The sequence below is a fragment of the Halopenitus salinus genome, assembly GCF_042662125.1.
In the GTDB taxonomy this organism is placed as follows: Archaea; Halobacteriota; Halobacteria; order Halobacteriales; family Haloferacaceae; genus Halopenitus; species Halopenitus salinus.
Map to the genome: position 1 here is coordinate 274,272 of NZ_JBHSXL010000006.1, position 113,942 is coordinate 388,213.

97 protein-coding genes, 6 tRNA genes and 3 pseudogenes (2 of these 106 cut by a window edge) are annotated in these 113,942 nt (G+C 68.1%); 57 read left to right on the plus strand and 49 right to left on the minus strand.

Annotated features, from left to right (window positions below; all coding sequences use genetic code 11):
* From uvrB to ACFQE9_RS07620, 3 genes are all read right to left on the minus strand, one after another.
* Window positions 1-1,381, minus strand: the 5' portion of a protein-coding gene (gene uvrB / locus ACFQE9_RS07610; RefSeq protein ID WP_379742727.1) for an excinuclease ABC subunit UvrB. The gene continues 680 nt to the left of window position 1, outside the view; only the first 1,381 of its 2,061 coding nucleotides appear in the window; its start codon is at window positions 1,379-1,381; the stop codon falls past the left edge of the window.
* Window positions 1,382-1,482: 101 nt separating this feature from the next.
* A complete protein-coding gene (locus ACFQE9_RS07615) occupies window positions 1,483-3,060 on the minus strand; it encodes a ribonuclease FAU-1 family protein (protein WP_379742730.1) in 1,578 nt (525 codons plus the stop codon).
* Window positions 3,057-3,419, minus strand: coding sequence for a DUF7532 family protein (locus ACFQE9_RS07620; RefSeq protein ID WP_379742733.1), 363 nt, complete (start codon window positions 3,417-3,419; stop codon window positions 3,057-3,059). Before ACFQE9_RS07620 ends, ACFQE9_RS07615 begins: the two co-directional genes overlap by 4 nt.
* Window positions 3,420-3,557: 138 nt before the next feature.
* Between ACFQE9_RS07620 and ACFQE9_RS07625 the strand changes: the two genes are divergently transcribed.
* The 3 genes from ACFQE9_RS07625 (at window position 3,558) to ACFQE9_RS07635 (ending at window position 5,940) form a co-directional block, all read left to right on the plus strand.
* Window positions 3,558-4,559 carry a PrsW family intramembrane metalloprotease gene (locus ACFQE9_RS07625; RefSeq protein ID WP_379742735.1) on the plus strand — a complete coding sequence of 334 codons (1,002 nt, stop codon included), beginning with the start codon at window positions 3,558-3,560 and terminating at the stop codon, window positions 4,557-4,559.
* Window positions 4,560-4,691: 132 nt separating this feature from the next.
* Window positions 4,692-5,114 (plus strand): HIT family protein, encoded by a 423-nt coding sequence (locus ACFQE9_RS07630; protein WP_379742738.1) that lies wholly within the window; start codon window positions 4,692-4,694, stop codon window positions 5,112-5,114.
* 103 nt (window positions 5,115-5,217) lie between these two features.
* Entirely contained in the window at window positions 5,218-5,940 is a 723-nt protein-coding gene (locus tag ACFQE9_RS07635) for a ParA family protein (RefSeq protein WP_379742741.1), read from the plus strand.
* Window positions 5,941-5,991: 51 nt separating this feature from the next.
* Here the strand turns inward: ACFQE9_RS07635 and ACFQE9_RS07640 are convergent, their stop codons facing one another.
* Window positions 5,992-6,492: a DUF7858 family protein gene (locus ACFQE9_RS07640; protein WP_379742744.1), complete on the minus strand. Its 501-nt coding sequence runs from the start codon at window positions 6,490-6,492 to the stop codon at window positions 5,992-5,994.
* 170 nt (window positions 6,493-6,662) lie between these two features.
* Between ACFQE9_RS07640 and ACFQE9_RS07645 the strand changes: the two genes are divergently transcribed.
* A complete protein-coding gene (locus ACFQE9_RS07645) occupies window positions 6,663-7,565 on the plus strand; it encodes a transcription initiation factor IIB (protein ID WP_379742747.1) in 903 nt (300 codons plus the stop codon).
* Window positions 7,566-7,717: 152 nt separating this feature from the next.
* Here ACFQE9_RS07645 and ACFQE9_RS07650 read toward each other — a convergent pair whose 3' ends face one another.
* The 7 genes and pseudogenes from ACFQE9_RS07650 to tatC all read right to left on the minus strand — a co-directional run bounded on the left by ACFQE9_RS07650 (window position 7,718) and on the right by tatC (window position 14,451).
* Window positions 7,718-8,362: a nucleotide-binding protein gene (locus ACFQE9_RS07650; protein ID WP_379743068.1), complete on the minus strand. Its 645-nt coding sequence runs from the start codon at window positions 8,360-8,362 to the stop codon at window positions 7,718-7,720.
* A 354-nt stretch (window positions 8,363-8,716) separates the two neighbouring features.
* Window positions 8,717-9,193 (minus strand): annotated as a pseudogene (locus ACFQE9_RS15250) (DUF7857 domain-containing protein); the annotation flags it as partial.
* A complete protein-coding gene (locus ACFQE9_RS07655; protein ID WP_379742750.1) occupies window positions 9,126-10,103 on the minus strand; it encodes a DUF7856 family protein in 978 nt (325 codons plus the stop codon). The gene ACFQE9_RS07655 and the pseudogene ACFQE9_RS15250, both read right to left, overlap by 68 nt.
* The gene (locus ACFQE9_RS07660; RefSeq protein WP_379742753.1) at window positions 10,100-10,438 is read right to left on the minus strand and encodes a DUF7855 family protein; all 339 of its coding nucleotides are present in this window, start codon (window positions 10,436-10,438) and stop codon (window positions 10,100-10,102) included. Before ACFQE9_RS07660 ends, ACFQE9_RS07655 begins: the two co-directional genes overlap by 4 nt.
* Window positions 10,439-10,544: 106 nt before the next feature.
* Window positions 10,545-10,853, minus strand: coding sequence for a DUF7854 family protein (locus ACFQE9_RS07665; protein WP_379742756.1), 309 nt, complete (start codon window positions 10,851-10,853; stop codon window positions 10,545-10,547).
* Window positions 10,854-12,956 (minus strand): minichromosome maintenance protein MCM, encoded by a 2,103-nt coding sequence (locus ACFQE9_RS07670; RefSeq protein WP_379742759.1) that lies wholly within the window; start codon window positions 12,954-12,956, stop codon window positions 10,854-10,856.
* Window positions 12,957-13,095: 139 nt separating this feature from the next.
* Entirely contained in the window at window positions 13,096-14,451 is a 1,356-nt protein-coding gene (gene tatC / locus ACFQE9_RS07675) for a twin-arginine translocase subunit TatC (protein ID WP_379742762.1), read from the minus strand.
* A gap of 164 nt (window positions 14,452-14,615) precedes the next feature.
* Here tatC and ACFQE9_RS07680 point away from each other — a divergent pair, with 164 nt between their 5' ends.
* On the plus strand, window positions 14,616-16,985 hold the full coding sequence (locus ACFQE9_RS07680) for a twin-arginine translocase subunit TatC (RefSeq protein WP_379742765.1): 2,370 nt from the start codon (window positions 14,616-14,618) through the stop codon (window positions 16,983-16,985).
* Between the two features lie 8 nt (window positions 16,986-16,993).
* Here the strand turns inward: ACFQE9_RS07680 and ACFQE9_RS07685 are convergent, their stop codons facing one another.
* From ACFQE9_RS07685 to ACFQE9_RS07700, 4 genes are all read right to left on the minus strand, one after another.
* Complete coding sequence (locus tag ACFQE9_RS07685) at window positions 16,994-18,187, minus strand: adenosylhomocysteinase (protein WP_379742768.1); 1,194 nt, start codon at window positions 18,185-18,187, stop codon at window positions 16,994-16,996.
* Between the two features lie 100 nt (window positions 18,188-18,287).
* Window positions 18,288-21,290, minus strand: coding sequence for an excinuclease ABC subunit UvrA (gene uvrA / locus ACFQE9_RS07690; RefSeq protein ID WP_379742771.1), 3,003 nt, complete (start codon window positions 21,288-21,290; stop codon window positions 18,288-18,290).
* A gap of 117 nt (window positions 21,291-21,407) precedes the next feature.
* Window positions 21,408-22,409 carry an AI-2E family transporter gene (locus tag ACFQE9_RS07695; RefSeq protein WP_379742774.1) on the minus strand — a complete coding sequence of 334 codons (1,002 nt, stop codon included), beginning with the start codon at window positions 22,407-22,409 and terminating at the stop codon, window positions 21,408-21,410.
* 108 nt (window positions 22,410-22,517) lie between these two features.
* Window positions 22,518-23,294, minus strand: a complete 777-nt coding sequence (locus tag ACFQE9_RS07700) for a DUF6517 family protein (protein WP_379742777.1) — start codon at window positions 23,292-23,294, stop codon at window positions 22,518-22,520.
* A 174-nt stretch (window positions 23,295-23,468) separates the two neighbouring features.
* On the opposite strand from ACFQE9_RS07700, the gene ACFQE9_RS07705 reads away from it, so the two are divergent.
* From ACFQE9_RS07705 to hisG, 4 genes are all read left to right on the plus strand, one after another.
* On the plus strand, window positions 23,469-24,647 hold the full coding sequence (locus ACFQE9_RS07705) for a thiamine ABC transporter substrate-binding protein (RefSeq protein WP_379742780.1): 1,179 nt from the start codon (window positions 23,469-23,471) through the stop codon (window positions 24,645-24,647).
* A 108-nt stretch (window positions 24,648-24,755) separates the two neighbouring features.
* Window positions 24,756-26,549, plus strand: a complete 1,794-nt coding sequence (locus ACFQE9_RS07710; RefSeq protein WP_379743071.1) for an ABC transporter permease — start codon at window positions 24,756-24,758, stop codon at window positions 26,547-26,549.
* Window positions 26,539-27,684 carry an ABC transporter ATP-binding protein gene (locus ACFQE9_RS07715; protein ID WP_379742783.1) on the plus strand — a complete coding sequence of 382 codons (1,146 nt, stop codon included), beginning with the start codon at window positions 26,539-26,541 and terminating at the stop codon, window positions 27,682-27,684. Before ACFQE9_RS07710 ends, ACFQE9_RS07715 begins: the two co-directional genes overlap by 11 nt.
* 52 nt (window positions 27,685-27,736) lie before the next feature.
* A complete protein-coding gene (gene hisG, locus ACFQE9_RS07720; protein WP_379742786.1) occupies window positions 27,737-28,681 on the plus strand; it encodes an ATP phosphoribosyltransferase in 945 nt (314 codons plus the stop codon).
* Window positions 28,682-28,708: 27 nt separating this feature from the next.
* On the opposite strand, the gene ACFQE9_RS07725 is transcribed toward hisG, so the two are convergent.
* The 3 genes from ACFQE9_RS07725 to ACFQE9_RS07735 all read right to left on the minus strand — a co-directional run bounded on the left by ACFQE9_RS07725 (window position 28,709) and on the right by ACFQE9_RS07735 (window position 30,782).
* A complete protein-coding gene (locus ACFQE9_RS07725) occupies window positions 28,709-29,698 on the minus strand; it encodes a CPBP family intramembrane glutamic endopeptidase (protein WP_379742789.1) in 990 nt (329 codons plus the stop codon).
* Window positions 29,699-29,788: 90 nt separating this feature from the next.
* Entirely contained in the window at window positions 29,789-30,151 is a 363-nt protein-coding gene (locus tag ACFQE9_RS07730; protein WP_379742792.1) for a DUF7473 family protein, read from the minus strand.
* Window positions 30,152-30,224: 73 nt separating this feature from the next.
* The gene (locus ACFQE9_RS07735; protein WP_379742795.1) at window positions 30,225-30,782 is read right to left on the minus strand and encodes a TATA-box-binding protein; all 558 of its coding nucleotides are present in this window, start codon (window positions 30,780-30,782) and stop codon (window positions 30,225-30,227) included.
* A gap of 104 nt (window positions 30,783-30,886) precedes the next feature.
* Between ACFQE9_RS07735 and pheA the strand changes: the two genes are divergently transcribed.
* The 10 genes from pheA to hjc all read left to right on the plus strand — a co-directional run bounded on the left by pheA (window position 30,887) and on the right by hjc (window position 39,611).
* Window positions 30,887-31,708, plus strand: coding sequence for a prephenate dehydratase (pheA, locus tag ACFQE9_RS07740; protein ID WP_379742798.1), 822 nt, complete (start codon window positions 30,887-30,889; stop codon window positions 31,706-31,708).
* A 94-nt stretch (window positions 31,709-31,802) separates the two neighbouring features.
* Window positions 31,803-32,237 (plus strand): Hsp20/alpha crystallin family protein, encoded by a 435-nt coding sequence (locus ACFQE9_RS07745; protein WP_379742800.1) that lies wholly within the window; start codon window positions 31,803-31,805, stop codon window positions 32,235-32,237.
* Window positions 32,234-33,481, plus strand: coding sequence for an NAD(P)/FAD-dependent oxidoreductase (locus ACFQE9_RS07750; RefSeq protein WP_379742803.1), 1,248 nt, complete (start codon window positions 32,234-32,236; stop codon window positions 33,479-33,481). The genes ACFQE9_RS07745 and ACFQE9_RS07750 overlap by 4 nt, the downstream gene beginning before the upstream one ends.
* A 64-nt stretch (window positions 33,482-33,545) precedes the next feature.
* Window positions 33,546-33,728, plus strand: coding sequence for a DUF5786 family protein (locus ACFQE9_RS07755; protein WP_379742806.1), 183 nt, complete (start codon window positions 33,546-33,548; stop codon window positions 33,726-33,728).
* Complete coding sequence (locus ACFQE9_RS07760) at window positions 33,725-34,300, plus strand: endonuclease dU (protein ID WP_379742809.1); 576 nt, start codon at window positions 33,725-33,727, stop codon at window positions 34,298-34,300. Before ACFQE9_RS07755 ends, ACFQE9_RS07760 begins: the two co-directional genes overlap by 4 nt.
* Before the next feature lie 75 nt (window positions 34,301-34,375).
* On the plus strand, window positions 34,376-35,104 hold the full coding sequence (locus ACFQE9_RS07765) for a uracil-DNA glycosylase (protein ID WP_379742812.1): 729 nt from the start codon (window positions 34,376-34,378) through the stop codon (window positions 35,102-35,104).
* A gap of 111 nt (window positions 35,105-35,215) precedes the next feature.
* Complete coding sequence (gene hisH / locus ACFQE9_RS07770; protein WP_379742815.1) at window positions 35,216-35,875, plus strand: imidazole glycerol phosphate synthase subunit HisH; 660 nt, start codon at window positions 35,216-35,218, stop codon at window positions 35,873-35,875.
* 120 nt (window positions 35,876-35,995) lie between these two features.
* Complete coding sequence (locus ACFQE9_RS07775) at window positions 35,996-37,285, plus strand: amidohydrolase (RefSeq protein ID WP_379742818.1); 1,290 nt, start codon at window positions 35,996-35,998, stop codon at window positions 37,283-37,285.
* A 489-nt stretch (window positions 37,286-37,774) separates the two neighbouring features.
* Window positions 37,775-39,061 carry an adenosylhomocysteinase gene (locus ACFQE9_RS07780; RefSeq protein ID WP_379742821.1) on the plus strand — a complete coding sequence of 429 codons (1,287 nt, stop codon included), beginning with the start codon at window positions 37,775-37,777 and terminating at the stop codon, window positions 39,059-39,061.
* A 127-nt stretch (window positions 39,062-39,188) separates the two neighbouring features.
* A complete protein-coding gene (hjc, locus tag ACFQE9_RS07785) occupies window positions 39,189-39,611 on the plus strand; it encodes a Holliday junction resolvase Hjc (RefSeq protein WP_379742824.1) in 423 nt (140 codons plus the stop codon).
* Between the two features lie 51 nt (window positions 39,612-39,662).
* Here hjc and ACFQE9_RS07790 read toward each other — a convergent pair whose 3' ends face one another.
* Complete coding sequence (locus ACFQE9_RS07790) at window positions 39,663-40,325, minus strand: SWIM zinc finger family protein (protein WP_379742827.1); 663 nt, start codon at window positions 40,323-40,325, stop codon at window positions 39,663-39,665.
* Window positions 40,326-40,652: 327 nt separating this feature from the next.
* Here ACFQE9_RS07790 and ACFQE9_RS07795 point away from each other — a divergent pair, with 327 nt between their 5' ends.
* The gene (locus ACFQE9_RS07795) at window positions 40,653-40,892 is read left to right on the plus strand and encodes a DUF7472 family protein (RefSeq protein WP_379742830.1); all 240 of its coding nucleotides are present in this window, start codon (window positions 40,653-40,655) and stop codon (window positions 40,890-40,892) included.
* 98 nt (window positions 40,893-40,990) lie between these two features.
* Here the strand turns inward: ACFQE9_RS07795 and ACFQE9_RS07800 are convergent, their stop codons facing one another.
* The gene (locus tag ACFQE9_RS07800) at window positions 40,991-42,115 is read right to left on the minus strand and encodes a DNA primase (RefSeq protein WP_379742833.1); all 1,125 of its coding nucleotides are present in this window, start codon (window positions 42,113-42,115) and stop codon (window positions 40,991-40,993) included.
* 157 nt (window positions 42,116-42,272) lie between these two features.
* Between ACFQE9_RS07800 and ACFQE9_RS07805 the strand changes: the two genes are divergently transcribed.
* Window positions 42,273-42,530 carry a hypothetical protein gene (locus ACFQE9_RS07805; RefSeq protein ID WP_379742836.1) on the plus strand — a complete coding sequence of 86 codons (258 nt, stop codon included), beginning with the start codon at window positions 42,273-42,275 and terminating at the stop codon, window positions 42,528-42,530.
* Between the two features lie 215 nt (window positions 42,531-42,745).
* Here the strand turns inward: ACFQE9_RS07805 and ACFQE9_RS07810 are convergent.
* Window positions 42,746-42,818: transfer RNA gene (locus tag ACFQE9_RS07810), tRNA-Asp, on the minus strand.
* 20 nt (window positions 42,819-42,838) lie between these two features.
* Window positions 42,839-42,911 (minus strand) — tRNA-Asp (locus ACFQE9_RS07815).
* 366 nt (window positions 42,912-43,277) lie between these two features.
* Between ACFQE9_RS07815 and ACFQE9_RS07820 the strand changes: the two genes are divergently transcribed.
* The 11 genes from ACFQE9_RS07820 to ACFQE9_RS07870 all read left to right on the plus strand — a co-directional run bounded on the left by ACFQE9_RS07820 (window position 43,278) and on the right by ACFQE9_RS07870 (window position 56,555).
* Window positions 43,278-43,508 (plus strand): DNA-directed RNA polymerase subunit H, encoded by a 231-nt coding sequence (locus ACFQE9_RS07820; protein WP_379742839.1) that lies wholly within the window; start codon window positions 43,278-43,280, stop codon window positions 43,506-43,508.
* On the plus strand, window positions 43,505-45,070 hold the full coding sequence (locus tag ACFQE9_RS07825) for a DNA-directed RNA polymerase subunit B'' (RefSeq protein ID WP_379742841.1): 1,566 nt from the start codon (window positions 43,505-43,507) through the stop codon (window positions 45,068-45,070). The genes ACFQE9_RS07820 and ACFQE9_RS07825 overlap by 4 nt, the downstream gene beginning before the upstream one ends.
* Window position 45,071: 1 nt before the next feature.
* A complete protein-coding gene (rpoB, locus tag ACFQE9_RS07830; RefSeq protein ID WP_379742844.1) occupies window positions 45,072-46,898 on the plus strand; it encodes a DNA-directed RNA polymerase subunit B in 1,827 nt (608 codons plus the stop codon).
* A gap of 18 nt (window positions 46,899-46,916) precedes the next feature.
* Complete coding sequence (locus tag ACFQE9_RS07835) at window positions 46,917-49,847, plus strand: DNA-directed RNA polymerase subunit A' (RefSeq protein ID WP_379743074.1); 2,931 nt, start codon at window positions 46,917-46,919, stop codon at window positions 49,845-49,847.
* On the plus strand, window positions 49,840-52,557 hold the full coding sequence (locus ACFQE9_RS07840; protein ID WP_379742847.1) for a DNA-directed RNA polymerase subunit A'': 2,718 nt from the start codon (window positions 49,840-49,842) through the stop codon (window positions 52,555-52,557). The genes ACFQE9_RS07835 and ACFQE9_RS07840 overlap by 8 nt, the downstream gene beginning before the upstream one ends.
* On the plus strand, window positions 52,557-52,976 hold the full coding sequence (locus tag ACFQE9_RS07845; RefSeq protein ID WP_379742849.1) for a NusA-like transcription termination signal-binding factor: 420 nt from the start codon (window positions 52,557-52,559) through the stop codon (window positions 52,974-52,976). The genes ACFQE9_RS07840 and ACFQE9_RS07845 overlap by 1 nt, the downstream gene beginning before the upstream one ends.
* A 1-nt stretch (window position 52,977) precedes the next feature.
* A complete protein-coding gene (locus ACFQE9_RS07850; protein WP_379742852.1) occupies window positions 52,978-53,550 on the plus strand; it encodes a dihydrofolate reductase in 573 nt (190 codons plus the stop codon).
* A 90-nt stretch (window positions 53,551-53,640) separates the two neighbouring features.
* Complete coding sequence (locus ACFQE9_RS07855; RefSeq protein WP_379742855.1) at window positions 53,641-54,111, plus strand: universal stress protein; 471 nt, start codon at window positions 53,641-53,643, stop codon at window positions 54,109-54,111.
* 162 nt (window positions 54,112-54,273) lie between these two features.
* Window positions 54,274-55,239, plus strand: coding sequence for an ROK family protein (locus ACFQE9_RS07860; protein ID WP_379742858.1), 966 nt, complete (start codon window positions 54,274-54,276; stop codon window positions 55,237-55,239).
* Between the two features lie 78 nt (window positions 55,240-55,317).
* Complete coding sequence (locus ACFQE9_RS07865) at window positions 55,318-55,644, plus strand: NifU family protein (protein WP_379742861.1); 327 nt, start codon at window positions 55,318-55,320, stop codon at window positions 55,642-55,644.
* A 74-nt stretch (window positions 55,645-55,718) separates the two neighbouring features.
* Entirely contained in the window at window positions 55,719-56,555 is an 837-nt protein-coding gene (locus tag ACFQE9_RS07870) for an endonuclease/exonuclease/phosphatase family protein (RefSeq protein ID WP_379742864.1), read from the plus strand.
* A 105-nt stretch (window positions 56,556-56,660) separates the two neighbouring features.
* Here ACFQE9_RS07870 and ACFQE9_RS07875 read toward each other — a convergent pair whose 3' ends face one another.
* Window positions 56,661-57,338, minus strand: a complete 678-nt coding sequence (locus ACFQE9_RS07875) for a DUF1028 domain-containing protein (protein ID WP_379742867.1) — start codon at window positions 57,336-57,338, stop codon at window positions 56,661-56,663.
* Window positions 57,335-58,231 carry a cation transporter gene (locus tag ACFQE9_RS07880; protein ID WP_379742870.1) on the minus strand — a complete coding sequence of 299 codons (897 nt, stop codon included), beginning with the start codon at window positions 58,229-58,231 and terminating at the stop codon, window positions 57,335-57,337. Before ACFQE9_RS07880 ends, ACFQE9_RS07875 begins: the two co-directional genes overlap by 4 nt.
* 170 nt (window positions 58,232-58,401) lie before the next feature.
* Here ACFQE9_RS07880 and ACFQE9_RS07885 point away from each other — a divergent pair, with 170 nt between their 5' ends.
* Together ACFQE9_RS07885 and ACFQE9_RS07890 are read left to right on the plus strand one after the other, a co-directional pair.
* Entirely contained in the window at window positions 58,402-59,586 is a 1,185-nt protein-coding gene (locus ACFQE9_RS07885; RefSeq protein ID WP_379742873.1) for a thiolase C-terminal domain-containing protein, read from the plus strand.
* Complete coding sequence (locus ACFQE9_RS07890) at window positions 59,583-60,164, plus strand: Zn-ribbon domain-containing OB-fold protein (RefSeq protein ID WP_379742876.1); 582 nt, start codon at window positions 59,583-59,585, stop codon at window positions 60,162-60,164. Before ACFQE9_RS07885 ends, ACFQE9_RS07890 begins: the two co-directional genes overlap by 4 nt.
* A 102-nt stretch (window positions 60,165-60,266) precedes the next feature.
* Here ACFQE9_RS07890 and ACFQE9_RS07895 read toward each other — a convergent pair whose 3' ends face one another.
* The 3 genes from ACFQE9_RS07895 to ACFQE9_RS07905 all read right to left on the minus strand — a co-directional run bounded on the left by ACFQE9_RS07895 (window position 60,267) and on the right by ACFQE9_RS07905 (window position 66,059).
* Complete coding sequence (locus tag ACFQE9_RS07895) at window positions 60,267-61,721, minus strand: short-chain fatty acid transporter (protein WP_379742879.1); 1,455 nt, start codon at window positions 61,719-61,721, stop codon at window positions 60,267-60,269.
* 317 nt (window positions 61,722-62,038) lie between these two features.
* Window positions 62,039-64,105 (minus strand): AMP-binding protein, encoded by a 2,067-nt coding sequence (locus ACFQE9_RS07900; protein WP_379742882.1) that lies wholly within the window; start codon window positions 64,103-64,105, stop codon window positions 62,039-62,041.
* Window positions 64,106-64,169: 64 nt separating this feature from the next.
* Entirely contained in the window at window positions 64,170-66,059 is a 1,890-nt protein-coding gene (locus ACFQE9_RS07905) for a formate/nitrite transporter family protein (RefSeq protein ID WP_379742885.1), read from the minus strand.
* A 117-nt stretch (window positions 66,060-66,176) separates the two neighbouring features.
* On the opposite strand from ACFQE9_RS07905, the gene ACFQE9_RS07910 reads away from it, so the two are divergent.
* Complete coding sequence (locus ACFQE9_RS07910) at window positions 66,177-67,349, plus strand: hypothetical protein (protein ID WP_379742888.1); 1,173 nt, start codon at window positions 66,177-66,179, stop codon at window positions 67,347-67,349.
* 87 nt (window positions 67,350-67,436) lie between these two features.
* Complete coding sequence (locus ACFQE9_RS07915) at window positions 67,437-68,270, plus strand: alpha/beta fold hydrolase (protein WP_379742891.1); 834 nt, start codon at window positions 67,437-67,439, stop codon at window positions 68,268-68,270.
* An 83-nt stretch (window positions 68,271-68,353) separates the two neighbouring features.
* On the opposite strand, the gene ACFQE9_RS07920 is transcribed toward ACFQE9_RS07915, so the two are convergent.
* Window positions 68,354-69,754 carry a hypothetical protein gene (locus tag ACFQE9_RS07920; protein WP_379742894.1) on the minus strand — a complete coding sequence of 467 codons (1,401 nt, stop codon included), beginning with the start codon at window positions 69,752-69,754 and terminating at the stop codon, window positions 68,354-68,356.
* Window positions 69,755-70,055: 301 nt separating this feature from the next.
* Here ACFQE9_RS07920 and ACFQE9_RS07925 point away from each other — a divergent pair, with 301 nt between their 5' ends.
* Window positions 70,056-71,447, plus strand: coding sequence for an ATP-binding protein (locus tag ACFQE9_RS07925; RefSeq protein ID WP_379742896.1), 1,392 nt, complete (start codon window positions 70,056-70,058; stop codon window positions 71,445-71,447).
* A gap of 179 nt (window positions 71,448-71,626) precedes the next feature.
* Here ACFQE9_RS07925 and ACFQE9_RS07930 read toward each other — a convergent pair.
* The 4 genes from ACFQE9_RS07930 to ACFQE9_RS07945 form a co-directional block, all read right to left on the minus strand.
* Window positions 71,627-71,700: transfer RNA gene (locus tag ACFQE9_RS07930), tRNA-Phe, on the minus strand.
* Between the two features lie 215 nt (window positions 71,701-71,915).
* The gene (locus ACFQE9_RS07935; RefSeq protein WP_379742899.1) at window positions 71,916-73,064 is read right to left on the minus strand and encodes a group I intron-associated PD-(D/E)XK endonuclease; all 1,149 of its coding nucleotides are present in this window, start codon (window positions 73,062-73,064) and stop codon (window positions 71,916-71,918) included.
* A 322-nt stretch (window positions 73,065-73,386) separates the two neighbouring features.
* A tRNA-Pro gene (locus tag ACFQE9_RS07940) sits at window positions 73,387-73,457 on the minus strand.
* Between the two features lie 100 nt (window positions 73,458-73,557).
* The gene (locus ACFQE9_RS07945; RefSeq protein ID WP_379742902.1) at window positions 73,558-75,639 is read right to left on the minus strand and encodes a DEAD/DEAH box helicase; all 2,082 of its coding nucleotides are present in this window, start codon (window positions 75,637-75,639) and stop codon (window positions 73,558-73,560) included.
* Between the two features lie 220 nt (window positions 75,640-75,859).
* Between ACFQE9_RS07945 and ACFQE9_RS07950 the strand changes: the two genes are divergently transcribed.
* Window positions 75,860-76,951 carry a geranylgeranyl reductase family protein gene (locus ACFQE9_RS07950; protein WP_379742905.1) on the plus strand — a complete coding sequence of 364 codons (1,092 nt, stop codon included), beginning with the start codon at window positions 75,860-75,862 and terminating at the stop codon, window positions 76,949-76,951.
* 33 nt (window positions 76,952-76,984) lie between these two features.
* Here ACFQE9_RS07950 and ACFQE9_RS07955 read toward each other — a convergent pair whose 3' ends face one another.
* The 4 genes from ACFQE9_RS07955 to ACFQE9_RS07970 all read right to left on the minus strand — a co-directional run bounded on the left by ACFQE9_RS07955 (window position 76,985) and on the right by ACFQE9_RS07970 (window position 82,081).
* On the minus strand, window positions 76,985-78,952 hold the full coding sequence (locus tag ACFQE9_RS07955; RefSeq protein ID WP_379742908.1) for a PAS domain S-box protein: 1,968 nt from the start codon (window positions 78,950-78,952) through the stop codon (window positions 76,985-76,987).
* A 4-nt stretch (window positions 78,953-78,956) separates the two neighbouring features.
* A complete protein-coding gene (locus ACFQE9_RS07960) occupies window positions 78,957-80,459 on the minus strand; it encodes an ATPase domain-containing protein (protein ID WP_379742910.1) in 1,503 nt (500 codons plus the stop codon).
* Window positions 80,460-80,584: 125 nt separating this feature from the next.
* On the minus strand, window positions 80,585-81,691 hold the full coding sequence (gene ygfZ / locus ACFQE9_RS07965; RefSeq protein WP_379742914.1) for a CAF17-like 4Fe-4S cluster assembly/insertion protein YgfZ: 1,107 nt from the start codon (window positions 81,689-81,691) through the stop codon (window positions 80,585-80,587).
* Between the two features lie 93 nt (window positions 81,692-81,784).
* On the minus strand, window positions 81,785-82,081 hold the full coding sequence (locus ACFQE9_RS07970; protein ID WP_379742916.1) for a DUF6432 family protein: 297 nt from the start codon (window positions 82,079-82,081) through the stop codon (window positions 81,785-81,787).
* Between the two features lie 89 nt (window positions 82,082-82,170).
* On the opposite strand from ACFQE9_RS07970, the gene ACFQE9_RS07975 reads away from it, so the two are divergent.
* Window positions 82,171-82,539, plus strand: a complete 369-nt coding sequence (locus ACFQE9_RS07975; RefSeq protein WP_379742918.1) for a dihydroneopterin aldolase family protein — start codon at window positions 82,171-82,173, stop codon at window positions 82,537-82,539.
* Between the two features lie 45 nt (window positions 82,540-82,584).
* Here the strand turns inward: ACFQE9_RS07975 and ACFQE9_RS07980 are convergent, their stop codons facing one another.
* Window positions 82,585-83,859 carry a lamin tail domain-containing protein gene (locus ACFQE9_RS07980; protein WP_379742920.1) on the minus strand — a complete coding sequence of 425 codons (1,275 nt, stop codon included), beginning with the start codon at window positions 83,857-83,859 and terminating at the stop codon, window positions 82,585-82,587.
* A 170-nt stretch (window positions 83,860-84,029) separates the two neighbouring features.
* On the opposite strand from ACFQE9_RS07980, the gene ACFQE9_RS07985 reads away from it, so the two are divergent.
* From ACFQE9_RS07985 to ACFQE9_RS08000, 4 genes and pseudogenes are all read left to right on the plus strand, one after another.
* Complete coding sequence (locus ACFQE9_RS07985) at window positions 84,030-85,436, plus strand: 4Fe-4S ferredoxin N-terminal domain-containing protein (protein ID WP_379742923.1); 1,407 nt, start codon at window positions 84,030-84,032, stop codon at window positions 85,434-85,436.
* Entirely contained in the window at window positions 85,433-86,776 is a 1,344-nt protein-coding gene (gene nrfD, locus ACFQE9_RS07990) for an NrfD/PsrC family molybdoenzyme membrane anchor subunit (RefSeq protein ID WP_379742926.1), read from the plus strand. Before ACFQE9_RS07985 ends, nrfD begins: the two co-directional genes overlap by 4 nt.
* A gap of 38 nt (window positions 86,777-86,814) precedes the next feature.
* A pseudogene (locus ACFQE9_RS07995) lies at window positions 86,815-87,012 on the plus strand (hypothetical protein); the annotation flags it as partial.
* 141 nt (window positions 87,013-87,153) lie between these two features.
* On the plus strand, window positions 87,154-88,413 hold the full coding sequence (locus ACFQE9_RS08000) for an Mrp/NBP35 family ATP-binding protein (protein ID WP_379742929.1): 1,260 nt from the start codon (window positions 87,154-87,156) through the stop codon (window positions 88,411-88,413).
* 6 nt (window positions 88,414-88,419) lie between these two features.
* On the opposite strand, the gene ACFQE9_RS08005 is transcribed toward ACFQE9_RS08000, so the two are convergent.
* Window positions 88,420-88,863 (minus strand): hypothetical protein, encoded by a 444-nt coding sequence (locus ACFQE9_RS08005; protein ID WP_379742932.1) that lies wholly within the window; start codon window positions 88,861-88,863, stop codon window positions 88,420-88,422.
* A 209-nt stretch (window positions 88,864-89,072) separates the two neighbouring features.
* Between ACFQE9_RS08005 and ACFQE9_RS08010 the strand changes: the two genes are divergently transcribed.
* On the plus strand, window positions 89,073-89,516 hold the full coding sequence (locus tag ACFQE9_RS08010) for an acyl-CoA thioesterase (protein WP_379742935.1): 444 nt from the start codon (window positions 89,073-89,075) through the stop codon (window positions 89,514-89,516).
* Window positions 89,517-89,736: 220 nt separating this feature from the next.
* Here ACFQE9_RS08010 and ACFQE9_RS08015 read toward each other — a convergent pair.
* Window positions 89,737-89,810 (minus strand) — tRNA-Val (locus ACFQE9_RS08015).
* Window positions 89,811-89,871: 61 nt separating this feature from the next.
* Here ACFQE9_RS08015 and ACFQE9_RS08020 point away from each other — a divergent pair.
* From ACFQE9_RS08020 to ACFQE9_RS08030, 3 genes are all read left to right on the plus strand, one after another.
* Window positions 89,872-90,336 (plus strand): DUF192 domain-containing protein, encoded by a 465-nt coding sequence (locus ACFQE9_RS08020; protein WP_379742938.1) that lies wholly within the window; start codon window positions 89,872-89,874, stop codon window positions 90,334-90,336.
* A 73-nt stretch (window positions 90,337-90,409) separates the two neighbouring features.
* The gene (locus ACFQE9_RS08025) at window positions 90,410-92,380 is read left to right on the plus strand and encodes an ABC transporter ATP-binding protein (protein ID WP_379742941.1); all 1,971 of its coding nucleotides are present in this window, start codon (window positions 90,410-90,412) and stop codon (window positions 92,378-92,380) included.
* Between the two features lie 135 nt (window positions 92,381-92,515).
* Window positions 92,516-93,313 (plus strand): creatininase family protein, encoded by a 798-nt coding sequence (locus tag ACFQE9_RS08030; protein ID WP_379742944.1) that lies wholly within the window; start codon window positions 92,516-92,518, stop codon window positions 93,311-93,313.
* Between the two features lie 88 nt (window positions 93,314-93,401).
* Here the strand turns inward: ACFQE9_RS08030 and ACFQE9_RS08035 are convergent, their stop codons facing one another.
* Together ACFQE9_RS08035 and ACFQE9_RS08040 are read right to left on the minus strand one after the other, a co-directional pair.
* On the minus strand, window positions 93,402-93,884 hold the full coding sequence (locus ACFQE9_RS08035; RefSeq protein ID WP_379742947.1) for a DUF5790 family protein: 483 nt from the start codon (window positions 93,882-93,884) through the stop codon (window positions 93,402-93,404).
* Window positions 93,885-94,279: 395 nt separating this feature from the next.
* Window positions 94,280-94,352, minus strand: a tRNA-Arg gene (locus tag ACFQE9_RS08040).
* Window positions 94,353-94,600: 248 nt separating this feature from the next.
* On the opposite strand from ACFQE9_RS08040, the gene ACFQE9_RS08045 reads away from it, so the two are divergent.
* Together ACFQE9_RS08045 and ACFQE9_RS08050 are read left to right on the plus strand one after the other, a co-directional pair.
* Window positions 94,601-96,451, plus strand: coding sequence for a UvrD-helicase domain-containing protein (locus ACFQE9_RS08045; RefSeq protein WP_379742950.1), 1,851 nt, complete (start codon window positions 94,601-94,603; stop codon window positions 96,449-96,451).
* Complete coding sequence (locus ACFQE9_RS08050) at window positions 96,448-97,653, plus strand: M24 family metallopeptidase (RefSeq protein WP_379742952.1); 1,206 nt, start codon at window positions 96,448-96,450, stop codon at window positions 97,651-97,653. Before ACFQE9_RS08045 ends, ACFQE9_RS08050 begins: the two co-directional genes overlap by 4 nt.
* Window positions 97,654-97,682: 29 nt before the next feature.
* On the opposite strand, the gene ACFQE9_RS08055 is transcribed toward ACFQE9_RS08050, so the two are convergent.
* Genes ACFQE9_RS08055 through ACFQE9_RS08080 form a run of 6 tightly spaced genes read right to left on the minus strand, consistent with a single transcriptional unit; the run spans window position 97,683 to window position 104,444 of the window.
* On the minus strand, window positions 97,683-98,756 hold the full coding sequence (locus tag ACFQE9_RS08055) for an AbrB/MazE/SpoVT family DNA-binding domain-containing protein (protein ID WP_379742955.1): 1,074 nt from the start codon (window positions 98,754-98,756) through the stop codon (window positions 97,683-97,685).
* 2 nt (window positions 98,757-98,758) lie between these two features.
* A complete protein-coding gene (gene phoU, locus ACFQE9_RS08060) occupies window positions 98,759-99,433 on the minus strand; it encodes a phosphate signaling complex protein PhoU (RefSeq protein WP_379742959.1) in 675 nt (224 codons plus the stop codon).
* Between the two features lie 4 nt (window positions 99,434-99,437).
* Entirely contained in the window at window positions 99,438-100,424 is a 987-nt protein-coding gene (pstB, locus tag ACFQE9_RS08065) for a phosphate ABC transporter ATP-binding protein PstB (RefSeq protein ID WP_379742962.1), read from the minus strand.
* The gene (gene pstA, locus ACFQE9_RS08070) at window positions 100,417-102,039 is read right to left on the minus strand and encodes a phosphate ABC transporter permease PstA (protein WP_379742965.1); all 1,623 of its coding nucleotides are present in this window, start codon (window positions 102,037-102,039) and stop codon (window positions 100,417-100,419) included. Before pstA ends, pstB begins: the two co-directional genes overlap by 8 nt.
* A complete protein-coding gene (gene pstC, locus ACFQE9_RS08075) occupies window positions 102,039-103,163 on the minus strand; it encodes a phosphate ABC transporter permease subunit PstC (RefSeq protein WP_379742968.1) in 1,125 nt (374 codons plus the stop codon). The genes pstA and pstC overlap by 1 nt, the downstream gene beginning before the upstream one ends.
* Before the next feature lie 57 nt (window positions 103,164-103,220).
* Window positions 103,221-104,444 (minus strand): substrate-binding domain-containing protein, encoded by a 1,224-nt coding sequence (locus ACFQE9_RS08080; RefSeq protein ID WP_379742971.1) that lies wholly within the window; start codon window positions 104,442-104,444, stop codon window positions 103,221-103,223.
* Between the two features lie 247 nt (window positions 104,445-104,691).
* Here ACFQE9_RS08080 and ACFQE9_RS08085 point away from each other — a divergent pair, with 247 nt between their 5' ends.
* Together ACFQE9_RS08085 and ACFQE9_RS08090 are read left to right on the plus strand one after the other, a co-directional pair.
* A complete protein-coding gene (locus ACFQE9_RS08085) occupies window positions 104,692-105,744 on the plus strand; it encodes a halo transducer protein (RefSeq protein ID WP_379742974.1) in 1,053 nt (350 codons plus the stop codon).
* 208 nt (window positions 105,745-105,952) lie between these two features.
* Window positions 105,953-106,807, plus strand: coding sequence for a DUF7260 family protein (locus ACFQE9_RS08090; RefSeq protein ID WP_379742977.1), 855 nt, complete (start codon window positions 105,953-105,955; stop codon window positions 106,805-106,807).
* A gap of 15 nt (window positions 106,808-106,822) precedes the next feature.
* Here ACFQE9_RS08090 and ACFQE9_RS08095 read toward each other — a convergent pair whose 3' ends face one another.
* Entirely contained in the window at window positions 106,823-107,113 is a 291-nt protein-coding gene (locus ACFQE9_RS08095; protein WP_379742979.1) for a DUF7533 family protein, read from the minus strand.
* Window positions 107,114-107,232: 119 nt separating this feature from the next.
* Between ACFQE9_RS08095 and ACFQE9_RS08100 the strand changes: the two genes are divergently transcribed.
* The gene (locus tag ACFQE9_RS08100; protein ID WP_379742982.1) at window positions 107,233-107,874 is read left to right on the plus strand and encodes a riboflavin synthase; all 642 of its coding nucleotides are present in this window, start codon (window positions 107,233-107,235) and stop codon (window positions 107,872-107,874) included.
* 52 nt (window positions 107,875-107,926) lie between these two features.
* Here ACFQE9_RS08100 and leuS read toward each other — a convergent pair whose 3' ends face one another.
* The gene (leuS, locus tag ACFQE9_RS08105) at window positions 107,927-110,683 is read right to left on the minus strand and encodes a leucine--tRNA ligase (RefSeq protein ID WP_379742985.1); all 2,757 of its coding nucleotides are present in this window, start codon (window positions 110,681-110,683) and stop codon (window positions 107,927-107,929) included.
* 111 nt (window positions 110,684-110,794) lie between these two features.
* Between leuS and ACFQE9_RS08110 the strand changes: the two genes are divergently transcribed.
* The 5 genes and pseudogenes from ACFQE9_RS08110 to nucS all read left to right on the plus strand — a co-directional run.
* On the plus strand, window positions 110,795-111,262 hold the full coding sequence (locus ACFQE9_RS08110; RefSeq protein ID WP_379742989.1) for a DUF2085 domain-containing protein: 468 nt from the start codon (window positions 110,795-110,797) through the stop codon (window positions 111,260-111,262).
* Window positions 111,263-111,304: 42 nt separating this feature from the next.
* On the plus strand, window positions 111,305-111,910 hold the full coding sequence (locus tag ACFQE9_RS08115; protein WP_379742992.1) for an NINE protein: 606 nt from the start codon (window positions 111,305-111,307) through the stop codon (window positions 111,908-111,910).
* Window positions 111,911-112,015: 105 nt separating this feature from the next.
* A complete protein-coding gene (locus ACFQE9_RS08120) occupies window positions 112,016-112,210 on the plus strand; it encodes a cold-shock protein (RefSeq protein ID WP_021075115.1) in 195 nt (64 codons plus the stop codon).
* Window positions 112,211-112,411: 201 nt separating this feature from the next.
* Window positions 112,412-113,518, plus strand: coding sequence for a mandelate racemase/muconate lactonizing enzyme family protein (locus ACFQE9_RS08125; protein WP_379742996.1), 1,107 nt, complete (start codon window positions 112,412-112,414; stop codon window positions 113,516-113,518).
* A gap of 114 nt (window positions 113,519-113,632) precedes the next feature.
* Window positions 113,633-113,942 (plus strand): annotated as a pseudogene (gene nucS / locus ACFQE9_RS08130) (endonuclease NucS); its annotated part runs 416 nt beyond the window's last position; the annotation flags it as partial.

Here is a 113,942-nt window from a genome sequence, read left to right on the forward strand (position 1 = left end):
TGCGCTCGCCGCGGTCGATCCGGTCGTCGATCCGCTCGAGGAGGTCGTCGACCTGGCCGGTCGCGTCGGCGATCTCGACCGCCGGGTCGACGAGGTGGGTCGGCCGGACGATCTGTTCGACCACCTGCGCGGAGTGCTCGCGCTCGTAGTCGCCGGGCGTCGCGGAGACGTAGAGGGTTCGGTCCGTCTTCTCCTCGAACTCCTCGAAGGTGAGCGGCCGGTTGTCGTAGGCGGTCGGCAGCCGGAAGCCGTTCTCGACGAGCGAGTCCTTGCGGGACTTGTCGCCCTCGTACTGACCTTTGATCTGGGGGATCGTCTGGTGGGACTCGTCGATCACCGTGAGGAAGTCGTCGGGGAAGTAATCGAGCAGGGTGTAGGGCGGGTCGCCGACCTCGCGGTCGTCCATGTGGACGGAGTAGTTCTCGATGCCCGAACAGTGGCCGGTCTCGCGGAGCATCTCCAGATCGAAGGTCGTGCGCTCGTCGATGCGCTGGGCGGCGACGAGGTCGCCCTCGCGTTCGAAGTGGCGCACCCGTCTGTCGCGAAGCTCCTCGATCTCCGCGATCGCCTCCTCGAGTTTGCCGTCGGGGATCGAGTAGTGTTCGGCGGGGTGGATCAACGCCGCCGGCTCCTGGGAGACGACCTCGCCCTGCATCGGATCGACTTTGAGGATCCGGTCGACCTCCTCGCCCCACAGCTCGATCCGCAGGGCGTAGCGGCCGTACATCGGGAACACCTCGATCGTGTCGCCCCGGACGCGGAAGGTGCCCTGGGTGAAGTCCACGTCGTTGCGGTCGTAGTTCCGGTCGACGAGCTCGGCGAGGAGGTCCTCCCGGCCGATCCGGTCGCCGACCGACAGCTCGAGGGCCATCTCCCGATAGTTCCCCGGGTCGCCGAGCCCGTAGATGGCGGAGACGGAGGCGACGACGATTACGTCCTCGCGGGTGAGAAGCGACCGCGTCGCGGAGTGGCGCAGTCGATCGATCTCCTCGTTGATCGACATCTCCTTGTCGATGAAGGTGTCCGTCTGCTCGACGTACGCCTCCGGCTGGTAGTAGTCGTAGTAGGAGACGAAGTACTCGACGGCGTTGTCGGGAAACAGCTCCCGGAACTCCTCGTAGAGCTGGGCCGCGAGCGTCTTGTTGTGTGCCAACACGAGCGTGGGCCGGTCGAGCGCCTCCGCGACCCACGAGACCGTGTTCGTCTTGCCGGAACCCGTCACGCCGAGCAGCGTCTGTTCGTCCGCGCCGTCCTCGTAGCCCTCCACGAGCGCCTCGATCGCCGCCGGCTGGTCGCCGGCCGGCTCGAACGGGGCGTCGACCCGCAGCGACCGATCGACGGCGGGACGGTCCTCCGAAAGCGGGGAGTCGGCGTCGCTCACGTCCGCCGTTGGCCGCGCACGTACTTGAGCGGCGCGCCCGACGGAAGACCGGATGTGGTGCAGCCGTCGAGGGCGACCGGCGGACCACCCGTTCGACGGTGCTAGACCGCCTTCTCGATCGCGCTCGCGACCGATCGCGCCCGCTCGGCGAGCGGCTCCGAGACGTATCCCGCGTCGACGGCCGCCGCCAACTCGTCGTCGTCGACGCGTTCGACCGTCCCGTCCGCCCGCTTGATCACGTCGACGTGGAGGTCGACGTAGCGGACCGCCTCGGGAAAGACCTCGACCGGCGTGCAGACGTTGAGGTAGGTCCCCTTCACCGTCCCGTCGCCGTCGCGGTAGGTCGTGGGGTACCACCACCGTCCCTCCGTGAACGTCGTGGTCGCCACGTCGCCGGCCTCACGCGGAACGCCGAGCGCGTCGTAGGTGCCGCCGGCGGTCATCGAACGCTCGACGGTCACCCGTCCCGCCGCGGGATCGATCTCCGTCACCTCGCCCTCGCCGAGGACGATCAGGTGTCCGGCGGGCTTGCCGTGGGCGATCCGGACGCGGTCGCCCTCGTTCGGACCGAACTGGTCGTGGACGACCCCGAACGGGAACTCCGGACCGCCCTCTCCCCCGTCCGACGCCGCTCCGCCCGACAGCCCGTCGCCACACAGCGCCTCGGCGAGGTCGACGCCGGCGCTCGCCGCCTCCGATCCGGCCTTGACTCGGTGGTGTCCGGGCATCGTGGTCGCCACCTCGCGGCGACGCTCGTCGAGTTCGAACCGCGACTCCCGGCCGAACCAACACCACGCGCCCGCGGCCGGGAACGCGAGTGGCCGCGGCGCGTCGACCGATCTCTCGCGTGCCGCGGCGATCCCCTCGACCCGCTCCACGGCCCGGGACAGCCCCGCCTCCAGCGCGTCCATTCCGGCGTCGACGGCGGGACGGTGCCAGACGACGCCCCATCCCTCCGGCGGCTCCAGCCCGAGAAGGTCGACCATCCCCGCGAGCTCGCGGCCCGCCGCCTCGTCGTGGGACTCGACGCGCACGCCCTCGCCGGGAACGAGCGACGCCAGGGTCCCCGGCACCCGAATGTTCGCATCGAGCTCGGGGCGGCGGTCCCCCCACGGCGGCGCGGACTCGCGTACCTGCACCCGCATCGTGTCGCCGACCTCGATCCGCTCGTCGGTCGCGCCGTAGGGGAGGTATCCCTCGATCGGTCGGTCGTCGCCCGGCAGTCCGCGGATCTCGGGGACGTTCGCCTCGTCGGTTGGATCGTCCGTCTCGTCGGTCGAGTCGCCCGCCCCGCGACGCTCGCGAAGACGCTCCTCGATCGACGTGATGTCGTCCGCCAGTCGGACGACCGCGCCGCCGCCGAGCGTCTCCGTCACCTCGCCGTCGAAGACGCTCCCGAACGGGGTCGGGTCCGGCCAGACGAACGCGTCGATCCCGACCCCTGACAGTCGATCGGCGACGGCCTCGACCGCCGCGAACTCGCCGTGAGCCCCGACGCCCTCCCGGTCGTCCGTCGTCCGGATCGAGACGTCGACGGCGGCGGGGCCGCGAACTCCGGTCCCGTCCGTCTCGCGAAAGCGCTCGCGGATCGGCGGCGAGGCGTCGACGACCTCGTGGCCGGCCGCGAGAAACAGCTTCGTGAGGGCCGTCGCGTAGATCCCGCGGATCCTGACGTTCATAGGTCCGCGGGGTCCCGGACGAAGCGCACGCGGTCGTGGACCGTCGGTCCGAGGGTCAACTCGACGACCTCCTCCGAGAGGACCCGTCCGTCCTCGACGTAGGCCCCCCACGAGTCGAACGAGAGGTAGCCGCGAAGGTCGCCTCCGTGGGTGTAGAGGTCGACGTGTTCGACCGGGCCGTCGGGGCCGTGTGCGGTCTCCATGTCCGAGTGGAACGTCCCCCCGTCCTCGAAGAACGCCTCGATGGCGTCGGCGTCCTCGCGGACGAGCTCCGCCGCTCGGTCGCTCGCCGCCCGGATCGCCTCGGCGTCCAGCCCCGCCTCCCGAAGCGCCTGCTGGGTGCGCGGATCGAAGTGCATACCCGCGGTACGGACGGCGGGGTTTTGAAGCCTCGCGGTTCGCGGCCGCGGTCGGATGGCGACCCGATCCGGGAGCCGGTCGAATGCGTCCGACCGGAGGAACACCTTACTGGATGGGGATCAATGGAGCGAACACGCATGAGCGATCCGTCCGATCCGATCGAGTCGGCGTCCGACGGGAGCATGGACCTCTACGACGTCGCCACCTGGGAGCCACGAACGCTCCTCGATCGCGTCGTCGTCTCCGGATACTGGAGCATCACGGTCGGCGCGAAGGCCTTCGTGATCCTGATCGCCCTCTCGATCCTGGCCGGGATCGGTGCGATCGGGGCGTTCGGCGATCCGATCGTTCGCATCCTGACGATACTCTCCGCCGTCCCGGCGGCGGCGATCGCCGGCTACGTGTGGTACTCGGACGCGACCACGACGGAGCCGCTGTCCCTTCTCGTCGCCACGTTCCTGCTGGCCGTGTTGACGGCGACGTTCGCGGCGGTGCTCAACTCCGCGGTCACCGGCGCGTTCGGCCCCTTCAACGCGATCGGCCAGGTCGGCTTCTTCTTCCTCGTCGTCGGGCCGGTCGAGGAGACCGTAAAGCTGCTCGCGGTCCGGCTGTACGCCTACACGGACGCGCGGTTCGACGCCGTGATCGACGGCGCGGTCTACGGGGCGGTGGCCGGACTGGGGTTCGCCACGATCGAGAACCTGCTTTACATCTCCCGGAGCGTCGACGCCGTCGACATGGGGATCAGCCTGGCGATCCTCGGCGCGGGAGACGGGATCGCGGCGGTCCGGGCGTTCGCCGGCCCGGGCCACGTCATCTACTCGTCGTTCGCCGGCTACTACCTCGGTCTGGCGAAGTTCAACCCCGACCACCGCGGACCGCTCGTCGTGAAGGGCATCCTCATCGCCGCCCTCATCCACGCCACCTACAACTCGACGGTCGGGCTCGGAGCCGGGATCATCGGCGCCGTCACCGGGCTCGGATCGCTCCCCTCGTTCGTCGTCTACGTGCTCGTCTTCGACGGGATCTTCGGCTTCATCCTCCTTCGGAAGATCTGGCGGTACCGCGAGACCTACCGGACCGTCTTCGCGGAGATCGACGACGACGCGGACCCCGAGTTGACCGAGTTCGAGGAGTGACCGTCGGGACGCTCGGGAAGTGACCGTCGGGGCGCTCGGGAAGTGACCGTCGAACGGGAGACACGGCGTGGAGGATCGAACGTCGTCGAGGCGGCAGAAACCTTCATACGCCGCCGCATCGATCCCTCGGACATGTCCGAGGACTGTATCTTCTGTTCGATCGTCGACGGCGACATCCCGGCCCGAACCGTTCACGAGACCGACGGCGCGCTCGCGTTCCTCGATGCGAACCCGCTCGCGCCGGGCCACACCCTCGTCATCCCGAAGACGCACCACGGCCAGATCGGCGACCTTCCGGCCGACCTCGCCGGCGAGGTGTTCGACGTGGTGACGGAGCTCACCCCGCGGATCCGATCCGCGGTCGACGCCGACGCCGCGAACGTCGGCATCAACGACGGCGAGGCCGCCGGCCAGGAGGTACCCCACGTCCACGTCCACGTCGTGCCGCGCTTCGAGGGCGACGGCGGGGCGCCCATCCACGCGGTCGCGGGGGACCGTCCGGACCTATCGGACGGGGAGATCGACGCGATCGCCGACGCCATCCGCTCGGCCTGACCCGCGACGAGGGACGCTCCAGTTCGAGGCGCCCGACGCTGCGTCCCGCCACGCCCGTTGCCACGTTCCGATCGTTTAACCCGGCGCCGTCCTGCGGACACGTATGAGTGAGACGACGCTCGCGGTCGTGGGCGCGGTCGGCGGCGCCGGGACGACCCGAACCGCGGTGGAGTTGGCGGCCATCGGCGCGCTCTGCGGCCGGAGCGTGACGGTGGTGGACGCGGCCTACGCGACCCAAGGGCTCTCGGAGTACGTGTCCGGACGGATCGCGCCGGATCTGACGCGCCTCCTCGTCGACGACACGGACCGTCCCCTGCGCGATGCGACCTACCGGATCGAGGGGGACTGGCCGGGAACGCTGTCCGTCGTTCCGGTTCGAGCCCCGTTCGAACGGCTGGCACGGGCGAAGGCCGCGGAGCCGGCGAGGGCGCTCGCCTCCCGGATCGAGGAGGCGAGGACGACCGCCGACCACGTCGTCGTCGACACGCCGCCCGTGGCCACGAATCCGGCCGTCGCGGCGGTCACGGCGGCGGAGCGGGTCGCCGCCGTGACGCCCGGCACCGATCACGGCCGCGACGCGCTCCAGCGTCTCCGTGGACGGCTCGCGGACGTCGGAGCCGAACGTGACGTCACCATCGCGACCGGCGAACCGATCGCGGCGGCGGACGCCGTCCTCCCGGATCCCGATCCGTCGGCGATGCGTCCGGTGGTGGATCAACGAAACGGCGCGTACGCCGTCGCGGTGGCGGCCGCCTTCCAGACGTGCTTCGAGACGACCGTCGACGTCGACTTCGAGGAGGAGCGGCTACTCGACCGGCTTCGGTGAGGGGTCCCGCCGGCGATCGCTGCGGGAGGCGATCTCGAGGAGCGGGAGCGTCTATCGGAGATCGTCGGGGAGCGAAATCGATCCGCCGAGGGCGCACACGCCGCCGTCGACGTCGCTCGCGGCCGAGAGCGCCTCGGCGATCTCCGGGATCGGGTCGTGGGTCTCGATGTAAGTCGAAAGCGCGAAGTCCGCCTCGTCCCCGCCGACGAGCGCGAGGGCGTCGCTTCGCGAGTAGCGTCCGGACAGCCACTCGCGAACGATCTCCCGACGTGTCGGCGCCAGGGGATGCAGTCCGTCGATCCCGCACCGGTGAAGCGCCTTCGCGGCCGTCATCGGGGCGACGTTCGCCTCGCGAGCGGCCTCGCCAACGCTCGCGCCCGCGGTGTAGGCCTCGACGAGCGTCGCCGTCGCCGCCGGGGTACACGGCAGGGCGTCGGCGTGCTCCGCGAGCCGGTCTATCGGATCGACGCCGGTGTCGTCGACGACCGCAGCGCCCCGGTCGCGTTGCTCGGCCGTCACCTCGATGCCCGCCGCGATATCCGAGAGCGTCACACGGTTGCTTCCACGATATCGTATTTAAAAATTCGTCTTCGGTTCGAAGCGAAGGAACGTCGGTCCGCGGAACCTATCGGTGACCGGTCGGTTCGACCGCGCGCGCCGGCGTTGATCCCCCCGATCCCTCCCGGGTTTAAGTATGCGATCGGGGCCAAGGTTCACTCGTGATGAGTCAGACCAGCACGACTCAGGTGAGTGGACCCGTCTGTCCGGAGTGTGGCGGCCGTCTCAGAGTTGAGGGAACGGAAACGGTCTGTTCGGAGTGCGGACTCGTCGTCTCGGAGGACCGGATCGACCACGGGCCGGAGTGGCGCTCCTTCGCGGACGACACGACCGATCCGAAACGGACCGGCGCGCCGCGAACGCGTGCGCGCCACGATCGGGGACTCTCGACGGAGATCGGACGGGCGACCAGGGCGACCTCGCGCAAACGTCGTCGGATCGCCCGGATGCGGACCCAGCACAATCGCGCGCGGATCGGGTCGAAACGGGATCGCAACCGCGTCTACGCGTTCACGGAGATCCGTCGGCTGTCCGACGTCCTCGGGCTGCCGGACCCCGTCCGTGACAGGGCGTGTACGCTCTTCGAGTCCGCCCAGGACGCCGACCTCCTTCGCGGGCGGTCCATCGAGGGGTTCGCGTCCGCGAGCGTCTACGTCGCCGCTCGAACCGCCAACGTCGCACGAACCGTTCCCGAGGTGTGTGCGGCCGCGAAGGCCACGGAGGACGAACACCGGGCCGCGTTCGCGGCGATGAACCGGGAGCTCGGGTTGCCGATCGGCGCCGTCCATCCGGCGGAGTACCTCCCGCGGTTCGCCTCGAAGCTGGACTGTTCGTCGTGGATCGAGTCGCGCGCCCGCGAACTCGCGGAAACGGCTGTCGACGAGGGGCTCGTCGGGGGACGAAACCCCTCCGGCGTCGCCGCCGCGTGTCTCTACACCGCGAGTCGCGAGGGGGGCGGCGACGTGACCCAACAGCAGGCCGCCGAGGTCGCCGACGTGACGCCGGTCACCGTCCGGAAGACGTACGTCGATCTCCGCGAGCGCGCCTCGGCGATCGCCGAGGAGTGATCCGATAGGGCGAACGCGAGAACCGACGACGTGCGTTCTCCGAATTGACCGGCCGCGTTTTTCCGCCGTCCCACGAACGTCGTTTCGCGTCCGCCCTCGAACGGTCTTTTCGCATCCCACGAACGTCGTTTCGCGTCCCGCGTCGATCGCGTTTAGAGTCGGCTCGCCAGCGACGTGATCGCCTCTGCCGGCTCGCTCTCCGGGGCGGCGGTGACGATCGGTCGCTCCTCGATCACGGAGCGGGCCACGCGCGGATCCGCCGGAATCGCCTCCGCCGGCGCGCCGAGCGCGTCGGCGATCCGTGCCTTCGGCGGGGGCTCGACGACCCGGTTGATCGCGACCGCGGACAGCCCCGTTCCGAACTGCCGCGCCATCTCGCGCGTTCGGATCGCGTCCGGAAGCGCGAACGCCCGCGGGGAGACGACGAGCACGCAGCGGTCGGCGGCCGCCAGCGGAACGCCCGCATCGGCCCGTCGACCCGCCGGACAGTCGACGATCACCGTCCGGTGATCCCGCTCGATGGATCGAAGGACGCCCGAGAGCCGTCGCAGATCGCTCGCTCGCGCGCCGGCCAGCGAGCGGCCACAGGGCAACACGGTCACGGGTCCGCCTCGGAGACACTCCCGCGGGGTCGCCCGTCCGGCGAGCACGTCGTGGAGGTCGGGGCCGGACCCCTCGGGCAGGTCGGCCATGCTCAGGTCCGCGTCGATCACCACACCGGCGCGTGCGGCCGCCAGGTTGTAGGCGACCGTGGTCTTTCCCACCCCGCCCTTGCCGCCGGCGACGGCGACGATCACGCCAGCCGCTCCAGGGCCTCCGTCGGCACCTCGAGACGCTCGTGGCGTTCGATCAGCGTCCCGCATCGATCCCGAAGCGCTCGAAGCCGATCGACGTCCGCGTCCAACCGCGAGCTCGCGACGGAGTGACCCAAGACCGCCGAACTCGGAGACGGTACGGGTCGCGGATTCGAGCGTGTTCTCCTCGACCCGCTCGAGCCGATCGAGGCGATCCGCGATCCGATCCGGGAGGGCGTCGAAGCGTCTTCGGTCAGCCGCGTCAGATCCCCCTCGATCCGGTTTCTCGGGCGGATAGTTCGCCGGAGTCGCCGTGCCGCCAATGTCGTTGCCCGACCGCGCGAGACAGTCCCGAGGCGGTCTGTGGCCGCCGAGCGTTCGGCGGGCGACGACCGTCGGATGGTCGATGGGGTCCCCCGTCGTGGGTTCCACCGTATCGATCCGTGCCGGCTGCTCGGTACGCGAGGGGGTGGCGACACAGACGTATCCGAACGCCCTCGTGGATCCGGGCGCGAGTCTACAGGTGTATCCGTCGGCGTCCCACCCCGGCTCGGGCACGCCACGACGCCGGGGAGGCAACACGGGGCCGTCGAGCGCGTTCTCGACTCGAACGCGCTTTCGAGCGTCGGCGTCGTTTCGAAGCCGCCCGGTCACGATCGCCAGCCCGCCCCGAGTCTCGAGGGCACACGACAGGTCCATACGCCCGTTGCCGCCCGTTCGTATATCAACGCTCGCGTGCCCGAAGCTCGAGTCTCGCGTGTCCGGGTCACACCCGAACGATCGGGTAGCCGAATCGTCGAGCGATCGACGCCGCCGCCCCATCGAGGGGATCATCTCCGAGGTTCGAACGCCCGCCGGAGACGGATACCACGGGCGCACGCCGACCGGCGATGGCACTCGCGGCGAGCGCGGCGAGAAGCGGGGTGTCTCGAAGGTCGCCGACCCTCTCCTCGTCCGACTCGACGGGAGACGTCTCGGCGGGGAACGCCGTCTCGACGGGCAGTCCCGCCAATCGATCGTGGACCACGGGGGACAGCCGGCGAGCCAGCTGCCGGCGGGCCGCCCGCTCCAGGTTGCCGATCTCGTCCTCGAGTCGGAGTCGTCGTTCGCGGACGTCGCGTGCGTGTCGAGCGCGTCGGCGAGCGCGTTCGAGCTCCTGGCGTGCCGCGATGTGTACCGTCTCGGTCTCGGCCAGATTCGCCGTCGCCTCCGCGAGGCGCTCGCGAGCGGGGTCCGGATCGGCCTCGAGTTCACGCCGGGTCGAGAGCTCCCCGCGAATGGTCGCGATCTCCTCCCGGAGTCGGTCGACGTCCGTGCCCGTCTCGGCGACCCGACGCCGCGCCGCCTCGATCTCGACGGTCGGAACCTCGAGCCGTGACAGTTCCAGTCGGCGGTCCGCGAGCTCGCTTGCCGCGGTGGACGTCCACCCGATCGTTCGCGCCGCCGCAGCGAACGTCGAACGCAACGATCCACGCGACCCGACGCGATCGAGCGCCATCGGCGTCGACGGGGCGACACAGTCGACGTCGATGTCGATCTCTCCGGCTCCACGACGCACTCCGCCGGTTCGGGTGTCGAGACGACAGCCCGATGCGGGACGTATCGCGGCCAACAGCTGGGAGACGAGATCCGGTGGTTCGATCTCGATCGACTCTGGAACGTCCCGGAGGTCGATCGCCACGCCAGATCGCCGGATCCCGCCGATGCGGATCCACGCCGGGGCCACGTCGCGTTCGCGGATCAAAGCGACCGCTCGCGCAGGGTGGCCGGATCCGGGTGTGGCGTGCCCGCAGCGAACTTCGCGTACGGCGTCGAGGGGGATTCGCGATCCGCGTACGCGACCGCGGCCTCGCGAACGTCCGGATCCACCGCCTCGAACTCGTTGAAGGGCCTCGTTCGCTCGATCTGTACGTCCCCCCCGTGTTCGGCTCGCAGCCGAAGGGCCAAGAACGCGCCGTACGCGTTCTCCTCGAGGATCGCCGCACGCCCGAACCGCCGTACGACGACGTCATCGTGGCCCCGACACGCGTTCCGGAGCGCGGTTCGCGCCCTCCGGGAGTACACCATCACCAGTAGCACGCCTCCCCGGAGGAATAACGATGAATTAAGTCCTACTGTTTTCGTAAAATCCGATCGGTTCGTCGACACGTCTATCGGTCCCGAACTCCGGTGTCAACCTCCCCGGCTACAGCCGTTCGACCTCGAACTCGGGAGCGTCGGACGGCTCGCACTCGTCCGTCCCGGCGGCCGACATCGACACGATCCGTTCTGCGATCCGTGCGCGTGCGGCCGCCTTCGAGGGAGCGACCACCACGGTTCCGCCGGCGGGGTCGGGCCCGACGGCCCTGTAGACGTCGGTCGACCCCTCGAACTCCGTCGCGTAGGTGCGTAGGACGGCGACGGCGCGTCGTTCCGTCTCCTCGAGGGTCGCCTCGCCGTGATCGAACTCCCGGAGGGCGTCCTCGAGGTTCCTGATCGCGGATATCCGGTCCATCTAGGTGGTCCGGAGGTGGTTTTGGGTCGGCTCGTACACCTCACCCTTGCGACGCAGCTTCTCGATCTCGTCCTCGGCCTTGCCGGGGTCCATCCCGACCTCGCCCGCGCGCTCGAGGACCTCATCGACCGGGGCCCCCTCCTCGTACTCCTCTTCGATCTCCGCGATCAGTCCCTTCAGGTTCTTGATGCGATCGCGCTGGCTCTTCGAGGTCCCCGTCTCGACCACGTCGGCGTCGAACTGTCCCGTCTCGGGATCGACGCCGATGTCCTTGAGACACGACTCGACGATGTTCGTCGAGCGTTCGGCGTCCTCCCGGTCGACCGTATCGGAGAGCCGAACGCGGGCGCTCGCCTCGGCCAGCCGCACGAGCGCCTCGAGCTGTCGAGCCGTCACCGGAACCGGCGCGTCCTCGTCGACGCCCTTCGAACGGAGGTCGACGTAGAACTCCTCGATGGCGGATTTGGCCTCGTCGGTCATCGTCGGGTAGCAGTTCCGCTTCGCGTACGCGATGTACTTCCGCAGCAGGTCGGCGTCGATGGCGGGCGCCACCTCCTCCGTGACGCCGTCGACCTCCGCCTGCGTGAACTCCGAGGTGGCGAGCTCCTCGCGTTGGGTGTTCAACTCGCCGGCGTAGTTGGTCTTCAGGATGTGCTTTGCGAGCCGGCTGTCGTGTTCGGGGTCCGGCTGGTCGGTCACCGTGAAGATGAGGTCGAACCGCGAGATGAGCGCGGGCTCCAAGTCGATCTGCTCGCCGATCGGCTCGTACTGGTCGAACCGGCCGTACTTGGGGTTCGCCGCGCCGAGCAGCGAACACCGGCTCTTGAGCGTGGCGTTGATGCCGGCCTTCGAGATGGAGATCTTCTGCTGTTCGAGCCCCTCGTGCATCGCCGACCTATCGCCGGCGTCCATTTTATCCAGCTCGTCGATCGCCGCGATCCCCTTGTCGGCCAACACGAGCGCGCCGGCCTCCAGCGACCACTGTTGGCCGTCGCCGAAGTCGTCGCGAACCGCGGCGGCCGTAAGGCCCGCCGCGCTGCTCCCCTTGCCGGACGTGTAGACGGAGCGGGGTGCGATGTTCTCGACGTAGGAGATCATCTGGCTCTTTCCCGTTCCAGGGTCTCCGATGAGCAGCATGTGGAGGTCGCCGCGGATCCGCGATCCGTCGGGGAGGTGTTTCGTCACGCCCGAAAAGAGCTGGAGCACCATGGCCAGCTTCTCCTCCTCGTAGCCGTAGATCGCGGGCGCGATCGACTCGACCATCTTTCCGTAGACGTCCGGGTCGTTCGAGAGTTCGACGATCTCGGCTCTGTCCTCGGTCGTGATCTCCATGTCCTCGAACTCCTCGTCCTCGATGGAGATGGAGACGCCGTCCATGTACAGATCGAAGATCGCGGACTTCTCGTTGCCCTGTTCGACCTGCTCTATGTGGAGGACGCCGACGGCGGTGACGTGGTCCCCGGGCGTCACTTTTCCGGCGATGTCGTCGACGACGTTGACGTCGAGCGCCTGGGGCGTCTCGCCGCCGCGCAGTCCCTCGGGCGACTCCTGGATGCGGAGCTTCTGTGAGTCGATGAACTCCGACTGGTCGAAGTTCACCCGGAAGGGCCCCTGTCGCTCACAGCCTTGACACTCGTGTGGCTCCTGGAAGCCGCCGTCGCTTTGGGGGATGTAGGTCATCGTCCCGCAGCGTTGACACTCGAAGGCGGCGTCCGTGATCTTCGGGCGGACGTCGGTCGCCTTGCGAACGATTCCGCGCACGGAGACGAGCCGGCCGATGTGGTTGTCGTGGACGCGGATGCCGCGGATGTCGATGCTGTCGGGCAGGTTCTCGACCCGCACGTGGGCCTTGCCGAGCCCGACGTCCGCCGGCAGGTCGTAGAGCCGCAGCGCCTCCTCCGCGTACTCGCGCATCTGCTCGGGCTGGCTGCGGAAGTCCTCGGCCAGGTCGCGATCGAACTGGAAGAGGTCGTCGTAGTCGACGTACAGCGACCGCTGCTCGTTGGGATACCGCTGTGCCAACTCGCCGATCTCCTCGCGGTAGTAGTTCCGATAGAACTGGATGAACCGCTCCGTGAGATCCTGATTGCCGGCCTGGGCCATTACGACGCGTCTTCGTCGTCATCACCTAAGAACCCTCCTCTCGCGGAACGGGGAGTTCCGGGTTCGGGGGTGGCGGACGGGGTCCAGATCGAGTCGCAAGTCGGATCGCCGATCGGTGGCCGATCAGGCCACGGATCGGTCAGTTCCCGGTCCACCGCAGGAGCGCGAGCGTGCCCTCGTAGAGCACGATCATGGTGAGCGTGACGATGATCGGGGCCATCCCGGTCGGGTCGGGGCTGAACAGGAAGGCGATCCCCAAGAAGACCCCCCAGAAGATGAGCCGCTTGTCCTCGAGCCACTGGCGGGTGACGAGGTTCATCATGATCGCGAGCATGATGAAAAGCGGGATCTGGAAGACGATCGCCATGAACGACATCATGACGATGATGAGGTTGAACGTCTCCGCGAGCCCGAACGCGATGACGGCGGCATCGGAGGTGTAGGTGGTGAAGTAGCTGAAGATCGCCGGCAGGACGAGGAAGTGCGCAAAGAGGATCCCGATGGTCCCGAGAACGAGACTCGTCGGAATGGCGGCGATGTAGTAGCGCCGCTCGCGGCGATAGAGCCCCGGACGCATGAACCGATAGGTCTGGTAGACGAACACCGGCAGTCCCACGACGACGCCGGCAAGCCCGGCGACCTTGAGCCGGGTCAACACGAGTTCGAGGGGCGCGTACAGCCGCGGCCGGTTCGCGTTCGGCTCGGGGATGTGGTACGACCAGAAGTAGTTGATCAGATCGCTGGAGGAGGGAAACGCGATCAGGACGGCGATCCCCGCGACGAGAAAGACGATCCCGAGCCGTCGCATCATCTCCTCGATGTGTTCCGCCAGCGGCATCTCCTGGTCGGAGTCGGGTCCCTCGACGAGAGGGTCGTCCGGATCGTCGCCCCTCACCGTCGGCTCGTTCACACCGCGAGGTGCATCTTCGGCCTCGTCATCCTCGTCGGCGTTGTCGCCCACATCGGCGTCGTCATCCCCGTCGTCTCCCTCGTCCTCGTCGTCATCCTCGTCGTCGTCGTCCTCGTCATCTTCATCATCTTCATCGTCCTCGTCGTCCTCGACACCGGATCCGGCGTCCTCGTCAGTCTCGTCGCCTTCGTCCTCGTCATCGTCGACGTCTCCGTCCGCGTCGCCTCCGCTTTCAACGCCGGCACCGTCGTCCGGTTCATCCGTCACGTCCTCGACTTCCGTGGCGTCGGGTTTCCCATTCGGATCGTCGTCATCGTCGGAGTCGTCGTTCCCGTCGGACCCGTTGGCCCCGCGGTCGCTTCCGTTCTCGTCGGATCCGTTCGCTCCGTCGTCCCCGTCGCTTTCGGTCGAGGGGTCGCCACGACCGTCGCGATCGTCGTGATCGTCCGGCTCGGAGCGGTACTCGTCCGGATCCTCGGACCCGCCGCTGTCCTCGTCCGTCGTCGCGTCGGCGACCGAGGGGTCGTCGGCGTCCGGCGACGGGTCGTCCGCCGGCGGCTCTCGCGAAGGCGAGTCCTCACCCATTCGTTCGTTGTTGGCCCCCGGGTTATTATAGGCCTTTTTGGATGGCTTCGAGACGTGACGTCGAGACGAGGGTGTGACGTCGGTTCGATCGACGCCTCGGCGTGTTCGAAAACCACGACGTGCGTTCGAAAAGGTTGATAACCGGGACGAGCGTTCGACCCGGTATGGCTAGCGCGCTCGACGAGGACACCCAGCAGGCGCTTTCGGCGGGTCGCGACTCGGCGGCGGCGATCCTCCGGTCGGTCCAAAAGGACCTCCAGAAGGTCTTCGTCGTCTTCCTCATCGCCTTTATCGCGACCTTCTACGCGCTTCGGGTGTACATCTGGGACGCGCTCAAGGGCATCACCGCCGCGAACATGCCCGTCGACGTCGAATCGGAGCTGGAGATCATCGCACAGACCCCCTTCGAGGTGATCCTCCTGCAGGCGAAGATCGGGATGGTCGTCGGCGCCGTCGTCGCGTTCCCCGTCCTCGTCTACTTCGCCCGCGACGGCCTTCGAGAACGCGGGATGTGGCCGCAGTCGCCGATCCCGCGCTGGAAGATCGCGGCGATCGGCCTCCTCGCCACCGCCCTGTTCCTCGCCGGGCTCTCCTACGGCTACTTCGTCTTCTTCCCCGTGATGTTCGCGTTCCTCGCGGAGTTCGGGCTCGACGCCGGCTTCAACCCGAGCTACTCGATCGTGATGTGGACGGAGTTCATCGTCTTTTTGTCAATCTCCTTCGGGCTCGCCGGGCAGATGCCGCTTTTGATCACCGGGCTCTCCTACGCCGAGATCGTCTCCTATGAGACCTTCCGGGAGAAGTGGCGCCACGCGGTCGTGGGCATCTTCGTCTTCGGCGCGATGTTCTCGCCGCCGGATCCGTTCACCCAGATCATGTGGGCGGTCCCGCTCACGGCCCTCTACGGGTTCAGCCTCTATCTCGCGAAGGTCGTGGTCACGGCGAAACGCTCCTCGGACCGGATCGACCCCGTCGCCTCCGCTCGCGGACACTGGAACCTCGTCGCCGGCGCAACGGTCCTCGGCGCCGCGATCGTCTACGCTTTCTACGAATACGGCGGCCGCGAGGCGGCGAACGATCTGATAGCGCTGGCCGGGAGCTCGCGACGCATCTCTCCGCCCGGGGGCGTGGGAGGCCTCGATCCCGCCGTCGTGCTCGGACTGTACGCGACGATCGTAGCCGCGGTCTTCTTCCTCCTCGCGCTCCTGGGCGCCATCTACCGGAACCTCGATGCGACCGCCGCCGGCGCCCGATACGGCGACCCGACCGCGATCGACCTGCGCGAACTCGACGCCGCCGGCGTTCGTGCGGCGCCCGAGGAGGCCTTCGAGGCCCTGAGCGAGGAGGAGGCGCTTGCCATCGCGGGCGAGGCGATAGACGAGGACGACCCCGAAACCGCACGCGCGGTCCTCGACCGGTTCGACGCGGCGGACGCGACGGACGACACGGAGACGGACGACGCCGGGACACCGGACGATGGGACAACAGACGATGCCGGAGGGGACGCGGAGACCGCGGACGATCCCAGATCGGACGACACCACCCACCCGGCCCTCCACGACGACCTCGACGTTTCGGGGTCGACCGACGGTTCGACGGACTCCGGCGGGGACGGGGGCGTAAGCGGGGGAGGCGGTGGGGATGGCGGCGTGATCGGAAACGTCACCGACCGGGCCTCGCGCGCGAGCACGACGTTCATCGACGATTTCGCCGAGGACACCGACGAGGAGGACATCGGCGGCTACTACACGGACCTGAAGTTCATCTTCGACTCGCTGCGGTCCCGGTCGTTCCGGATCGTCGCGTGGTTCATCGCCGTGATGGGCGTGACGTTTACCTGGCTGTACCTCGGCGGGCTCGGCGGGGTTCGCGCCGACTTCCTCGATCGGGTCCCCGATCAGCTGGACGCCGGCCAGGTGACGGTGATCACCCTCCATCCGGTCGAGGCGCTCATCTTCATGGTGAAGTTCTCGGTGCTCGTCGGCCTCCTCCTCACGCTTCCCGTCGTGGCCTACTACGCCTGGCCGGCACTTCGGGATCGCGGGATCGTCCGGGGCCACCGGCGGCGTATCTTCGCGTGGGTCGGCGCGCTCACCGTGGGACTGGTCGGCGGATTCGCGCTCGGGTACGCGTACATCGCGCCCGGGATCATCTCGTATCTCGTCACCGACGCGCTCGACGCCCGGATGGTGATCACCTACCGGATCAACGACTTCCTCTGGCTCATCATCTACACGACGCTCGGGATCGGCGTCCTCGCCGACATCCCCGTGATGATGGTTATCATGAACTCCGCGGGGATCCCGTATGCGGCCTTCCGGACCCGATGGCGGGAGGTGACCATCGCGGCGTTGACCTTCGCCGCCGCGTTCACGCCGGCCGACATCGTGACGATGTTCCTCGTGACGATCCCGGTGTTGGCGGCCTACGTCGTCGGCGTCGGCGTCCTCTTCGTGATAACCCTCGGCGGGCGTCGCGACCTGGCGCCGCCGGCGTCGTTCATCGACGTGACGGAACGGGCGGACGCCGAGTAGGCCTTCCCTCACCTCGTCCGTCCATCGATCGTCACGTCCATCGCGGCCAGTTTTCGGCGGGCGATCTCCCGATCGAGCCGCTCGGGGACCGGGTGGAGCCCCGGAGCGAGATCGACGCCCTCGGCCAGCGTCTCCAGGCTTCGCGCCATCACCGCGAAGGTCGCGTCCATCACCTCGATCGGGTTTCCGGCGCCCTCCGGGGACGCGAGGTTGACGACCCGTCCGTCCGCGAGCAGCCGGATCGTCCGCCCGTCCGGCAGACGGAATCGCTCGACCCCGGGCTCCGGCCGCGTGCGATCGAGCGCCAGCTCCGCGAGCGCGTCGACGTCGATCTCGATCTCGCTTCCGATCGACGCGAGGACGGCCCCGTCGGCCATCGCCTCGAAGGTCTCGCGGCCGAGGACGTCGGGTCGGCCGGTCGCCGTGATCACGAGCGACGCGTCCTGAACCGCCTCCGCCGCCGGCGCGACGTCGTGTCCGTCGGCGAGCGCGCGAAGCGCGGCCCGGGGATCGATCTCGGCGACGGTCGTTCGCGCCCCGAGCGCCCGAAGCTTGTCCGCGATCCCGCCTCCACAGTGACCGTAGCCGATCACCGCCGCCTTCGAGCCCGCGACGAGGGCGTTCGTCAGGCTCGCGATCGCCGAGATAGAGCTCTCCGCGGTGCCGTGGACGTTGTCGAAGTGCCGCTTCATCGGCGCGCCGTTGACGTCGTAGATCGGAAACGGAACGGCCTCCCGCTCGGCGAGCGCCCGAATCCGGGTGATCCCGCCGGTCGTCTGCTCGCAGGCGCCGCGAACGCCGCGGGCGATCGCCGGGCGCTCCTCACAGAGCGGCTCGATGAGGTTGGCGCCGTCGTCGGCGATCAGATCGGGCTCGGCCGAAAGCAGCTCGTGGCGTTCCTCCCGAAGCGTTCCCTCGTCGTCCCCCGGAGCGGAGCGCACTCGAATCCGCGGGTGGGTCGCCAGCCGCTCGACGACGTCGCCGTGGGTCGTCCCCGCCTCGCCGGTCACGAGCACCGCCGCGGCGTCGCCGGCGGCCACCGTCTCGACGAACAGGCCGGTGTGGGGGGTGATCGGTGCCGAGACGCCGACGGTGAGGCCAGCGAAGGGCTCGCGCTCGCGGAACCGCTCGCCACATTCCGAAAGCAGGGGCGCCCGTTCGGCCACGCGGTCGATCGCGTCCGGTTCCGCTGGCTCGTCCATGCCGGATCCGGGAGGCCGTCAGTGAAAACGGTTCTCCCGGAGCCGGTGGTCGAGGGCGGCGATTCGTGTACACCGGGCGGGGTCAAGACTCCGATCGCGATCAGTCGTCGTCCGCCGTCGCCGGCTTTCGCCGGTCGCTTCGGGGCCCCTCGGCGTCGACCGCGGGCAGCATGTCACGGAGGTATCGGCCGGTGTGTGAGTCCTCGGTCCCGGCGACTGCCTCCGGAGTGCCGGCCGCGACGAGCTCCCCGCCGCCGTCTCCGCCCTCCGGTCCGAGGTCGATCACGTGGTCCGCGTTCTTCACGAGGTCGAGTTCGTGTTCGATGACGACGACGCTGTTTCCGTTGTCGACGAGCCGGTGGAGGACGTCGATCAGCTTGCGCTCGTCCTCCTTGTGGAGCCCGGTCGTCGGCTCGTCGAGGAGGTAGAGCGTGTCGCCGGCGTCCCGCTTGCCGAGCTCCTCGGCCAGCTTGACCCGCTGGGCCTCGCCGCCCGAAAGCGTCGTCGAGGGCTGTCCGAGCCGCATGTATCCGAGCCCGACGTCGCGAAGCAGCTGCAGGCGCCGTCGGATGCCGTCGTGGCTCTCGAAGAACTCGTGGGCCTCCGCGACGCTCATCTCGAGGACGTCGGCGATGGTCTTGCCCCGGTAGGTCACCTCCAGCGTCTCGTCGTTGTATCGGTCGCCGCCGCACTCCTCGCAGGGGACGTGGACGTCCGAGAGGAAGTTCATCTCGATGGTGACCGTGCCCTGCCCGCCGCACTCCTCACACCGGCCGCCCTTGACGTTGAAGGAGAATCGACCCTTCTCGTAGCCGCGCCGGTTCGCGAGCTTCGTCTCCGCGAACAGCTCGCGGATGTCGTCGAAGACGTTCGTGTACGTCGCGGGGTTCGAGCGGGGCGTACGGCCGATCGGCGACTGGTCGATGAGCCGGACCGTCTCGATCTCCTCGATCCCCTCGATGGCGTCGTGGTCGCCCGGATCGACGGAGGTGTTGTCGTTCATCTCGCGGGCGAGTCCCTTGTAGAGGACGTCGTGCATCAGGGTGGACTTGCCGGAGCCCGAGACGCCCGTGATCGCCGTGAAGACGCCGAGGGGGAGCGAGACGTCCACGTCGTCGAGGTTGTGCTGGCGCGCGCCGCGGACGACGATCTCGCCGTCGCGCTCGCGTCGATCGTCCGGGACGGGAACCGCCTTTCGCCCCGACAGGTAGTCGCCGGTGACCGACTCCTCCGCCTCGCAGATGGCCTCGAAGTCGCCCTGTGCGACGACCTCGCCGCCGCGCTTGCCCGGGCCGGGTCCCATGTCGATGATCGAGTCCGCCCGGCGCATCGTCTCCTCGTCGTGTTCGACCACGAGCAGGGTGTTGCCCAGGTCGCGAAGCCCCTCGAGGGTGTTCAACAGCCGGTCGTTGTCGCGCTGGTGGAGCCCGATCGACGGCTCGTCGAGGACGTACAGGACGCCGACCAGCCCCGATCCCACCTGGGTCGCGAGCCGGATCCGCTGGCTCTCGCCGCCCGAGAGGGTCGACGCCTCCCGGTCGAGGGTGAGGTACTCCAGGCCGACCTCCTCCATGAAGCCGAGGCGGGCGCGGATCTCCTTGAGGATCTCCTCGGCGATGGTCCGGTCGCGCTCGGAGAGGGTCGCCTCCATCCCCTCGAAGTGCTCGCGGGCCTCGCCGATCGACATCCGATTGACCGCCGTGATCGGCGTGTCGTCGACGAGCACGGAGCGCGACTGCGGCTTCAAGCGCGTTCCCTCGCAGGCCGGACAGGTCGTCACGGCCATGTAGTCCTCGATGTGCTCGCGGGTCGACTGCGACTCGGTTTCGACGTGTCGTCGCTGGAGGTTCGGGATGACGCCCTCGAACCGCTTCTCCTTGCGTCGAACGCCGTTCTTCGTTTTCCGCTCGAAGACGACCTGCTCGTCGGTGCCGTAGAGGAACTGCTCGCGGACGTCCGGATCGAGATCCTCGAAGGGCGTCTCGACCGAGACGCCGAAGTGCGCCGTGACCGAGTCGATCCGGGTGCGGTAGTACGACCGGTTGTACGACCACGCCTCGAAGACGTCCTTGATCGGCTTCGAGGGATCCTCGACGACGAGGTCCTCGTCGACCTCCTTCGTCGATCCGATCCCCTCACACTCGGGACAGGCGCCGTGGGGCGAGTTGAACGAGAACGACCGGGTCTCGATCTCCGAGAAGTCGATGTGACAGCGGCTGCACGCGAGGTCCTCGGAGAACTCGACGACGAGCCGGTCGGCGCCGTTCGACTCCCCGTTCGCCGGGTCGTCGTCCGACTTCTCATCGTCGGCCGTTCCCGCCAGGTCACCCGTCGAGCGTGCCGTCGACCCGCCGAGATCGTCGGCCGCACCGGCGGGGGGATCGGGGACGATCACCTTGAGGACGCCGCCGGCCTCCTCGAGGGCGGTCTCGACCGAGTCGGTGATCCGCGAACGTTCGTCCTCGGAGACCTCGATCCGGTCGACGATCACGTCGATCGTGTGATCGTAGTTCTCGTCGAGCTCGGGGTCGTCGAACGAGAGGTCGTACCGCTCGTCGTCGACCTCGACGCGGGCGTATCCCCGCGAGGTGAGATCCTCGAACAGGTCCTCGAAGGCGCCCTTCTGGTCGCGGACGACCGGCGCCGCGATCTCCGCTTTCGTCCCCTCCGGAAGCTCCATGATCCGACGGACCATCTGCTGGGCGGACTGCTCGCCGACCTCGTGGCCGCATTCGGGACAGTGCGGGTTTCCGATGCGGGCGTACAGCAGGCGGAGGTAGTCGTGGAGCTCCGTGACCGTTCCGACCGTCGATCGGGGGTTGTTGGCGGCGTTCTTCTGGTCGATCGAGATCGCCGGCGAGAGCCCCTCGACGCTCTCGACCTGGGGTTTGTCCATCTGGCCGAGGAAGTTCCGGGCGTACGCCGAAAGCGACTCGATGTAACGTCTCTGGCCCTCGGCGTAGACCGTCTCGAAGGCCAGGGACGACTTGCCCGACCCGGAGAGCCCGGTGACGACCGTGAACTCCTCGCGCGGGATCCGGACGTCGAGGTCCGAGAGGTTGTGCTCCTCGGCACCCCGGACCTCGATGTATTCCTTGCTCATCGTATACCCCTCGGTTGCTCGCGCGCGCGGGAATACCCGTCGGTTGGCGGTCGGCTCCCGATCAGCTCGTCCCGGATGGTTCCCGCGTGCAGCGCACTCAGCGACGCCGGATCCGAGTCACGATCGCTCGCTCACGGGGAGCCGATTGAACTCCTCGGAGAGCTGGGCGGCGAGCTCGGAGACGAGCGCGACGACGAGCGGTCCGGCGATCACCCCGATTGGTCCGACCGTGAGCACGCCGCCGACGAAGCCGATGAAATAGAGGCTCGCCGCGAGGTCCGCCGTCTCGGCGGCGAGCCGCGTGCGGATCACCAGATCCGGAACCCAGCCGATCACGAGTCCGCCGATCACGAGGATCGCGACCGCCAGGATCGGCTCGCCGGCCACGACGTGGGTGCCGGCCAGGGCCACGATCAGTACGCTCGGGCCCAACACGGGGATGAACTGGAGGATCCCGGCGACCGCCGCGAGCGCGACGGGCGAGGGGTACCCGAAGGCGACGAGGACCGGAATCGCGATAAGGAACGTCCCGACGCCCGTCGCCGCCTGGACGACGTAGATCCCGTAGAGGGTTCGCCGTGCGCGGCGGTGGAGGGCGTCGGCCAGCCCGCGGTAGGAGGGCGGGACGAGCGCGATGAGCGCCTTTCGCGTTCGCTGTTCGTAGTAAAGCATCGAGTAGACCACGAAGCTGAACAGCGCGAACTTGATCAACAACACGGGCATCTGGGCGGCGATCGCGGTCGCCACGTCGACGAGCCAGTCGCCCGCCTCGGCGATCACGTCCTGGGTGACGAGGGTCGTCGACCAGCCGCCGATCTCGATGGGAATGGTCTCCGGCGCCTCGTTGAGAAACGCGATCACGGCGTCAAGTCGGAGGAACAACACGACTCCGATGGGCGCGAAAAGGAGGAGGGTGCCGACGAACCCGACGATGGTCGCAACGAACGAGGCGATCCGCCGCGAGGCGCCGTGTCGGCGGACCCATCGACGGACCGGCGAGAGCACGTACGCGACGGTGATGGCGAAGAAGACGGTCGCCGCGACCGTCCACAGGAGGGCCATGGCCACGGCCGTAACGAGCACGAATAGCCCGCCCAGGACGTGCCGTCGCTGTGGCATCGTCCCTCCCTGGGTGCCGAGGGGTAATAAGGATCGGCGGCGATGACCCCACGCCGGACGGCCGGCAACCGACGACGATTACTCGCCGGAGTCGGCGACCGTCGTCGCCTACTCCACGGAGACGATGAGCGCCTCGACGTCCTCCTCGTATGTCGCCGGGTCGGCCGAAAGCGCCTCCGAGTCGACGAGCTCCTCCGCGTCGGGCGCTCCCTCGGGGAGCCCCTCGTCGATCGCGGCCGTCATCCGTTCGACCGGATAGGCGCCGCCGGCGATCAGGACGTCGGTCCCGTCGTGCCAGACCGCGAGGCGTCCCTCCATCTGGATGGTTCCGGAGATCTCCTCCGTTCCGCCGAAGCCGGTGTCGATCGTCGAGGTCGCGGCGAACGACCCGCGGTAGGTGTAGGCGGTCGCCTCGTGGCCGGTCGCGATGTCCATGGTCCCCTCGTTCGTCCGCTCGACGTCCTCGAGGCCGGCGCTCGACAGCTGGCTACGGAACGCCTGGTCCGCGGCCGTCACCACCTGCGACATCACCCGGTCCCGGCCGACGCCGAGCGGGAGCTGGTCGATCGCGGGCCGCAGGTCGACCCGCGTGGCGAAGAACACGACCGGCGAGCCGTCCGAGTCGAACGTCTCGGCGGCGGCCTCCGCGACCCCACGGTGTTCGTATGCGCGCGTGTGTTCGAGCGCGGTGACCGTGACCGGACCGACCTCCTCCTCGAGGATGGTGCTGCTCGACTCGTCGACGAGCTCCCAGTCCTCGATGCGGTCGTCGGTCACCTCCGGCGGCGGTACCTCGCCGTCGCGTCCCCCCAGACAGCCCGCGAGCCCCACGGTTCCGACCGCCGCGGCGCCCGCGAGCAGCTCGCGTCGTGTTGACTCCGACATCGTCGCTTCGGTTCGCGGGCGGGACGGATAGCCGTGTCGGTCGGAAACCCGACGTCGAAGCGTCGCCTCGAGACTCCGCAGCCGAGGATCGACCCGAAACCCGACACCACACCCGTTCAGCGTCGCCGATCCGAGCCACGCGGTTTATGTATCACCGACGGAAACAACCGGGTAATGACCGACCGCCGTGCCGAACACGGAGCCGGCGACGTCCTCGATCGTCGCGCGTTTCTGGCCGCCGCGGGCGCCGCGACGGCGGGGCTCGCGGGGTGTTCGGGTTCCGACCCGGAGGACGGAAACGGATCGACCGACGAAACGGAGCGGCCGCCCGACGCCGGCGGGAACGGAAACGTGACCGGGACGCCCTCGACGCCCGGGGAGCGGACCCTCGTCGTGGGGACCTACAGCGCCTTCATCGACGCCCCCTCGACGAGCCCGGGCGCGTGGCTCAAGGAGGCCTTCGAGTCGGAGTTCGACGCCGAGCTGGTCTGGCAGACGCCGCCGAACGACCTCAACTACTACATCGAACGGCACAACGCCGGCGTCGACGTCGAGGCCGACCTCTATCTCGGGGTGAACCCCGACGACCTGGTCCGCGTGGACGAGAACGTCGACGGCGATCTGTTCGCCGAGGCGGGCGACGTCGAGGGGACGGAAGCCGTCAAGTCGGGCCTCGAGTTCGATCCCGCGGATCGGGCGATCCCATACGACACGGGCTACATCAGCCTGGTCTACGACGGCACCGAGACCGAGGCGCCGGAGACGTTCGAGGGGCTCCTCGAGGAGGAACACCGCGGCGACCTGATCGCCCAGACGCCCTCCGGCGACACGGGCCGGGCGTTCCTGTTGCACACGGTCCACGAGTTCGGCGACGAGGGCGAGTACGACTACCTCGATTTCTGGGCGGACCTCCAGGCGAACGACGTGCGGGTGCTCGGCTCCTGGAGCGACGCCTACGACGCCTGGACGGGCGGCGAGGCGCCGATGGTCGTCTCCTACTCCACGGACCAGGTGTTCGCCGCCGACAGCGGCGCCGACCTCGATGAACACCAGATCCGGTTTTTGAACGACCAGGGCTACGCGAACCCCGAGGGGATGGCGGTCTTTTCGGAGGCCGCCGATCCCGACCTCGCCAGGCAGTTCATGTCCTTCGTCCTGCGCCCGGCGGTGCAGGGCCAGATCGCCCAGCGAAACGTCCAGTTCCCGGCGACCGACGACGCCGAGTTGCCCGACGACTACGCCGACCTCGCCAAGGAGCCGCCGGAACCGGTCACCTTCACCTACGAGGAGCTACAAGGGTCGCTCGATGGCTGGGTCGACGCCTGGGAACGCCAGTTCGCCGGTGGCAACTGACGCGTCGGCCCCCGAAGATCGGGAGGGCCCACGGTGAGCGACCGATCCGACCGCGGCCGATCGCGCGATGAGCGACCCCGCGACGAAAACGGGTCGTTCGACGCCGGTTTGGAGCGGTTCCGTACTGCGTTCGCCCGCGTTCGTGCCGGCCTCGAGCGGCGAGCGATCGCGGTCCTCGCCGCGGTCACGGTCCTCGTTCTCCTCGTCGTGTTCTACTACCCCGTCGCGACCGTGTTCGTCGAGGCGCTCGTCGTCGACGGGAGGGTCACGGCGTCGGCGTTCCTCGAGATCCTCCGCGATCCGTTCTACTTCGGGGACCTCGCTCGGGTCCTCACGGGCGAGTCCCCGGTCGCGGCCGCCCGGGATCTCCTCGGACCCGATCGACACCTCGGGATCGTCGGGTTCACCGCCTATCAGGCCGCGCTCTCGACGAGCGCGAGCGTCGCGCTCGGGCTTCCGGGGGCCTACCTGCTGGCCCGCTTCGAGTTTCCCGGACGACGCGCGCTGCGTTCCGTCACCATCCTCCCCTTCGTGCTTCCGTCGATCATGGTCGCGACGGGGTTCGTCGCCACGTTCGGGCGAACGGGGACGCTGAACGCCGCGCTTGCCGCCGTGGGACTGCCCCGCCTCGAGCTGCTCTACACGCTCGAGGCCATCGTGATCGCCCACGCGTTCTACAACGCGCCCCTCGTCGCCCGCGTCACCACCGCGGCCTGGGAGTCGGTCGACGCGAGCGCGGTCGAGACCGCGAGAAGCCTCGGTGCGAGCCCCTTCCGCGCCTTCCTCGACGTGGTCGCGCCGCAGCTGTATCCGGCGGTGCTGTCGGGGGCCGCGCTGGCCTTCGTGTTCACGTTCGGAAGCTTCCCCATCGTGCTCGCGCTCGGGGGGTTCGAGCTCGCGACCGTCGAGGTGTTCGTCTACCGGCTCGTCCGCGACCTCGAGTACACGGAGGCCGCCGCGCTCGCGCTCCTCGAGTTGGGCATCTCGCTTTCGATCCTCTACGCCTACCTCCGGTACGAGGCGGCACACACGGTCCGATCGCGGGGCATCCGCCCGCTTCCGCGTCGCCCACTCCGACCGCCGACCGGCTCGGCGAGGGAACTCCTCCTCCGGTCCGGACTCGGAATCTACGTCCTGCTCGCCGGGATCGTCTTCCTCGCGCCGATCGCGAGCATGCTCCTCGCCAGCGTGACCGACCCCGGCGGGATCACGCTCGACCACTACCGGTTCCTCCTCGAGCGGCAGCGGACCGGGGCGGCGTTTCAGGTGCGGCCGTGGGACGCGATCCGAAACTCGCTCCTCTTCGGGCTCGCCGCCCTCGCGGTCGCGTTGCCGATGGGCGTGATCGTCGCCGTCTCCAGCACCCGCGGGTACCGCGGCCGAAAGGTCGTCGACGCCGTGGCGATGGCGCCGCTCGCGGTCTCCGGGATCGTCGTCGGGCTCGGGCTGCTCCGCGGGCTCGTCTTCGGAGCGGAGGTCGCCGGGACGCGGATCGCCGTCGGCGGCGCCGTCGCGATCGTCGCCGCACACGCCGTGGCCGGCTACCCGTTCGTGGTTCGGACCGTCGCACCCGGCCTCGAGTCGCTCGACCGCTCGCTCGTCGAGTCCGCACGGGCGCTCGGGGCCTCCCGGATCCGCGCGCTCGTGGACGTCGAACTCCCCCTCGTCTGGCCGGGGATCGTCGCGGGCGCGGCGTTCGCGTTCGCGATCTCCGTCGGCGAGTTCTCGGCCACCGTCGTGCTCGCGACCGGGACCGACCAGTACACGATGCCGGTCGCGATGGAGCGGTTCATCGGCCGGCGGCTCGGCCCCGCGACCGCGATGGGCGTCGTTCTCCTGTTCGTCACCGCCGCCAGCTTCCTCGTGATCGACCGGCTCGGGGGTGACGGCGGTGGGATCTGAGAGTTCCCCGCCGATCGCCGTCGAACTGGAGGCCGTCTCGCGTCGGTACGGCGACACGACCGCCGTCGACGAGGTGTCGATACGGGTCCCTCGCGGCGAGTTCTTCACGCTCGTCGGCCCCTCCGGCTGCGGGAAGACGACCACGCTCCGGCTGATCGCGGGCTTCGAGGAGCCGTCGGCCGGTACGGTTCGGTTCGGCGACCGGGACGTGTCGGGCGTCCCGCCCGAGGAGCGCGAGGTTGGCGTCGTCCTCCAGAACTACGCGCTGTTTCCGCACATGACCGTCGGCGAGAACGTGGCCTACGGGCTTCGGTTCTCCGACCCGCCGGGTGACGTCTCCGAGACCGAACGCGTCGCGGAGCTGCTCGATCTGGTCGATCTCCCGGAGGCGACCGATCGGGACCCCGACGAACTCTCGGGCGGTCAACGACAGCGCGTCGCGCTCGCCCGCGCCCTGGCGCCGGGGCCCGACGTCCTGCTTCTCGACGAGCCGATGAGCGCCCTCGACGCGAAGCTCCGCGAGCGCCTCCGGCTCCAGGTGCGGTCGATCCAGCGCGAGCTCGACATCACCACCATCTACGTGACCCACGACCAGGAGGAGGCGCTCGCGATCTCAGACCGCGTGGCGGTCATGAACGGGGGACACCTCGAACAGGTCAACACGCCCCAGGCCGTCTATCGGCGGCCGGAGACGCGCTTCGTGGCCGAGTTCGTCGGCGACAACAACGTGTTCTCGGGGACCGCGCTCCGGTCGAGCGACCCTGCCGAAACCCCTTCGGTTCCGGTCGAGATCGGCGGCGAGACCGTCCGCGTGGATCCCGGACGCCGATCGATCCGCTCCGGGGATCGGGTCACCGTCTGCGTGAGGCCGGAGGCGCTGCGGATCGACGCGGACGGAACGATCCACGACGCGCCCGACAACCGACTCAAAGCGACCGCGGAGAGCGCCGAGTTCCTCGGGGAGACGACCCGGGTCCACCTCGCGTGGAACGGCCGGGAACTCCTCGCGCGAACCCGGGATCCGATCGCGGGGGACGTGACGGTCGGGTTCGATCCCGACGACGTTCACGTGGTAACCGTCGAGCGTGGTGGCGAGCGAAGCGTGGACGACGACGACCGATCCGGCGACGAGTGAGGCGATCGGCGGCGGACGAAAACTGTTTCCACCCGCCCCGCGATGTCCCGGTATGCGAATCGCCGTGCCCAACAAGGGGCGTCTCCACGAGCCGACGATCGAGCTGTTGGAACGCGCCGGTCTCCACCTCGAACGGACGGCCGACAGACAGCTGTACGCCGACACCGTCGATCCGGACGTCTCCATCCTCTTTGCGCGCGCGGCGGACATCCCGGAGTACGTCCGCGACGGCGCGGCCGATCTGGGGATCACGGGCCTCGACCAGGCCGTGGAGTCCGGAGCGGTCGTCGAACGCGCCGCGGCCGCCGGCTCGACGGGCGAGTCGGAGGAGGACACAGACGGTGACGGAGCGGGCGGCACGGAGGACACGCCCCTCGTCGACCTCCTCGATCTCGGATACGGAACCTGCCGGCTCGTTCTCGCGGCGCCCGAGGACGGCGAGATCGGATCGGTGGCCGACCTCGAGGGACGGACCGTCGCCACCGAGTTCCCGGGAATCACCCGGTCGTACTTCGAGACGGTCGGCGTTGACGCCGAGATCGTCACCGTCACCGGAGCCACCGAACTGACCCCACACGTCGAGATGGCCGACGCGATCGTCGACATCACCTCGACGGGGACCACCCTGAAGGTCAACCGCCTCGCGGTGATCGACGAGGTGCTCGAGTCCTCGGTGCGGCTGTTCGCCCGTTCCGACGTGGTCGAGGACGGGAAGGTACGGGAGGTGATGACCGCGCTCGAGTCCGTGCTCGCGGCCGAGGACAAACGCTACCTGATGATGAACGCGCCGACGGCGAAGCTGCCAGACGTCAAGGACGTCCTGCCCGGACTCGGCGGGCCGACCGTGATGGACGTCGAGGCCGACGAGAACGGCGACGGGATGGTCGCCGTCCACGCCGTCGTCGACGAGGGCGACGTCTTCTCGACGATCACCGACCTCAAGGCGGTCGGCGCGACCGGGATCCTCGTCACGGAGATCGAGCGGCTCGTGGAGTAGCTCGGGGCGCCTTCCGAGGCGACATCCTCACGCTTCCGCGTTCGGATCGGCGTCGGTCCCGGAGCCGCTCGCGTCGGTCACCGTATCGGGCGCCAGCACGGACGGATGGATCCGGAGCCCCCCGGTCCGGCGATCGACCCACCACGCGATCGCCACACAGCCGACGAGGATGCCACAGAGCCCGAGCACCCCGCCCTCGGGGCCGAACCGCCCGCCCGAGAGGACCGCGGGGCCGACCACCTGCGTCTCGATCACGGTCGCGGGGATCGAGATCCCCGAGACGCTGAACCCGAAGACCGCCCCCTGCGCGAAGTTCCACGTGACGTGTATCCCGATCGGGATCGCGAGCTCGCCGGTGAGGACGTAGCCGAGCGCGAGGAACACGCCGGCCAGGCCGATGATCGCCGTCGAGAGGGCCGTCGCGTTCGGGTTCGTCGCATGGAGGACGCCGAAGACGCCCGAGGAGACGGCCACGGCGACGCCGACGGCGAGGCGGTCCCCGGCGAATCGCAGTCCCTCCGCGAGGTTCGAGAGGAGCCAGCCGCGGATCAACAGCTCCTCGTAGATCCCGACCGCGAGGAACAGAGCGAGAACGCCCGCGAACGCGCCCGCGAAGCCCCCCGTCGAGACGAACGTGCCGCTCGGGACGTACCAGCCGGCGGCCCACCCGACGAGGAAGATCGCCGCCTGAAGGAGGGCGCCGAGCGCGAGTCCGAACCCGCAGTCGATCCACCACTCGCGGTCGATCCGGAGCCCGTAGTCGTCGAACCGCCTCCGGTCGATCGTTCGAGCGACGACAGCACAGCCGACGGTCACGATCGCGAGGCTTCCGAGGCCGGTGAGCGCGAGCGCCGTCGCGCCCTCCGGGAGCGACACGCCGAGCGCGCCGATACCCAGCATGGTCGCGCCCGCGAGGAGGCCGAAGACCACGACCGTGAGGACCAGCCGGATCGGGAGGCGTAGGCGCCGTTCGTCGTCGTTCCAGACGACGGTCCGGGCCCGCGAGAGGGGACGCATGGACGAACGTGGCGCGTCAAGCAGTATAAACCTACACCCGGGGTGCGGGGTTCGATCAGTGCCCCGCTGCGGGTTCGGCGGTCGAGTCGGTCACGTCGGCCGGCTGGCGATCAGGATCGCCACGCCGACGACGACCACGGTCACCAACACCGTGATCACGAAGTGGATGAACGTGATGAGCGCGGTGCCCCGCGGCGGCTGACCGTAGGCGCGGTGAATGGCGGCCGCGTCCAGCAGGATCGCGACCGGGACCGAAAGCGCGGCCGGAAGCGAGAACGCCCCGCCGACGACGCCGACGACCGCCGGAAGCGGGCCGACGAGGAGGGCCCGCTTCGGGTCGACGTCCCCGAGGACGTTTCTGGCGGCGAGGTGTGCCGTGACCGACAGCCCGAACGCGAAGAACACGATCGTAAAGAGAACCGCGATGGAGCCGGACCCCGACTGGAGGAGCATCACGTACGCGTTGTCCGTCGAGGGCTAAAGCGTCGTGGGTCCGACGGGAGGCAGGCGACGCACTCGTGGTCGCTCAAAGCAGTCCGAGTTCCTCGAGACGCTCGACGATGACGTCGACGGCGGCGGCCGCGTCGGCGGGCTCCTTCCCGCCGGTGATGACGAGCTTGCCCGAGCCGAAGAGGAGGGCGACGACGTCCGGGTCGTCGAGGCGATAGACGAGTCCGGGGAACTGCTCGGGCTCGTACTCGATGTGTTCGAGTCCCAGCCCGATCGCGATCGCGTTGAGGTTGAGGTCCTCGCCGAGGTCCGCGGAGGTAACGATGTTTTGAACCGTGATCTCCGGGTCCTCCTCGACCGGGATCTCGAGGGCTCGAAGCTCGTCGAAGACCATGTTCAGGCTCTCGTGGACCGCGTCCGTGGAGTTCGCGCCCGTACAGACGATCTTCCCCGACCGGAAGATGAGCGCGGCCGACTTCGGGGATTTCGTGCGATAGACGAGTCCGGGGAACTGTTCGGGGTCGTAGTCGGCGCCCGCCAGATCCATCGCCACGCTCTCGAGGTCCAGCTCCTGGCCGATCCCCGTCGACGCGACGACGTTCTCGATGGTGATCGTGTCCTTCGGATCGGTCATCAACGGTGTACACGTCGACGTATTGATTTATAAAGGTTCGTCGTCGAGGGCGACGAGCGCGCGCCTCCGGCACGCTTTTGGGCGCCGGCCGGCAATCGCGGACGATGAACGTTGTCACGCTCGGCCCCGCCGGCACCTACTCACACCGGGCCGCCCGGGCCGTCGCCGATGACGTGGCGTTTCGCGAGTCGGTCACGGCGATCGTCGAGTCGGTCTCCTCGGGGGAGTTCGACCGCGGCGTCGTGCCAATCGAGAACAGCATCGAGGGGTCGGTGACGGAGAGCCTCGACGCCCTCGCGGACGAGGAGGTCGCCGTCGTCGAGGAGATCGTCACCCCGATCCGACACGCCCTGCTCGCGCAGGCCGAGGACTTCGACGTGGTCGCAAGCCACTCGCAGGCGCTCGCGCAGTGTCGGACCTACCTCGAGCGCGAGTACCCCGACGTCGACCAGGAGGCGGTCGCCTCGACGGCACGCGGCGTCGAGCGCGCGCGCTCGGACGCCAGCGTCGCCGGGATCGGCCACCCCGACAACGCCGAGCCGATCGACGGCGAGGGGACGACCCTCCGCGTCCTCGCGGAGGACATCCAGGACCGGTCCTCGAACGCGACGCGGTTCCTCGTCATCGCGCCGGCCACGGAGCGCTCGAGGGCGGGCGGCAAGACGACCCTGATCGTCTATCCGGACGCCAACTACCCCGGGCTCCTCCTGGAGATGCTCGAGGCGTTCGCCGACCGCGACGTCAACCTCTCGCGGGTCGAATCGCGTCCGAGCGGCAACCGCCTCGGCGACTACCTGTTCCACTTCGACATCGAGGCCGGACTCTACGAGCCGCGGACCCAGGCCGCACTCGAGACGCTCGAGGGGATCGCGGAGAACGGCTGGGTGCGCGTGCTCGGGTCCTACGATACGACGCACGTCGTGTGAATCGAGACGACACATCGTAGCCCGGGACGACACACGCCACGCGATCGCCCCCGTCCCGACAACGTTCAAGTCGATCGCGGACCTATCGGTACCCATGCCACGACGGGACCCCTTCGAGGAGATCGAACAGCTCTTCGACCGCATGAGCCGCGAGTTCGAGCAGATCGGCGGCGACATCGAGACCGGACTCGGCGGCGGATTCAGCGTCGACGTCGCCGAGACCGACGAGACGGTGACGGTGACCGCGGACCTCCCCGGATACGACCGCGAGGGGATAGACGTCACCCTCTCGGATCGAACCCTCACGATCGCGGCCGAGCGGTCCGAGGAGTACGCCGACGAGCGCGACGAGGACGACGTCCAGTACCACCGACGCGAGCGGCGCGAGCGGTCGGTCTCCCGTCGGGTCCGCCTGCCTGCCGACGTCGAGGAGGACTCGGCGTCGGCGACCTACAACAACGGCGTGTTGACGATCGAGTTCTCGAAGCGGGTCGCCGACGACGGCGGCCACCGGATCGACGTCGAGTGAGCGAACGACGGCTCGCGCGGGACGTATCGCCCGAAGTCGTCGTGGTCGGCGGCGGCGTCATCGGCTGTGCGATCGCCCGTGAACTCGCCGTCGACCGGCGGGTCCTCCTCCTCGAGCGCGATCGGATCGCCGCGGGCGCCACGGGGCGTGCCGCCGGCGAGGTGACGATGTCGCCGTCGTATCCGGACTACCCCGGGATCGCGGCCCACGCGAACGCGTTCTTCGATCGGTACGACGCGACGGGCGCCATCGAGTACGTCGAGGCGCCGAGCGTCGAGCCCGTCTCGCCGGACCGCGAGGAGGCGGCGAGGGCGCGCGTCGACCGGCTCCGAAACGAGGTCGCAAACGGCGGGCTGGACGTCGCATTCGAGTCGCCCGACGCGGTCGAGCGGCGGTGGCCCGCCCTGGACATGTCCGGGTACGCCGGCGCGGTTCGGTTCGCGAACGCCGGCTACCTCGATCCCGCCGAACTCGCGGACGCCCTGCGCGCCGACGCCGAGGAGTCGGGGGCACGCGTCGAGACGGGAGTGACCGTCACCGGGATCCGCGTCGACGGGGAAGGGGATAATGGCGGGGATGGAACCGAACCCGTGGGCGGAACCGATGGCGGAGCCGATTCCGGTTCCGTGATCGGCGTCGAAACCGATCACGGAGCCATCGACTGTTCGACCGTCGTCGCCGCGGCGGGTTGGCGAACCCGGGAATTGCTCGCGCCCGACCTCCCGATACCGATCCGCCCCTATCGGACCCAGTGCGTGGTGATCCGCTCGCCGGCGCTTCGCGGTCGGGACGTCTCGATGGGGTGGCTTCCCGGTCCCGACGTCTACTTCCGGCCGATGGGCGAGGACGAACTGCTCGTCGGTGGCCGTTCCGCCGCGGTCGACGATCCCGCGGCGGCGAGCCGATCGGCCGACGGGGCGTTCCGCGAGCACGCCTCGGAGATCGGTTCCGGCCTGCTCGCGGACCCCGATCCCGTCCGGATCGTCGACGACTGGGCCGGCGTCGACGCCGCGACGCCGGACACCCGACCGATCGTCGACCGGCCGGCGGCGGGACCGGACGGGCTGGCCGTCGCAACGGGCTTTCACGGTCGGGGGATCATGACCGCGCCCGTCGCCGCGACGCTGATCCGACACCGGATCGAGGGAACCGATCCGCCGTTCCCCGGCGATCCCTTCGCACTCTCGCGGTTCGAGGATCGCTCGGCGGACTTCCGGTTCGCCTCGATCAGCGACGGCGGGTGAGCCGGGGGTTCGCGGCCCGTTCCGGCAGTAGTTTTTTGACGTTCGATCGACAATATTCACACGTATGGGCTTCGGGAGCTACGATGAATCCGAACAGGAGAATCAGGACCTGGACGCCGACTTCGAGGACGACGACGGGGTCCGCACCGCCGAGAACGACCACCAGGGACGGGTGGAATACGAGATCGGCGCGTCCAACGACGAGCTGTTGGATCGGCTCCAGGACATCAAGGACCACGGGGAGTGAAACCCGGTAGCCGCTCGCTCGGGATCGCGTTCAGCGACGGCCCCGAGCGCAGCCGGCTCGGCGGCGCGCTCGTTCGCGCGGACGGTCGCGTCGACGACCTGGTCGGCGCTACCTGCACCGTCGGCGGAACCGACGCGACCGCGGCGACGATCGACCTCTTCGAAACGCTCGATCGCGAGGACGTTCGCCGGCTCGTGATCGCCGGGATCGCCCCCGCGTGGTTCAACGTCGTCGACCTCCGTGCGGTCCACCGCGCCGTCGACCGACCCGTTCTCTCCGTCTCCTACGAACCGAGTCCGGGACTCGAGTCCGCGATCCGGGAGGCGTTCGACGGCGAGGAGGGCCGGGAACGGCAGTCGATCTATCGATCGCTTCCGGAGCGACGTCGGGTGTCGACCTCCTCGAGTGAGGACGGTCCGGATCGCTTCGTGCGCGCCGTCGGCGTCGAACCGGATCGGGCCGAGGAGATCGTCCGGCGGTTGACGATCGACGGCGCCGACCGCCCCGAGCCGGTTCGAGTCGCAAAGCGGGCGGCCAGAGCGTTCCGGCGGTTCGCCGGCGATTCCGGATGACGGGAGCGTTCGAACCCCCTCCCGATCGCTTCTCGACCCGATCGGCTTTTTGTCCCCCGCGGCCGCCGGATCGGTATGGTCCACGACGAGGGAAGGGTCGTTTCGGACGGCGGCTCGAGCGCTCCGGACGACAGCTCGAGCGCTCCGAACGGCGGGCTCGGCGACGATCTGTGCGTCGAGGAGTGCACGCGCTGTCCGGCGCTCGTCGAGTCGCGCTCGCGGATCGTGAACGGATCCGGGCCGACCGACGCCGCCCTCGCCTTCGTCGGGGAGGCCCCGGGCGCCGACGAGGACGAGCAGGGGAAACCGTTCGTCGGCCGGTCCGGCGACGTTCTCGACGAGGCGCTTCGGGAGGCGGGGATCGCCCGTGCGGACGTCCGCATCACGAACTGCGTGCGGTGTCGTCCGCCCGACAACCGTGATCCCTCCGCCGAGGAGCTGTCGAACTGCCGGGGACACCTGGACGCCGAGATCGATCGCCTCGATCCCGAGTTGATCGTTACCCTCGGGAAGGTCCCCAGCCAGCACCTCCTCGAGCGCGAGGTGGCGATCACCTCGGAGGCCGGTTCCGTGGTCGACGAGCGGATCGGCGGCGCCTCCCGGCGCGTGCTGTTGTCCGTCCACCCCGCGGCGACGCTTTACGACCGGAGCCAGCGCGACGGCTTCTTCGAGGCGATCGGCGAGGCCGCCCGGATCGCCGGGATCGGAGCCGGAAGGTCGGACGAGGCCGGAGACGGGAACGGGGGCGGGGAACCCGGCGCCTCGTCCGGACCGGACGGCCAGTCGCGACTCGGGGAGTTTTGAGGACGATCGAAGCGCCCCGATCCCTCATCCGGAGCGTCCCGGTTCGCTGGACCCGCCCGCCTCCGCGATCGGGAGGGAAACCGACTTGACGGCGGCCCGCCCAGAACGCGTATGGGCATTCCCGAGCCACCCGACGAGGTGCTGGCCGATGTCGTGATCGTCGATTACGGCCTCGGAAACCTGCGGTCCGCGACGCGCGGGCTCGAACGCGCGGGCGCGTCGGTGACGATCTCAGACGACCCGGAGACGTTCGCCGACGCCGACGGCGTCGTCCTGCCCGGCGTGGGCGCGTTCCGCGAGGGGATGGAGAACGCCGGCCCCTACCGCGAGGCGCTCGTCGACCACGCCGAGGCCGGCCGGCCGCTCTTCGGCATCTGTCTCGGGATGCAGATGCTTCTCACCTCGAGCGAGGAGGCCGATCACGCCGGACAGGGCGAGGTCCGCGGCCTGGATCTGATCCCCGGACGAAACGTCCGGTTCGACGTCGACGAGAAGGTCCCCCACATGGGGTGGAACGACCTCTCCGTGGAGCGATCCCACCCGATCGCCGAGGGGATCGACGGGCGATATGCCTACTTCGTCCACTCCTATTACGCCGAGCCCGACGACGCGAACGCCGTCGTCGCCACGAGCGACCACGGCGTCGAGTTCCCGGCGATCGTCGCCAACGACGCGGGGAACGTCTTCGGCACCCAGTTCCACCCCGAAAAGAGCGGGGAGACGGGGCTTCGCATTCTCCGGAACTTCGTCGAGTACTGCGCGGAGCGCTGAGGACCGCCCTCGGTTCGGGCCGTCGGATCGCTACCCACTCGAGCCGCGGGATCGCCCCCGATCCGATGTGACTCTCGCGGCTTCGGTGGAGTTACGACGCCGGACGCTCGAGGCCCGCGTATGCACACGCTTGCGGTGACCGACGGTCGGGTGCTGCGCCCCGACGGCCGCGTGACGACCGACGACGTGTTGATCGACGCCGACGCGGGAACGATCGAGGCGATCGGCCCCGACCTCGAGGGGGACGAGGTCCTCGACGCCTCGGGCGGGCTGGTCATGCCCGGCCTCGTGAACGCCCACACCCACGTCTCGATGACCCTCCTTCGCGGCTACGCCGACGACAAGCCCCTCGACGCGTGGCTTCGCGAGGACATCTGGCCGGTGGAGGAGGAGCTCACCGACGACGACATCGAGGCGGGCGCCGAGCTGGGCGTGCTCGAGATGATCCGCTCTGGAACGACCGCCTTCGCGGACATGTACTTCGCGATGGACCGCGTGGCCGACGTGGTCGAGCGCGCCGGCGTCCGCGCGCGTCTCGGCCGCGGCATCGTCACGGTCGGGAAGGACCACGAGGAGGCCCGCGCCGACCTGGAGGACGGAGTCGAGTTCGCGACGACCTACGACGGTGCCGCCGACGGTCGGATCCACACGGCCGTGATGCCCCACTCGCTGACGACCGTCGAGGAGTCCATCCTCGAGGAGGCCGCCGACCTGGCCGCCGCCCACGACCTGCCGGTCCACCTCCACGCCAACGAGACCGAAAGCGAGGTCGACCCGATCGTCTCCGAACGCGGGATCCGGCCCATCGAGTATGCCGACGACCGGGGCGTGCTCGGCCCCTCGAGCTTCCTCGCACACGGCGTCCACCTCGACGACTCGGAGATCGCCCGACTGGCCGAGCGTGGGACCGCGGTCGTCCACTGTCCGGCCTCGAACATGAAGCTCGCCTCGGGCATCGCGCCGGTCCAGCGGCTGCGGGAGGCCGGGGTGACGGTCGGGATCGGGACCGACGGCGCCGCCTCGAACAACGACCTCGACCTCTTCGACGAGATGCGCGACGCCGCGATGGTCGGAAAGCTCGCCGCCGCGGACGCCTCGGCCGTCCCCGCGCCGGCGGTCGTCGAGATGGCGACGAGCGGTGGCGCCGAGGCGATCGGAGTTCCCGGCGGCCGGATCGAGGCCGGCGCCGCGGCCGATCTGATCGTCGTCGACCTGGAGTCCCCGCACCTCACGCCCGCCCACGACCTGGTCTCACACCTCGCGTACGCGGTGAGGGGTTCGGACGTGCGCCACACGGTCTGTGACGGATCGGTCCTCATGCGCGATCGGGAGGTCACCACGCTCGACGCCGACGCGGTGATGGAGCGGGCCGGGTCGGTCGCCGCCGACCTCGTCGCGCGTGCGGAGTGACGGTCGGCCCGTCCTCGGGAGCCTCCCCGTTCGGCCCCTGGAGATCGCTCCGTTCGACCGTTCGCCACGGCGATCGTTTACGGCCAAACCGGCAGTATAAACGGTCATAAACGGTTTACACGGTCAAAACGGCGAGGGGGATTTATTCTCTCCCCTCCCCTCGAACCGAGTGCGGGCGACGCGGGTCAAAGGCACACGATGGGGGGTTTCCCGGAACGTCCACACCGGACGTACCCACATCACTCACCACACCACTCACCACACCACATCTCCGGTCCCCTCCGTCGGTTCGTTCGCCTCCACTCACCCACCCACACCGTCGCCCGGTTCTTCATCGACGACGAGCCGAGACGCCGCCGAGCGGATGCCGTCACCACGTCGGTCGGATGCCGTCACCACGTCGATCGGATGTTCCCCTACGTCGAGCGGTCGCACCGTCTCCGGACCGGTGTCGGTAGGGTTTTTGAACACCGCGGGAAACGCTCGGGCATGAGCGATCCGTATCCGTCCGTAACCGAGCAGCTCGCGGACCCCGAGGCGGCCCGCGAGGAGGGCCGCCGAAAGATGGACTGGGCGATACAGCACATGCCGATCCTCTCGGAGCTTCGCGAGTCCTTCCTCGCCGATCGACCGCTCGAGGGCGAGGTCGTCGCGATGGCGATGCACGTCGAGGCGAAGACGGCGAACCTCGTCGAACTGCTGGCCGACGGCGGCGCGGAGGTCGCCATCACCGGCTGCAACCCGCTTTCGACCCACGACGACGTCTCGGCCGCCCTCGACGCCCACGAGAACATCACCTCGTACGCGGTGCGCGGCGTCGACGACGACGCCTACTACGACGCGATGCACGCCGTCGTCGCCCACGACCCGACGATCACGGTCGACGACGGGATGGACATGGTCAAACTCGTCCACGAGGAGTACCCCGAGCTGATCGACTCCGTCATCGGCGGCGCCGAGGAGACCACCACGGGCGTTCACCGCCTGCGCGCGATGGACGCGGACGGCGAACTCCGGTACCCGGTCTTCGCGGTCAACGACACCCCGATGAAGCGCCTGTTCGACAACGTCCACGGCACCGGCGAGTCCTCGCTCGCCACCATCGCGATGACGACGAACCTCTCGTTCGCGGGCAAGAACGTCGTCGTCGGCGGGTACGGCTACTGCGGCAAGGGCGTCGCGAAGAAGGCGTCGGGCCAGAACGCGAACGTGATCGTCACCGAGGTCGAGCCGCGCCGCGCCCTCGAGGCCCACATGGAGGGCTACGACGTCATGCCGATGGACGAGGCCGCGGCAAAGGGCGACGTCTTCATCACGACGACCGGCAACCGCGACGTGATCACGGGAGAACACTTCGAGCGCATGCAGGACGGCGTCCTCCTCGCGAACGCCGGCCACTTCGACGTGGAGGTGAACCTCGAGGAGCTGGCCGACCTCGCCGTCGACCGCTTCGAGGCGCGCGACGGCGTCGAGGCCTACGAGATGCCCGACGGCCGGGAGCTGAACGTGATCGCCGAGGGGCGACTCGTCAACCTCGCGGCCCCGCTCGCGCTCGGCCATCCCGTCGAGGTGATGGACCAGAGCTTCGGCATCCAGGCCGTCTGCGTGCGCGAGCTGGTCGAGAACGGCGACGCCTACGAGGCGGGCGTCCACGACGTCCCCGACGACCTCGACCGGGAGGTCGCCGAGATCAAACTCGACGCCGAGGGCGTCGAGTACGACGCGCTCTCGGCCGAACAGCGCGAGTACATGGACAGCTGGGAACACGGAACGTAGATCCGATCGCTGGACTGCGTCCCGACAATCCGATCGAGCGTCGCGTTTTTATCCTCGAGCCTGCAACCCTCCACGATGACCGAGATACGGGAGCGCCCCGCCCTCCGGGAGCACGCGGAGGCGATCGATGTCCGCTAACCGGAAGGGCGATCGCCGCGAGCGCGAGCTCGTCAACGCACTCGACGAGGCGGGGTTCGCGGTGATGCGCGCCCCGGCGAGCGGCAGCGCGACCGAGCGCGAGCTGCCCGACGTGCTCGCTGGAAACGGCGATCGGTTCTACGCGATCGAGGCGAAATCGAGCGCGGGCGACCCGATCTACCTCACCGGCGAGGAGGTCGAGGCGCTGTTGTTCTTCTCGCAGAACTTCGGCGCGAAGGCCCGGATCGCCGTCCGGTTCGACCGGGAGGACTGGTACTTCTTTCACCCCGGCGACCTCTACACCACCGACGGCGGCAACTACCGGGTGAAAAAGGAGACCGCGCTCGCGGACGGGACCGACTTCGCGGAGTTCGTCGGCGACTCGACGCGGGTCACGCTCGACGACCTGTAGGACGGAGGGTACTCGCTCCCGGACGGCGAACGGTTCGGTTCCGCCCTACGGTCAGGCGTCGACCCGCTCGCCGGCGGAACTCGAGTCGGTTCCGATTCGCTCGCCGGCGGCGTTCGAATCGGCGTCGTCGGCCGATCGACGCGGACCGGCGCGATCGTCGTCCCCTCGCGGACGTCGAAGCCGCGAGGCGGGAAAGCGGTAGCGCTTGCGATCGCTCGGCTCGATCACGCTCGAGGAACCGTTCTCGGTCCCGCCGCGAGCCTCCGCCTCCGAGATGTAGACCGCCTCGACGACCGGCTCGTGGGACCCGTAGTCGGCGTTCGTGGGGTACTCGCTCACCAGACGTCCCTCGTCCGTCTCCGTGGCGTCGGCACGGTCGGCCGTGACCGCGGTCACCAAGAGTCGCTTTCCGGTCTCGCGATCGCGTGCGATCTCGCCCGGCTCGAACAGATGGGTCTCACAGAGGTGTGCGCCAGCGGATCCGACCGGCACGAACGTCTCGCGTCCACAGACCGCACAGACGCCGACACGTTCGTTCGGTGCCGGAACCGAGCCGCTCGTCACCTCCATGGCCACCCGACGCAGGTGTTTACACCGGACGCCGCGGATCGCGGCGTCCGGACACGTACAGCTGCCGGCGGAGAGCGAGACGACGTAGGTGCCGCCCGTCGTCTCGACGACGTACCGCCGGTCCCGGGTCGGCCGGATCGTCATCGGCTCCGTCCGGGCACGCTTGGTGCGGGTACTCGCCTCTCGCGTCGGGGAGCCAAACGATTCCTGTGGAAACGGAGGTTCGCCTCTCGGAGCGTTTCGTGTATCGTTCGAATTGCCCCGTTTATCCCGATTATTCGTCATTCGATCACCCGAGGGGATACACCCCCAGTTCGTGTGGAACTTGCCGCCGAGCGTATTTAAATGGCGCGTCGATGGGACCTGTCGAAACCCGTCGATCTCGGGGGCTCAGCCTCCGTCTTTGAATCGCCGCGACGCCGTCGGGAGGCGTTTCGAAGTCCTTTTGGGCTCGCTCTTCCGACTTGCGGTATGGACATCGACGCGGAGCTTCGTCGGCAGATCGTCGTCTCCCTCGCCGCCGTCGTCGTCTTCTTCGCCGGTCTCGTCTACATCGGCCTCACCTACGGCAAGACCCCGGACCTTCCGGTCGAGGGGTCGTTCGCGCTGCCCCCCCAGGGCGCGATCGCGCTGGTCGGACTGCTCGTCGGGTTCGTCCTGTTGATGGCCGCCGTCGGCGCCTACCTGATCCGGGCCAACGGCGGCTCCTGAAAGCGTTCGTCGTTCACTGGGGATACGTTCGGAGTCGGTCCGATCCCTCCAGTCCTACTTCGGTCCGTCCCGCCCGTCTCACCGGCTTTCTCCCCGAGTCACGCGTCCGCGTCGACGTCGCCGGTCGTCCCGGTCGCCTCCGCCCGATCGCGCCAGCCGACGACGTCGTCGGCCGCCTCCAGCCGTCGCTCGTAGTAGGCGAGCGGGTCGCCCGCGATCTGCCAGTGGTCCTCCTCGTTGTGACAGATCCCGTAGGCCGAAAGCGTCTCGCAGGTCGGCGGCGGGTACTGCGTCCCCGTCTCGTCGCGGAGGAACTCCGTCTGATAGCGGATGGCCTCCGCATCGAGGCTCGTGTCGGCACAGAACGCGACGACCTCCTCGGGCGACATGTCCAGCCCCGTGAGGAAGGCCATGAGCGCGAACTCCTCGGGGGCCGAAAGTGCCGTCCCCCGCTCGGCCTTCTCGATCAGGTTTCGCATACACGGCGGGAACAGGTCCGGCGCGACCACCTCGATCGCGCCGACGCGCGGGCGCTCGGAGAGCAGCCGTCGCAGGTCCTCGACCTCGGCGGACAGCTCCGCGGCCAGCTCGTCGTCGTCGGCGAACTCGAAGGGGAGCCCCTCGAGCACCCGATCACGGACGGCCTCCTCGAGACACCGCAGGAGGTCGTCGCGGTCGATCGGGAGCGACCCGTCGGCCAGCTCGCGGTTGACGAGCCGCCAGCGGTCGCCCCAGTCGCTCGAGGAGAGCCGGAGGTAGGGGCCGACGTCGATCCGATAGCGCGCTCGGGCCGGGTTGACGGTCCGTCGTCCGGCCTCTCGTCGGACGGCGTCCTCGAGGTCGAACTCCCGGAGGACGTCCTCGAGTTCGATTCCGACGGTTCCCACGGACCGAAGCTCGTCGTCCCGATCGAGGTCCTCGAGGAGCCGGTCGATCGCCGTGGCGGCTTCCGCGCGCGCGTACTTCTCGATCGCGGCGTCGGACTCCAGGAGCGACACGAGGATCCGCGCGATCGGGTACGAGAGCAGTTCGGCCTGGACGCCGTATGCGTCCGGGGTCTCGCTCTCGACGGTGCCCTCGGTCAGCGCTCGCTCGACCCGCTCGCGGCCGCGCGCCACGGCCGGCGCTCCCTCCGCGACCAGCACGGGCAGCGAGACGTCCGCGGTCGCGACGGCCTCGCGGGCCGCCTCGAGGAACGGATAGCGCGCGTGGAGCCGGTCCATCTCGAGGCGGGGTTGGACGCGGGGTCGAATAAGCGGTGTGGTCGGACGTCGCCGCGAGCGCTCTCGGGGCACCTCCAACACGGGCGGCGAGGTCGCTCCGCATCGAGGTCGCTCGCATCAACGTGTTTATGACGACGCGTGAACCACACCACGTCGAATGACCGACGACGGCGACACGCGAGAGACGGACGCGAGCGCGACCCCCGACGACTCCGGGGACGATCCGACGGTCCCGATCCGCTGTTCGGCCTGTGACACCACGACGCGGGTCCCGCTCTCCGATCTCGCCGCCTCCATCGATCGACACAACGAGAACCGACACGACGGCGAGGAGCTGGCAGAGGTCGATCCGGGCGTCGCCGACAGCCTGGCGGACCTCGTGGCCCGCGATCTCGGACTGCTCGAGGACGGTTGACGTCGACGAACGGATCGGCGCCGCCCGCTCACGGCTCCCGTAGAGAACACACGTAGACGCCTCGCTCACTGGTTGGAGTCGGCAAAAGCGCCCGGAGCGGGGTTTGAACCTCAGTCGTTCCACTCACTCCGTTCCCTCCACTCCCTGATTCAGATCCCCTCGCACGCGTTTTCGACGAACGGCTCGCTCCGCTCGCCGTGTCGTTCGTCGAAAAACGCCCGGAGCGGGATTTGAACCCGCGTCACGACCGTGACAGGGTCGTATGATGGGCCACTACACCATCCGGGCCGGTGGATGCAGCGAGGAGGCGCCCGGAGCGGGATTTGAACCCGCGTCACGACCGTGACAGGGTCGTATGATGGGCCACTACACCATCCGGGCCTGCTGCACCTGCGGGTAGCCCTGTGTCACAAATAAGGCTTGTCATCCGACGCAGGCGTGCCGATTACTCCCATCCGGCGCGGCGGCGTTCGGGGCGCTTCCGACACGCAATTCGGACGATCGACCCGCGACGCGAACCTCGGGGAGTGGTGCTGTAGCAGGGGATCCGAAGGTCGTCGGCCGGCGATCGGGGGCGAACCCGCCTCGCGATGCGGCGTCATGCTTTTATGCGGATACGCCGTGTGTTTCGATAGCACTCGCCCGCGATCGGATAGCTGCGTCTCCCGATCGAAGTTGGCAACCCTTATGCGTCTGGGGGATATAACGACCTGTAGTATCTCGTGATAGCTTCTTCCCCCAGCACCCATGGTAAACGTAACTGACCACGAACTCGTTCCCGACCACGAGCTCCTCGACGATCCCGAGGAAATCGACGAGGTGCTCGCGGAGTACGACGTCGCACGGACCGACCTGCCGAAGATCAAACGCACCGATCCCGCGTTGCCCGACGAGGCCGAACCGGGCGACGTGATCCGGATCGTCCGAGAGTCGCGGACGACCGATCGGGCGATCGTCTATCGACTCGTAGTTTCATGAACAGGCAAGCACGACGCGCGGTCTCGCGTGAGTACTTCTCGGACGAACGGCTCGCAGAACACCACTTTCGATCGTTCAACAACTTCCTCGGTCGCGGCATGCAGGACGTCGTCGACGAGAAGGAGACGATCGAGACCGACATCGGCGACAAGGAGGGCCAAGAGCCCGTCTACGTCGAACTCGGCGACGTTCGGATGGTCACGCCCCGCGTCCGCGAGGCGGACGGCTCCGAGGAGCTTCTGTACCCCCAGGAGGCCCGCCTGCGGAACATCACCTACTCCGCGCCGGTCTTCATGGAGATGTCCATCGTTCGCGGCGGCGAGGAGGAACCGGAGACGGTCGTCGACTCGACGGAGACCAAGGTCGGCCGGATGCCGGTCATGGTCGGCTCGAACAAGTGCAACATGGCCGGGTTCTCCGACGAGGAGCTCATCGACATCGGCGAGGACCCCGTCGACCCCGGCGGCTACTTCATCGTCAACGGCTCCGAGCGCGTGTTGATGACCTCCGAGGACCTCGCGCCGAACAAGATCCTCGCGGAGTACGACACGAAGTACGGCGACGAGATCCAGGTCGCAAAGACGTTCTCCCAGCGCCGCGGGTACCGCGCGCTGGTGCTTTGTGAGCGCAACCGCGAGGGGCTCCTCGAGGTGTCGTTCCCGTCCGTCTCGGGCTCGATCGACTTCGTGACTCTCGTGCGTGCGCTCGGACTCGAGTCCGACGAGGAGATCGTCCACCGCGTCTCCGACGACCCGGAGATCGTGAAGTACATGCTCGAGAACCTGGAGGAGGCCTCCGTCCAGACCGAGGAGGAGGCCATCGAGGAGCTCGGCAAGCGCGTCGCCAGCGGCCAGGGCAAGAACTACCAGCTCAAGCGGGCCAACTACGTCATCGACCGGTACCTCCTTCCGCACCTCCACGAGGAGGGCGTCGAGGAGGAGGACGTCCGTATCAACAAGGCCTACTACCTCTGTCGGATGGCCGAGGCGTGCTTCGAGCTCGCGCTCGGTCGACGCGAATCCGACGACAAGGACCACTACGCCAACAAGCGGCTGAAGGTCTCCGGCGACCTGATGAAGGACCTCTTCCGGACGGCGCTGAACAAGCTCTCCCGCGACGTCAAGTACCAGCTCGAGCGGGCCAACATGCGGAACCGACAGCTCACCGTCAACACGGTGGTCCGCTCGGACGTCTTGACCGAGCGGCTCGAACACCCGATCGCGACGGGCAACTGGGTCGGCGGCCGGTCGGGCGTCTCCCAGCTCGTCGATCGGACGGACTACATGGGCGTGCTCTCGCACCTCCGTCGGCTCCGATCGCCGCTTTCGCGCTCGCAGCCGCACTTCGAGGCGCGGGACCTGCACGCGACCCAGTGGGGTCGCATCTGTCCCTCCGAGACCCCGGAGGGGCCGAACTGTGGCCTGGTGAAGAACTTCGCACAGGCGATGGAGCTCTCACAGGACGTCGAGAACGAACAGGGACTCAAACGCGAACTGGCGTCGATGGGTGTCGAGGGGATCCCCGGCATCGAGGGCGTCGAACGAACCACGGCGGACGACTAACATGGCATCAGAACGCGAGGCGAAAGTCTACGTCAACGGCAGCCTGGTCGGGACCCATCCGGACCCGGACGAGCTCGCCGAACAGATCCGAGAGGCACGGCGCCGCGGCGACGTCTCCGAGATGGTCAACGTCTCGGTGAAGGACCGCACGCGGGAAGTGATCGTGAACGCGGACGCGGGGCGGGCCCGCCGGCCGCTGATCGTCGTCGAGGACGGCGAGCCGCTGCTGTCCGACGAGGAGATCGAGGCGGTCGAGAACGACGACCTCGAGTTCCAGGACCTCGTCGACCGCGGCTACGTCGAGTTCATCGACGCCGAGGAGGAGGAGGACGTCTACGTCGCGATCGACGAGGACGACCTGGAGGAGGACCACACCCACCTCGAGATCGACCCGCAGCTCATCTTCGGGATCGGCGCGGGCATGATCCCCTACCCCGAACACAACGCCAGTCCGCGCATCACCATGGGCGCGGGGATGATGAAGCAGTCGCTGGGGCTGCCCTCCGCCAACTACCGGATCCGCCCGGACACCCGACAGCACCTGATGCACTACCCGCAGCTGTCGATGGTGAAGACCCAGACGACCGAACAGATCAACTTCGACGACCGGCCGGCCGCACAGAACTTCGTCGTCGCGGTCATGTCCTACGAGGGGTTCAACATCGAGGACGCGCTCGTGATGAACCAGGGCTCCGTCGATCGGGCGCTCGCGCGCTCGCACTTCTTCCGGACCTACGAGGGCGAGGAACGACGCTATCCCGGCGGCCAGGAGGACCGCTTCGAGATCCCGAGCCAGGACGTTCGCGGCGCGCGCGGCGAGGACGCCTACACGCACCTCGACGAGGACGGCCTCGTCAACCCCGAGACCAAGGTTGACGAGTCGTCTGTCCTGCTCGGCAAGACGAGCCCGCCGCGATTCCTCGAGGAGCCCGACGACATGGGCGGGCTCTCGCCGCAAAAGCGGCGTGAGACGTCCGTGACGATGCGGTCCGGCGAGGACGGCGTCGTCGACACGGTCACGCTGATGGAGGGCGAGGACGGCTCGAAGCTCTCGAAGGTGAAGGTCCGCGACCAGCGGATCCCCGAACTCGGAGACAAGTTCGCGTCCCGACACGGCCAGAAGGGCGTCGTCGGCCACCTCGCGCCCCAGGAGGACATGCCCTTCACCGAGGAGGGCGTCGTCCCGGACCTCATCGTCAACCCGCACGCGCTCCCCTCGCGGATGACGGTCGGCCACGTCCTGGAGATGCTCGGCGGCAAGGTCGGCTCGCTCCGCGGCGAGCGCGTCGACGGCACGCCCTTCCAGGGCGAAGAGGAGGAGGAGCTTCGCGGCTCCCTCGAGGAGAACGGCTTCAAGTCCTCGGGCAAGGAGGTCATGTACTCCGGCGTCACCGGCGAGAAGATCGAGGCGGAGATCTTCGTCGGGACCATCTTCTACCACAAGCTCTACCACATGGTCTCGAACAAGCTGCACGCCCGCTCGCGCGGCCCCGTGCAGGTGCTCACCCGCCAGCCGACCGAGGGACGCGCCCGCGAGGGCGGGCTTCGCGTCGGCGAGATGGAACGCGACACCGTCATCGGCCACGGCGCGGCGATGGTCCTCAACGAGCGGCTGCTGGAGTCCTCGGACGCGGAGAACGTCTACATCTCCGCGGAGACGGGACTCGTCGCCGTCGAGGACCGCGAACAGCGTCGCGTGTACGACCCGGTGACCGGCGACGAGGACGACATCCACGAGCTGGAGGTCAGCTACGCGTTCAAGCTCCTGCTCGATGAGATGATCGCCCTCGGCATTCGACCGAAACTCGAGCTGGAGGACGCGGTCTAGGAGGCACACCACATGTCAATGCAAACACCAAAAGAACTCGGCGGCATCTCCTTCGGGCTGATGGACCCGGAGACGTATCGGGACATGTCCGCGACCAAGGTCATCACGGCGGACACCTACGACGACGACGGCTACCCCATCGACATGGGGCTCATGGACCCCCGGCTCGGCGTCATCGATCCGGGCTTGGAGTGTCGGACCTGCGGATCCCACTCGGGGTCGTGTAACGGCCACTTCGGCCACATCGAGCTGGCCGCGCCGGTCATCCACGTCGGCTTCACGAAGCTCATTCGACGGCTGCTTCGATCGACGTGTCGCGAGTGCGGGCGGCTCGCGCTCGAGGAGCACGAACGCGAGGAGTTCAGCGAGCGCTACGAGCGCGCTCGCGAGCTCGGCGACGACCAGACTGACGTCCTGAAGGCCGCGGTGCGGCAGGCCCGCAAGGCCTCGACGTGTCCGTTCTGTGGCGACCCGCAGGCCGACATCAAACACGAGAAGCCGACGACCTACTACGAGGTACAGGACGTTCTCTCGGGGGAGTACTCCGAGCACATCGCCGAGGCGATGCAGCCGGACCCCGACGACGAGGAGGACACGGGCACCTCCCCCTCGGAGCTGGCCGACGAGACCGGGATCGCCCTCGATCGGATCAACGACATCCTCTCCGGCGAGTTCCGGCCGCGCGACGAGGACCGCCGTGCGATCGAGCGCGCGCTCGACGTCGACCTGACCGAGGAGGACATGAACAAGCTCATGCCCTCGGACATTCGCGACTGGTTCGAGGACATCCCCGACGAGGACCTCGAGGTGCTCGGCATCGACGCCGAACACTCCCGTCCGGAGTGGATGATCCTGACCGTGCTCCCGGTTCCGCCGGTGACCACCCGGCCGTCGATCACCCTCGACAACGGCCAGCGGTCGGAGGACGACCTCACGCACAAGCTCGTCGACATCATCCGGATCAACCAGCGGTTCATGGAGAACCGCGAGGCCGGCGCGCCACAGCTCATCATCGAGGACCTCTGGGAGCTGTTGCAGTACCACGTGACGACGTTCGTCGACAACGAGATCTCCGGAACCCCGCCCGCACGACACCGCTCCGGGCGTCCGCTGAAGACGCTCTCCCAGCGGCTGAAGGGCAAGGAGGGTCGCTTCCGCGGATCGCTCTCCGGAAAGCGCGTGAACTTCTCCGCGCGGACCGTCATCTCGCCCGACCCAACGCTCTCGCTCAACGAGGTCGGCGTCCCGGACCGGGTCGCCACCGAGATGACCCAGACGCTGAACGTCACCGAGCGGAACGTCGAGGAGGCACGCCAGTACGTCCGGAACGGCCCCGAGAAACACCCCGGCGCGAACTACGTTCGCCGACCCGACGGTCGCCGGCTCAAGGTGACCGAGACCAACTGCGAGGAGCTCTCTGAGAAGATCGAGGAGGGATGGGAGGTCAACCGACACCTGATCGACGGCGACATCGTGATCTTCAACCGGCAGCCGTCGCTCCACCGGATGTCGATCATGGCCCACGAGGTCGTGGTGATGCCCTACAAGACCTTCCGGCTCAACACCACGGTCTGTCCGCCCTACAACGCCGACTTCGACGGCGACGAGATGAACATGCACGCCCTCCAGAACGAGGAGGCGCGCGCCGAGGCGCGCGTGTTGATGCGCGTCCAAGAGCAGATCCTCTCGCCGCGGTTCGGCGAGAACATCATCGGCGCCATCCAGGACCACATCTCAGGCACCTACCTGCTCACCCACACGAACCCCGAGTTCACGGAGACGCAGGCGCTCGACCTGCTGCGTGCGACGCGGGTCGACGAGCTGCCCGAGCCGGACGGCGTGGACGACGACGGCCAGGAGTACTGGACCGGCCGGTCGCTGTTCTCCGAGCTCCTCCCGGACGACCTCGAGCTCGAGTTCACCTCCTCGACCGGCGACGACGTCGTCATCGAGGACGGCCAGCTCGTCGAGGGTACGATCGACGAGGACGCCGTCGGCGCCTTCGGCGGCGACGTCGTCGACACGATCACGAAGGTCTACAGCGAGACGCGCGCACGCGTCTTCATCAACGAGGTCGCGGCGCTCGCGATGCGGGCGATCATGCACTTCGGCTTCTCGATCGGCATCGACGACGAGTCGATCCCGGCGGAGGCCGAAGAGCAGGTCGACGAGGCGATCGACAACGCCTACGACCGCATCGATGACCTGATCGACTCCTACGAGGCCGGCGAGCTGGAGAGCCTGCCCGGCCGGACGGTCGATGAGACCCTCGAGATGAAGATCATGCAGACGCTCGGCAAGGCCCGCGACTCGGCCGGCGAGATCGCGGACCAGCACTTCGGCGACGACAATCCGGCGGTCGTGATGGCCCGTTCGGGCGCGCGTGGGTCCATGTTGAACCTCACCCAGATGGCCGGCTGCGTCGGCCAGCAGGCGGTTCGCGGCGAGCGGATCAACCGCGGCTACGAGGACCGCTCGCTCTCACACTACAAGCCGAACGACCTCTCGGCGGAGGCCCACGGCTTCGTGGAGAACTCCTACCGCGGCGGGCTCACCCCGCGGGAGTTCTTCTTCCACGCGATGGGCGGCCGCGAGGGGCTCGTCGACACGGCGGTCCGGACCTCGAAGTCCGGCTACCTCCAGCGTCGGCTCATCAACGCGCTCTCCGAGCTGGAGGCGCAGTACGACGGGTCGGTCCGGGACACCTCCGGCACGCTCGTCCAGTTCGAGTTCGGCGAGGACGGCACCTCTCCCATCAAGGTCTCCTCCAACGAGGACCACGACATCGAGGTCGAACAGATCGCCGACCGCGTGCTCTCCTCGGAGTTCGAGGACGACGCGGAGAAAAAGGAGTTCCTCGGCCGCAAGGAGCGTCCGACGAACATCTCCGAACACGCCGGTCCCGGGCTGAACAAGGCGCAGGGACTGGAGGTTGAGTCCGATGACTGAGACCGGCGCCGCGGCCTACGATCACGTCACCGACGACATCGAGGCGCTCGTCGAGGACACGGACCTGCCGCGACGTCTCAAGACCCGCCTCTACGAGACGATCGAGGAGAAGGCCGGAGAACACGGCGGGATCACGACCGATCAGGCGAACGACATCGTCACCGGCGTCGAGAACCGCTATCTCGACACCCGCGTCGATCCCCTCGATCCCGTCGGGACGGTCTCCGCACAGTCGATCGGCGAGCCCGGTACGCAGATGAGCGTGCCATACGACGAGCGCGTCATCGTTCGCCGTAACGGAGCGACTAACGTCGCCGAGATCGGAGCGATCGTCGATGACGTCGTCGACGCACGCGAATCTCGATCATTCGATGATCACGAGGTCGCGATCGCACCCGACGGGCTGGAGACGCTGAGTCTCGGCTCGGACGAGCAGGTCGCATGGAAGCAGATCGAGGAGGTTAGTCGTCACGAAACGCCGGACGAGCTCCTCCGGTTCGAGCTCGAATCCGGACGGACGATCCGGGCGACCAAGGCGCACTCGTTCGTCACTCGGCTCGAAAACGAGGTCGCCCCCGTGGCCGGTGAGCAACTCTCAGAGGGAGACTGGCTTCCCGTTGTAGCCTCCTTCGACGGCGAAAGTTCGGACGACGTCGATCTCCGAGAGTTCCTCCCCACGAGCGACTATTGGTACACCTCCACCCTGACCGACGGTGGTGTCGAGGCAGTTCCTGGCGGGGAGGATCAACTTCGCAACAAGCGAAACGCCCTCGATCGAGGTGAACTCGACGAACACGCCGTCTATCCCGTCGGTGGTACTGTTTCGCTTCCCGAGCGATTCCCGCTTGATGAGGAGACCGGATTCTTCCTCGGAGCGTGGCTGGCGGAAGGCTCAGTCACCGATCACTACGTCTCGGTTTCCAACGTGGATTCCGACTTCCAAGATCGAATCCGAGCGTTCGCGGAGCGGTTCGACCTGACGGTCAACGAGTACGAGAACGACAGCGGATTCGCACGAGGCTACGACATCCGAATCAACGGATCGATCCTCGCTGACTTCCTTCGAGAAACGTGTCTGGAGGACGGCAAAAAGACCGTCCCCGGCTTCGCGTTCGGCGCGAACGACGAGTTCGTTCGCGGAGCCCTTTGTGGGTACTTCAGCGGCGACGGGAACGTCGGCCGAAACGCAGTTCGATCCAGCTCCAGAAGCCACCGTCTTAGCGCCGGAATCGCTCTGTTGCTCGCACGAGTGGGCGTCCACGCGACGCTTGCAGAGCAGGATGGCTCACGGACGCTCCGGATCCCGAAAAAGCACGTCGGACAGTTCGCTGACCGCGTCGGTATGATCGGCGAACGCGGAGAAGAACTCCACAGTCTCGTTTCGGAAGTGGATGGAGACGGTCCTGATGTGACCGATCAGATCCCGAACTTCGGCGATGCGCTCCGTGATGTTGCCTCCGATGCCGGGATTCCAAGTCGGCAAGTGAACGCAGCATCGAACCGACAGCGAATCGGTCGCACGCGTCTGGAACGACTCGTCGACGAAGCAGAGACAGCAGGCGTCAACTCGGAGGCGCTCGATACGCTCCGTCGAGCTATCAACGGCGACGTCGTCTGGGACCGCATCGAATCGATCGAGACGGTCACGAGCGACCATGAGTACGTCTACGACTTCTCTGTCGCCGGACTGGAGACGTTCACCACCGCGGAGGGCGTCGTGACCCACAACACGATGAACACCTTCCACTACGCGGGCGTCGCCGAGATCGACGTCACGCAGGGGCTTCCCCGGCTCATCGAGCTGGTCGACGCCCGGAAGACGCCGGACACGCCGATGATGACGGTCCACCTCGAGGGCGAGTACGCGACGAACCGCGAGAAGACCCACGAGGTCGTCTGGTCCATCGAGTCGACGAAGATCCTCGCGCTCGGCGACGTCTCGACGAACGTCGCGGACATGCTCGTTCGGATCGATCTGAACGAGGAAACCCTGCTGGAGCGGTGGCCCACCCACACGGACCCCACCGAGGTCGCCGGGATCATCACGGAGACGATCGAGGACGCCCTCGGCGTCGACGCCCGACAGGCCGGCACCGTCATCGAGTTCGGCCCCAACCAGCCGAGCTACCGCGAGCTGCTCCAGCTCGTCGAGCAGCTTCGCGACGTCGTCTTCAAGGGCATCGAGGAGGTCGACCGCGTCGTCATCCGCAAGGAGCAGCTCGAGGACGACACGGAGGAGTTCGTCCTCTACACCGAGGGGTCGGCCTTCGGAGACGTCCTCTCCATCGAGGGCGTCGACGACACGCGCACCACGTGTAACAACATCCACGAGATCTACCGCAACCTGGGCGTCGAGGCGGCCCGCGAGGCCATCATCGACGAGACGATGAACACGCTCGAAGAGCAGGGGCTCGACGACGTGAACATCCGCCACCTGATGCTCGTCGCCGACATCATGACGAACAACGGCGAGATCGAGTCGATCGGCCGACACGGCATCTCGGGCTCGAAGGACTCCGTGCTCGCGCGGGCCGCCTTCGAGGTCACCGTGAACCACCTGCTCGACGCCGCCGTCCACGGCGAGTACGACGAGCTCGACGGCGTCATCGAGAACGTCATCGCCGGCAAGCCGGTCGCCATCGGCACCGGCGACGTCGACCTCCGGATGGGCTCACAGCCGTCCGGCGGCTCGAACCGGGCTGACGACTGATGCGGGTCGAGCTCTCCGACGAGGCGCGACGGTACATGGCGCGGTTCGACGAGATCACCGGCGTGAGGCCGATCGACTGCCTCGTGGAGGGCGACCGGCTCGTCTTCCTCGTCCCCGCGGGCGAGATGGCCGCCGCGATCGGTCACGGCGGCGAGACCGTCGCGCGGGTCGAGGACCGGCTCGACGCCTCCGTCGAGCTCGTCGAGAACGCGGACACCCCGGAGGCGTTCGTGGCGAACGCCCTCGCGCCGGCGGCGGTCCGAGCGGTGACGATCTCCGAACAGAACGACCGGGTCGCCTACGTCGAGGTGGCCGAGGAGGACCGCGGCGTCGCGATCGGCTCGTCCGGTCGGACCATCGAGATCGCGCGGACGCTCGCGAAGCGCCACCACGACGTCGACGACGTCCAGTTGACCTGAGATGGAACGCACGGACCGGAACCCGGAGATCGCCCTCGTCGCCGCGGTCGATCGCGACGGCGCGATCGGCGACGGCGAGGACGTTCCCTGGGAGTATCCCGAGGACGTCGAGCAGTACCGCGAACGCGTCGAGGGGAATCCCGTGATCGTTGGGCGTCGGACGTTCGATCTGATACGACGCACGCCCGGCGATCCCGTGATCGTCGTGAGCCGCGACGGGACGCGGGCATCGAGCGATCCGCGAGTCTCCTTCGCGACCGATCCCGGCCGGGCGATGGAACTCGCCCTCGAGGGACGTCGAACGAACCGCGTCTTCGTCATCGGCGGCGAGGGGATCTACCGATCGTTCGTCCCCTACGCGACGGAGGCGTACGTCTCGGAGATCCCCGAACGGAGCGGGGGCGAGGCGTACTTCCCGTACCTCGGCGCGGGCTGGGACGTCGCGGAGACGATCCCCTACGAGCGGTTCGAACTGGTGCGATATCGAAACGACTCGCCCGAGCCGGTTCCGGAGCTCGCGGCCGACGCTGAGGTCGCGGTTCTCGAGGGCGAAGAGGGACGAATGGACGACTGAGACGAGGAGCACACAACTCGGGGGGATCCCCGCGTAGTCTCGTAGCGGGCGACCGATCGGTTTTAACTATCCCTGTGTCTACTGCCACCCATGGGCATCGATACCATTCTGCTCGCGGTCGGCGCGGACAACGACGATCGAGTTCGACGGCTCGGCGAGGAGACGGCGGCCGTCGCCGGACCGTGCGGTTCCGAGGTCGTGTTGGCACACGTCTACACCGATGACGAGTACGATCGCAGTCGCGAACGGCTCAACATCGATCCCCAAAGCGAGGAGTCGTCACCCGATTACGTCGCGGGGCGTCACGCCTCGATCCGCGACCTCGAGGACCGAATGGACGAGGACGACATCGAGACCCAAGTTCGCGGCGTGGTCGGCGAGCGGGGGGAGTCGATCGTCGAACTCGCCGAGGAGGTGGAGGCGGACCGCGTCGTCGTCGGCGGCCGTCGCCGCTCCCCGACCGGCAAGGCCGTCTTCGGCAGCGTCGCCCAGGAGGTCATGCTCTCGGCGCCGTGTCCGGTCACCTTCGTCCGCCAGGACCTCCGCGGTAGTTCGTCATAGATTCCTCGACGGGCGGATCGTCGTGGAGTCTTCCACGGGTAGGGCATCGTGCTCACTCACGAGTAGAGCATCGTAGGAACCACGCGTGCGAATGGTCGTCCCGTCACACGCGAGGAGCAGGATCACCGCCATTGATGTGTCGCGGGGACCGTTCTCGGAGTGATGTATTACGTGGGCGTCGACCTCGGGGCCACGAACGTCCGGGCGGTCGTCGGCGACGGCACGGCGTCGATCCTCGGATCGGCCTCGACCGACACGCCGGCGGGTCCGGCCGGAATCGCCGTCACCGAGGCCGTCCTCGCCGTGATCCGCGAGGCGTGTTCGAACGCGGGCGTCGATCCCGGCGACGTCGAGGCGGCCGGCATCGCTTCCATCGGCCCGCTGGATCTGGCCGCCGGGGCCGTTTCGAACCCCGCCAACCTGCCGGACTCGATCGACACCATCCCGCTTACCGGACCGATCTCGGAGCTGCTCTCGACCGATCGGGTCCACCTGCACAACGACACGAACGCCGGCGTCATCGGCGAGCGGTTCCACAGCGATCGAAACCCCGACGACATGGCCTACATCACGATCTCGACGGGCATCGGCGCCGGCGTCGCGGTCGACGGACACGTCCTCTCGGGGTGGGACGGCAACGCCGGCGAGGTCGGCCACATGACCATCGACCCCGAAGGCACGATGACCTGCGGGTGCGGGCGGGACGGCCACTGGGAGGCGTACTGTTCGGGCCACAATGTTCCCGAGTACGCGCGGACGCTTCTGGATCGAACCGGGATGGAGACGCGACTCCCGGTCGACGACCCGGAGTTCTCCGCGAAGGACGTCTTCGATCTCGCCGGCGAGGACGAGTTCGCGGACCACGTGATCGACCGATTGGCGCGCTGGAACGCGATCGGAGTCGCAAACGTCTGTCACGCCTACGCCCCGCTCGTCGTCTCCCTCGGCGGGGCGGTCGCGCTCAACAACCCCGAGCTCGTCGTCGATCCGATCCGCGAGCGTCTCGCCGACATGGTCTTCGTCAACGTCCCGGAGCTCCGGCTCACCGAACTCGGCGACGAGGTCGTCGTCAAGGGCGCCCTCGCGAGCGCGCTCACCGGCGGCACGGGCGATCGGACGCGAGCGTAACCGCAAACCGTTTCGACGAACGCCCTCAGTCCCGATCGGACCGCAAGGTTCCAGGGGTTCGGGCCCGAAGCGGGGGTAATGAGCGAGGAGACGCTTGCGGAACGGATCGAGACGTGGATGGTCGGACAGATGCCGATCATCCAGATGCACGGCGGGACGAGCGTCGTGCGCGAGGCCGACCCCGAGACCGGCGAGGTCGTGATCGAACTCGGCGGCACCTGTTCCGGCTGTGGGATCTCGAACGTCACCGCCACCAACATCAAACGCGATCTCCTCTTGGAGTTCGACGACGTCGAGGACGTGGTCGTCCGGGTCCCCTCCTCGGGCGACTCCGGCTCCTCGACCGTCGAGGGCGGTCGCGGCGGCGAGCTCCAGTACGGAAGCGAGTCCCCCGACCACCTCTAGGCGTCGGACGCACCCAGCGAGCGCCGTTTCGATCGTCGGACCGTTTATGACCGCTCGCGTTCTCGCGTGAGATCATGAGGCGACTGCGGGCGATGACCTACAACGTTCGGTTCGCCGACTCGAGCGGCAGTCACGACCGCTGGCCGGCGCGTCGCGACGGCGTGGCGTCGCTCGTCCGGTTTCACGCCCCCGACGTGGTCGGGTTTCAGGAGCCGCGCGCCGGCCAGCGCGAGGACCTCCGTGAATCCCTGCCCGGCTACGCGCTGGTCGGTCGCGGGCGACTGGCGGACGGATCGGGCGAGGGCTGTCCGATCGCGGTTCGCTCGGACCGGTGGACGGTCCGCGATCACGACACCTTCTGGCTCTCGGAGACGCCCGAGCAACCCGGCGCCGGGTGGGACGGCGCCCATCCACGGATCGTGACGTGGGCCCGCATCGTTCCCTCGGAGGCAGAACGCGACGGAGACGCGGGCGCGTTCACCGTCTGCAACACCCACCTCGACCACCGGAGCGCCCGCGCACGCAGACGCGGGGCGGCGACCCTCGCCGACCGGCTGGCGACGATCGCCGAGGGAACGCCCGTCGTCGTGTTGGGCGACCTCAACTGTCGGGTCGGCGAGGAGCCCCATCGGATCCTGCGCGGCGTCGCGGATGGAACCGTCGAGAGCCGCGAGTCCGACGAGGATCGCCCGACCGTGGCGCTCGCGGACGCGGTCGAGTCGGCGCCGGTCCGCCACGGTCCGGACACGAGCCTCACGGACTTCCGCTCGCTCGTGATGAACCGGCGCATCGACCACGTGCTCGTCTCCGAGGGAATCGACGTCGACGCGGCCGCGACGCTCGCGGACCGCGACGACCGCGGCCGGTATCCATCGGATCACCTCCCCGTCGTCGTCCGGCTTCGGGTGTGAACGGGCGTCGAACGTGAACGTCCGGCTTCGGGCACCTCGATCGGGAGTGAACGTCAGGCGGGTCTGATCGCCTCGCTCGGCATGTCGCCGTCGACCGGACCTCCCTCAGGCGTATCGTTCGAGGACGTCCTCGTAGCCTCGCCTGGCGTTCTCGTAGGTCTCCCGGAGGTCCTCGATCGGCGTCTCGGTGGCGTCGACACGGAGGTCGTGGGAGTACGGCGCGATCGGGTCGTACTCGCGGGTCGATGCGACGAGGAGAGCCGCGGACCCGACCGACAGCTCCGTCCGCGAGTCGCCGCCGGCCTCCCGGCCCGCCGCGAGCGCGTCGACGAGCCGGCTCGCGAGCGGGTCCTCGCCGTGAGCGTGCGACTCGTAGGCCCGACGCGTCCGCTCCAGCACCGACGGCCCCTCCAGGTGTGTCCCCGCGACGGTCACGTTCTCGCCCTCGCGGTGGCCGGCCCAGCCGGGACAGTCGGCGCCGGTGTGTGCGAAGGTGTCCTCGCCGTCGACGCCGTGTATCTGTCGGCGTTCGCGCGCGTCATCGGCGCACAACAGCCCGCCGAGCGCGTCGTCGATCGCGAGCCCGTCGGCGAGATAGGACATCGCACGCTCGCCGAGTTCGGCGTCGACGTGCGACTGGACCGCGATCGCCGCGTCCTCGGAGGCGTACGGACACAGACGACCGACGCCGGGAAGCGGCGTCGTGACCGCGACGCCCAACCGGCGGTGACGCTCGCCCGAGCCGTCACGGAAGGCCTCGCGTACACAGAGGCTGAAGGTCACGGCTCGCCCGTGGGGTCGGTCCGCGCCGGAGCATCGGTCCGTTCCGGAGTCCGGGTTTCGCGTGCGCCCTCCGAGGCCGGCCCGACCTCGCTCGCGGACGGGGCCGAAAGCCCGAGCGCGTGCCGGAGGCCGAGCCAGACGAGCACCGTCGCGACGACGACGTCGAACCGGACCGGGATCGACAGGGCGGCGAGGTCCACGACGCCGATCGGTCCCGCGAGCACCACCGCCGCGCCGTGGAGGTACGTCGGAACGGTGAGGCCAGCGGCCGCGAGTTCCGGGCTCGCCCGTCCCGACCGAAGATCCTCGAGGCCGCGATCGAGCATGGGTCGTCCCGCGAAGAACAACACGATCCCCGAAAGCACCGCGACGTTGAGGTGGAAGCTGAACCCGCCCGTCATCCCGAGGCCCGCACGGAGGTGGTCCGCGATCGCGGGACCGAGAAGCCACTCGTGGCGGGCGGGATAGATGACGGTCGCATACGAGACCGCGACCATCAGTCCGGCCATGACCCCGGCCGCGACGCGCGCGTCGGCCCAGTGTCGCGCCTGTCGGTTCCGGAAGGCCCGATCGCGGCTCTCGACGGCGTGGCCGGCCGCGGCGAGCCGGCTCTCGAGCGCCTGCGCCGAGACTCTCGAGTCGTCGTATCGGATCCCGACCGTGGCGGTCCCGTGGCTGGCGGTCGCGTCGTGGACTCCCTCGATCGACTCGAGGGCCTCCTCGATGCGTCCCGGACAGCCGAGACACTCCATTCCGTCGACCTCGAAGGTGGTTCGTTCCGCCTCCGGGGACACCCGCGACGTCGACGGCGCGGCCGGTCCGTCCCGTCTCCCCTCCGTCGTCCCGCGACAGCGATCACAGCGATCGCGGTCGCGGCCGTTCTCGTCGGTCATCTCCCTTCGTCTCCCGTTCGTAGGGAGCCGTGGGCCGATCAAGAAAGCATCGCCTCGGTGCACTCCGCTCGGGGTGAAATAAACGCCCGGACAGCGCAAGCAGGTTCCGGACGACCAAAGCACCTCCCACGACCCAAGGACGTTTGTGCGCCGCGGGCCAAGCGCGCTCGATGACACGACCCTACGTCGTCGCGGTCGGCCGCTCGCCCGTCGGGCAGTTCGGGATGGCCGGCCGCGACCTCTTCTCGCTCGCGATCGAGGAGGCCTTCGCGGGTCTCCCCTCGCCGCGGGAGCTCGTCGACGCCCTCTACGTGGGCAGCCAGTCGGAGTCCTACGAACACCAGATCGTCTACGGCTCCCAGTTCGCCGAGTGGGCCGGACTCCGTCACGTCCCGGCCCAGCGCGTCGAGGGCTGTGCGGCCTCCGGGGGGCTCGCGTTTCACGAGGCGGTCTCGGACGTCGCCGCGGGCACACACGACGCGGTGCTCGCCTGCGGGGTCGAGACGATGAGCACCGGCGGCACGCCGGTCGCGACCGACTCGCTCGTGGCGGCCTCCGAGCGGACGCTCGGCCAACGCTCGGGGATCACCGCCCCCGGCGTCTACGCCATGCTCGCCCAACGATACCTCCACGAACACGACCGCTCGGAGGCCGACCTCGCGCGGATCGCGGTCCGGAACCACAGAAACGCGCGTGGAAACCCCATCGCGCAGTTCGACCGCGAGTTCTCCCTCGAGGACGTCCTCGAGTCGCCGCCCGTCGCGGATCCGATCAAGCTGCTCGAGTGTGCGCCCGTGAGCGACGGGTCGGCCGCGGCGATCGTCGCGAGCGAGTCGGTCGCAGAGCGGCTCGTCGGCCTCGAGAACGCCATCGCGGTCGACGGGTTCGCCGCGGTCTCGGACGCCCTCGCGATCGCCGAACACGACCTCACCCGCCTCAAGGGCGTCGAACGCGCCGTCGAGTCGGTCTACGAACAGGCCGGGATCGGGGCCGGCGACGTCGACCTCGCGGAGGTCCACGACGCGTTCTCGATCAACGAGGCGCTCTCGGCGGAGGCCGCGGGCTTTACCCCCGCTGGCCGCGGCCACGAGGTGGCCCTCGATCCCGACGAACGGTCCGCCGAGTGTACGGACGTCCGGGTGAACACGAGCGGGGGGCTGAAGGCCCGCGGCCATCCGGTCGGCGCGACCGGAATATACCAGATAGTCGAGGCGTACGAGCGGATCGTCGGTGCTGACCGACCGGACGGACCCGATCGCCGGATCGCGGACGCGGATCGGGCGCTGTGTCTCAACGAGGGCGGAACCGCCGACTCGATCACGACCGCCCACCTCCTGTCGGGGGTGGACGCATGAGCGACCGTAACGGCGAGGATCCGGCCGGACCTCCGGATTCGCCCACTGAGTTCGGTCCGTTCGACTGGCCGATCTACGGTTCGGGGGGTGATGACGAGGACGCTCTCGAGGGTTCCACAGAGGGGGTCGCCTCCGGAGACCCCGACCGGATCGCCCGCGCGAAACGGAGCCCCTTCACGGCCACCGGATTCTTCGAGGCGGTCGACGACGGCACGCTCCTCGCGGGACGGTGCGGGGAGTGTGGTGCCGCCCTGTTGCCGCCGCGTCCGCGCTGTTACCGCTGTGGCGCGCGGGAGATCGATCTCGAGGAGGTGGATCCGCACGCCGAGATCGCCTCGTTCACGCGCATCCACAACCCGCCGTCGGCGCTTTCGGATCTCGCGCCGTTCCCGGTCGCGATCGGGGAGTTCGAGGGCGGTGTGCGGATGACCGCGCGGGTCGACGCCGACTACGACGACCTCGCGATCGGCGATCCGGTCCGCCTCGAGTTCCGCGATCCGACCCCGGCCGACGAGGCCTTCGCGCTCTCCCACGAGCGGGAGTGGCCGATCCACGTGTTCGTCCCCGATCCGGAGTGAGTCGACGTCGGCACTCGGGAACTGGGTGCAAAACGACACACGCGGACGCGTTCAAAGGACGGCTCGAACCTCACGACGCGAGGGGTTCGAGACGATCGACCCTCAGTACGGCAGGAAGTAGAGCCCGAGCGCGTAGACGGGCGTCATCACGACGAGGAAGATGAGCGTGTACCCGAGGATGTCGCGGGCGCGCATCCGGGTGAGACCCAAGAGCGGCAGCGCCCAGAACGGCTGGAACATGTTGGTCCACATGTCGCCGGTGCTGTAGGCGATGACCGCCTGGCCGGCCGGGACGCCCTGTTCGACCGCCGCGCCGCCGACGATGCCGCCGATGACGCCCCACTCGCCGCCCGCGCTCGGGACGAAGAGGTTCATGAACCCGGCGAGCAGCCACGCGATGACGGGGAACGTCTCCGGCGTCGAGACGCCGACGAGCAGCGTCGCGATCATGTCGCCCAGCCCGGAGTTGGCGATGATGCCGAGGATGCCGGCGTAAAACGGGAACTGGAGGATGATCCCGGCCGCGCCCTCGGTCCCCTCGCGGATCGCGTCCATGTAGTCCGCGGGCGTCCCGTGAAGGAGCAACCCCACCGCGATGAACAGGAAGTTGAAGACGTTCAGATCGAGGGCGTCGCCGATCCCGGAGGTCGCGAAGTGGCGGACGACGTAGACGAACATCCCGGCCGCCACGCCGTACGCGAGGATCCGGCTCCGGTTGAGCGCGTCGGCCGGCGTTCGCGTTTCGCCACCGACGGCGGATTCGGTGACGTCCTCGGAGCCGTCGGCGTCCTCGGATCCGTCACCAGGGGCGTCCCCCTCGTCGCCGTCCGCCTCGAACTCCCCCTCGTCGAGCAGCCCCGGCGCGTACTCCTCGATCCCGGTCGCGTGGTGCTCCTCGGGTGCGAGCAGGTAGACCGTCGCGAGGATGAACACGAAGGTGAGCACCGCGAGCCCGGCGGCGTAAACGGTGAAGACGCTCTCGGAGAGCGGGACGACCCCGATGACGTCCTCGAAGACGTGGCCCTCGGTCGCGGAGAGCAGCGACGCGCTGCTCGAGAGCCCCACGTTGAAGATGAGCAGGCTCGTGTAGCCCGCCGCGCACAAAAGCGGGTAGTGGAACGTCCGATCGCGGGCGTGGCCCGCCCGTGCGACGAAGATGGCGATGATCGCGCCCACGATCAGGCCGATTCCCCAGTGTATGTAGCCCGCGATCATCGCGATCGCGGCGACGAACACGGCCGCCTGCTTGCCGTCCTTCGGGATCGACGCCACCCGTTCGAGCCACGAGCTCACCGCGTCGGAGACGGCGATCGCATATCCCGTGACGAGGATCAACACCATCTGCATCCCGAACGCGAGCAGCGCCCAGAAGCCGGAATACCAGTTGACGACGTTCTGGACCGGGCCGTCCGGGGTGAATACGTTCGCCGCGACGTACGCGAGCGCGGTCAACAACAACGCGAAGATGAACGGGCTCGGGATCCAGCGGTTCGCCCACTCGGCGACGCGGTCGCCGAGGCGCTGGATCGCCGTTGCACCTCCAGGTGACGATGACATATGCCTCCCTCTCTCGGCGACTCACAAGGCCGTTGATGCCCTGGCAACACTCGACAGTACCCGAAACGGCCGATCGCGGGCGGTCGCCACGCCGGTCGCGAGCGACAGCGGCCGATCGTCCCTCCGTTCACCTCCTCTTCCGAACGTTCGATCACCGATCGAGTGATCGGTTCCACACCGGGAGGCCGATGTCCGACCGAACGCGATCGCACGCGAACGTCCCGTCTCCGTCCGGAGGCCGGTGCGTTCGGGGCGACCCTCGAGTACCACCGCGATCGCGTCCGCGACGCCGGCAAGAATTCGCGTCGTCCGGCCGCTCACCGCGCGTCGCGGATCTCCTCGAGCGCCTCCGGGTTCTCGAGCGAGGAGAGGTCGCCGGGGTCCTCCCCGCGGTGGGCGGCGGCGATCGCCCGCCGGACGATCTTCCCGGACTGGGTCTTGGGGAACTCCTCGACGAAGGCGAGTTCACGCGGGGTGAAGGGCTTGCCGTGCTCGCGACCGACGAGTTCGCGAAGCTCCTCGCGGATCTCGTCGCTCGCCTCGACGCCGTCCTCGAGGACGACGTAGGCGACGACGGCGGTGCCGGTCGTCTCGTCGGGGACGCCCACCACCGCGGCGCGGTTGACCGCGTCGTGGTCGATGAGCACGCTCTCGATCTCCGCGGGACCGACCTTCCGGCCCGCCACGTTGAGCGCGTCGTCGGCGCGCCCGTGGAGGAACCAGAAGCCGTCCTCGTCCTGTTGGGCGAAGTCGCCGTGGTCCCAGAGGTCCTCGAAGGTCGACCAGTACTCCTCGAGGTACCGCTCGTCGCCCGACCAGAGGCTCTTCGTCATCGAGGGACACGAGTCGCGCGCGACGAGGTAGCCCCGCTCGTTCGACTCGCGGACGGAGTTCCCCTCGGAGTCCACGATGTCGATCGCCATCCCGAGGCCCGGCCCGCCGAGGGTACACGGCTTGAGCGGCCGGGTCGGCATCGGCATCAAAAAGCACCCGCAGATCTCCGTGCCGCCCGAGATGTTGATGATCGGCGCCTCCCCGCCGCCGACCCGGTCATAGAACCACCGCCACGACTCCGGATCCCACGGCTCGCCGGTCGACCCGAGCAGCCGCAGCGAGGAGAGGTCGTGCCCCTCGAGCCACTCGTCGCCGTGCTTCCGAAGCGCCCGGATCGCCGTCGGGGAGATCCCGAACGTCGAGATGCCGTGGCGGTCGATCATCTCCCAGAACCGGTCCGGCTCCGGGTGATCGGGGGCGCCCTCGTACATGAACACCGTGCCGCCGAAGGCGTGGTTGCCGATGAGCGACCACGGGCCCATCATCCAGCCGATGTCGGAGACCCAGAAGAACCGGTCGTGGTCCTTGTGGTCGAACCCGAAGTACACCTCCTTCGCACACTGCATGAGCGATCCGGCGTGGGTCTGGACGATGCCCTTCGGCGTGCCGGTCGTCCCCGAGGAGTACAACAGCATGGCCTCGTGTTCCGACGGGAATGCCGGCGTATCGTGTTCGGGATCCCGGGTCTCGATCGCCGCCGCCCAGGTGGCGTCGCGCCGGTCGTTCCAGGGGATCTCCGCGTCCGTCCTCGCTCTCGCTTCGGCCCCGGCGTCCGTCCCCGATCCATCGGCACCCTCGCCGCTCCCCGCCGGGGTCTCGCCGAGGCGGTCGTAGACCACGGTGTGCTCGACGTGGCCCGCCGCCTCGATCGCGGCGTCGGCATCGGCCTTCAGCCGGATCGGGCTTCCCCGGCGGTAGAACCCGTCGCCGGTGAACAGCACGCTCGCCTCCGAGTCCGCGATCCGCGTCGCGGTCGCCTCGGTGCCGAACCCGGAGAAGATCGGCACGGCGATGGCGCCGACCTTGAAACAGCCGTAGAGGATGGCGGTCACCTCCGGGACCATCGGCATGTACAACGCGACGGTGTCGCCGGCGCCGATACCGACCGACTCGAGGTAGTTTGCGACGCGGTTGCTTTGGCGATACAGCTCGTGGTAGGTGATCTCGCGGACGTCGCCCGGCTCGCCCTCCCAGATCAGCGCGACCCGGTTTCGGTTCGGCGAGTCGACGGCGGCGTGGCGATCGAGGACGTTGTGGGCGACGTTGATCTCGCCGCCGGGGTACCACCGCGAGAACTGCGGTCCGTCGGAGTCGTCGCGGACCGCCTCGTAGTCCGTCTCGAAGTCGACGCCCAGGTAGTCGACCATCTCGTCCCAGAACCAGTCGACCCCCGAGTCCGGCTCGCCCGGCACCTCGCGGGTCGTCCGCGCGATCAGCTCCTCGTGGTCGTCCATCCCGTGTTCGCGCATGAACGCGTGGACGTTCGTCGACTCCACGAACTCCCGGCTCGGCTCGTGAACGATCTCGTCGAGCGCCTGGGCGTCGTCCATCTCGTCGCGTCCGTTCTCGATGCGGCGGTAAGTACCTTTCTCGAGGCGCCGGGCCGCCCGCGCCTCACCCGAGGATCCGATCTCGAAGCGAACGCTCGCCGGGACGCTCCGTGAGAAGCACCGAGCAGTCGACGTCGTTCACGACCTCCATGTGCAGCGAGTCGGTGAGGAGGCGCGAGAGCAATCCCCGCTCGGTCGCGCCGAGCACGAGGACGGTGTTCTCGCCGGCCTCACGCTCGATCGCGGCCTCCACGTCGCCGGAGTCGTCGACGATTCGCTCGGCGTCGGGCAGCCCCTGATCGAGCGCCCACTCGGAGAGGAACGTCTCGCCCGCCTCGCGTTCCGCCGGGTCGTCGACCACGTGCAACAGCGACACCGCCGCGCCCGCGACCGTTTCGATCATCTCGGCGACCTCGGCGCCGAGCTCGGAGTTCGGCCCCCCCGCGGTCGCAACGAGGACCCGCGAGAGGTCGAGCCCGCGGTCCTTCACGACGAGGAAGTCGCTCGGCAGCCGGCTCGTGAGCTCGGTGAGGGGGCGTTCAGCCCGGGCGTCGCTCCACAGCCGGTCGTCGTCCCACCCCATCACCACGAGGTCGGGGTCGGTCCGACGGGCGGCGTTGAACACCTCCTCGAACGAGCGGTTCGTGATCACCATCGAGGTCCGCAGCCCGGCGTCGTAGTCGGCCGCGACGTCCCGGAGCGGCTCCATCAGCCGGTCGGACTCCTCCATTATGCGCTCGCGTTGACGCCGCCCCGGATCTCCGGGTCGCCGTCCGGGCGTCTGTATCACGTGGACGGCGTGGACGATCGCGTCCTCGTGTGCGCTCGCGAGCGTGCTCGCCAGACGAACCAGATCCGCTTCGGTCCGCGGGTTGGCGATCGGGACCATGACCCGGTAGGTTCCCTCGCTGGAGAGCCCCTGTTCCGTGGGATCGAGCATCGGAACGTACGACCGCCCGGACAGTCGACCGAAGGCCCACTCGCGGGGGGTGAGCCGACGTTCGATCCCCTCGAACCGCGCGGACTCGAGGCGGTCCTCGCTCGTCTGGAAGTAGTTGACGAGGGTGACGAGCGTCACGCCGCCGAGGGTGTTACCCAGGAGGACCGGCAGGACGAACCCGACGAGACCGGACGCGATCGCGAGCTCGCCGTGCAACACGAGGTAGAACGCCTCCGAAAAGGAGACGACGACGTGAAAGAGCCCGCCGATCGGGATCGCGAGGAAGGCGAGGTAGGTGACGACGATCCGGGAGACGGTGTCGCGCGCGCTGAAGCCGACCCAGACGACGCCGGCGACGATGAGCCCGGCGAAGACGGCCTTCGAGAACAGCGACCACCACGGCGTCTCGAAGGCGCCGTGTCGGCTCAACTCGAGCGCCTTCTCCGCGGCCGCCGGATCGAAGACGTTCCCGTATGCGAGCGCCGCCGTCCCGGCCGCGCCGCCGAGGAAGTTCCCGGCGAGGACGATGCTCCAGTGGCGAAGCAGCGTCGGCAGGCTCGCGAGCCGCTCGAGGGTCAACGCGACCGGCGGCAGCGTGTTCTCCGTGTACAGCTGGTAGCCGCCGATGATGATGTAGATGAACCCGAGCGGGTACAACACCGCGCCGACGATCGGGTGGTCCGTGGCCGCGGACGCGGAGGCGTACAACAGGAAGGTGATGCTGATCGCGAACCCCGCCGCGATGCCGCTGAAGAACAGCTCGCGGCCGCTCGAGGTGACCTCCTCGTCGGCCGCGGCGACGATCCGCTGGAAGACCTCGTCGGCCGAAAAGCGGTCTCGAACCGCCTCGCCGACCGCCGGGGCACCCATTCGCGACCGCTCGACCGCCTTGCGAACCGACTCGTCGAGCTCGCTCGGCGTCTCCTCGTCCGCATCACCGTTTGGATCGTCGAGATCACCGTGCTCCTCGAGATCGTCGTGTTCGTCGAGGTCGGCGTGGTCCGGGTCCCCCATCGTTCGCCACCTCACGTCCCTGCGACTTGAAGGTCACCGTCTCCGGCGGGGTTCTCGCGACGTCGGTTTCCCCTCGCCGCCGGTACCTTCTTCAAAGAGAACGCGTACGTCCGATCCATGGTCGGAGGATCGACCGATTCCGGAACGATGCTGTGGATCGAACGGTACGCCGATCGGACCGGCGTGGCCGCGCTTTCGGACCGGCTTCGAATGCGGCGCTTCGCCGCCCACCTGTTCGTCACGATCGTCTGGGCGATCGATCATCTCGTCGGACTGGCGGTCGGCGTCGTACAGGCGACGCCGATCGCGCTCGCCGGGAACTTCCTCGAGGTCGCCGGGCTGTTGCTCGCCGCGTCCACCGCGACGACGCTCGCAAGACGGTACCGGCGGATCGCACGCGACGTCGCTACCCACGGGACGGTGGACGACGTGGACTCCGCGGACCTCGATTTCGTCGACCGGGCTCTTCGACGGATCGACGCGGCGGCCCTCGCCGGCGTCTGGGGCTCCGCCGCCGAGGAATCCTCGGCCTGGGAGACCAACCCGGCGCCGCCGCGGCTTCGTCGGGGACTGCTCGCCTGCGGACTCCTCTTGCACGCCGTCTACCTCTTCGGGCTCGGGAACGTCGAGTTCGTGTTGTCCGCGATGGGGCCGATCGCCGGCGGGCTCGCGTTCTTCGTCATCATCCCGTTCGTCTACTACCCGATCCTCGCCGAGTTCCTCGCGGTCGTGATCAACGTCCACCTCACGCTTCCGGCCCGGATCCGGAACGAGCGCCTCCTCGACTTCGAGGACGTCTCGGGATACGGCGGACTCCGGCCGGTCGGGCAATTGATCGAGACGAGCGGCCACCGGTACGTGATCGGCTTGATCCTCTATACGCTCATCACGATCGTGACCGGGATCCGGACCGGCGCGATGAGCGGGAACGCCGAACTCGTCGCGGTCGACACCCTCTATCTCGCCGTCGGGACGCTCGTCGGCGTGCTGTTGTTCTTCTACCCCGTCTTCGCCCTCCACTGGTTCATGGCCAACCAGAAGGACGCGCGGCTACACGCGATCGCCACCGACGTCGCCGACCTCGAGGGAACGGGAACCACCTTTCCAGAGGTCAACCCGCAGTCGCCGGACGTCTCGAGGGAGTACATGAACCACTTCATGAACCTGAACGTGGCCAAACAGATGCACGAGTATCCGGTCTCGATGCAGCGTGTGACGAGCGTGGTCGTCGGACTGATCATCCCGTACCTCCTCGATTACGGCGCCGACCAGCTGATCGCCGCGGCCTGAGTGCCGGAGCGTCTTCGCGCCGCTTCGTGGCTCACCGACCCGGTCCACCTCGCCAACCTATTTACCGCAGTGTTCCGATTCCGCGACATGGAGTCCCACACGGTCGTCGGCGGCGGGGGAACGGAGCTACGTGTCGATACGGCGGGTCCGGTCGACGCCCCGCCGGTGGTCTTGATCCACGGCTACTCGCAGTCGCGGCTCTCCTGGTTCCGGCAGTTCGAGAGCGACCTCGTCGAGGACCTCCGCCTCGTCGCGCCGGACCTGCGTGGACACGGCGACTCCGGGAAGCCGGAGGGCGACGAGCGCTACCGCGATCCGAGGCTGTGGGCGGCCGACGTCCGGGCGGTGATCGAGGAGTTCGCCCCCCAGGATCCGGTCGTAGTCGGGTGGTCCTACGGCGGGCTGGTGCTCGCCGACTACCTCTCGATCGAGGGGACGGAGGACGTGTCCGGGGCGGCCTTCGTCGGCGCCATCACGGAGAAGGGAACCGACGCGGCCTCCGAAGTTGCCGGGCCGGAATTCGCGGCGATGCTCGAGAACCTCGAGACGCGCGACGCCGAGGAGAGCGTCGATTCCCTCCTCGAGTTCCTCGACATCTGTACGGAAACGCCCCTTTCCGCCCGCGAGCGCCACCTCCTGCTCGGGATCAACGCCCGCTGTCCGCCGCGGGTCCGCGAGGCCCTGCAGGCGAGAACCGGCGCCCACGAGGACGTCATCCGAGAGTTGGACGTTCCCGCCCTGTTCCTCCACGGTGCGGCCGACCGGGTCGTCCTGCCCGCCGCCGCGAGGCGCCACGCCGACCTCGTGGCCGACGCCGAGGTCATCATCTACGAGGGCGTCGGTCACTCGCCGTTCCTCGAGGTTCCGGAGCGGTTCAACCGCGACCTTCGGGGGTTTACCGAACGAGCGTTCGGGGAGTGACGCCCGGCGACGACGGCAGCTCGACGGGCGTCACAACCGACACCCGGCGACGGCGTCGGTCTCGATTGGTGCCGACCTGCGGGTCAGAGCACGAACGTCGCGATCACCGGAACCGCATCGACGACGATGATCCCGAAGAGGCTCTGGCGTTTGATCGGCCAGGTCGGAGCGGACTGCAGCGACTCCCAGGCGGGGACGTCCGTCTCGAGTTCGGTGTGACCGTCCGCGTCCTCGCCGGCTTGCGCTCTCGCGGCGCGCTGTAGCTCCTCCATCCGTTCGCGCCGGCCCTCTTCCATCCGGCGATGAAGCCGCCAGAAGGAGTGATAGAGCCAAAAGAGGACCAAGAAGACGTAGGCCGCGACCGGTCCGAGGTACAACACGACCCAGGTCACGGCGACGAGCGGGCCGCCGAGGCCGCCGTCGGGGAGGTTCAAGATCCCCTCCGCGTAGAAGCGGTAGGCGACGTATCCGCCCGCGACGAGCAGGATCGCGTTCACCCGCGTCGCGAACCGACCCAGGTCGCGAAACCCGCCGTGTTCGTCCGGGTGGAACGGCTGGTAGCTCAACGCGTCGCTCCGCAGCAGCTCCGTGAACGCATAGACGAGCATGAAGACGTCATAGAGGACGGCGACGACGAACAGCGTCACGAGCGAGTAGGCCGCATACGAGAGCGTCCCGACCCAACTCCACGGCGTGATGAGCATGGGCAACAGGATCGGAACGAGCGCGACCACCACCGCGAACGTCACCGACTCCGGGAGTTCCACCGGACCGAACGAGATCGTGTCTCCGAGCGTCTCCGTGAGGTCGTCGTAGAACGCCTCGTAAGTCTCGCGATCGACGATCGTCGTCGAACCGAGGTTCGCGAGGAGGTTCTCGGTGCGAAGCGCGAGCCCGTCGTAGACGAGGTGGCCGGCGACCAACACGAACAGGAAGTAGCCCGCCTGCACCGTGGCCGCCGGGTCTGCCCCCGTCCCCGCGTTCGTCCACGCGACGTAGGCCGCGTGGACCGTTCCGGCCGCAAGCGGGATCGCGGTCGCGAAGAACACGACGCTGCGGTGGACCGTCGAGCCGCGAAATCGCGATCCGAACAGCCGGTAGAGCAGGTACAACCACAGGCCGCCGACCAACAGCCCCGGCACGGCCACGATCGCCGTCGAGACTCCGATCGAGGGGACCGAAACCGCGAGGCGGCCGGACCGGCCGTACTGGACGATCGTCGTCGGAACGTACACCGCCAGGACGGCGAGCAACGCCACCGGAAGGTTTCGAAGCACCGCTCGCGTGATCCCCGTCGTGAACTGCACCGCCGGCCGCTCGCCTTCGGCCGGCGTCTCGGTTCGATCGTCGACGGGAGGGACGGCACACGATCGGTAGAACGGCCCCCGATCGTCGGTCCACCGCTGCCAGTCCGAGCCGTATTCCGATCGTCGCTCCGCTCGTACCTCCTCCCCCTGTGCCTGCTCGGTCTCGCCCTCGACCATGTCTCCGCCATTTTCCGTCGTCGAGTTAGGCGTTTTGGCGGGACGGGAGTGAACTACCCCACCCCACTTCGCTCATCCTGACGGGTTCACTCGTTGAGGGTGTCGCCGGAATTCTTCGAGTTCCGGCTGCTAACCAGAAGTCCGTGACTTCTGGTGATGGGGCTCGTCCGTGTCCTCGGCCTCGAACCCGTCCGGGTAGGCGTGGATCCGGCACGTAGCGTCACCGTTCCGGACCTCAGGGCGAGGTGAGGAGCCGCGCCAGAACGTATAAGTCATTATCGCAGTAATCATTATTCAAAGTATGACTTTCTATGATCGGGGAGAGGAGCTTACTGCGCTTTCAGACGCGTTTGAGTCGCCCGGTTCGGACGTATTCGTCGTCTACGGGCGTCGGCGTGTCGGCAAGACGGAGTTGCTGAAGCAGTTCTGTACTGATCGGCCGCATATTTACTTTCTCGCGGCACAGGAAGCCGAACACCGGCAGCGCGAGAAGTTCATCGATCAGGTTGCAGCGTTCTTCGACGATCGCACCCCACGGATCGACGGGTGGGACGAGGCCTTCGACTACCTCGGGGAGAAACTCCAGTCCGAGGCAGTTGTGGTCGTCATCGACGAGTTCCCGTACCTCGTCGCGGAGAACGACTCGGTACCATCCTACGTACAGGGAGTCGTCGATGAACAACTCCAGGAAACCGATTCGATGCTGATTCTCTGTGGATCAAGCGTGAGTACGATGGAATCGGAGGTACTCGGCCACGAGAGTCCGTTGTACGGTCGCCGCACGGGGCAACTCGACGTGCGGCCGTTCTCGTTTCAGCAGGCCCGTGAGGTCATCGACTACGAGACGGTAGACGCGATTCGATCCTACGCGATCACCGGCGGAACGCCGATGTATCTCACGCTGTTCGATTACGGACGATCGCTCGCGGACAACGTCCGGTCGCAGGTGCTATCGCCGTCAGCAGTACTGTACACCGAGCCGGAGTTTTTGCTTCGAACCGAGCTCCGAAATCCCGCCCGGTACATGAGTATTCTCGAAGCGGTTGCGCTGGGGCACACGACGCCGAACGAGATCTCGGGAGCGACGGGAATCGATGTCGGTCCGTTATCGAAGTATTTGCAGACGTTGCGGCAGCTCCGACTGATCGATCGGGAAGTTCCCGTGACAGCGTCCGGGAAGAAGTCCAAGCGGTCGCGGTACCGCGTCGCTGACGGGTTCCTCCGGTTCTGGTTCCGGTACGTCGAGCCGAACCGTTCCAGCATCGAGGAAGCACCGGACATCGTGTACGATGGAACGATCGCTCCGGATCTCCCGACGCACGTCGCCACCACGTTCGAGGACGTGTGCCAGGAGGCCGTGTGGGAAGGAATTCGACGCGGCAAGTTCGAGCCGTACTCGGAGGTCGGCCGCTGGTGGTACGGGGAAGAGGAGATCGATATCGTCGGTCTCGCACCGAACGACGATCGGATCCTGTTCGCCGAGTGCAAGTGGACATCGGATCCAGTCGGGACGGCACTCGTCGAGGAGCTACAGACAAAAGCGGGGAACGTTAGATGGGGGCCGGATGAGCGGGAGGAGCGCTTCGCGCTGTTCGCAAAGAGCGGGTTCGTCGAGGGACTCGAAGATCAACTCGACGAACGCTGGTCGCTATGGAGTCTCGCAGAGATGGATGATCTCCTCACGCCGTCCTGAAGGTGGTACTCGTCAGCGTTGAACTGTGAGATTAATGCCGCCTCCCGGATTGTGAACTTCCGAAAGACTCGCTTCACTCGTCTTTCGACTTCCCGCTCGCTACGCTCGCGGGAACGGGGACAGCTCGATCTTCACTCGAGTGCGAAAACTACTCGAATGAAAATCGTGTAGAAGCCGGATGCCGCCTCCCGGATTTGAACCGGGGACAGCTCGATCTTCAGTCGAGTGCTCTCCCAGTCTGAGCTAAGGCGGCTCGCACCCGAACCAAAGCCCATTCCGGACAAAAGGATTTCGAAACCCGGCGCGGGGGAACGGGTGCAAGCAAGGCGTGGTTGGCCGTCACACCGCATCAAAAGTGATCAGTATCAATCCGCCTTCGGCCGGGTGTAACGAGTCTGATCGACGGAGCGGACATTGGCGACGGCGACCCCGAACCGGGAAGGGACGGAGAAGAAGCGTCAGTTCGATCTAGGGAGGCCACATCCGGTCGAGGCGAAATCGATCAGCGTAATTAATCTGCGGGTTGGCTATTTCGGGAGGTTCAACTCGGAGTGAGATGGAGTTGCTGAAGGCCTCGTCCGGAACCAGAAAGAACGTATCATCTTCGGGATGTTCAAGAGCGTAATAATCGACAGCATCTCCGTCGGCGTCGAACCGCAATGATCCGTTCTCGATCCATGTCGAGGCGACACGTACCCGATACTCCGACTCGTTATGAGAAACGACGAGCGTTCTATTATTTCGACCAGGAACGATCGACGGTTCAGTTCCGTGTTCTCCCAACCGGTCTGCAAGACGTGAGAGCGGTTCAATTGAGCTAATCGGAGGAACCGGATCGATCTCTGGCGGCCAGTTGTTTTCAAAGGCGTACGCCTCTACTGAATTTGAACGAGCGAAAGAACGACTCGTATTGGCGGGCCGGAAAGAGATCGACCGGTCAAAATCATTTGCGTTGACCGCGAGTAGTCGTTCCAGTTCAGCACAGTAGACGAGATAGTGATCGTGGGACTGACGCGGTACGAACCGGATACGACCATCTATGAGCCATCCAGTCTCGATACCGACAGAGCGAATCTTTTCGTGTGAGTCAACAAATAGGACGGTCCGGGAGTCATCTCCGGTAGGATCGGTGAAAATTGATTCGTCCGTCTCTCGCAAAGCATCGACAGCAACGGAAACAGCGGACAGTTCCTGTTCTTGGTTTTCGAGAGGCCATTGGTCGTCAAGACGGTATTCCTTTGCCCAGTTGATCTGATTAGTGTCTTGTCGAGGCGAATCAACACGGAGATACATCGACGTCCCGACCTCAGCAGAATCGATGAAATACGTTTGTTCCGTTTCATAACAGTAAACTAGAAAACAGTCGACATCGTCTCCATATCGCTGATAAACGTGTCCTGAAGAATTGGTATGTTGACTAACACCCTTGAATCGAATTACACCGTCTTTTAGACGTCCTGTTTTGATCTGTGCCCGTAGCAAATTACCACTTGGCTGCTCAAGGACGACATCATAACGTTCGTTGTCCCCGATCGGGGTCGAAACGCTAATACACCGCCTTTTGAGTTCGGTAATAACGATCTGCTCGGTAAGGTCTCCGCGTCTGTGTGATTCCATATGGTTCGTGTCGCGTCATCTGGTTTGGTTTCTACCACCTTAACATTTGCATATGTGCAGATGTCTATTGAGAAGAACACCAAGCAGATATCAGGTGGAAATATAGAGAACACATGGCGCGCACACGGGCTCTACTCACCGAGACAGAGCGAGAACATCTTCAATCGGACACACCCGGATCGAAACGATATCAGACGGTTTCACGAATCAGAAACAGGATAGAAGACGAACTGGGAACGGACGTAGAGCTACTCAAAAACCATCACCCGGAGCTGTACAAAGAACTGAGACAGGTTGTGTGTGATAACCACGAGTGACGCAATGGGGCCGCTGAGAATCGAACTCAGATCCACTGCACCCAAGGCAGCGAGGATACCACTACCCCACGGCCCCGTACCTCCTACTACCCGGATGGCCCGCTAAAGGGTTTCGTTCGTGCGGGATTCGACCACCTCGACCGCCGGTCGCCCGCCCGATCGGCGTCCGGTTTGGTCTACCGATCGTCGTCCTCGCGAAGCTCCAGCTCCGCGACGAGGTCGTAGGGGTCCGTCCCGTTTCGGATCCCGTTCAGGATGAAGAACGCCTCGTCCGGGGAGAGGAAGTGCCGGGTGATCCCCCGGCCGAGCGGGGTCGGCTCGAACCCCTCGATGAACTCCCACTCCAGCAGCTTGCCGACGGCGTGTTTGGTGGGAACGTCGCCGATCATCCGGTCGTTGAGCCGTTTGGCCTGCTTGCCGGCGACGGTGACGTTCGCGAGCGTCTCCTCGACGGCGGCGGTCTCGTCGTACAGCGTCGCGACGTCCTCCATCTCGCCTTTCAGGAGGGTGAACGCCACCTCGTCCTCGGTCCGCTCCATCGAGTTGTGGTAGGTGCAGTCGGGCTCGACGAGCAGGTAGACGGTGCCGCGGTCGTGGTAGTCCGGCCGGCCCGCCCGCCCGAGCATCTGGGAGAACTCCTGGACTGAGAGCCACTCGATCCCCATCGCCAGCGAGTCGAAGATCACCTGCGAGGCGGGGAAGTCGACGCCGGCCGCGAGCGCGGCCGTGGTGACGACCGCGGAGAGGTCCTGATCGAGGAACTGCCGTTCGACCTGCTTGCGGCGGCCGTACTCGAGGCCGGCGTGGTAGGGCGCCGAGGCGTACTCGAGCTTCCGGCTGATCTCGTGACAGCGCCGCCGGGAGTTGGTGAAGACGATCGTCTGGCCGCGGTACCCCTTCGAGGACTCCCGGTCGAACTCGCGTTTGACGAGCTTGTTCGCGATCCGCGTCTTCTCGCGGCCGTCCGCGAAGGTGACGTGGCGTTCGATCGGGACGGGTCGTTCCTCGAACTCGATGAGCGTGGCCTCGAGCTCGCCGGCGAGCCACTCGGGGTTGCCGACCGTCGCCGACAGGTAGACCCACTGGGCGCCGTCGTAGCCCGCACGCTCGGCGGCGCGCCGCTCGCTGTAGTACTTCAGCCGCGAGATGAGCCCGTCGAGGCGGTGGCCGCGCTCGCCCTCCTTCAGCGTGTGCACCTCGTCGATCACGACCGTCCCGACGTCGCCGAGATCCTTGCCCGTCCGCAGCGCGTGGTCGATCCCCTCGTAGGTCCCGACGATCACGTCGGCGTTCGGGTCGAACCGGGTTCCGTCGTCGTCGATCCGCGAGGATCCGACCCGGATCGTGACGTCGAGGACGTCGCCGTACCGGTCGCGGAGGTCCTCGTGTTTCTGGTTGGCGAGCGCGACGAGCGGGACGAGAAAGAGGAGCTTGCCGTCGCCCGAAAGCGCCCGATCGATGCCGGCCAGCTCGCCGACGAGCGTCTTGCCCGTCGCCGTGGCACTCACCACGAGCTGGTCGCGGCCATCCAGGAGTCCGTTCCGCACGGAGAGGCTCTGGACGGGAAGCAGCTCGTCGAATCGGTCGCGGGTGCGCTCGGCCAGCTCCGGGTGGAGGTCGAGGTCCGCCGTCCGGACGGGACTCACGTCGTCGACGGTCGCGGACACCTCGTCGTACTTCGTCAGGTCGGGATCGAGCCCGCCCGAAAGCAGGTTCGCGATCCGGTCGAGGTCCTGGACCTCCATGAGAAGCTCCTCAAGGCGGTCCTCGGCCGCGCTCGTGAACCCGCCGCCGTTCGTCCCGCCGGCGCCGCTCGCGAAGGACAGCTCGCGGTCGAGCTCGCGTTTCGCACACTCGGGACAGATGTGCTCGTCGTTGTGGGCGATCGCCGTCTCTCCCGTGATCGGCGAGTAGCGCCCCTCGGCCGCACACCGACGACAGGTCCGCACGACCGCCGCCTCGAGCTGGTACCCGTCGAGGGCGGCGCGGAGTCGCTTGCGTCCCTCCGGGGAGGTCTGTTGGGAGATCCGTATCCGCGAGGCGCCGCGCGCCAGCTCGACGAACTCCTCGGGGCGGCGCGGCTCGGCGTCGTCACCGCGGACCGCGTGGAACTTGCCCGGACGCGGGCCGGCGTCGGTGTCCTTCAGCTCCAGGCGCCCTCGGAACACGCGCGAGCCGTCGCGGACCGCGGCGACGACGTAGTGGCCCCGCGCCTCGTGGAGGAACAGCGTTTCGACGTCGGCGAGCTGCGTTGACACTACCGGCGCGTAGGCGATCCGGCTACTTCAGCGGTTCGTCTCGGGGTGTGGCGTGCGATCGGACCACGCAGGACGGCGGTCGTCCGCGACCTCGCCGGGCAACTCGAACCGCCCTCGTCGACCGATCCGAACGCAGACTCGCCGAACGACACGAACGCGAATGGTCGGGGAGGCGCCCCGACGGGAAAGCCCTTTCAACGCCGGGTACTCCCGTTCTGACATGTACGACTTCGCCGTGGTCGGCGTCGGCCCCGCCGGCGCGCGGTTCGCTCGCCGGGCCGCCGAGGCCGGCCACGACGTCGTCGCCCTCGAGAAGGGCGAGGTCGGTACCCCGCTCGCGTGTTCCGGCCACGTCTCCACGGACATCTGGGAGTACGTCCCGGACGACGCGAAGCCGAATCTCCGACAGAACCGCGTCCGCGGCGCGCGGTTTCACGTCGGCGGTCCGGGGTCGCGTTCGTATCCCTTCTACAAGCGCGAGGCGGTCTCGAACGTGATCGACCGCGTCGAGCTCGATCGCACCCTCTCCGATTGCGCCCGCGAGGCCGGCGCGGACGTCCGGGAGGGCCACACCGTCACGGGGATCGACGAGCGCGCCGACCGGGTCGTCCTCGAGGTCTCGGTCGCCGAGAGCGCGGGGGGCGGCACCGAGACGATCGAGGCCCGGATGGTCGCCGGCTGTGACGGTCCCGTCTCGCGCGTGCGGCGATCGCTCGATCTGCCGGAGCCCGAGGAGACGCTCCACGGCGTGCTCGCGTTCGACTCGGAGCCGGACGACGGCGACTTCGTCGACGTCCACCTCACGGCTCCGAGATTCTTCGCGTGGCGGATCCCCCGCGGGAACGCCGGGGTCGAGTACGGCCTCGCGGCGCCCCCGAGCGCGGACGTGACGGACATGTTCGACGCCCTCACCGACGCCTACGGCGTCGAGACCGACCGCTTCTGCTCGGGAGCGATCCCGATCGGCCCGCCGGGGACGGTCACGAGCGATCGCGCGTTCCTGATCGGCGACGCGGCCGCCCAGACGAAGCCGTTCACCGGCGGCGGGATCCTCTACGGGATGACCGCCGCGGACGCCGCCGCAGACCGGATCGAACCGGACGACCCGACGACGCTCGCCGACTACGAGTCGGCCTGGCGCGATCGGCTCGCGCGTGAGATCCGGCTCGGCAAGCTGGTCCGCGCCTGCTACTCGCTTCCCGAACCGGTCCAGCACGTCGGGCTCCGCGCGCTCTCCGGGGAGATCGGCGTCCACATGGATCGGCCCTCCTCGTTCTTCTCCCGCGAGCAGTTCCGCCGACTCCTTCGGTAGGGAAGGTGTGGAGCCAACTGGCAGCCCCGCGTCCTATTCGATCGCGGAGGCGTCGGACTCCTCGACGATCGGAACGTGAAGCGTGACGATCGAGCCGCGTGGTTCGTTCGGGACGTAGGAGACTGCTCCGTCGATCGCCTCGACGGCCCAGCGGACGAGCCAGAGACCCATCCCCGAGTCGTGGTCGGTCGGCGTCTCCGCGGTTCCCTCGAGGGCGTTTCGCTCGCCGACCGGGATCCCGGGACCGTCGTCGACGACGTGGACGAGCACGTCATCGCCCGCCCGTTCGAGGAGCACCTCGATCGTCGCATCCGCGCCGGCGTGCTCGATGGCGTTCGAGAGGAGCTCCTCGATCGCGAGTTTCAGGCTTCCGTTCGATCGCACCGCCGCGGTCCGGAGATCGCAGTCGATGTGAACGTCGGGTTGTCGTTCCTCGACGGCGTCCACCACCTCCGTGATCAGGTGGTCGATCCGGACCTGTTCGGCCACGTCGGCGTTCCGCATCGCCGAGCGAAACCGTCGAGCGGCGTCGGCAAGCGAGATGAGGCTGTCCGCCGCCCGGGTGATCGCCGCCGCGTGTTCCGCGGGATCGCCGTTTCCGGCCCCGATCTCCGCCGCGTGGCCCGTGACGAGGTTGAGCCGGTTGCGCAGGTCGTGGCGAAGCACCCGATCGAGCACCGCCAGGCGCTGTTCGCGCTCGTGGCGGTCGCTGACGTCGCGTTGGAACCCGAGGAAGTACTCCACCTCGCCGTCGTCGCCCTCGATCGGCGTGATGTCGAGCTGGTTGTGCCACTCCGTACCGTCGGGCCGGCCGTTTCGGATCTCCACGGAGACCGGCTCGCCGGCGTCGATCGCTTCCCGCAGTCGGTCGACCGTCTCCGGGTCGGTGTTCTCCGTCTGCAGGACCCGCGGGTTTCGGCCGAGCAGTTCGTCGCGGGAGTAGCCGGTGAGACGCTCGAACTCGTCGTTGACGTAGATGAGCGGGTTGTCCGGAAGCGAGGGATTCGTGATCGAGATGCCGACCGTCGCGGCGTCCATCGCCCGCCTGTACAGCTTGAGCTGCTCCTCGCGTGCCTGACGCCGCGAGATGTCGTGGGCGAGTATCTGGACGGTGTCGCCGCCCTCGTCGTCGATCCGGGCGATGGCGAGTTCGGCCGGGATCGCGTACTCGTTTCGCCGGAGGGAAGCGTCGACGAACTCGATGGCGGCACCCGGCGCCACCGACTCCACGATCGAGGCGACCCGATCGCGGTCCGCCTCGTCGACGAATGACACGAACCGTTCGCCCTGGACGTCGCCGTCTCGAACGCCGAGCGTCCGCTCCCCGGCTGCGTTCACGTACTCGATCCGGCCGTCGCGGACCAGAAACACCGCCGCCGGCGTGTGCTCGAGGAGCCGCCGGTACCGCTCGCGACTCCCCGCGAGCTCCCGCGAGAGCCGGCGCGTCCGGAGTGCGCCCTCGAGGCGCCGCTTCAGGATCGGCGTTCGAAGCGGGGTCGAGACCACGTCGGTGACGACCGCGGCCAGCTCCGCGGGCAGGGCGGCGAGCGCCTCGCCGGTGTCCTCGGAGGTGAGAAGCAGCGTCGGAAGCAGCACGCTCGAACGGCGCTGCCGCTCCGTGAGGACGTCGGCGACCTCCCCGAGCGTCCGGCGATCGACGATACACAGATCGAACCGCGCCGCCTCCATCTCGGCCGAGCCGAGCCGAACCGGTTCGTACCCGCGCTCCTCGAGCCAGGAGACGAGAAGCCGCTCGTGCCCCTCGCGGGTCAGACAATACGCGATCCGGGTACGGGGGTCGCGGCCGTCGTTCTCCTCGCGCTCTCCGAGCGTCACGCCCCCGTCGACGGCATCGACCGCCGGACGAGCGATCCACGGGGACTCGGAGGGATCGCCTCGCCGTTGGATGGGGTCGTCCGGACGGCGATTGCGACCCGACGGACCCCCGGCTGGTGCCGTCTCGTCGCCCCCCGATCCGTTCGACGCCTCGTGGTTGCTCATGTGCTCAGGTCGGTCGGTTACCCTCGGCGTCGACGTCGGTCTCCCCAACGGTGCCGGTCCGCTCCTCGTGGACGAACTCGGGCGTGCCCGTGAGGATGCCACGCAGTCCCGAAAGCGGTTCCCCGAGAACGAGCCCGTCGTTCGTGATCTCGAACTCGCGGAGCGTCCGCTCGAAGTCGCTCGCGCGTTTCTTCAACACGCCGGCGGCCTTCCGCAGCTCGCCCGACACCTCGATGTAGCGCAAAAAGAGGATGTTGTCGGCGAGGTAGCTGATCTTCGAGCTCGTCGGCGTGAACTCGCCGGTCACGGTCCCGACGTCGTCGACGAGGATCACGGTGACGCCCATGTTCCGCAGGTACCGACAGAGCGCGTGCAGCTCGCGGACGAGGTCGTCCGACTCCCCGCGAAGCGAGAGGCGATACCCCGAGATCCCGTCGAGCATCACGACGCGCGCGTCCCGCTCTTCGACCTCCGTTCGCACCTGCGCCGCGAACTCGTCGGGCGAGACGGAAAGCGGCTCGATCTCCTCGATCGCGAGCGACCCCTCGTCGATCATCTCGTCGATCGGGACGCCGATCGACCGCGAGCGGTGGAGGAAGGTGGCCATCGACTCCTCGAACATGTAGATCGCCGACCGCTCCCCGCGTGCGGCCGCCTCCTTCATGAAGTGGGACCCGGTCGTCGTCTTGCCGACGCCGCTGGGGCCCGAGATCACGGAGACCGTACCGCGCTCGATCCCGCCCGAGAGGAGCGCGTCGAGCTCCGAAACGCCCGACGAGACGGTTTCGGCGGTGAACTCCCTCGAGTGGATCTCCGGGGCGAGACGGGGGTAGACGCACATCCCCTCGTCCGTGATTCGCACCGTGTGCGCGCCCGATTGGAAGTCGGAGCCACGGAACTTCGTCACCTCGATCGTCCGGCCCGTCTCGGCGTACGAGAGCCGAACGCTGCCGTCACAGAGGTACTCCAGGTCGTCTACGGACCGGTTCGGCGTCGACTGGGTCGTAAAGAGGACCGTCGCCCCCGCGTCGGTCAGATACTGCATGAACGCGGTGGCCTCGCGTCTGAACGCCCGGTCGTCGCTGACGAGCTGGCGGAACTGGGTGAGCGGATCGACGAAGACGCGGTCGGGATCTGTCCGATCGACCGCGTCCTCGATCTCCTCGGCCACGCGCCCCGCCTCGGTCTCCTCCGGGCCGAACAGCCCGTAGGTGCGTTCCTCCGTGAACGCGTCGTCGTCGGGGGTCAGATCGAGGAACTCGACGTCCGAGAGGTCGAACCCGAGGGAGGACGCGTTCTCGCGGAGCCGGTCGGTCGGCTCCTCGAAGTTCACGAACAGCGTCGACTCGTCGGCCTCGGCACCGCTGGTCAGAAAGTGGAGTCCGAGGATGGTCTTACCCGTGCCCGGACCGCCGCGAAGCATGTAGGAACGTCCCGTTCGGAGTCCCCCCGAGAGCACTCGATCGAGCCCGTCGATCCCCGTCTCCACCCGCGAAGATGCAGACATCCGGTAGACACACGGGATCCAGGATAATCAATATACCCCTCCGGAGCGGCGTCCGACGGACCTCATTCGGCCGGAGCGGCGATCGGCGCGATCTCACTCGATCGAGAACGCCGATCGGCCCGCCCTCACTCGGGATAGCTCGGGAGTCGCGCCGATTCGGCGCTTCCCGCCTCGAAGAGAAGTTCGACCCGTGTCGCCGGGACGTCGTCACCGTCGGCGCGAACGGAGAGCGATGACCCGGGAGCGGTCGCGTCGTACTCCACGTATCCGAGGGCGATCGGCCCACCGCTCGTCGGGCTCTCGACCACGCGCGTGAGCTCGCCGATCGCCGCGTCCCCGTCGACGATCGCGGCGCCCGTGGTCGGGCGGGCGGCGGCGTCTCCGGGGAGGGAAACGCCGATCAGCCGGCGGCTCGGCCGCCCCTGGTTCTCGACGCGGGAGACGACCTCCTGGCCGACGTAACAGCCCTTGTCGAAGTCGAGCGCGTTGCGGATCCCTGCCACGTTCGGAACCCGACCCGCCAGCTCGTACTCGAAGAGCGGCGTGCCGGCCTCCGCGCTCAACGCGTCCCAGGTCCGGTAGCCGAACGGGGCCGCGTTCAGCCCCCGAGTGAGGAGGGTGTCGAACACGCGGGGGGCGTCCTCGGCGGCACAGACGACCTCGTAGCCCTCCTCGCCGAGCGGGGCGTCGCTCGCGACCACGGTCACGCCGGAGTCGACCATCGTCCCTCGAACGAACGAGAGCGCGGGCTCGGGCGAACCCGCGCCGTTGAGCACCGAGGCGATCTTCTCCGTCGCCGTGGGGCCGTGAACGCCGAAGACGCCGAACTCCTCGGAGGCGTCGCGAACCTCGACGTCCTGGATGAACACCTTCCCGAGCCAGTCGTCGACGAGGGGGGCGACCCGGTCCGGCGGGGTGAACACGAGCAGTCGCTCCCCGGCGTTGTAGACGTACATGTCCGTCTCGATCCCGCCCTGCGGGTCGAGCAACAGCGCGTAGACCCCCTCGCCGTCCGACTCGGGGACGCGGTTCGAGACCGCGTTGTCGACGAACTCGACGCGGTCGTCCCCGCTCACGACCGCGATCCCGTAACCCATCTCGATCGCCCCGACCCCGTTTCGGACCGCACGCCCGACGCTATGGGGACGACCGTAGTGGTCGACGACCTCCCGTCCGCCGCGCTCGACGAAGGTGGCCCCGTGGTCGGCGTGCGCGTCACTGACCAGCGTCATACCGATCCGGAGTCGCGGCAGAGACAAAAGCCCGCTGGATGCGACGACGATCCGACGAATCGGGAGCCGGCGGGCCGAGAACCGGGGACGGGCTCACAGCCCGAGCTTCGATCGGATGCGCTCCACCAGTCCGTGCTCGTCGTGATCCTCCGTCGGGTCGGGAACGACGCGGTCGTGGGGATACATCCGCAGGCGAGTCTCGGCCTGATCGACGGTGATCAGCCCGTCGTCCTTCAGGTTGCTCAACGCCTCCTCGATCCGGTCGATGTCGGCGTCGACGGCGGCGCGAAGCTCGAAGACGGTCATTCCCTCATCGCCACGATCGACGAGCGCATCGAGGATCTCCACCTCCACCTCCGGCCGGTCGCGATACGCCGACTTCGCTGCCATACCGGACCCACGGTCGGATCCGGTTTACGTGTACCGGCGATTCACCCCGATCGGCGGCTATAACCTCCCGGCGATCCACCCTCCGGGACATGCCCACGGACGCCCACGCCGGGGACGCGCCGACCGACGCCCAGGAGGCCTGCTTCGAGGCCGGGATCAAGTTCGGATCGCTCTACCACCAGTTCGCGGGCACGCCAGTGAGCCCCGCGAGCACGCGCAGCCTCGAGCGCGGGATGGCCGAGGCGATAGAGAACCAGCCCTACTGCGAGTCGGTGACCGTCACGATCCACGACGACCGCGTCCACGAGGCGATCGACCACGAGAACGGCTACACCGAACTCACGGGGTCGCTCATGGACGTCTCGATGCGGATCGTCCGCGATGACGTCGTCGTCCGAACCCGCATGGAGATGGCGGACGGCTACCCGCTCATGCGGCTCGTCGACGTCGAGGCGTGAGAAGGCGGAGAGGTGGTCCCGGAGAGCCGACCTCGAGGACGGCCGTCAATACGCGTACTCGATGCGGGTCGTGCCGTCCGCGGACCGGACGATCACGGTGTCGCCGTCGTTGTTCCAGACCGCGCGATCCGAACCCCAGTACAGCTCCGTGTCGGTGTCGGCCCCGTCGCCCGTGTAGACGGTCACGTGGTCGCCGGGTTCGAGTTCGAACCCGTCCGGGAACGAGTACGCGTTTCCGGCCGCATCCGAGAGGGTCCACCCGCCCAACGCGATCGGGTCCGTCCCGCGGTTCTCGAGGGTCACGTACTCGCCGTTGCGGTTCTCGTGGTCGTTCCCCTCCGCGTCGGCGTGGATCGCGACGACCGCGAGCCCGCCCTCGCTCGTGGCTCCCGCTCCATCAACGACGCGCCCGCCGTCGGTCCAGGCGCCCTCCTCGTAGCCCCACGCCCCGACCCCGTCCTCCCTCGCCGCCGTCTCCGCCGATCGGTAGGCTGACCGCCGCTCGAACTCGCTCTCGTAGAGGCGCGCGTATCCCTCGTCGATCAGCCGCCGGTTGAACGACGTCCGGGCCGACTCGTTTCGGTAGACGTAGACGAGCAGCCGGTCGTAGCTGCCGCGGTAGTCGGCGGTCGGATCCGTCTCGACGTAGACGTCCTCGCCCGCGAGCCGCGTTTCTGCGTGGACGCTCGCTCGATCGCCCCACGCCGCGAGCCAGGTGCGGCCCGCCTCGTCGTCGGGGATCCCCTCCCACTCGGCGGGATCGACGTTCCCGTCGCCGACCTCGGGCGTGTCGACCCCGAGGAGCCGGATCGTGTCCCGCGAGCCGTCCGGGAGTCGCACGTGCATCGTGTCGCCGTCGACGACCTCGATCACCGTCACCCGCGTCCGGTGCCCGGAGGCGACGCCGTCATCCTCGGTTCCGACGTCCGCGTTCCCGTTCCCGCTCGGGATCTCGGGCTCGCCGTCCGCGCCATCGTCGAGGAGACCGTCGGCGCCCGGGATCGACGCCGGGCCGGCCACCGCGCCGATCGCGAGGACGAGAACGGCGACGAGGAGACCGATCGCCGCGAGCGCCTCGATCTCGCCGTGGCTGGCGCGCTCGCCGCGAGTTCCACGCTCGGAACGCTCGCCGTGACTGGCACGGTTGCCACGCTCGCCGTGACTGGCGCGTTCGCCATCGCGTTCGTCGTTCGCGCCCCCCGGGAGATCGATCCGGCTCACCCGGGACGGTTCGAGCGCCACGGACCTAATCGTTGTCCACGGCCGCCGTTCGGGTTCCACTCGCGTGCCGTCGTCGATGTCGTTCCCGAGAATAGCCATGCCTGTCGGCGGCGGCGTTCCCGCGAATCACCGTCCTCCCGGCGTTCGAACATGTTTGTACCACTCGTTACTGTTTCGGAGGTTCGATCCTCGATCGATGTCCCGAACCAGACACGCGGCTTCGACGCTCCGGCGCGGAGTATCGCCGCCCGAAATCCGGGTGATCGGTCGTGGGTGAGGATTCCGGCGACGAATCCGGTCCGAGCCGTGACTCGGGACCCACCGACGAGCGCCCGGAGGCTGCCGCCGATCGAGACGACATCTACGCGCGGGAGCGCCCCGATCCGACGAGCGGCGACGCGTCGGCGGACCGAGCGGGACGCTCGAATGGCTCGGCTCCCGGCGAGGGATCGTCGGTTCCCTCGAAGGCGGAGGCGGAGCGGATGCTCGCGGACGTCGACTACGACGCCGAGCTGGGCGCGGCGATGGCCGAGGACGCCCAGCGCGTCGTGGCCGGCGAGCTCTCGGAGGCCGAGTTCCACGAGCGCTACCACGAGGCAGTCCTCGAGGAGTTCGGACGCGACGCTCGCGAACTCCCCGAGATCCGAGCGGACATGGATGACGAGGTCGTCGTCGACGCCGACGACGAGGAGGGGCTGCGCGAGACGCTCGCGGACATCGCCGACGGCGAGGACCTCTCGCGACGCGAGGTGATGACGAAGGGCGGCGCGGCCGCCATGGCGCTCAGCGTCCTCGCGGGGTCGGGCTCGGAATCCGACCCGCCGGCGGCGACGAGCGATTCCGGCGGCGACGAGGACAAAACCCGCTGGGGGATGGTGATCAACCTCAACAACTGCGACGGGTGTCTCTCCTGTATGGTCGCCTGCGACCAGGAGCACAACCTCTCGCGCGGGTCGAACTGGATGTACGTCATGGCCTACGAGGACGAGCATCAGGCCGGCGAGGAGAACTTCCTCGTTCGCACCTGCCAGCACTGTACCGACTCGCCGTGTACGAAGGTGTGTCCGGTCGGCGCCCGCCACACCCGCGAGGAGGACGGCCTCGTACTCACCGACTACGACATCTGCATCGGCTGTCGCTACTGCGAGGTGTCGTGTCCCTACGGGGTCAACTACTTCCAGTGGGGCGAGCCGGACGTTCCCGAGTCGGAGATCGACGACGACCACCAGATCGACGACCGGGGTCGGTGGGTCGGCTCGCGCCCGCCGGAGGGCGTGATGGGCAAGTGCACCTTCTGTGTCGACAGACAGGACGGCCAGATGGGAGAGGAGAAGGTCGGCACCACCGCCTGCGAGGAGGCCTGTACGATGGACGCGATCCACTTCGGCGACCTGAACGACCCGGAGAGCCCCCCGAACCAGCACTTCGAGGAGTACGTCGACGGCCAGGAGAACGATCTGTCGGAGTTCCCTGAACGCAAGGAACACACGGTCTCGTCCTTCCAGCTCCTCGAGGAGCGCGGTACCGACCCCAACGTCACGTTCATCGGCAACGAGCCCTCCCAGGACGCAGAACAGGTCGAGGGTCCCGTCACCTACGAGGAGATGGGCCTCGTCGACGACCGCAAGGAGGTCCTCGATCGGGGCGCCGCGGCCGCGGGAGGTGAGAGCGCGTGAGCACCGACGACGCCGGCGTCGACGTGACGGCCGTCTCCCGTGAGACGCTCGTGCGTCCGATCACCACGGTCACGCCGCGGTACGCGCTCGCGTTCCTCGCCGCGCTCGCCGCCATCGGCGTCTGGGTCGCCTTCTACCTCCAGCAGCTTCGCCACGGGCTCATCGTCACCAACCTCGCGGACTGGGGCTCCGGCGGCGGGGTGCCCTGGGGGCTGTACATCGGCGCGTTCATCTGGTGGGTCGGCATCGCCCACGGCGGGATCATCCTCTCCGCGGCCGTCCGGCTGCTCGGCATGGACACCTATCAGCCGGTCGCTCGCCTGGCCGAGCTGTTGACGATCGCCGCGTTGACCTGCGCCGGGCTGTTCATCCTCATCCACGTCGGGCGGCCGGACCGGCTCGTCACGAGCGTCGTCCCCGCCTGGCCGACCCGCGTCCAGTGGTCGCCGCTGATGTGGGACGTCACGGTCATCACCGCCTACTTCGTGTTGACCGCGACCTACCTCCTGTTGACCATCCGCTACGACCTCCATCGGCTTCGCGACCGCCTCCCCGACCGGTTCGCGCCGATCTACGCGCTGTTGCTCGTCGGCTACTCCGAGCGCGAGGACGCGGTTGTCGAGCGGATGGTCTGGTGGATCGCCTTCGCGATCATCATCATGGCGCCGCTTCTGTTGCACGGCGGGGTCATCCCCTGGCTGTTCGCGCTGTTGCCCTCGATGGCAGGCTGGGCCGGCGGCGTCCAGGGACCGTCGTTCCTCTCCATCGCGTTGACCTCCGCGGTCAGCGGGATCGTCATCATCGCCGCGGCGTTCCGATACGCCTACGGCTGGGAGGAGCTCATCCCCGACGCCGTCTTCGTCGGGCTCGGCAAGTGGCTCGGCTTCTTCAGCCTCATGTTCCTGTGGCTCCAGCTCCAGCAGGTCATCACCGGGATCTTCGCCGCGCCGACCACCCTCCAGCACGCGACCGAGGTCAAGATCGCGACGCCGCTCTACTGGGTCGCGATCGTCCTCGTCGCGCTCGCGATGGTGTACGTCTTCGCGGCCTCGCTGCGTCCCTCGCTCTTTTCGATCCCCGTCCTCGTCGCGCTCTCCGGCGGCGTGTTGGCGGGTACGCTGATCGAGAAGGTGCTCTTCGTCGTCGAGGGGCTGATGCACGCGCACTTCCAGCTGTATTCGGGCGTGCCCGGGACCTACACGCCCTCGGCCGTCGAGCTGTCGGCGCTGCTCGGCACGATCGGGATCGTGGCGGCGTTCTTCCTCGTCGTCTCGAAGGTGATCCCGGTGGTCGAGCTGCACGCCATCGAGTCCGACCACGAGGAGGTGGACGCGCGATGACCGTCCCGCTCGCCAGCTCGGCCGGCTACGCGCTCCCGTTCGTCGGTCCCGGCACCTACCTCATCTTCGGGATCGTCTTGTTGCCCGTCTACGTGATGGTGATCGCGTGGTTCCTCGGCGACCCCCGCGACGCGGAGACGGGGCTCCTCGGGGTCGGCTACCTCGTCGGGCTCACCACCGCGCTGTGGGGCGGGCTGTTCCTCGCGACGCTGGCCATCGGATACGCGTTCTTCTGAGGCACCCTCTCCCCTCCCTACCACCTACCACGAGACCGATCGAACCGCTCACACCACTCAGACACGACCGATGCGCGCGACGCACAACCGACACGCGCGATCCACGACCAACACACGATCCACGTCCCCGACCCCAAGCCAATGACCGTCACCGAACCCGACCTGATCCACCGACTCACCGACGTGACCGACCCGATGAACGACGACGACGTCGTCTCGCTGGGACTCGTCAACGACGTCTCAATCGAGGGCGGGACCGCCGAGGTCTCGCTGGCGTTCAACGCGCCCTACTCGCCCGCCGAGATCGACGTCGGCGACGCGATCCGCGGGACGATCGAGGACGCCGGCCTCGAGCCCGAACTCTCGGCGGCGGTGGGGGCCGACCACGGCTTCGACGCGGACGTCCTGCCCGGCGTCCGCAACGTCATCGCCGTCGCCTCCGGAAAGGGCGGCGTCGGCAAGACGACCGTCGCAGCCAACCTCGCGGCGGGCCTCCACGACCGCGGCGCGCGCGTCGGCATCCTCGATGCGGACGTTCACGGGCCGAACGTCCCTCGACTGCTCCCGACCGAGAACGAGCCCGGCGTCATGCCCGACGGCGAGATCGTCCCGCCGCGTTCGGACGGCGTCATGGTGATGAGCGCGGACCACATGATGCCGAACGACGACGACCAGCCCGCGGTCCTCCGCGGCCCGATGGTGAACAACGTGATGATGAAGTTCATCACCGAGGTCCAGTGGGGCCGGCTCGACTACCTGGTCGTCGACCTGCCGCCGGGCACCGGCGACGCGTCGTTGAACCTGCTGCAGACGCTGCCGGTCGCCGGCGTGGTGATCGTGACCACGCCACAGGAGATGGCCGTGGCCGACGCCCGCAAGGGGCTTCGCCTCTTCGCCGACCACGACGCGCCGGTGCTCGGGGTCGTCGAGAACATGGCCGCCTTCCGGTGTCCCGACTGCGGGGACACCCACGAGGTCTTCGGCGACGGCGGCGCCGACGCCATCGGCGAGGACTACGACGTCCCCGTCCTCTCGCGGCTCCCCGTCCACCCCGACTTCGACACCGGGTCCCGCGACGGGCCGACGATCCGCGATCCGGAAAGCGACGTCCGCTCCGACCTCTTCGATCTCACCGACGCCGTCGCCGACCGCGTCGGCGCGATCAACCGCCGGAAGGTCGCAGAACACGTCGGCGCCCGCGAGGCCGACGGAGACGGGAGCGGTGCCGGCAAGGGGTCGGACCGCGACGGCGGCGGTCACGGGCGGGACGGCGATCACGACCGGAGCGACGATGACGGACGTGGCGGCGGCGGGCAGTATCGAAGCGGCCACGATCACGGACCCAAGGGTCACGCCTGCGGGGCTCACGGCGAGCCGTCCGCTGCGACGGGGCCGAAGTAAGGGTCGTCAACACGAGTACCACGGTTCGATCGCCCCGTCCCGGCGTAGCGTGAGTCCGATATCCGCCCGATCACACTCGAAATCGGCCGGCAGATCCGGGGCGTACCGCCACGTGCGGGAGACGCCGTCCGCCGTGAACGCGTGTACGCTCGCGGGAGTCGCCTCGATCGCACCGCACCCCGCCATCTTCTCGGGGCCAAGGGAGAACACGCGACTGAATATCATCTCCGCCTCGGCGTCCGTCACGCGGACCGCGATTTGGGCCGTCGACGACGTGTCGTTCAGGACGGTGACCTCGATCGGATCGTCGGTACGGCCGGAGTCGCGTCCCGGGAGTACGCCACTACAGCCGGCGGTCGATGCGGACGCCACGGCGCCGAGCGCGGCGAGAACCCGCCGTCGAGACGATCGGGATTCTCGGAGCGGGGCGGAGGCACGATCGGAGGGCATCGTCGATCCGGTCGGTGCTCCGGTCGAAAAACGGTACCGGACGATCGAGGACCCCGCGGGACCGGACAGGGGATCGGTACACGGATGGTGGAGAGATCGGCCGGAACACGTCACGCGAGTCGGGCTGGGGAACCGGGATGAAGACGTGGCGGGCAACCCGAGGCGAGCAACCGACACGAAACTAAGTCCCTATGGCCCGTCCGTCCGGTATGCCGACTCCATGTGAGACGTACATCGAGAACCGCGTTCGGATACAGCCCGACATGACCAACAACTACGACACCGCCCACGGCGGGGTGGTGATGAAGCTCATGGACGAGGTGGGGGCGATGTCCGCGATGCGTTTCGCCGGCGAGACGTGCGTTACAGCTCGGATATCGGGACTCGATTTTACCCGCCCGATTCCCCGGGGTGACATTGCGGTCGTCGAGGCGTGGGCGTACCGGGTGGGTCGCTCCAGCATCCGGGTGCGAGTCGTCGTCGACCGCGAGGATCCACGGACGGGCGAGCGGAAGCGGACCAGTGAGTCGTGTTTCGTCTTCGTCGCCGTCGACGAGGATGGGTCTCCAATCGAGGTTCCGGAGCTCCACAGTCCGACGGACCGGGACCGCCAACTCGAAGAGCGCGGCCGTGCGGCCGACTCGGCTGAGTGAAATGGGTGTCTCCGTGTACGCACCCTTCAAAACGGACTCGGGCGGGTTCGAACCGACCTCACAGACATGTCTATGACTCACTTCGTTCGTCCCAGAAATGGGCTCGGGCGGGTTCGAACCGGAGCAAGACGGTCGTCTCGCTTCGCTCGACGCTGCGTCTTGCAGGGTTCGAACCGCGCCCCGCCACACCTGCGGCTCACCGTTCGGTTCGCCACAGGAGTGGGCTCGGGCGGGTTCGAACCGCCGACCTCAGCCTTGTAAAGGCCGCGTCATAACCAGCTAGACCACGAGCCCGTACCGTTTCGATCGGCCCCGGAGCGGAAAACGGTTTCTTTCCGCGCCACGAAGCCCGCCCGTGAACCGCCGTCTCACCGTCGTCGGCCTGTTGCTCGTCGCCGCCGCGCTCGGCGTGCTCGCCGTCGACCTCTGGCCCGGCGACCCCGGCGAGTACGAGCGAACCACGATCGAGGTCGAGGACGGCACGACCGGGGACCGACTGGCGACCGTCGACGTCCGGATCGCCGACACCCGGGACAAACGCTACACCGGCCTCTCGGAGACCGACTCGCTCGACCCGAACGAGGGCATGCTCTTCGTCCACGACGAGGTCGGCACCCACGCCTACGTGATGCGGAACATGTCGTTCCCGCTCGACATCCTCTTCGTGGACGCCGACGGGACGATCACGACCATCCACTCCGCGGAGGCCGACTCCGACGACCGCTTCGAGGGACGCGGGAGGTACGTCCTCGAGGTCCGATACGGCTACGCGGCCGAAAACGGGATCGAGGTTGGAGATCGCGTGATCGTCGATCGATGAGCGGGAGAGGCTCGTCGAGCGACGACACCCCGAAGGGAAGCCTCTTTGCCGCGACGGCGGTAGGATCGACCGAATGAGCAGCCCCGAGCGGGAGGGCGACGATCCCTTCGAGGACCAGCGGGAGGCCGTCGAGAATCCGATGAAACGGCTGTTCCGCGAGTACGGCTGGACCTATCGACGGGACGTGGGCGTCGGGATCCTCGCGAGCGTGTTCGCGCGGCTTCTCGACCTCCTCCCGCCGTTGATGCTCGGGATCGCCGTCGACGCCATCTTCGTCACGCCCGCCCAGCGCGAGGCGGGCGAGGTCCCCGCCTTCAGCGAGCAGGTCCCGCTCGTCGTGTTGCCGGACGCGTGGCTGCCGGCCGACCAGCTCTCCCAGTTCTGGTTCACGGTCGGGGTGGTGGCCGGCGCGTTCCTCCTCGGCGCCGGGTTCCACTGGGTGCGCAACTGGGGGTTCAACTCCTTCGCCCAGCACATCCAACACGACGTCCGGACCGACACCTACGACCGGATGCAGCGGCTGAACATGACCTTCTTCGCGGACAAACAGACCGGCGAGATGATGTCGGTGCTCTCGAACGACGTCAACCGCCTCGAGCGGTTCCTCAACGACGGGATGAACTCGCTGTTCCGGCTCGCGGTGATGGTGGTCGGGATCGGCGGCGTCCTCGTCTGGATCAACCCGCAGCTCGCGGCCGTCGCCCTGCTTCCGGTGCCGATCATCGCCGTGTTCACCTACCTCTTCGTCGAGACGATCCAGCCGAAGTACGCGGACGTCCGATCGACGGTCGGAACCCTGAACTCCCGGATCGAGAACAACCTCGGCGGCATCGGCGTGATCAAGTCCGCGACCACGGAGGACTACGAGTCCGACCGCGTCGACGACGTCTCGCTCGACTACTTCGAGGCCAACTGGGACGCCATCGAGACCCGGATCAAGTTCTTCCCCGGGCTCCGGGTGATCGCCGGGGTCGGGTTCGTGATCACGTTCATCGTCGGAGGGCTGTGGGTGTTCCAGGGTCCGCCGGGGCCCTTCTCCGGCGAGCTCTCCCCGGGGATGTTCGTCGTGTTCATCCTCTACACCCAGCGGTTCATCTGGCCCATGGCGCAGTTCGGCCAGATCATCAATATGTACCAGCGCGCTCGGGCCTCGGCGGCCCGCGTCTTCGGGCTGATGGACGAGCCGGCGCGCCTCGAGGAGGACCCGGACGCGCCGGATCTGGTCGTCGACGAGGGACGCGTCGAGTACGACGACGTGACCTTCGGCTACGGCGAGGAGCCGACCGTCTCCGGGATCGACTTCACGGCGGAGGGCGGGGAGACGGTCGCGCTCGTCGGCCCGACCGGCGCCGGCAAGTCGACCCTCCTCAGGCTCCTGCTCCGGATGTACGACGTCGACGACGGCGCGATCCGGATCGACGGCCAGGACGTCCGGGACGTCACCCTCCCCTCGCTGCGGCGGTCGATCGGGTACGTCGGCCAGTCGTCGTACCTCTTTTACGGCACCGTTCGCGAGAACATCACCTACGGCACCTTCGAGGCGAGCGACGAGGCGGTGATCGAGGCGGCGAAGGCCGCCGAGGCCCACGGGTTCATCGAGAACCTGCCGGACGGCTACGACACGATGGTCGGCGAGCGCGGCGTGAAGCTCTCGGGCGGCCAGCGCCAGCGGCTCACGATCGCCCGCGCCGTTCTGGCCGACCCGGAGATCCTCGTCCTCGACGAGGCCACCTCCGACGTGGACACGGAGACGGAGATGCTCATCCAGCGCTCGCTCGACCGGCTGACGACCGACCGCACCACGTTCGCGATCGCCCACCGGCTCTCGACGATCAAGGACGCCGATACGATCCTCGTCCTGGAGGGCGGCGAGATCGTCGAACGCGGCACCCACGAGGAACTGATCGCGAACGAGGGGCTGTACGCGAACCTCTGGGGCGTCCAGGCCGGCGAGATCGAGGAGCTTCCCCGGGAGTTCGTCGAACGCGCGGCCGAGCGGACCGCCGCGATCGACGCCGAGCCCGAGCCCGATCTCGACGACTGAGAGGCCGAACTCGACGACAGAGAGGTCGAATCCGGCGACGGAGCGACGCCGTCGGTGTGAGGAACGTCTCCCACGGAGACGACCGCCGGCTCGAATGACCGCCGGCTATACGGTCCACGGCGCCGGAGAGGGCGTATGCACCTCTCGGAGGCCACCTGGACCGACGTTCGCGACGCCGCGATAGACGCGGCGGTGATCCCGGTCGGCAGCACCGAACAGCACGGCCCCCACGCGCCGCTCGGAACGGACGCCCTCGCCGCGACGGCCGTGGCGAGCGAGGCCGCGGACGTCTACGGAACGCCCAACGACGGGAGCGCGGAGGGGAGCCACGGCGAGCTGCTCGTCGCGCCCACGGTCCCGGTCGGGGTCGCGGAGGAACACCGGGCGTTCGACGGGACGCTCTGGGTGAGCCCGGACACGTTCCGGGCGTACGTCCGCGAGACCGCGGAGTCGCTCGTCCACCACGGGATCGACCGGATCGTCCTCGCGAACGGCCACGGGGGAAACGTCGACGCGCTCGCGGAGGTCGCCCGGCGGTTCTCGCGCGATCCGTCCCACGGAGGCTACGCGGTCGCGTTCACCTGGTTCGAGTCCGTGGGCGAACAGGCGAGCGACATGGGCCACGGCGGGCCGCTCGAGACGGCGCTCCTGCGTGCGACACACCCCGACCTCGTCCGAGAGGATCGGATCGAGGCGGCCGCCGCCGGCGCGGCCGAGCGGTGGGGCGAGTGGGTCGCCGGCGTGAACCTCGCACACGACTCCGCGGAGTTCGCCGAAAACGGCGTGGTGGGCGACCCGCGCGAGGGGGACCGCGAGCGCGGCGAGACGCTCCTCGAACTCGCGAGCGAATCGCTTTCGGAGCTCGCAGCGGCGGTCAGCGATCGCGAGATTGAGAGGAGAAAGGGGGACGGAAGCGACGGACGAACCGAATGAAGGATGCGGACGAGCCGAGTGAAGGGATACGGATAAGCGGGCGGGGCGGCCGGACGTGGATGGGGAGGCGAGGGAGCCGAACGTGGATTCACTCGGCTTCCGCTTCGGTCTCGGCATCGGCGTCGGTCTCCGATCCCTCCTCCGTGTCCTCCGCCTCCGCACCGTCCCCGGAATCCGCCGCCTCGTGGGCGTCCTGAAGCGTCCCGCGGATCGCCGGAACCGTCCCGGTGAGGTCGCCGACGTCGGCCGCCGCGGACTCGAGGTCCTCGATCAGCTCCGCGAGGTCGTCGATCGCGGCCTCCAGGTCATCGGCGTCCTCGAAGGCGTCGGCGCGCTCGCCGAGGACGAAGGCCTTCCTCGCCTGGCGGAGGTGGTCCGCCGCGTCCCCGGCGTCCATCGCGGACTTGAGGCCGTTGAGGACGCCGAGGACGTTTTCGGCCTCCGTCTCCCAGACCGCCTCCGGATCGGGCAGCTCGTCGCGTGCCGCCTCCAGGTGCGTTTCGACCTCCTCGCGCGTCTCGGCGGCCGCCTCGCCGAACAGGTCGTCGTCGTCGAACGTCGCTTGACTCATACGTACTACCTCGCTCCGCCGCGATTTAAAAGCGACCCCGAAAGCGAAAGTGAAACACGCACCGGTAGCCCCTCTCCCCGTCCCCTAACCGACCTCCCGGATCCAGTTTCGCTCCGATCGAGATCCGATCGACGCGTCGATCCGGAACCGAACACGTCACTCGACGACGCGCCGGACCGACACGAACGGTCGCTTCGCTCGTCGTGCAACGTCGCGCAGAAAGGACCGAACGAACATGGAGAAACGACCAAACGGACATTGAGAATACGACCAAACGGACATTGAGAATACGACCAAACGGATAGAAGTAAGCGTCCTGACGGAGTTCCACGCGAGCGAAGCGAGCGTGGAGCAAGTCAGGACGTGAACGTAGTGAGTGCAACGAACGAAGTGAACGTCCTGACGGAGATTTGAACTCCGGTCCCTGGCTCCGCAAGCCAAGAGGATAGTCCACTACCCTATCAGGACTCATCTACCAGTAACCGCGAGGTACTTAAGATGGTTACGGTCCGTCGTCGTGTGTGGGTTCGGGGCTCACGATCGATGGAGAGAGGCTCGTCGAGCGGCGGAGAGACGCTCACGGTCGGTGGAGAAGGGTTCGTCAAAGAGCGGCGATCCGTTCGTCGATCGACGCGGGGCCGGTCCGTTTCGCCCCGATCCGGCGGATCGATCCGAAGCCACGCCGTTTATCCGAGCGCACCCCGTGTAGGGGTACAATGACCGATGCCGACCCGACCGTGACCCGCCTGTTCGGCGGTCCCGGAAGCGGGAAGACGACGGCGCTGCTCGACCGCGTCGACGAGCTGCTCGAGGAGGACGACGTCGACGTGCGTGACGTCCTCGTCGTCTCCTACACCCGTGCCGCCGCCGCCGAGGTCCGCGAACGGCTCGCCGAGCGCCGCGACCTCTCGCCGCGATCCCTGCAGGGTAACGTCTGTACCATGCACGCGAAGGCCTACGAGCTGCTCAACCTCTCGCGTGGCGACGTCGTCGGCGACGACGACAAATCCGAGTTCTGCGAGGAGTTCGGGATCGAGTTCGAGGACGAATACGGGGGGGCCAGCCGCCGCACCGCGCGGTCGACGACGATCGGAAACAAGATCATCGCCACCTCACAGTGGCTGCAACGGACCAAACGCGACGTCGCCGACTGGTACGACGTCCCCTTCCAGTGGAACGTCGAGGAGGTCCGGCTCCCCCCGGAGGTCGACCCCAACGCCCAGGAGGGCAACAAGTACACCCCGACCTGGCCGGCCGACGACGACCGGATCGACGTCCCCGAGGCGATCCGCGCCTGGCGCGCCTACAAGGGCGACAACGAGCTCGTGGGCTTCGCGGACATGCTCGAGCGCGTCGCCCAGCGCTCGCTCGTCCCGAACGTCGACTACCTGGTGATCGACGAGTTCCAGGACATCACCACGCTCCAGTACGACGTCTTCACCGAATGGCGACCGCACATGAAGAAGGCGCTCATCGCGGGCGACGACGACCAGGTCGTCTACGCGTGGCAGGGCGCCGATCCCGACCTCCTGCTCGACACCGACGTCGACGAGGACGTCGTCCTCCCGAACTCCTACCGGCTCCCCTCCCGGATCCTCAACGTCGTCAACGCCGAGATCCGCCACATCGACAAACGCCAGGAGAAGGACCTCAGGCCCCGAAAGGAGGGCGGCATCGTCGAGGGGATCGAGAGCCCGTCCATGCTCGATCTCGTCCGGAACGTCCGATACACGATCGATGACGACGACGGGGACGTGATGTGTCTCTTCCGGGCGCGCTATCAGATGTTCGACTTCATCGACGAGTTCCTCGATCACGGGATTCCCTTCCAGCTGCTCACGGACGGACGGATGTGGACGGACCGGCTCACCGACTACGTCCGCGCCGTCGAGAAGTACAACGACGACGAGCCCGTGACCGGACTGGAGGCCCGACGGCTCGCGGACATGCTTCAGGACTCGACGTTCGGCACGAACGAGCGTGACGACTTCTACGACTACCTCGACGACCGCGAGGAGTCGGCCGAGGTGGAGGACATCACGGCGATCGACATCGAACCGGAGACGATCACGGAGTACGCCCCGTTCATGCCCGACCGGGCGAGCGCGGGCGACATGGTTCGGAAGGTGACGAGCTTCCAGCGCAACTCCATCGGGGCGTACTTCGACGGCGACTACCAGGACGTCGAGCCGGGCCGCGTCCGCGTCGGGACGATCCACTCCGCGAAGGGCCGCGAAGCGGACCACGTCTTCGTCTCGACGGACCTCACGGAGAAGGTGGTCGAACAGCTCGCCGCCTCCGTCGAGGACCCGACCGACGTCGACGGCGTCGAGGAGTTCACGAAGACCACGAGCCCGGTTCCGGTCCTCGCCGACAACGAGCGACGCGTCTTCTACGTCGGAATGTCCCGTGCACGCGAGCGGCTGGTCCTCCTCGAGAACCTGATAAGCGGTGCCCCGACGCTGCCCGTGAGCGTGCTGCTCTACAACGAGCTGCGCGAGGAGCCGATCGAGGAACTGCTCGAGGACGTCCAGGCGGAACTCGCCGCGCCCGAACCCGAACCGTGACCGGCTCGGAGGTCGCGTCCGGCTCGGCCCCCGTCGAGACGGGTCTCACCGCGATCGCCGAGCGGCTCGCGGACGGCGACGCAGACGCGCTCGTCGTGGTCGGCGACCGGTTCGATTCGGACCTCCGGTACCTCTCCCGGGCCGGCACGTTCGACGGACGGGCCGCGATCGCGGTGAGCGAGGACGACGCAGTCCTGTGTCCGCCCGCAGTCGAACGCTTCGACTCGTCCGTTTCGCCAGTCGAGTCGAGGTTCCGTCGAGGGCGGGCGACGAACCCGATCGACCGCTCCGTCCGACCGGTCGACACGGACGACGGCGCGCCGGTCGGCGAGCGAGCCGCCGCGGCGGTCACCGAACTGGTCGGTTCGGGCGCCGACGTCGTCGTTCCCCGAACGCTTCCGCACGACGCCGCGGTCTACCTGAAGCAGGCCGGCCACTCGATCGCCTCGACGACGGCGGTTCGGGAGGCGCGCACGACCAAATCCGACGCGGAGATCGACCGCCTCCGAACCGTCCAAACCGCGGCCACGGCCGCGATGGGCGACGTGGCGGCGATCGTCGCAGAGAGCACGGTCGCTTCGGACGCGTCCGGGAGCCTGTGCTGGCGGGAGGAGCCGCTATCGGCGGAGCGGCTCCGTCGCGAGGCGGATGCGGCGCTGGCTCGCGCCGGGGTCGATCCCGCCGGAAACACGATGGTCGAGGGGTCGCAAGCCGACCGGAACGTGCTGCGAGCCGGCGACCCCATCGTCGTCTCGATCGCGCCGCGTGGCCCTGTGGGCTATCACGGCGCGTTGACCCGGACGTTCGTCGTCGACGGCGACGGCGGGTGGGAACGTCGCGCGCACGTCGCGGGCGAGACGGCCGGAGAGATGGCGGTCGACGCGGCCGATCCCGGCGTCAGGGTCGCGGTCGTGAGCGAGGAGATATCGGCGGAGGTCGGCGCGTACGGGTTCGATCCGGCCCCCGGCGAGTCCGGTTCCGGAGCCGTCGCCGTGGTTCACGGGGTCGGGTTGGACCGCCGCGAGCCGCCGTCGGTCGACGGCGAGACGGAGTTGCGTGCCGGAACGGTGCTCGCGGTCGAGGCCGGCGTTCGCGACCGGGAGAACGGCTCGATCCGACTGCGAGACCTCATGGTCGTGCGCGAGTCGGGCGGCGAGCGCATCGGCGAGTGTCCGAGCGCGCTCGCGCCGGAACGGTATTGAGGCAGACGGGGTCGGTTCTGAGGCGGACGTCACCGACTTGTGGGCCCGATCGCCCCGTCGGGCCGTTCCGTGGGCGGATCGCCTCGACGGATCGCTCGAGAGAGACCGAGTTCGGCGAGGACGCCGCCACGTTCCGCAGTCCGTCGAACCCGGTCCAAGACGGAGCGAAGCTCCGGCGTGTCGCCGTCGTCCTCGGCGAGCCGGCGGTCGAATTCCTCGATCGACTCGCACGTCCGGCTCTGAGCGTCGAGCGCGCGCCGCGCGGCGTCGACGCCCTCGTCCTCGACGACGACGCTCACGCCGTCGGAGACGACCGACCGGGCCTCCTCGGCGAGCTCGCGGATCTCAGCGATCCGTGATTCGGTCGGCGGATCGTCCATCCGCGCCGCGACGGCGTCGATGCCCGTGGCGGCCTCGCGGACGCGTCCGAGCTCGCGCATCGCCGTCCACGACTCGAACAGATCCGGGCGCGTCGTCCCGAGCGCGTCGAGTTCCTCGAGGTCGGCGAGCCCGCGGGCCACCGACCGGTCGATCATCGCCGACAGCCGATCGGCCTGCTCGTCGCGAGCGGTGACGGCCGTCCGATCCTCGGCGTCCGAAAGCGACTCGATCGCCGCCCGCTGCATCGAGTCGACGACGAACCCGAGCTGTCGGAGCGACTGGCGCACAGAGACCTCCTCGGAGTCGAGCAGCATCCGAACGGTCGTGCCCGCGTCCGACTCCTCCGTCACGGACGTCCCAATCCGGCTCCGCTCGATCCGCTCGAGGGCGCGCCGCCGGTCGGGGTCGAGCGGCTCCTCGTGTTCCAGTGTCACCGCCGTGGCCCCGGCCGCGTAGGCCGCCCGAAGCGTGCGCTCGAGGGACGTCGGATCGACGGCCGACGCCGGAACGGAGGCCCGCAACGGGTCGTCGTCCTCGCATCGATCGCGGGTCCCGGTCCGATCGTCGCTCCCGTCTCTCGCCTGGATGGTGAGCACGCCGTCGACGTGGTCGTGGAGCGTCACCGTGTCGCCCGCGTCGATGCCCTCCGCGTCGGCCCACTCCTTCGGCAGGGAGACGGTGTAGGTTCCGTTCCCGACCGTCTGCACCTTGCGCGTCTCCATCGTCAGTAGATCAGCTCCGGATCGCTTTCGACCATGTACAGCGTGCGTGCCGCGACGTTCACGGCGTGGTCGCCGATCCGCTCGAGGTCCCGGATCGTCAACAGCACGCGCGAGACGTCGTCGAGCAGCCGCTCTATCGCCCACGGATCGTCCTCGACGCTGCGTTCTATCAGCTCGCGGGTGACCGTCTCGCTGGCCCGGTGGCAGAGCGCATCGACGTGGTCGTCGTCGTCCGCGATGTGCCGACACGCGTCGACGTCCTCGGCGTCGTACGCCTCGAGGCTCCGCTCGAGGAGCGAGAGCGCCTCCTCGCCGATCGCATCGAGCGCGACGTCGGGGGCCACCGGTCCGTCCGCGGCGATCACGTACTGTGCGAGGTTGACCGCGAGGTCGCCGATCCGCTCGAGGTCGGTGATGATCTTGAACGAGGCCGTGAGGAACCGGAGGTCGCCGGCGACGGGCTGCTGGAGCGCGAACAGGTCGACGCAGTCGTTCTCGAGGGCGAGATACCGATCGTTTATCTCCGCGTCCCCCTCGATGACCGTCCGAGCCAGCGACTCGTCCCCCGTCGAGACGCTCTCGAGGGCCGTTTCGAGCCGGTCGATGACGCGCTCGCCCATCGCGAGCACGTCGGAGCGGATCCCCTCGAGCGCCTCCTGGTAGCGTTCTCGTGGCATGCGATCACCCGAACTTTCCGGTGATGTAGTCCTCCACGCGCTCGCTGTGTGGGTCCTCGAACACCTGGTCCGTGTCGCCGTACTCGACGAGCTCGCCGCCCGTGAGGAACACGGCGGTCTGGTCCGAGATGCGCGCGGCCTGTTGCATGTTGTGCGTGACGATGACGACCGTGTACTCCTCGGCGAGGTCGTCGATCAGGTCCTCGATCTTCGCGGTGGCGATCGGGTCGAGCGCGGACGCGGGCTCGTCCATCAGGATGACCTCGGGGTCGACAGAGAGACAGCGGGCGATACACAGCCGCTGCTGCTGTCCGCCGGAGAGCCCGAGGGCGTTGTCGTCGAGGCGGTCATTCACCTCCTCCCAGAGCGCGGCGTCGCGGAGACACCGCTCCACGAGCCGGTCGCGCTCGGCGTCGTCGCTTCGGTTCAACAGCCGTGCCAGGAGTCCCGTGTCGATGTCGCCGTGCTTCTCCGGACCGTACGCGATGTTCTCGCGGATCGACTTCGGGAAGGGGTTCGGCGACTGGAACACCATGCCGACCCGCTTGCGGAGCTCGACCAGGTTGACGCCGTCCTGGTAGATCTCCTCGTCGTCGATCCGGACCGACCCGTCCACCCGAGCGCTCTTGATCCGGTCGTTCATCCGGTTCAGACACCGGAGAAAGGTCGACTTTCCACAGCCGGACGGGCCGATGAGTGCCGTGACGCTGTTTTTCGGGATCTCGATCGAGACCCCGTTCAGCGCGTGGTCGTCGCCGTAGTGAACGTCGAGGTCCTCGACGGCGAACTTCGCGTCGCCCTCGAACTCGTACTCCCGCCACTCCTCGAGGACGCGCTCGTCGGTCTCGCCGGTCGTCGTCGACGAGCGCCCGGTCGCGGAGTCGTCGCCGATCCCGACGGACGCCGCGTCGGCCCGTTCGGCGGTGTCCGCACCGTTCGTTTCCATGGTGTCAGCGCTGTCCCTCTCCGTGGTTCGGGTGATGTCACTCATGTCGAAGTTGCCTCCGGAAGTAGTACCGCGTGCCGATGCCGATCGCGTAGAACGAAAGCACGACGAGAAGCAGGACGAACGCCGTGGCCCACTGGAACTCCGTGGGGTTCGAGACGTTGTCGCCGAGGCCGACGCCGGCGGTGATCAGGGCGTAGAGCTGGAACGGCAGCGCCGTCGTCGCCTGGAGCAGTTCGGGGTTGGTCACGAACGGCGGCCGGGTCGTGAACGCGAAGCCACCGATGACGTTCGCGGCCTGGTCCCTCGAAACGAACGTCCCGCCGGTCATCGTCAACAGGATCGGCGCCGTCTCGCCGGCGATCCGACCGACGCCGAGGATGACGCCCGTGACGACGCCCGGAAGCGCGGCCGGGACGACCACGCTGCGGATCGTCTGCCACTTCGTGACGCCGAGCGCCGCGCTGGCGTCCCGATACTCGTCGGGAACCGCGATCAGCGCCTCCCGGCTCGTGATGAGCACCAGCGGAAGGAGCATGAACCCGAGCGTCAACATCCCCGAGAGCAGCGACTTGTTCCCGCCGAACCGCGGGACGAGGAACGTGAACCCGAACAGCCCGAAGACGATGCTCGGGGTGCTCCAGAGTCCGTTGGTCGCGATCTCGACGGCCTGCGTCAACCGCCCGCGCTCGGCGTACTCCGTCAGGAAGATCGCCGCCCCGACGCCGAGCGGAACGGCGAAGATCACGGCCCCGACGACGAGCCATATCGTGCCGACGATCGCGGGGAAGACGCCCTGGAAGTCGTTCAAGAGCCCGACGCCGTTGGTCACGAACGGGATCGAGACCGGGAGCGCGACCGAGAGTCCGAACACCGACACGGTCGGTCCCGCGCCGAGGGCGAACTGGGAGCCGTGGAGCAGTCCCGGAATCCCGCGAACGGCAGTGAAGGCGATCAACAGGAACAACACGCCGATGATGGCGCTCGCGTTCACGTAGATGAGGAGGTAGGCCCCCATCCGTCTCCCGCGGGCACCGAAGCCGCCGTACGCCTTCGCCGCGGCCCATCCCGAAAGCAGCGCACACCCGGCCGTCGCGGCCGGAACGAGGAACGAGGCGGTGATGGATGCCTGCTGTTCGAACCCGAGGTCCCACACCCACGACGGGCCGACGATCCCGGTCAGGAACGCGCTTCCGACGACGATCGCCACCGCACCGGCCGGCAGCGTCGACCCGATATCCTCGCGGGTCAGGGCCGTCACCGCGAATGCGATCCCGCCGGCCGCGACGGCGACGGGGAGCCGGAGAAGGAGCCCGGCGTCGAACAGCCACGCCGACGCCATCCCGCCGAGGCCGAACCAGATGAGCGTGAAGGTGGCGGTGGCGACGAGACCGGCGTGCGGGCTCGGTTCGGTCTCGACGTACTCGAGGGACGACCCGACGCCGAAGGCGATGACCGCTCCGCCCAGCACGGCGAGCAGGCCACCGAGCAGGGTGACGGTCGGGACGCCGGCGATCGATCCGCTGATCGAGACGGCGTCGAAAAGCACCGCGACGCCGAACGCGAACAGGGCCACCGCGAGCGCGATCGCGACGCCCGCGACGGCTTCGGTTCCCGTCGTGTCCTCGCGGACCAGCGTGGTCTCGGTGGCGCCGGCCATCAGATCTCACCCCCGAGCTTCTCGTGCATCCGCCACTCGATGTACTGCGAGCCGATCGAGATGCAAAGCACCGTGACGAACAGGATGACGCCCGCGACGAACAGCGCGTCCATCTGCAGCCCGTTCGCGTTTCCGTAGTTGTTCGCGATCAGCGAGGTGAGCGTCTCCTGACCGTAGAACACGTTGTACAGCGGGTCGGTGAGCTGGGGCACGCCCCGAAGCATCACCGTCGCCGCCATCGTCTCCCCGATGGCGCGCCCGACGCCGAGCAGGACGGCCGCCGAGACGCCCGAGAACGCGGCGGGGATCGTGATCGACGTCATCGTCTGCCAGTCGGTGGTGCCCATCGCGAGCGACCCGCTCTTCATCGACTCGGGGACGCTGCTCAGCGCGTCCTCGGCGACCGAGACGACGGTCGGCAGCGCCATCAGCCCGACCACGATCCCGACGAACAGGTACGAACCCTGACCGGTGGTCCGAAACTGGGCCGACGCCCACGGGCTCAGGATGGTGAACCCGATGAAGCCGTAGACGATCGACGGAATCCCGGCGAGGATCTCGACGCCCGGCTTGACGGCCTCGCGAACGGCACTCGGCGCGATCTCGGAGAGGAAGAGCGCCGCCGCGACGCCGAGCGGGGCGGCGACCATCGTTGCGATCGTCGTCACCATCACGGTCCCGTGGATCATCGGGACCATCGAGTACCGGATCGGGTCCGAGACCGCGTCCCAGCGCGTCTGGGTGAACAGCCGCAGACCCGGGACCGAGACGCCGAACACCGTCGCCGATTCGTAGTACAGCACGGGGATCGACTCGACGAAGATGAACACGGTGATGAAAAGCAGTATGAGGAGGGTCGAGACGGTCATCGAGAGGGTCAACACCCGGGCGGTTACTCCCTGGTACCGGATCCAGCCGTACCCGGCGGCCGCCAGGAACGCGACAAAGGGGAGGGCCGCAAGCGGCGACGCGAGCAGGAACCCGACGAGCGAGGCCAAGAGCGCGACGGTCATCGTGCCCACGGTGACGAGCGCGCCCGTCGCGGTCTCCTCGCGGAACGCGCGGAGCCGTCGACGCCATCGCGTCACCGCGGCGTCGGTTCGTGTATCGGTTGTATGAGACATGATGAAATACGGATGAGAGTCGTTCGCGGCGCGTCCCGCCTCAGATCGCCGTCCGGATCACGCCGGATCCGGAAGCTTCTCCGCCTCGGCTTCGATGTCGGCCGTCGGAAGCGGGATGTAGTTGTTGTCCTCGACGAAGACGGTCTGGCCGAAATCGGTCAGGAACATGTTCAAGAACGCCCCTTCGCGACGATCCGTACCGTTCGGCGTTTCCTCGGTGACCTTCGTGTACATGTGGAGGTCCCGGTTGAGCGGGTACTCGCTGTCGAAGATCGTGTTCTCGGCGTCCCGGTCCGGTTCGTAGACCGTCCCGTCGAAATCGATCGCGATCGGTTGGACGGCGTCGCTCGTGAACGCGAGCGCCATGTATGCGATCGCTCCGTCGTTGTTGGCGACGGCCTCGGCGACCTGCTGGTTCTGCCCGAACCGGGTGTCGACGCCGGACATCGAGGCGTCGGCGCTGCCGAGCATGTTCAGCCGGAAGGAGGTGTCCGTTCCAGAGCCCTCGGCGCGACCGATGACGTAGATCTCCTGATCGGGACCGCCGATCTCCGACCAGTTCGTTATCTCGTCCTGGTAGATCTGCCGGACCTGCTCTCCGGTGAGCTGCTGGACGCCGTTGTCGTAGACGTCGCTGCTCACGACGACCGGCTGGCCGTCACGCCCGACGACGTGGTCGACGAACTGCTCGTCCGCCTCGGACTCGCTGAGCCCGAGTTCGGCCGTTATCGGCCCCGACGAGTTGCCGATGTCGACGAGCTCGTCGCGAACCGCCTCACATCCCGTTCCCGAGTGGCTCAGGCTCACGGTCGTGTTGTAGGGGGGGTTCGACCGCTCCCCGGTCGCCTCGAAGCCGAACTGGCTGGCGAAGTAGTCGGCGAGGTGCATGTCCGTCCCGATCTCGTCCCACCCCGGCACGGACGTCTCGTCGTTCGATCCCCAGTACTCGCCGTCGCTCGGCGGCGCGTTGGCGTTCCAATAGGAGGCGCCCGTATTCGAGATCGGGTACACCGTCGAGGATCCCTCGGCGGTGAGAAGCGCCTGCCCGCCGCCGTTTCCGTCGTCGCCACCGTTGCCGCTCCCGCCGCGTCCACCATCGTTACCGTTGCCGCCGCCGTTCCCGCTCCCGCCGCCGTTTCCACCGCTGCCGCCGTTTCCGCCACCACCGCCGTTACCGGTACTGCCGGTGCAGCCCGCCAGCCCCGCCGACCCGACGACGCCGGAGGTGACCAGAAACTTCCGCCGTGATACGCCGTTTTCAGCCCAGTTACGGTCAGACATCACCAGAACGATCCGGAGGTCCTTGTAAACGGGTTTATATTTCTGATATGTCCACGTCCGGATTCGTTCGGAGACGAGGGTATCGGTACGTGTCCGTACCGATCGGAAGGGTCCAGTACTGATCGGAGCGGTGCAGTACGAACGTTCCGTATCCCTATATAGTCGTTCGGAACGGTACTGGGGGAAACGGTCCGTAACGATAGGTTCTGACGGAAGCTATACACGAGGTCGGCCGGAATTCCCGCTCGTGACCGAGACAGACCGCCCCGATCCGGACACCGTCGACACTGCACCGACCGCACAGTCGATCCTCGACCGGGAGCCGACGGTCGAGTCGGTCGTCGAGGCCGTCGCCGAGGGGACCGACCGCGATCCGGAGGCGATCCGCCGGTCGCTGGACCCGTTCGCGGAGGACGACGTTCTCACGGCCGAAGCGGTCGAGGAGACCGTCTCGGACGTCTCGAAGATCCTCGCCACGGCCGAGACGCGGGTCGACCTCGCCGCGCTCGACGCCGATGACGCTCGGGCCGCCGCCGCAGCCGTGACCGACCTCGACGTCGTCGATGCCCGACTGCGAGGGTTCGATGACCGCCTCGCCGCCCTCGAGCGCCGGACCGACGAGCTCGGCCGGTCCGTCGGGGCGGCCCCCGACGAACTCGAGACGCCATCGGCCCTCCACCGATCGGCGGTCGAACTGCGCGAGACGGCGGCCGACGCACAGCGTGTCGTTCGGGTCGCCGACGACCTCGCCAGCGACCTCGAGGCGTTCGAGTCCTGGCTCAGTTCGCCGGATCGACGAACCGAGGAGCTCGCGGCCGACGTCGAGGCCCTCGAGGAGGCCCTCGTCGATCTTTCGTCCGTAGCCGACCGGATCGACGAGCGGACGGCGGCCGATGAGGAGGGACCCGATGTGGACGAGGAGGGGGCGTTCGAGACCGACGGTGAGGAGTGGACGTCCGAGACCGACGGTGAGACGAGCCACGCGGCCGAGTGGGCGGACGCCACGGTTCGAGCGCGCGTTCTCGAGCTGTTGGTGGCCGACCTTCGGGCCGAGGAGGACGACATCCGAACGTGGGCCGCCCGCGAGAACGCGTCGGTCCCCGAGTCGCTTCGACGGCGGATCGACGCCGCGGATCGACGTCTCTCGATGCTCTCGACGACTCTTTCGGACTTGGCAGCCCCCGACTGGCACGACCGATTCGCGGAGCGCCTCGCGGCGACCGACCGAGCGCTGGCACGGTTCGATCCGCCCGTCGCCTGGGGCCGGGTGCGCGAGGAGATGGCGGAACCCACCGCGTGAACTCCCGTCCGCCCGGACACGACGCGCCGACGTCACTTCGCGCGTGTGCGGCCACCACGGTTCCGCCCGGCCGAATCGGGCGATACCGACCGATCCCCACGGTTCCGCAGGGAGTCCGCCGCCGGGTCTATATAGCACCCCGTAGTCTCGGCACCCCTCCGTAGCGATCTTATAAGCGATTAACCCCTCGCCGCCCGCGTGCGATCGTATGTCAACCGGATCGAAGCGGGCCGGGGACGACGGTGGTGAACGGAGGAAGGAGGACGCCCGGAACGACGGCAGCCTCGACCCCGAACGCACACGCGATCGACTCGAATCGATGCGTGGAGCGCTCCGAACCGAGCGACGGCGCCTGGTCGACGAGCGGCAGGCATTCGGCGCCTTTCGAAAGCGACTCTCGGAGATCGATCCGGGCCAGCCGCCGACGGGACGGTCCGCCGGCTCGCGAGTCGTCGGGACGGCCCCAGCCCGCTCGGTCTCGCCCGGGCTCGTCGCCGTTCGCGACGCCTACGAGGAGACGGTGATGAGCGTTCCCCACTACGCCGAGGACTACGACGACACCTACCCGGAGAGCCTCGAGGCCGAGTTCGGCGCGGGGATGGCCGCGGCGCTCACTCGCGGATCGGCGCTCGATCCCTCGCTCAAACGCGAGCTTTCGGGGGCGGCCGGCCGGCTCCGGGAGAACCGGGACGCGTTCGTCGGGACGCTGGATACGGAGGCGTCGTCGCTTTCCGCCCGCTCCGACCGACTCTTGGAACTCGATGCGGAACTCCAGGGGATCGCGAACGCCGAGTTCGGGGACATGGACTTCGGCGCCCTCGACGCCCACCGCGCACGGATCGAGGCTCTTCGGGACCGATGTGAGGAGGACGTCCGCGAGCGCCAGGAGACGATCCACGAACAGCGCCGCGAGCTTCGGGTGCCCGGCGACAGCCCCGACGTGCCCCGATACCTCTACCGCGAGCAGCCGGCACGACATCCGATCCTCTCGATGCTCGCGGACCGGATAGACCGGCTGGACGCGCTGCGGTCGACCGTCGAGACGGCGATGGCCCGGCGGTGAGAACGAGCCCGACGTTCACTCCTCGAGCGAATCGGCGGCGTCGCTCGAGACCGACTCCGCCCCCTCCTCCTCGTCCCTCGTCGATCGAAGTCGCTGCGGAAGCAGTCCGGCGAGCAGCCCGCGGAGGATCCGCTCGGGGTCCAGGAAGTACTGCGGGAGGACGACCATCGCGACGGCGACGACCACCATGGCGGCGCCGAGGGCCGTCTCGCCGTCGAGCGCGCGCATCACGCCGTAGTTCGCGACCGGCAGCGCGAACACGAGCGTGGTCGCGAGCCCGATGGTGTCCAGGATTCCGAATCGCATCGGCGATCGGTAGCCCGCGACGCCGTATAAGCGACGCGAAGCGACCGATTCGAGTGGACGGCGTCGGACCCACCGTCGTCACGCGACAACGACTTCACGCCCCGTCCCGAATTCCGCGTATGTTCACCGGGATCGTCGAAACCGTCGGCGAGGTCGTCGACGTCGACCGGACCGCGGACGGACGACGGCTCACGATCGCCGCGGAGGGGTTTCGCGACCTCTCCCACGGGCAGTCGATAAGCGTCAGCGGCGTCTGTCTCACCGTCGAGGCGCACGGTTCGGAGGTGGCCGGCGGGGATCCGGACGACACCGGAGGCGTCCACGGCGACGTCGGCGTCTTCGAGGTGTTCCTGGCGAGCGAGACCGTCGATCGGACCTATCTCGGCGAGCTCGGGGCCGGGGACGCGGTCAACCTCGAGCGTGCAATGCCGGCCGACGGACGCTTCGACGGCCACCTCGTGCAGGGCCACGTCGACGCCGTGGCGACGGTCGAGACGATCGACTCGGTCGGCGAGGACTGGCGGTTCGAGTTCTCGATCCCGCCGGATCAGGGCCGCTACGTGGTCGAGAAGGGGTCCGTCGCGCTCGACGGCATCTCGCTGACCGTGGCCGAACGCGGCGAGGACGCCCTCGAGGTCGCGATCATCCCGGCCACCTACGAGCTGACCACGCTCTCGGGGAAGTCGCCCGGCGATCCGGTACACCTGGAGGTCGACGTGATCGCGAAGTACGTCGAGGGGATGGTCGACGGCTACGAATAGAACGATCAGGGGAGCTACCGTCCGACCCGGAGAGCCACGTCCCGGCCCGCACTCACTCCGCGATGTCGATCGCGGGACGTCCCGGCTCCGCCGTGCGCGAGACGTCGTCGGCCGCCTCATCGGCGCGGACGACTCGGACGGGGGCGTCGAACTCGCGTTCGATCAGCCAGGCGGCCGAGCGGAGCGCCTCGTACTCCGCGTCGCCGCGCAGCGTCATCGAGAGGGCCTCGCGGTTCTCCTGGAGGTCCTGTCCGTAGGACGCGGCGGCGTCACCCTGCTCGCGGATGTGGGATTCGCCCATCAGCTCGCCGATCAGGTTGTCGGCGTCGCTGTCGATCGCGATCTCGAGGGCGTCGTACTTCCAGTCGGGCGCGACGACGACGTCGATCGACTCGGGGTCCTCGATGCCGGCGACGTCGACGATCTGTCTGACGTCCTCGCGGGTGTTCTCGACGAGTCGACGGCGCTTCTCGGCCGTCTCGCGGTCGACCTCGGCGGTCGGCCAGTCGGCGCCGGCAACCACGCCGTCCCCGACGAGCGAGGAGGCGTCATCGGCCGCGGGGTCGCCGCCGTGAAGCCGGGCGTACAGGTCCTCCGAGAGGTGTGGCGCCACGGGCGCCAGAAGCCGGACCGCGACGGAGAGGCCGCGGCCGAGAACCTCCGGATCCGGCTCGTCGGCGTACTCGGCGTAGCTCCGGAGCGTGCCGACGAGTCCCTGTGTCTCGCGCAGGGCCGTGTTGAACGTGAGGTCGTCGTACTCCTCCGTCGCGACCGCGATCGTGGCGTCGATCTCGTCGGCCACGTATCCCGCGATCGGGTCCCCGGGATCAGCAGTGGCCGACGCGTCGGCGGTGGCCGCCGAGGCGGTTCCCGTTTCGACCGGGGCGATCGCGTCGGCGTGGTCCTCGACGAGGGACCGCAGCCGGGCCAAAAAGCGGTTGGTCGAGCGGACGCCCTCCTCGGACCAGTCGAAGTCGCGTTCGGGCTGGGCCGCCTGCATCATGAACAGGCGGGCGGTGTCGGCGCCGTACTCCTCGACGATCCGCTGGGGGGAGACGACGTTGCCCTTCGATTTCGACATCTTCTCGCCCTCGAGTTGGACCATGCCCTGCGCCAGCAGGTTCTCGAACGGCTCGCGGTGGTCGAGGCCCTCGTGGTCGGCGAGCACCTTCGTGAAAAATCGGCTGTACAGCAGGTGCATGACCGCGTGTTCGATGCCGCCGACGTACTGGTCGACGGGCATCCAGTCGTTGGCACGCTCGAGGTCGAAGGGCGCGTCCGAAAGTTCGGGCGAGACGTACCGCAGGAAGTACCACGAGGAGTCGACGAAGGTGTCCATCGTGTCGGTCTCTCGTTCGGCCGGGGCGCCGCACTCCGGACAGGTCGTCTCCTTCCACTCGCCGGCGGCGTCGAGCGGGTTGCCGGTGGTGTTGATGAACTCGGGAAGCTCGACTGGCAGGTCCTCCTCGGGAACCATCACGGGACCGCAGTCCGGGCAGTGGACGACCGGGATCGGCGTTCCCCAGTAGCGCTGGCGGGAGATCCCCCAGTCGCGGAGCTGGTACTGGGTCGCCTCCTCGGCGCCCTCGACGTCCGCGGTCAGCCGCTCGCGGGCCGTCTCGCTGTCGAGGCCGTCGTACTCCCCGGAGTTGATCAGGACGCCGTCCTCGGTGAAGGCGGCCTCCTCGACGTCGGGGGCGGTCGGCTCATCGTCGTCAGATCCCCCGTCCTCGTCGGGTGCGGGTGCGATGACGGGGCGGATCTCGATGTCCTTCTTCCTCGCGAAGGCGTGGTCGCGCTCGTCGTGGGCGGGGACGGCCATCAGCGCGCCGGTTCCGACCTCCGAGAGGACGAAGTCGGCGACGTAGACGGGGATGTCCTCGCCGGTGACGGGGTTCCTCGCGACGAGGTCGGTCTCGACGCCGTTCGGCTCGTCGCCGTCCGGGTCGGCCTCCTCCTCGATGAACCGGCGGACGTCCACGTCCGTTTCGGCCAGCTCCTCGCTGATCGGGTGGTCGGGCGCGAGCGCGAAGAAGGTCGCGCCGTGGATCGTGTCGACGCGCGTCGTGAACGCCTCGACGCCGCCGTGGCCCTCGATCTCGAACTCCAGTTCGGTCCCGTACTGGCGGCCGATCCAGTTGCGCTGCATCTGTCTGACCGAGTTCGGCCACCCCTCCAGATCGTCGATGTACTCGAGGAGCTCGTCGGCGTACTCGGTGATCTTCAGGAACCACTGGTCGAGTTCGCGGGTCTCGACGGGCGTGTCACACCGCCAGCACAGCTCCGCGTCGCCCTCGACCTGCTCGTCGGCGAGGACGGTCTCACAGGAGGGACACCAGTTCACCTCGGCGTCGCGGCGCTCGACGAGCCCCTCCTCGTGGAATCGGGTGAAGAGCCACTGGTTCCACCGGTAGTAGTCGGGGGTGCAGGTCGTGATCTCGCGGTCCCAGTCGTAGCCGAAGCCCATCGACCGCATCTGGCCTTTCATCGTGTCGATGCAGTCGAACGTCCAGTCGCGGGGGTTGGTGTCGCGCTCCTTGGCGGCGTTCTCCGCCGGGAGGCCGAAGGCGTCCCACCCCATCGGGTGGAGCACGTCGTCGCCGCGCAGCCGGCGGTAGCGGGCGTAGGCGTCCGTGATCGTGTAGTTCCGGACGTGGCCCATGTGCAGCTTCCCCGAGGGGTACGGGTACATCCCGAGGACGTAGGTCGGGTCCTCGACGCCGTCGGGCGTGCGATACGCGTCCGTCTCGTCCCACGCGTCCTGCCACCGGCGCTCGATCGCCGCGTGGTCGTATCCCTCGTCGCTCATCTGTTTATATACGCGTGGTGGCGTCTCCGCCCTATACCTTTCCATCCGCGGGGCGAACGTGACCTCAACGTCGTCCGGATCCTTTTGGTCCGTCGACTCTACCCCGAAAACGTGAACCACGACGTCCTCCGGCGGGAACTTCGGGAGGGGCTCGCCGAGACGCGTCGCTATTTGCTCTCGCATCACGAGCCGGCGGAGTACGACCGGTGTCACCGCCTGCGTGTCGGATCGAGGACGGTACACCTCTGCGCGCGGTGTTCCGGGATCTACCCGGGGATCCTCGCCGGGATCGCGATTTTTCTGTTGGGAGTCGGAAGCTCCGGGATCCAGATCGCGGCGATCGCCGTCCTGCCGCTCTTCGCGCTCGTCGACTGGGCGGCCACGACGTTTCGGCCGATCACGGGGTCGAACCGGATCCGGACGATCACGGGCGGACTGTTGGGGATCGCCTACGGACTCGGGCTCGGTCGACTCCTCCTCGGCGGCGATCTCCGGGTGCTCGCCGTCGGAGTCGGGTACGGCGTCCTCGCGGCCGTGTTGCTCGTGTGGGAGCGGCGAGGAGAATCCGAGGCGGACTGATCGGCACCCATTTATAAATACCCGCGGTGACACCGCTGACGTATGGCAGGTCCTCCAGGCGACGACCCGACTCGAGAGGAATCGGAGAGCCAATCGAACGACCAACCGGACGACGTGGAGTCAGCCGAGCCGATAGAGACCGACGATCTGGACGCGGCAGATAGATCCGACGATCCGACCGAGTCCGAGGAAACGGGTGGCTGGAGCGATCCGGCCGAATCCGAGGAAACGAGCGGCTGGAGCGATCCGGGCGAGGGAGACGGGTTCGAGGAGTCGTCGACTGCAACGGCGGCGTCAACGACCGCGACGTCGACGACCGCTGGCAACGGCGACGAACCGGGACCGGACGAACAGTACTGTTCGAGCTGCGGGTCGGTCATCAAAAAGCGGGCCGAGATCTGTCCCGAATGCGGCGTCAGACAGACCGGATCGGGAGGTTCCAGCGAGAAGGACCGCACGGCTGCGGGCGTGTTCGCCCTGCTGCTCGGCGGGATCGGCGCGCACAAGTTCTACCTCGGCCAGAACAAGATGGGCATCCTCTACCTCTGTTTCTTCTGGACCGGGATCCCGGCGATCGTCGGCTTCATCGAGGGCATCCTCTATCTCACGAAGTCCGACGAGGAGTTCCAGCGCAAGTACGTGGACTGAGCCGTCTCGGCGTCCTCCGCCGTCGAGACGGTCCATCACGGCCGCTGCGGCGTCGATCCCGAATGCACAACCCTTATGCCGAATAACGGCCTCGATACGGGTGCAATGTCTACCGGAACGGTCGACTTCTTCAACGACACTGGCGGCTACGGCTTCATCTCGACTGAGGACGCGGACGACGACGTCTTCTTCCACATGGAGGACATCGGCGGCCCCGATCTCGAGGAGGGACAGGAGGTCGAATTCGAGATCGAGGACGCCCCCAAGGGCCCGCGCGCGACGAACCTTACCCGACTGTAAGGTCGTTTTGCGATCTCGAGGAGCGTATCGGCACACGGCTGCGTTTTCGATTTTCTCGAACGGCGAGCGACGGCGTCGGCGACGCGCCGTCGAAGTAGCGTCGAGGCGGTCGGGCTGACGCCGAGGCGGCCGGAGTGACGCCGCGAAAACGACGTCTCCGCGAGCCGAAGCTATATGTGGGTCGCCGCCGCGGGGGTCGCCATGGAGATAACCGAGGTCGAATCCTACCCGATCGAGATCCCGCTCGCGGAGCCGGTCTCGTTCTCGAACCGCACGATCCACTTTCGCGACCACGCCATCACCCGCATTCGGACCGGCGAGGGGCTGGAGGGCGTCGGCTACTCGCTGGGCTATGAGGCCGCGGGCCTGATCGCGGACTCCGTCGAGTCGCGGCTCGAGGAGGTCCTCGTGGGCGAGGACCCCCGCGACGTCGCGCGGCTGTGGGAGGAGATGTACGACAGCAACGTCCAGATCGGCCGGACCGGGCTGTTCCTGCGAGCGATCTCGAGCGTCGACATCGCGCTTTGGGACCTCAAGGCGAAGGCGGCCGGCGAGCCCCTGTACAAGCTGCTCGGCGGGTACGCCGACGCCGTTCCCACCTACGCCAGCGGGGGCTACTACCGCGACGACAAGGGCCACGAGGGGCTGCGCGAGGAGGTGCGCCGGTACGTCGAGGAGGGCCACGACGTCGTGAAGATGAAGGTCGGGCGCCGCTCGGTCCCCGAGGAGGAGGCGCGCGTCGCGGCCGTCCGCGACGAGATCGGCCCTGACCGGACGCTCCTGCTCGACGCCAACGGCGTCTGGGAGTCGGTCCCCGAGGGAGTGCGCGCCTGCCGGGCGTTCGAGCCCCACGACCCCTACTTCATCGAGGAGCCCGTGATGATCGACCGGGTCGAGACGATGAGCCAGCTCAACGACGCCATCGACTACGCCGTGGCGACCGGCGAACTGGAGGGGACGCGCCACGACTTCGCGGGGCTTTACGACCGCGGCGCCGCCGGCATCCTCCAGCCCGACGCGACCGTCTGCGGCGGGATCACGGAGTGGCTCCGGATCGCGAACTACGCCTCGGCACACGACGTGCCGATCGCGCCCCACTACAACTGGAACCTCCACGCATCGCTCGTGGGCGCGGTGGAGAACGGCCAGTGGGTCGAGTACTTCTACCGCGACATGGACGTGAAGGTGTTCGACGACGTCGTCGCCGAGCCGCTGGCGCCGAACGACGAGGGGATGATCGAGCTGCCCGACGAGCCGGGCCACGGCGTCCGCCTTGACGAGGACGCGCTCGAGGAATTCCGGGTGTAACGGGTCGCGGAACCGGAGGGCTCCGCGGAGGAGGCGCGCGTCGCGGGCGAGAACTGCCGGTACTGATCGGACCGCGCCGGCGGCCTTTTGGCCCGCCGGGCCGTATTCGCGGCCGTGACCGTACGGACCCTCCACGATCCGAGCCACCGCGAGGCGCTTTGGGCCCTGGAGGCCGCCTTCGACCGCGGGGAGCTGATCACCGTCTTCGGCGAGTGCCGAGTCGACTACGAGGGGCGCGCGTCCTCGACGCTCGGGGCGGGAAAACGACTGCTCGTCCTCAAGCCGGACGGCTCCGCGCTCGTCCACACCGACGAGAAGCGAACGCCCGTGAACTGGCAGCCGCCGGGGTCTGACCACTACGCCGCGGTCCGGGAGGGACGGCTTCGGGTGCGGTCGGTCCGGACGTCGCCGGACGAGACGCTGG

Coding starts and splice junctions, on each gene's coding strand:
- ACFQE9_RS08125 (WP_379742996.1), top strand. CDS start 112,412: ATGGAGATAACCGAGGTCGAATCCTACCCGATCGAGATCCCGCTCGCG.
- ACFQE9_RS07790 (WP_379742827.1), bottom strand. CDS start 40,325: ATGACGATCCGGCCGACCCGGGACCGGCGGTACGTCGTCGAGACGACG.
- ACFQE9_RS07620 (WP_379742733.1), bottom strand. CDS start 3,419: ATGCACTTCGATCCGCGCACCCAGCAGGCGCTTCGGGAGGCGGGGCTG.
- ACFQE9_RS07615 (WP_379742730.1), bottom strand. CDS start 3,060: ATGAACGTCAGGATCCGCGGGATCTACGCGACGGCCCTCACGAAGCTG.
- ACFQE9_RS07950 (WP_379742905.1), top strand. CDS start 75,860: ATGTACGACTTCGCCGTGGTCGGCGTCGGCCCCGCCGGCGCGCGGTTC.
- ACFQE9_RS07730 (WP_379742792.1), bottom strand. CDS start 30,151: ATGCTCCTCCAGTCGGGGTCCGGCTCCATCGCGGTTCTCTTTACGATC.
- ACFQE9_RS08080 (WP_379742971.1), bottom strand. CDS start 104,444: ATGTCTGACCGTAACTGGGCTGAAAACGGCGTATCACGGCGGAAGTTT.
- ACFQE9_RS07890 (WP_379742876.1), top strand. CDS start 59,583: ATGAGCGACCGTAACGGCGAGGATCCGGCCGGACCTCCGGATTCGCCC.
- ACFQE9_RS07900 (WP_379742882.1), bottom strand. CDS start 64,105: ATGGACGACGCCCAGGCGCTCGACGAGATCGTTCACGAGCCGAGCCGG.
- ACFQE9_RS07870 (WP_379742864.1), top strand. CDS start 55,719: ATGAGGCGACTGCGGGCGATGACCTACAACGTTCGGTTCGCCGACTCG.
- ACFQE9_RS08095 (WP_379742979.1), bottom strand. CDS start 107,113: ATGCGATTCGGAATCCTGGACACCATCGGGCTCGCGACCACGCTCGTG.
- ACFQE9_RS07850 (WP_379742852.1), top strand. CDS start 52,978: ATGGAACGCACGGACCGGAACCCGGAGATCGCCCTCGTCGCCGCGGTC.
- ACFQE9_RS07955 (WP_379742908.1), bottom strand. CDS start 78,952: ATGAGCAACCACGAGGCGTCGAACGGATCGGGGGGCGACGAGACGGCA.
- ACFQE9_RS07645 (WP_379742747.1), top strand. CDS start 6,663: ATGAGTCAGACCAGCACGACTCAGGTGAGTGGACCCGTCTGTCCGGAG.
- ACFQE9_RS07905 (WP_379742885.1), bottom strand. CDS start 66,059: ATGGGGGACCCGGACCACGCCGACCTCGACGAACACGACGATCTCGAG.
- ACFQE9_RS08025 (WP_379742941.1), top strand. CDS start 90,410: ATGAGCAGCCCCGAGCGGGAGGGCGACGATCCCTTCGAGGACCAGCGG.
- ACFQE9_RS07960 (WP_379742910.1), bottom strand. CDS start 80,459: ATGTCTGCATCTTCGCGGGTGGAGACGGGGATCGACGGGCTCGATCGA.
- ACFQE9_RS08000 (WP_379742929.1), top strand. CDS start 87,154: ATGACCGTCACCGAACCCGACCTGATCCACCGACTCACCGACGTGACC.
- ACFQE9_RS07775 (WP_379742818.1), top strand. CDS start 35,996: ATGCACACGCTTGCGGTGACCGACGGTCGGGTGCTGCGCCCCGACGGC.
- ACFQE9_RS08115 (WP_379742992.1), top strand. CDS start 111,305: ATGGCAGGTCCTCCAGGCGACGACCCGACTCGAGAGGAATCGGAGAGC.
- ACFQE9_RS07805 (WP_379742836.1), top strand. CDS start 42,273: ATGACCGACGACGGCGACACGCGAGAGACGGACGCGAGCGCGACCCCC.
- hisG (WP_379742786.1), top strand. CDS start 27,737: ATGCGAATCGCCGTGCCCAACAAGGGGCGTCTCCACGAGCCGACGATC.
- ACFQE9_RS07895 (WP_379742879.1), bottom strand. CDS start 61,721: ATGTCATCGTCACCTGGAGGTGCAACGGCGATCCAGCGCCTCGGCGAC.
- ACFQE9_RS07680 (WP_379742765.1), top strand. CDS start 14,616: ATGGCTAGCGCGCTCGACGAGGACACCCAGCAGGCGCTTTCGGCGGGT.
- ACFQE9_RS07885 (WP_379742873.1), top strand. CDS start 58,402: ATGACACGACCCTACGTCGTCGCGGTCGGCCGCTCGCCCGTCGGGCAG.
- ACFQE9_RS08035 (WP_379742947.1), bottom strand. CDS start 93,884: ATGAGTCAAGCGACGTTCGACGACGACGACCTGTTCGGCGAGGCGGCC.
- uvrA (WP_379742771.1), bottom strand. CDS start 21,290: ATGAGCAAGGAATACATCGAGGTCCGGGGTGCCGAGGAGCACAACCTC.
- ACFQE9_RS08055 (WP_379742955.1), bottom strand. CDS start 98,756: ATGGAGACGCGCAAGGTGCAGACGGTCGGGAACGGAACCTACACCGTC.
- ACFQE9_RS07840 (WP_379742847.1), top strand. CDS start 49,840: ATGACTGAGACCGGCGCCGCGGCCTACGATCACGTCACCGACGACATC.
- ACFQE9_RS07725 (WP_379742789.1), bottom strand. CDS start 29,698: ATGCGTCCCCTCTCGCGGGCCCGGACCGTCGTCTGGAACGACGACGAA.
- ACFQE9_RS07860 (WP_379742858.1), top strand. CDS start 54,274: ATGTATTACGTGGGCGTCGACCTCGGGGCCACGAACGTCCGGGCGGTC.
- ACFQE9_RS07975 (WP_379742918.1), top strand. CDS start 82,171: ATGCCCACGGACGCCCACGCCGGGGACGCGCCGACCGACGCCCAGGAG.
- ACFQE9_RS07630 (WP_379742738.1), top strand. CDS start 4,692: ATGTCCGAGGACTGTATCTTCTGTTCGATCGTCGACGGCGACATCCCG.
- ACFQE9_RS07670 (WP_379742759.1), bottom strand. CDS start 12,956: ATGGCCCAGGCCGGCAATCAGGATCTCACGGAGCGGTTCATCCAGTTC.
- ACFQE9_RS08030 (WP_379742944.1), top strand. CDS start 92,516: ATGCACCTCTCGGAGGCCACCTGGACCGACGTTCGCGACGCCGCGATA.
- ACFQE9_RS08010 (WP_379742935.1), top strand. CDS start 89,073: ATGCCGACTCCATGTGAGACGTACATCGAGAACCGCGTTCGGATACAG.
- ACFQE9_RS07970 (WP_379742916.1), bottom strand. CDS start 82,081: ATGGCAGCGAAGTCGGCGTATCGCGACCGGCCGGAGGTGGAGGTGGAG.
- ACFQE9_RS07845 (WP_379742849.1), top strand. CDS start 52,557: ATGCGGGTCGAGCTCTCCGACGAGGCGCGACGGTACATGGCGCGGTTC.
- rpoB (WP_379742844.1), top strand. CDS start 45,072: ATGGCATCAGAACGCGAGGCGAAAGTCTACGTCAACGGCAGCCTGGTC.
- ACFQE9_RS07865 (WP_379742861.1), top strand. CDS start 55,318: ATGAGCGAGGAGACGCTTGCGGAACGGATCGAGACGTGGATGGTCGGA.
- leuS (WP_379742985.1), bottom strand. CDS start 110,683: ATGAGCGACGAGGGATACGACCACGCGGCGATCGAGCGCCGGTGGCAG.
- ACFQE9_RS07735 (WP_379742795.1), bottom strand. CDS start 30,782: ATGACCGATCCGAAGGACACGATCACCATCGAGAACGTCGTCGCGTCG.
- ACFQE9_RS07695 (WP_379742774.1), bottom strand. CDS start 22,409: ATGCCACAGCGACGGCACGTCCTGGGCGGGCTATTCGTGCTCGTTACG.
- ygfZ (WP_379742914.1), bottom strand. CDS start 81,691: ATGACGCTGGTCAGTGACGCGCACGCCGACCACGGGGCCACCTTCGTC.
- ACFQE9_RS07800 (WP_379742833.1), bottom strand. CDS start 42,115: ATGGACCGGCTCCACGCGCGCTATCCGTTCCTCGAGGCGGCCCGCGAG.
- ACFQE9_RS07665 (WP_379742756.1), bottom strand. CDS start 10,853: ATGGACCGGATATCCGCGATCAGGAACCTCGAGGACGCCCTCCGGGAG.
- ACFQE9_RS07765 (WP_379742812.1), top strand. CDS start 34,376: ATGGTCCACGACGAGGGAAGGGTCGTTTCGGACGGCGGCTCGAGCGCT.
- ACFQE9_RS07705 (WP_379742780.1), top strand. CDS start 23,469: ATGACCGACCGCCGTGCCGAACACGGAGCCGGCGACGTCCTCGATCGT.
- hisH (WP_379742815.1), top strand. CDS start 35,216: ATGGGCATTCCCGAGCCACCCGACGAGGTGCTGGCCGATGTCGTGATC.
- phoU (WP_379742959.1), bottom strand. CDS start 99,433: ATGCCACGAGAACGCTACCAGGAGGCGCTCGAGGGGATCCGCTCCGAC.
- pstC (WP_379742968.1), bottom strand. CDS start 103,163: ATGTCTCATACAACCGATACACGAACCGACGCCGCGGTGACGCGATGG.
- ACFQE9_RS07880 (WP_379742870.1), bottom strand. CDS start 58,231: ATGACCGACGAGAACGGCCGCGACCGCGATCGCTGTGATCGCTGTCGC.
- ACFQE9_RS07980 (WP_379742920.1), bottom strand. CDS start 83,859: ATGGCTATTCTCGGGAACGACATCGACGACGGCACGCGAGTGGAACCC.
- ACFQE9_RS08120 (WP_021075115.1), top strand. CDS start 112,016: ATGTCTACCGGAACGGTCGACTTCTTCAACGACACTGGCGGCTACGGC.
- pheA (WP_379742798.1), top strand. CDS start 30,887: ATGAACGTTGTCACGCTCGGCCCCGCCGGCACCTACTCACACCGGGCC.
- ACFQE9_RS07700 (WP_379742777.1), bottom strand. CDS start 23,294: ATGTCGGAGTCAACACGACGCGAGCTGCTCGCGGGCGCCGCGGCGGTC.
- tatC (WP_379742762.1), bottom strand. CDS start 14,451: ATGGGTGAGGACTCGCCTTCGCGAGAGCCGCCGGCGGACGACCCGTCG.
- pstA (WP_379742965.1), bottom strand. CDS start 102,039: ATGGCCGGCGCCACCGAGACCACGCTGGTCCGCGAGGACACGACGGGA.
- ACFQE9_RS07755 (WP_379742806.1), top strand. CDS start 33,546: ATGGGCTTCGGGAGCTACGATGAATCCGAACAGGAGAATCAGGACCTG.
- ACFQE9_RS07780 (WP_379742821.1), top strand. CDS start 37,775: ATGAGCGATCCGTATCCGTCCGTAACCGAGCAGCTCGCGGACCCCGAG.
- ACFQE9_RS08090 (WP_379742977.1), top strand. CDS start 105,953: ATGTCAACCGGATCGAAGCGGGCCGGGGACGACGGTGGTGAACGGAGG.
- ACFQE9_RS07855 (WP_379742855.1), top strand. CDS start 53,641: ATGGGCATCGATACCATTCTGCTCGCGGTCGGCGCGGACAACGACGAT.
- pstB (WP_379742962.1), bottom strand. CDS start 100,424: ATGAGTGACATCACCCGAACCACGGAGAGGGACAGCGCTGACACCATG.
- ACFQE9_RS08100 (WP_379742982.1), top strand. CDS start 107,233: ATGTTCACCGGGATCGTCGAAACCGTCGGCGAGGTCGTCGACGTCGAC.
- ACFQE9_RS07820 (WP_379742839.1), top strand. CDS start 43,278: ATGGTAAACGTAACTGACCACGAACTCGTTCCCGACCACGAGCTCCTC.
- ACFQE9_RS07920 (WP_379742894.1), bottom strand. CDS start 69,754: ATGGTCGAGGGCGAGACCGAGCAGGCACAGGGGGAGGAGGTACGAGCG.
- ACFQE9_RS07795 (WP_379742830.1), top strand. CDS start 40,653: ATGGACATCGACGCGGAGCTTCGTCGGCAGATCGTCGTCTCCCTCGCC.
- ACFQE9_RS08045 (WP_379742950.1), top strand. CDS start 94,601: ATGACCGATGCCGACCCGACCGTGACCCGCCTGTTCGGCGGTCCCGGA.
- ACFQE9_RS07635 (WP_379742741.1), top strand. CDS start 5,218: ATGAGTGAGACGACGCTCGCGGTCGTGGGCGCGGTCGGCGGCGCCGGG.
- ACFQE9_RS07745 (WP_379742800.1), top strand. CDS start 31,803: ATGCCACGACGGGACCCCTTCGAGGAGATCGAACAGCTCTTCGACCGC.
- ACFQE9_RS07825 (WP_379742841.1), top strand. CDS start 43,505: ATGAACAGGCAAGCACGACGCGCGGTCTCGCGTGAGTACTTCTCGGAC.
- ACFQE9_RS07935 (WP_379742899.1), bottom strand. CDS start 73,064: ATGGAATCACACAGACGCGGAGACCTTACCGAGCAGATCGTTATTACC.
- ACFQE9_RS07910 (WP_379742888.1), top strand. CDS start 66,177: ATGGTCGGAGGATCGACCGATTCCGGAACGATGCTGTGGATCGAACGG.
- ACFQE9_RS07685 (WP_379742768.1), bottom strand. CDS start 18,187: ATGGACGAGCCAGCGGAACCGGACGCGATCGACCGCGTGGCCGAACGG.
- ACFQE9_RS07915 (WP_379742891.1), top strand. CDS start 67,437: ATGGAGTCCCACACGGTCGTCGGCGGCGGGGGAACGGAGCTACGTGTC.
- ACFQE9_RS07925 (WP_379742896.1), top strand. CDS start 70,056: ATGACTTTCTATGATCGGGGAGAGGAGCTTACTGCGCTTTCAGACGCG.
- ACFQE9_RS07625 (WP_379742735.1), top strand. CDS start 3,558: ATGAGCGATCCGTCCGATCCGATCGAGTCGGCGTCCGACGGGAGCATG.
- ACFQE9_RS08005 (WP_379742932.1), bottom strand. CDS start 88,863: ATGCCCTCCGATCGTGCCTCCGCCCCGCTCCGAGAATCCCGATCGTCT.
- ACFQE9_RS07835 (WP_379743074.1), top strand. CDS start 46,917: ATGCAAACACCAAAAGAACTCGGCGGCATCTCCTTCGGGCTGATGGAC.
- hjc (WP_379742824.1), top strand. CDS start 39,189: ATGTCCGCTAACCGGAAGGGCGATCGCCGCGAGCGCGAGCTCGTCAAC.